The 113,197-nt window shown below is 71.1% G+C and carries 102 protein-coding genes, 1 pseudogene and 1 riboswitch; of the genes and pseudogenes, 47 read left to right on the forward strand and 56 right to left on the reverse strand.

What is annotated here, in order from left to right:
* Positions 1 to 30 precede the first annotated feature (30 nt).
* From ACWCRJ_RS07550 to ACWCRJ_RS07560, 3 genes are all read left to right on the forward strand, one after another.
* The gene (locus tag ACWCRJ_RS07550; protein ID WP_450938431.1) at positions 31 to 243 is read left to right on the forward strand and encodes an acyl-CoA carboxylase epsilon subunit; all 213 of its coding nucleotides are present in this window, start codon (positions 31 to 33) and stop codon (positions 241 to 243) included.
* A gap of 72 nt (positions 244 to 315) precedes the next feature.
* Positions 316 to 444: a morphogenic membrane protein MmpB gene (mmpB, locus tag ACWCRJ_RS07555; protein WP_334659489.1), complete on the forward strand. Its 129-nt coding sequence runs from the start codon at positions 316 to 318 to the stop codon at positions 442 to 444.
* A 367-nt stretch (positions 445 to 811) separates the two neighbouring features.
* Complete coding sequence (locus ACWCRJ_RS07560; RefSeq protein ID WP_450938432.1) at positions 812 to 1,432, forward strand: nucleoside triphosphate pyrophosphatase; 621 nt, start codon at positions 812 to 814, stop codon at positions 1,430 to 1,432.
* Positions 1,433 to 1,502: 70 nt separating this feature from the next.
* Here ACWCRJ_RS07560 and ACWCRJ_RS07565 read toward each other — a convergent pair whose 3' ends face one another.
* The gene (locus ACWCRJ_RS07565) at positions 1,503 to 2,024 is read right to left on the reverse strand and encodes a hypothetical protein (protein WP_450938433.1); all 522 of its coding nucleotides are present in this window, start codon (positions 2,022 to 2,024) and stop codon (positions 1,503 to 1,505) included.
* A gap of 392 nt (positions 2,025 to 2,416) precedes the next feature.
* On the opposite strand from ACWCRJ_RS07565, the gene ACWCRJ_RS07570 reads away from it, so the two are divergent.
* A complete protein-coding gene (locus ACWCRJ_RS07570) occupies positions 2,417 to 4,189 on the forward strand; it encodes an acetyl/propionyl/methylcrotonyl-CoA carboxylase subunit alpha (protein WP_450938434.1) in 1,773 nt (590 codons plus the stop codon).
* 209 nt (positions 4,190 to 4,398) lie between these two features.
* The gene (locus ACWCRJ_RS07575; RefSeq protein WP_450938435.1) at positions 4,399 to 4,965 is read left to right on the forward strand and encodes a TetR/AcrR family transcriptional regulator; all 567 of its coding nucleotides are present in this window, start codon (positions 4,399 to 4,401) and stop codon (positions 4,963 to 4,965) included.
* Between the two features lie 263 nt (positions 4,966 to 5,228).
* On the opposite strand, the gene ACWCRJ_RS07580 is transcribed toward ACWCRJ_RS07575, so the two are convergent.
* Positions 5,229 to 6,233 carry a DeoR/GlpR family DNA-binding transcription regulator gene (locus tag ACWCRJ_RS07580; RefSeq protein WP_450938436.1) on the reverse strand — a complete coding sequence of 335 codons (1,005 nt, stop codon included), beginning with the start codon at positions 6,231 to 6,233 and terminating at the stop codon, positions 5,229 to 5,231.
* 134 nt (positions 6,234 to 6,367) lie between these two features.
* The gene (locus ACWCRJ_RS07585) at positions 6,368 to 7,813 is read right to left on the reverse strand and encodes an NAD(P)H-quinone dehydrogenase (protein WP_450938666.1); all 1,446 of its coding nucleotides are present in this window, start codon (positions 7,811 to 7,813) and stop codon (positions 6,368 to 6,370) included.
* A gap of 169 nt (positions 7,814 to 7,982) precedes the next feature.
* Between ACWCRJ_RS07585 and ACWCRJ_RS07590 the strand changes: the two genes are divergently transcribed.
* The 3 genes from ACWCRJ_RS07590 to ACWCRJ_RS07600 all read left to right on the forward strand — a co-directional run bounded on the left by ACWCRJ_RS07590 (position 7,983) and on the right by ACWCRJ_RS07600 (position 11,190).
* Entirely contained in the window at positions 7,983 to 8,420 is a 438-nt protein-coding gene (locus tag ACWCRJ_RS07590; RefSeq protein WP_045562870.1) for a gamma-glutamylcyclotransferase, read from the forward strand.
* 129 nt (positions 8,421 to 8,549) lie between these two features.
* Positions 8,550 to 9,374, forward strand: coding sequence for a purine-nucleoside phosphorylase (locus ACWCRJ_RS07595; protein WP_450938437.1), 825 nt, complete (start codon positions 8,550 to 8,552; stop codon positions 9,372 to 9,374).
* A gap of 184 nt (positions 9,375 to 9,558) precedes the next feature.
* Positions 9,559 to 11,190, forward strand: coding sequence for a phospho-sugar mutase (locus tag ACWCRJ_RS07600; protein ID WP_450938667.1), 1,632 nt, complete (start codon positions 9,559 to 9,561; stop codon positions 11,188 to 11,190).
* An 84-nt stretch (positions 11,191 to 11,274) separates the two neighbouring features.
* On the opposite strand, the gene ACWCRJ_RS07605 is transcribed toward ACWCRJ_RS07600, so the two are convergent.
* The gene (locus ACWCRJ_RS07605) at positions 11,275 to 13,089 is read right to left on the reverse strand and encodes a hypothetical protein (protein ID WP_450938438.1); all 1,815 of its coding nucleotides are present in this window, start codon (positions 13,087 to 13,089) and stop codon (positions 11,275 to 11,277) included.
* A gap of 382 nt (positions 13,090 to 13,471) precedes the next feature.
* The gene (locus ACWCRJ_RS07610; RefSeq protein WP_450938439.1) at positions 13,472 to 14,221 is read right to left on the reverse strand and encodes a PH domain-containing protein; all 750 of its coding nucleotides are present in this window, start codon (positions 14,219 to 14,221) and stop codon (positions 13,472 to 13,474) included.
* Between the two features lie 247 nt (positions 14,222 to 14,468).
* Between ACWCRJ_RS07610 and deoC the strand changes: the two genes are divergently transcribed.
* Genes deoC through ACWCRJ_RS07625 form a run of 3 tightly spaced genes read left to right on the forward strand, consistent with a single transcriptional unit; the run spans position 14,469 to position 17,744 of the window.
* Positions 14,469 to 15,422, forward strand: coding sequence for a deoxyribose-phosphate aldolase (deoC, locus tag ACWCRJ_RS07615; protein ID WP_450938668.1), 954 nt, complete (start codon positions 14,469 to 14,471; stop codon positions 15,420 to 15,422).
* A 5-nt stretch (positions 15,423 to 15,427) separates the two neighbouring features.
* Complete coding sequence (locus ACWCRJ_RS07620; protein WP_450938440.1) at positions 15,428 to 16,864, forward strand: aldehyde dehydrogenase family protein; 1,437 nt, start codon at positions 15,428 to 15,430, stop codon at positions 16,862 to 16,864.
* A complete protein-coding gene (locus tag ACWCRJ_RS07625; protein ID WP_450938441.1) occupies positions 16,857 to 17,744 on the forward strand; it encodes an aldehyde dehydrogenase family protein in 888 nt (295 codons plus the stop codon). The genes ACWCRJ_RS07620 and ACWCRJ_RS07625 overlap by 8 nt, the downstream gene beginning before the upstream one ends.
* 88 nt (positions 17,745 to 17,832) lie before the next feature.
* On the opposite strand, the gene ACWCRJ_RS07630 is transcribed toward ACWCRJ_RS07625, so the two are convergent.
* The gene (locus ACWCRJ_RS07630; RefSeq protein ID WP_450938442.1) at positions 17,833 to 18,246 is read right to left on the reverse strand and encodes a hypothetical protein; all 414 of its coding nucleotides are present in this window, start codon (positions 18,244 to 18,246) and stop codon (positions 17,833 to 17,835) included.
* 143 nt (positions 18,247 to 18,389) lie between these two features.
* Here ACWCRJ_RS07630 and ACWCRJ_RS07635 point away from each other — a divergent pair, with 143 nt between their 5' ends.
* Positions 18,390 to 19,019 carry a uridine kinase family protein gene (locus ACWCRJ_RS07635; RefSeq protein ID WP_450938443.1) on the forward strand — a complete coding sequence of 210 codons (630 nt, stop codon included), beginning with the start codon at positions 18,390 to 18,392 and terminating at the stop codon, positions 19,017 to 19,019.
* A gap of 229 nt (positions 19,020 to 19,248) precedes the next feature.
* On the opposite strand, the gene ACWCRJ_RS07640 is transcribed toward ACWCRJ_RS07635, so the two are convergent.
* A complete protein-coding gene (locus tag ACWCRJ_RS07640) occupies positions 19,249 to 20,016 on the reverse strand; it encodes a SigE family RNA polymerase sigma factor (protein WP_450938444.1) in 768 nt (255 codons plus the stop codon).
* A 305-nt stretch (positions 20,017 to 20,321) separates the two neighbouring features.
* Here ACWCRJ_RS07640 and afsQ1 point away from each other — a divergent pair, with 305 nt between their 5' ends.
* The 5 genes from afsQ1 (at position 20,322) to ACWCRJ_RS07665 (ending at position 24,440) form a co-directional block, all read left to right on the forward strand.
* A complete protein-coding gene (gene afsQ1 / locus ACWCRJ_RS07645) occupies positions 20,322 to 20,999 on the forward strand; it encodes a two-component system response regulator AfsQ1 (protein WP_013001223.1) in 678 nt (225 codons plus the stop codon).
* Positions 20,996 to 22,597: an ATP-binding protein gene (locus ACWCRJ_RS07650; protein WP_450938445.1), complete on the forward strand. Its 1,602-nt coding sequence runs from the start codon at positions 20,996 to 20,998 to the stop codon at positions 22,595 to 22,597. Before afsQ1 ends, ACWCRJ_RS07650 begins: the two co-directional genes overlap by 4 nt.
* A 44-nt stretch (positions 22,598 to 22,641) precedes the next feature.
* Positions 22,642 to 23,286, forward strand: coding sequence for a hypothetical protein (locus ACWCRJ_RS07655; RefSeq protein ID WP_450938446.1), 645 nt, complete (start codon positions 22,642 to 22,644; stop codon positions 23,284 to 23,286).
* A gap of 346 nt (positions 23,287 to 23,632) precedes the next feature.
* On the forward strand, positions 23,633 to 24,115 hold the full coding sequence (locus tag ACWCRJ_RS07660; protein WP_450938447.1) for a VanZ family protein: 483 nt from the start codon (positions 23,633 to 23,635) through the stop codon (positions 24,113 to 24,115).
* A gap of 124 nt (positions 24,116 to 24,239) precedes the next feature.
* Positions 24,240 to 24,440: a PspC domain-containing protein gene (locus tag ACWCRJ_RS07665; RefSeq protein WP_045562882.1), complete on the forward strand. Its 201-nt coding sequence runs from the start codon at positions 24,240 to 24,242 to the stop codon at positions 24,438 to 24,440.
* Positions 24,441 to 24,501: 61 nt separating this feature from the next.
* On the opposite strand, the gene ACWCRJ_RS07670 is transcribed toward ACWCRJ_RS07665, so the two are convergent.
* Entirely contained in the window at positions 24,502 to 24,867 is a 366-nt protein-coding gene (locus ACWCRJ_RS07670) for an ATP-binding protein (RefSeq protein ID WP_450938448.1), read from the reverse strand.
* Between the two features lie 133 nt (positions 24,868 to 25,000).
* Complete coding sequence (locus ACWCRJ_RS07675; RefSeq protein ID WP_450938449.1) at positions 25,001 to 26,164, reverse strand: adenosine deaminase; 1,164 nt, start codon at positions 26,162 to 26,164, stop codon at positions 25,001 to 25,003.
* Positions 26,165 to 26,277: 113 nt separating this feature from the next.
* Here ACWCRJ_RS07675 and ACWCRJ_RS07680 point away from each other — a divergent pair, with 113 nt between their 5' ends.
* A complete protein-coding gene (locus ACWCRJ_RS07680; protein ID WP_450938450.1) occupies positions 26,278 to 27,048 on the forward strand; it encodes an alpha/beta hydrolase in 771 nt (256 codons plus the stop codon).
* Positions 27,049 to 27,142: 94 nt separating this feature from the next.
* Here the strand turns inward: ACWCRJ_RS07680 and ACWCRJ_RS07685 are convergent, their stop codons facing one another.
* Positions 27,143 to 28,114, reverse strand: a complete 972-nt coding sequence (locus ACWCRJ_RS07685; RefSeq protein ID WP_450938451.1) for a LysR substrate-binding domain-containing protein — start codon at positions 28,112 to 28,114, stop codon at positions 27,143 to 27,145.
* 63 nt (positions 28,115 to 28,177) lie between these two features.
* Between ACWCRJ_RS07685 and ACWCRJ_RS07690 the strand changes: the two genes are divergently transcribed.
* Entirely contained in the window at positions 28,178 to 29,464 is a 1,287-nt protein-coding gene (locus ACWCRJ_RS07690) for an MFS transporter (protein ID WP_450938452.1), read from the forward strand.
* 125 nt (positions 29,465 to 29,589) lie between these two features.
* Positions 29,590 to 30,597, forward strand: coding sequence for a sigma-70 family RNA polymerase sigma factor (locus ACWCRJ_RS07695; protein WP_450938453.1), 1,008 nt, complete (start codon positions 29,590 to 29,592; stop codon positions 30,595 to 30,597).
* On the opposite strand, the gene ACWCRJ_RS07700 is transcribed toward ACWCRJ_RS07695, so the two are convergent.
* From ACWCRJ_RS07700 to ACWCRJ_RS07765, 14 genes are all read right to left on the reverse strand, one after another.
* Positions 30,490 to 30,834: an STAS domain-containing protein gene (locus ACWCRJ_RS07700; protein ID WP_450938454.1), complete on the reverse strand. Its 345-nt coding sequence runs from the start codon at positions 30,832 to 30,834 to the stop codon at positions 30,490 to 30,492. The genes ACWCRJ_RS07695 and ACWCRJ_RS07700 overlap by 108 nt on opposite strands.
* Positions 30,835 to 30,959: 125 nt before the next feature.
* Entirely contained in the window at positions 30,960 to 32,243 is a 1,284-nt protein-coding gene (locus ACWCRJ_RS07705; RefSeq protein ID WP_450938669.1) for a thymidine phosphorylase, read from the reverse strand.
* 111 nt (positions 32,244 to 32,354) lie between these two features.
* The gene (locus ACWCRJ_RS07710) at positions 32,355 to 32,747 is read right to left on the reverse strand and encodes a cytidine deaminase (protein WP_450938455.1); all 393 of its coding nucleotides are present in this window, start codon (positions 32,745 to 32,747) and stop codon (positions 32,355 to 32,357) included.
* Complete coding sequence (locus tag ACWCRJ_RS07715; RefSeq protein ID WP_450938456.1) at positions 32,744 to 34,018, reverse strand: ABC transporter permease; 1,275 nt, start codon at positions 34,016 to 34,018, stop codon at positions 32,744 to 32,746. Before ACWCRJ_RS07715 ends, ACWCRJ_RS07710 begins: the two co-directional genes overlap by 4 nt.
* Entirely contained in the window at positions 34,015 to 35,160 is a 1,146-nt protein-coding gene (locus ACWCRJ_RS07720) for an ABC transporter permease (RefSeq protein ID WP_450938457.1), read from the reverse strand. Before ACWCRJ_RS07720 ends, ACWCRJ_RS07715 begins: the two co-directional genes overlap by 4 nt.
* Positions 35,160 to 36,728 carry an ABC transporter ATP-binding protein gene (locus ACWCRJ_RS07725; RefSeq protein WP_450938670.1) on the reverse strand — a complete coding sequence of 523 codons (1,569 nt, stop codon included), beginning with the start codon at positions 36,726 to 36,728 and terminating at the stop codon, positions 35,160 to 35,162. Before ACWCRJ_RS07725 ends, ACWCRJ_RS07720 begins: the two co-directional genes overlap by 1 nt.
* Before the next feature lie 301 nt (positions 36,729 to 37,029).
* Positions 37,030 to 38,082 carry a BMP family lipoprotein gene (locus tag ACWCRJ_RS07730; RefSeq protein WP_450938458.1) on the reverse strand — a complete coding sequence of 351 codons (1,053 nt, stop codon included), beginning with the start codon at positions 38,080 to 38,082 and terminating at the stop codon, positions 37,030 to 37,032.
* 475 nt (positions 38,083 to 38,557) lie between these two features.
* Positions 38,558 to 39,616, reverse strand: coding sequence for a BMP family lipoprotein (locus ACWCRJ_RS07735; RefSeq protein WP_450938459.1), 1,059 nt, complete (start codon positions 39,614 to 39,616; stop codon positions 38,558 to 38,560).
* Positions 39,617 to 39,917: 301 nt separating this feature from the next.
* Positions 39,918 to 41,171: an amidohydrolase gene (locus ACWCRJ_RS07740; protein WP_450938671.1), complete on the reverse strand. Its 1,254-nt coding sequence runs from the start codon at positions 41,169 to 41,171 to the stop codon at positions 39,918 to 39,920.
* A gap of 486 nt (positions 41,172 to 41,657) precedes the next feature.
* On the reverse strand, positions 41,658 to 42,860 hold the full coding sequence (locus ACWCRJ_RS07745) for a low temperature requirement protein A (protein ID WP_450938460.1): 1,203 nt from the start codon (positions 42,858 to 42,860) through the stop codon (positions 41,658 to 41,660).
* Between the two features lie 141 nt (positions 42,861 to 43,001).
* Positions 43,002 to 44,108 (reverse strand): hypothetical protein, encoded by a 1,107-nt coding sequence (locus ACWCRJ_RS07750; protein WP_450938461.1) that lies wholly within the window; start codon positions 44,106 to 44,108, stop codon positions 43,002 to 43,004.
* A 55-nt stretch (positions 44,109 to 44,163) separates the two neighbouring features.
* Positions 44,164 to 45,102 carry an N-acetylneuraminate synthase family protein gene (locus ACWCRJ_RS07755; protein ID WP_450938462.1) on the reverse strand — a complete coding sequence of 313 codons (939 nt, stop codon included), beginning with the start codon at positions 45,100 to 45,102 and terminating at the stop codon, positions 44,164 to 44,166.
* 14 nt (positions 45,103 to 45,116) lie between these two features.
* A complete protein-coding gene (locus tag ACWCRJ_RS07760) occupies positions 45,117 to 46,457 on the reverse strand; it encodes a cytidylyltransferase domain-containing protein (RefSeq protein WP_450938463.1) in 1,341 nt (446 codons plus the stop codon).
* Positions 46,458 to 46,492: 35 nt separating this feature from the next.
* Positions 46,493 to 47,845 carry a DUF6716 putative glycosyltransferase gene (locus ACWCRJ_RS07765; protein ID WP_450938464.1) on the reverse strand — a complete coding sequence of 451 codons (1,353 nt, stop codon included), beginning with the start codon at positions 47,843 to 47,845 and terminating at the stop codon, positions 46,493 to 46,495.
* Positions 47,846 to 48,043: 198 nt separating this feature from the next.
* Here ACWCRJ_RS07765 and ACWCRJ_RS07770 point away from each other — a divergent pair, with 198 nt between their 5' ends.
* The 4 genes from ACWCRJ_RS07770 (at position 48,044) to ACWCRJ_RS07785 (ending at position 52,692) form a co-directional block, all read left to right on the forward strand.
* Positions 48,044 to 49,021, forward strand: a complete 978-nt coding sequence (locus tag ACWCRJ_RS07770; RefSeq protein ID WP_450938465.1) for a glycosyltransferase family 2 protein — start codon at positions 48,044 to 48,046, stop codon at positions 49,019 to 49,021.
* Complete coding sequence (locus ACWCRJ_RS07775) at positions 49,018 to 50,352, forward strand: alpha-2,8-polysialyltransferase family protein (protein WP_450938466.1); 1,335 nt, start codon at positions 49,018 to 49,020, stop codon at positions 50,350 to 50,352. Before ACWCRJ_RS07770 ends, ACWCRJ_RS07775 begins: the two co-directional genes overlap by 4 nt.
* Before the next feature lie 7 nt (positions 50,353 to 50,359).
* Positions 50,360 to 51,499 (forward strand): acyltransferase family protein, encoded by a 1,140-nt coding sequence (locus ACWCRJ_RS07780; protein ID WP_450938467.1) that lies wholly within the window; start codon positions 50,360 to 50,362, stop codon positions 51,497 to 51,499.
* Between the two features lie 275 nt (positions 51,500 to 51,774).
* The gene (locus tag ACWCRJ_RS07785) at positions 51,775 to 52,692 is read left to right on the forward strand and encodes a class I SAM-dependent methyltransferase (RefSeq protein WP_450938468.1); all 918 of its coding nucleotides are present in this window, start codon (positions 51,775 to 51,777) and stop codon (positions 52,690 to 52,692) included.
* 348 nt (positions 52,693 to 53,040) lie between these two features.
* Here the strand turns inward: ACWCRJ_RS07785 and ACWCRJ_RS07790 are convergent, their stop codons facing one another.
* Entirely contained in the window at positions 53,041 to 53,715 is a 675-nt protein-coding gene (locus tag ACWCRJ_RS07790; protein WP_450938469.1) for a TetR/AcrR family transcriptional regulator C-terminal domain-containing protein, read from the reverse strand.
* Between the two features lie 74 nt (positions 53,716 to 53,789).
* On the opposite strand from ACWCRJ_RS07790, the gene ACWCRJ_RS07795 reads away from it, so the two are divergent.
* Entirely contained in the window at positions 53,790 to 55,304 is a 1,515-nt protein-coding gene (locus ACWCRJ_RS07795) for an FAD-dependent oxidoreductase (protein WP_450938470.1), read from the forward strand.
* Here ACWCRJ_RS07795 and leuE read toward each other — a convergent pair.
* Together leuE and ACWCRJ_RS07805 are read right to left on the reverse strand one after the other, a co-directional pair.
* A complete protein-coding gene (leuE, locus tag ACWCRJ_RS07800; RefSeq protein WP_450938471.1) occupies positions 55,301 to 55,954 on the reverse strand; it encodes a leucine efflux protein LeuE in 654 nt (217 codons plus the stop codon). The genes ACWCRJ_RS07795 and leuE overlap by 4 nt on opposite strands.
* Before the next feature lie 48 nt (positions 55,955 to 56,002).
* Positions 56,003 to 57,583, reverse strand: a complete 1,581-nt coding sequence (locus ACWCRJ_RS07805) for an acyl-CoA mutase large subunit family protein (protein WP_450938472.1) — start codon at positions 57,581 to 57,583, stop codon at positions 56,003 to 56,005.
* A gap of 217 nt (positions 57,584 to 57,800) precedes the next feature.
* On the opposite strand from ACWCRJ_RS07805, the gene ACWCRJ_RS07810 reads away from it, so the two are divergent.
* The gene (locus ACWCRJ_RS07810) at positions 57,801 to 58,727 is read left to right on the forward strand and encodes a L,D-transpeptidase family protein (protein ID WP_450938473.1); all 927 of its coding nucleotides are present in this window, start codon (positions 57,801 to 57,803) and stop codon (positions 58,725 to 58,727) included.
* A gap of 319 nt (positions 58,728 to 59,046) precedes the next feature.
* Here the strand turns inward: ACWCRJ_RS07810 and ACWCRJ_RS07815 are convergent, their stop codons facing one another.
* From ACWCRJ_RS07815 to ACWCRJ_RS07855, 9 genes are all read right to left on the reverse strand, one after another.
* Positions 59,047 to 60,345 (reverse strand): hypothetical protein, encoded by a 1,299-nt coding sequence (locus tag ACWCRJ_RS07815; protein WP_450938474.1) that lies wholly within the window; start codon positions 60,343 to 60,345, stop codon positions 59,047 to 59,049.
* The gene (locus ACWCRJ_RS07820) at positions 60,345 to 61,031 is read right to left on the reverse strand and encodes an RNA polymerase sigma factor (protein ID WP_450938672.1); all 687 of its coding nucleotides are present in this window, start codon (positions 61,029 to 61,031) and stop codon (positions 60,345 to 60,347) included. The genes ACWCRJ_RS07815 and ACWCRJ_RS07820 overlap by 1 nt, the downstream gene beginning before the upstream one ends.
* A 327-nt stretch (positions 61,032 to 61,358) precedes the next feature.
* Positions 61,359 to 62,141, reverse strand: a complete 783-nt coding sequence (locus ACWCRJ_RS07825; RefSeq protein ID WP_450938475.1) for a hypothetical protein — start codon at positions 62,139 to 62,141, stop codon at positions 61,359 to 61,361.
* Positions 62,138 to 62,728, reverse strand: a complete 591-nt coding sequence (locus ACWCRJ_RS07830) for an RNA polymerase sigma factor (RefSeq protein ID WP_450938476.1) — start codon at positions 62,726 to 62,728, stop codon at positions 62,138 to 62,140. The genes ACWCRJ_RS07825 and ACWCRJ_RS07830 overlap by 4 nt, the downstream gene beginning before the upstream one ends.
* A 192-nt stretch (positions 62,729 to 62,920) precedes the next feature.
* On the reverse strand, positions 62,921 to 63,349 hold the full coding sequence (locus ACWCRJ_RS07835; RefSeq protein ID WP_450938477.1) for a hypothetical protein: 429 nt from the start codon (positions 63,347 to 63,349) through the stop codon (positions 62,921 to 62,923).
* 119 nt (positions 63,350 to 63,468) lie between these two features.
* Positions 63,469 to 64,071 carry a hypothetical protein gene (locus ACWCRJ_RS07840; RefSeq protein ID WP_450938478.1) on the reverse strand — a complete coding sequence of 201 codons (603 nt, stop codon included), beginning with the start codon at positions 64,069 to 64,071 and terminating at the stop codon, positions 63,469 to 63,471.
* Between the two features lie 85 nt (positions 64,072 to 64,156).
* On the reverse strand, positions 64,157 to 64,693 hold the full coding sequence (locus ACWCRJ_RS07845) for a hypothetical protein (protein ID WP_450938479.1): 537 nt from the start codon (positions 64,691 to 64,693) through the stop codon (positions 64,157 to 64,159).
* A gap of 90 nt (positions 64,694 to 64,783) precedes the next feature.
* Positions 64,784 to 65,641, reverse strand: a complete 858-nt coding sequence (locus ACWCRJ_RS07850; RefSeq protein WP_450938480.1) for a DUF4328 domain-containing protein — start codon at positions 65,639 to 65,641, stop codon at positions 64,784 to 64,786.
* A 159-nt stretch (positions 65,642 to 65,800) separates the two neighbouring features.
* Complete coding sequence (locus ACWCRJ_RS07855) at positions 65,801 to 67,453, reverse strand: beta-N-acetylhexosaminidase (RefSeq protein ID WP_450938481.1); 1,653 nt, start codon at positions 67,451 to 67,453, stop codon at positions 65,801 to 65,803.
* Between the two features lie 248 nt (positions 67,454 to 67,701).
* Here ACWCRJ_RS07855 and ACWCRJ_RS07860 point away from each other — a divergent pair, with 248 nt between their 5' ends.
* From ACWCRJ_RS07860 to ACWCRJ_RS07880, 5 genes are all read left to right on the forward strand, one after another.
* Positions 67,702 to 68,331 carry a 2-oxo-4-hydroxy-4-carboxy-5-ureidoimidazoline decarboxylase gene (locus ACWCRJ_RS07860; RefSeq protein WP_450938482.1) on the forward strand — a complete coding sequence of 210 codons (630 nt, stop codon included), beginning with the start codon at positions 67,702 to 67,704 and terminating at the stop codon, positions 68,329 to 68,331.
* 641 nt (positions 68,332 to 68,972) lie between these two features.
* Entirely contained in the window at positions 68,973 to 69,353 is a 381-nt protein-coding gene (gene sdhC / locus ACWCRJ_RS07865; RefSeq protein ID WP_257541416.1) for a succinate dehydrogenase, cytochrome b556 subunit, read from the forward strand.
* 5 nt (positions 69,354 to 69,358) lie between these two features.
* On the forward strand, positions 69,359 to 69,850 hold the full coding sequence (locus ACWCRJ_RS07870) for a succinate dehydrogenase hydrophobic membrane anchor subunit (RefSeq protein ID WP_450938483.1): 492 nt from the start codon (positions 69,359 to 69,361) through the stop codon (positions 69,848 to 69,850).
* Positions 69,851 to 69,873: 23 nt separating this feature from the next.
* Positions 69,874 to 71,631 (forward strand): succinate dehydrogenase flavoprotein subunit, encoded by a 1,758-nt coding sequence (gene sdhA, locus ACWCRJ_RS07875; protein ID WP_005481012.1) that lies wholly within the window; start codon positions 69,874 to 69,876, stop codon positions 71,629 to 71,631.
* On the forward strand, positions 71,631 to 72,410 hold the full coding sequence (locus ACWCRJ_RS07880; protein ID WP_005481014.1) for a succinate dehydrogenase iron-sulfur subunit: 780 nt from the start codon (positions 71,631 to 71,633) through the stop codon (positions 72,408 to 72,410). Before sdhA ends, ACWCRJ_RS07880 begins: the two co-directional genes overlap by 1 nt.
* Before the next feature lie 217 nt (positions 72,411 to 72,627).
* Here the strand turns inward: ACWCRJ_RS07880 and ACWCRJ_RS07885 are convergent, their stop codons facing one another.
* The 3 genes from ACWCRJ_RS07885 to ACWCRJ_RS07895 all read right to left on the reverse strand — a co-directional run bounded on the left by ACWCRJ_RS07885 (position 72,628) and on the right by ACWCRJ_RS07895 (position 74,143).
* Entirely contained in the window at positions 72,628 to 72,891 is a 264-nt protein-coding gene (locus tag ACWCRJ_RS07885) for a TM2 domain-containing protein (RefSeq protein ID WP_013001272.1), read from the reverse strand.
* Positions 72,892 to 73,227: 336 nt separating this feature from the next.
* Complete coding sequence (locus ACWCRJ_RS07890) at positions 73,228 to 73,626, reverse strand: DUF2752 domain-containing protein (protein WP_450938484.1); 399 nt, start codon at positions 73,624 to 73,626, stop codon at positions 73,228 to 73,230.
* On the reverse strand, positions 73,619 to 74,143 hold the full coding sequence (locus ACWCRJ_RS07895) for a TM2 domain-containing protein (protein WP_450938485.1): 525 nt from the start codon (positions 74,141 to 74,143) through the stop codon (positions 73,619 to 73,621). The genes ACWCRJ_RS07890 and ACWCRJ_RS07895 overlap by 8 nt, the downstream gene beginning before the upstream one ends.
* A 664-nt stretch (positions 74,144 to 74,807) precedes the next feature.
* Here ACWCRJ_RS07895 and ACWCRJ_RS07900 point away from each other — a divergent pair.
* The 3 genes and pseudogenes from ACWCRJ_RS07900 to ACWCRJ_RS07910 all read left to right on the forward strand — a co-directional run bounded on the left by ACWCRJ_RS07900 (position 74,808) and on the right by ACWCRJ_RS07910 (position 76,518).
* Positions 74,808 to 75,175, forward strand: a pseudogene (locus ACWCRJ_RS07900) (type II toxin-antitoxin system RelE/ParE family toxin).
* Entirely contained in the window at positions 75,172 to 75,489 is a 318-nt protein-coding gene (locus tag ACWCRJ_RS07905) for a helix-turn-helix domain-containing protein (RefSeq protein WP_409130193.1), read from the forward strand. Before ACWCRJ_RS07900 ends, ACWCRJ_RS07905 begins: the two are co-directional and overlap by 4 nt.
* 237 nt (positions 75,490 to 75,726) lie before the next feature.
* On the forward strand, positions 75,727 to 76,518 hold the full coding sequence (locus ACWCRJ_RS07910; protein WP_450938486.1) for a hypothetical protein: 792 nt from the start codon (positions 75,727 to 75,729) through the stop codon (positions 76,516 to 76,518).
* Between the two features lie 90 nt (positions 76,519 to 76,608).
* On the opposite strand, the gene ACWCRJ_RS07915 is transcribed toward ACWCRJ_RS07910, so the two are convergent.
* A complete protein-coding gene (locus ACWCRJ_RS07915) occupies positions 76,609 to 77,061 on the reverse strand; it encodes an ATP-binding protein (RefSeq protein ID WP_450938487.1) in 453 nt (150 codons plus the stop codon).
* A 263-nt stretch (positions 77,062 to 77,324) separates the two neighbouring features.
* Here ACWCRJ_RS07915 and ACWCRJ_RS07920 point away from each other — a divergent pair, with 263 nt between their 5' ends.
* A complete protein-coding gene (locus ACWCRJ_RS07920; RefSeq protein ID WP_450938488.1) occupies positions 77,325 to 78,176 on the forward strand; it encodes a helix-turn-helix domain-containing protein in 852 nt (283 codons plus the stop codon).
* 11 nt (positions 78,177 to 78,187) lie between these two features.
* Positions 78,188 to 78,388, forward strand: coding sequence for a DUF397 domain-containing protein (locus ACWCRJ_RS07925; RefSeq protein ID WP_450938489.1), 201 nt, complete (start codon positions 78,188 to 78,190; stop codon positions 78,386 to 78,388).
* A gap of 162 nt (positions 78,389 to 78,550) precedes the next feature.
* On the opposite strand, the gene ACWCRJ_RS07930 is transcribed toward ACWCRJ_RS07925, so the two are convergent.
* Positions 78,551 to 79,015, reverse strand: a complete 465-nt coding sequence (locus tag ACWCRJ_RS07930; RefSeq protein ID WP_450938673.1) for an Imm1 family immunity protein — start codon at positions 79,013 to 79,015, stop codon at positions 78,551 to 78,553.
* Positions 79,016 to 79,068: 53 nt separating this feature from the next.
* The gene (locus tag ACWCRJ_RS07935) at positions 79,069 to 85,965 is read right to left on the reverse strand and encodes a DddA-like double-stranded DNA deaminase toxin (protein WP_450938490.1); all 6,897 of its coding nucleotides are present in this window, start codon (positions 85,963 to 85,965) and stop codon (positions 79,069 to 79,071) included.
* 485 nt (positions 85,966 to 86,450) lie between these two features.
* On the opposite strand from ACWCRJ_RS07935, the gene ACWCRJ_RS07940 reads away from it, so the two are divergent.
* From ACWCRJ_RS07940 to ACWCRJ_RS07960, 5 genes are all read left to right on the forward strand, one after another.
* Entirely contained in the window at positions 86,451 to 89,933 is a 3,483-nt protein-coding gene (locus ACWCRJ_RS07940) for a DNRLRE domain-containing protein (RefSeq protein WP_450938491.1), read from the forward strand.
* A gap of 142 nt (positions 89,934 to 90,075) precedes the next feature.
* Positions 90,076 to 90,504, forward strand: a complete 429-nt coding sequence (locus ACWCRJ_RS07945) for a VOC family protein (protein ID WP_450938492.1) — start codon at positions 90,076 to 90,078, stop codon at positions 90,502 to 90,504.
* An 85-nt stretch (positions 90,505 to 90,589) separates the two neighbouring features.
* A complete protein-coding gene (locus ACWCRJ_RS07950) occupies positions 90,590 to 90,997 on the forward strand; it encodes a hypothetical protein (protein ID WP_450938493.1) in 408 nt (135 codons plus the stop codon).
* Positions 90,994 to 91,509: a thiol-disulfide oxidoreductase DCC family protein gene (locus ACWCRJ_RS07955; protein WP_450938494.1), complete on the forward strand. Its 516-nt coding sequence runs from the start codon at positions 90,994 to 90,996 to the stop codon at positions 91,507 to 91,509. The genes ACWCRJ_RS07950 and ACWCRJ_RS07955 overlap by 4 nt, the downstream gene beginning before the upstream one ends.
* A 159-nt stretch (positions 91,510 to 91,668) precedes the next feature.
* Entirely contained in the window at positions 91,669 to 92,343 is a 675-nt protein-coding gene (locus tag ACWCRJ_RS07960; RefSeq protein ID WP_237547621.1) for a TetR family transcriptional regulator, read from the forward strand.
* A gap of 307 nt (positions 92,344 to 92,650) precedes the next feature.
* On the opposite strand, the gene ACWCRJ_RS07965 is transcribed toward ACWCRJ_RS07960, so the two are convergent.
* The 4 genes from ACWCRJ_RS07965 to ACWCRJ_RS07980 all read right to left on the reverse strand — a co-directional run bounded on the left by ACWCRJ_RS07965 (position 92,651) and on the right by ACWCRJ_RS07980 (position 96,530).
* Positions 92,651 to 93,049, reverse strand: coding sequence for an ATP-binding protein (locus tag ACWCRJ_RS07965; protein WP_450938495.1), 399 nt, complete (start codon positions 93,047 to 93,049; stop codon positions 92,651 to 92,653).
* 134 nt (positions 93,050 to 93,183) lie between these two features.
* Complete coding sequence (locus ACWCRJ_RS07970; protein ID WP_450938496.1) at positions 93,184 to 94,737, reverse strand: ABC transporter substrate-binding protein; 1,554 nt, start codon at positions 94,735 to 94,737, stop codon at positions 93,184 to 93,186.
* Positions 94,738 to 94,930: 193 nt separating this feature from the next.
* On the reverse strand, positions 94,931 to 96,271 hold the full coding sequence (locus ACWCRJ_RS07975; protein ID WP_450938674.1) for a metallophosphoesterase: 1,341 nt from the start codon (positions 96,269 to 96,271) through the stop codon (positions 94,931 to 94,933).
* Positions 96,272 to 96,287: 16 nt separating this feature from the next.
* On the reverse strand, positions 96,288 to 96,530 hold the full coding sequence (locus ACWCRJ_RS07980) for an SCO4848 family membrane protein (RefSeq protein WP_005481042.1): 243 nt from the start codon (positions 96,528 to 96,530) through the stop codon (positions 96,288 to 96,290).
* A 127-nt stretch (positions 96,531 to 96,657) separates the two neighbouring features.
* Between ACWCRJ_RS07980 and ACWCRJ_RS07985 the strand changes: the two genes are divergently transcribed.
* Positions 96,658 to 97,947, forward strand: coding sequence for a D-alanyl-D-alanine carboxypeptidase family protein (locus ACWCRJ_RS07985; RefSeq protein WP_450938497.1), 1,290 nt, complete (start codon positions 96,658 to 96,660; stop codon positions 97,945 to 97,947).
* 83 nt (positions 97,948 to 98,030) lie between these two features.
* Here the strand turns inward: ACWCRJ_RS07985 and ACWCRJ_RS07990 are convergent, their stop codons facing one another.
* From ACWCRJ_RS07990 to ACWCRJ_RS08000, 3 genes are all read right to left on the reverse strand, one after another.
* The gene (locus tag ACWCRJ_RS07990; protein WP_450938498.1) at positions 98,031 to 98,906 is read right to left on the reverse strand and encodes a YihY/virulence factor BrkB family protein; all 876 of its coding nucleotides are present in this window, start codon (positions 98,904 to 98,906) and stop codon (positions 98,031 to 98,033) included.
* Between the two features lie 104 nt (positions 98,907 to 99,010).
* The gene (locus tag ACWCRJ_RS07995; RefSeq protein ID WP_450938499.1) at positions 99,011 to 99,952 is read right to left on the reverse strand and encodes a decaprenyl-phosphate phosphoribosyltransferase; all 942 of its coding nucleotides are present in this window, start codon (positions 99,950 to 99,952) and stop codon (positions 99,011 to 99,013) included.
* Entirely contained in the window at positions 99,945 to 100,487 is a 543-nt protein-coding gene (locus ACWCRJ_RS08000; protein ID WP_450938500.1) for a phosphatase PAP2 family protein, read from the reverse strand. The genes ACWCRJ_RS07995 and ACWCRJ_RS08000 overlap by 8 nt, the downstream gene beginning before the upstream one ends.
* Before the next feature lie 143 nt (positions 100,488 to 100,630).
* Between ACWCRJ_RS08000 and ACWCRJ_RS08005 the strand changes: the two genes are divergently transcribed.
* Positions 100,631 to 102,130, forward strand: a complete 1,500-nt coding sequence (locus ACWCRJ_RS08005) for an FAD-binding protein (protein WP_450938501.1) — start codon at positions 100,631 to 100,633, stop codon at positions 102,128 to 102,130.
* A 52-nt stretch (positions 102,131 to 102,182) separates the two neighbouring features.
* Positions 102,183 to 102,938 carry a decaprenylphospho-beta-D-erythro-pentofuranosid-2-ulose 2-reductase gene (locus ACWCRJ_RS08010; protein WP_450938502.1) on the forward strand — a complete coding sequence of 252 codons (756 nt, stop codon included), beginning with the start codon at positions 102,183 to 102,185 and terminating at the stop codon, positions 102,936 to 102,938.
* Between the two features lie 123 nt (positions 102,939 to 103,061).
* Here the strand turns inward: ACWCRJ_RS08010 and ACWCRJ_RS08015 are convergent, their stop codons facing one another.
* A complete protein-coding gene (locus ACWCRJ_RS08015) occupies positions 103,062 to 103,661 on the reverse strand; it encodes a 2'-5' RNA ligase family protein (protein WP_450938503.1) in 600 nt (199 codons plus the stop codon).
* 182 nt (positions 103,662 to 103,843) lie between these two features.
* Positions 103,844 to 104,857: a tryptophan--tRNA ligase gene (gene trpS, locus ACWCRJ_RS08020; protein WP_450938504.1), complete on the reverse strand. Its 1,014-nt coding sequence runs from the start codon at positions 104,855 to 104,857 to the stop codon at positions 103,844 to 103,846.
* Between the two features lie 100 nt (positions 104,858 to 104,957).
* Here trpS and ACWCRJ_RS08025 point away from each other — a divergent pair, with 100 nt between their 5' ends.
* The 3 genes from ACWCRJ_RS08025 to ACWCRJ_RS08035 all read left to right on the forward strand — a co-directional run bounded on the left by ACWCRJ_RS08025 (position 104,958) and on the right by ACWCRJ_RS08035 (position 107,293).
* Positions 104,958 to 105,578 (forward strand): RNA polymerase sigma factor, encoded by a 621-nt coding sequence (locus ACWCRJ_RS08025; protein WP_450938505.1) that lies wholly within the window; start codon positions 104,958 to 104,960, stop codon positions 105,576 to 105,578.
* Positions 105,571 to 106,446: a hypothetical protein gene (locus ACWCRJ_RS08030; protein ID WP_450938506.1), complete on the forward strand. Its 876-nt coding sequence runs from the start codon at positions 105,571 to 105,573 to the stop codon at positions 106,444 to 106,446. The genes ACWCRJ_RS08025 and ACWCRJ_RS08030 overlap by 8 nt, the downstream gene beginning before the upstream one ends.
* A 100-nt stretch (positions 106,447 to 106,546) precedes the next feature.
* Positions 106,547 to 107,293: a hypothetical protein gene (locus ACWCRJ_RS08035; RefSeq protein ID WP_450938507.1), complete on the forward strand. Its 747-nt coding sequence runs from the start codon at positions 106,547 to 106,549 to the stop codon at positions 107,291 to 107,293.
* Positions 107,294 to 107,311: 18 nt separating this feature from the next.
* On the opposite strand, the gene ACWCRJ_RS08040 is transcribed toward ACWCRJ_RS08035, so the two are convergent.
* From ACWCRJ_RS08040 to ACWCRJ_RS08060, 5 genes are all read right to left on the reverse strand, one after another.
* Complete coding sequence (locus ACWCRJ_RS08040; RefSeq protein WP_450938508.1) at positions 107,312 to 108,760, reverse strand: glycine hydroxymethyltransferase; 1,449 nt, start codon at positions 108,758 to 108,760, stop codon at positions 107,312 to 107,314.
* A 31-nt stretch (positions 108,761 to 108,791) separates the two neighbouring features.
* Positions 108,792 to 108,880: riboswitch (ZMP/ZTP riboswitch) on the reverse strand.
* A gap of 82 nt (positions 108,881 to 108,962) precedes the next feature.
* The gene (locus ACWCRJ_RS08045; RefSeq protein WP_450938509.1) at positions 108,963 to 110,147 is read right to left on the reverse strand and encodes a glutathionylspermidine synthase family protein; all 1,185 of its coding nucleotides are present in this window, start codon (positions 110,145 to 110,147) and stop codon (positions 108,963 to 108,965) included.
* Positions 110,148 to 110,168: 21 nt separating this feature from the next.
* Complete coding sequence (locus ACWCRJ_RS08050; RefSeq protein ID WP_450938510.1) at positions 110,169 to 110,579, reverse strand: hypothetical protein; 411 nt, start codon at positions 110,577 to 110,579, stop codon at positions 110,169 to 110,171.
* Positions 110,580 to 110,853: 274 nt separating this feature from the next.
* Positions 110,854 to 111,582: a hypothetical protein gene (locus tag ACWCRJ_RS08055; RefSeq protein ID WP_450938511.1), complete on the reverse strand. Its 729-nt coding sequence runs from the start codon at positions 111,580 to 111,582 to the stop codon at positions 110,854 to 110,856.
* A 164-nt stretch (positions 111,583 to 111,746) separates the two neighbouring features.
* On the reverse strand, positions 111,747 to 112,736 hold the full coding sequence (locus ACWCRJ_RS08060; RefSeq protein ID WP_037694352.1) for a malate dehydrogenase: 990 nt from the start codon (positions 112,734 to 112,736) through the stop codon (positions 111,747 to 111,749).
* Positions 112,737 to 113,197 lie beyond the last annotated feature (461 nt).

The following is a 113,197-nucleotide window of genomic DNA, read 5'->3' on the forward strand; positions in this document are numbered from 1 at the left end:
ATCCCCCTCTGAACCCCCACGGGAGCCGACATGACCATCAAGGTCGTCCGGGGAAACCCCACCCCCGAGGAACTCGCCGCCGCACTCGCCGTCGTACGCGCCCGCACCGCAGCAGCAGCGGCGGCGCAGCAGCCCGGCGTGCCCGCCCCCCGCGACTCCTGGGCCGACCCGTCCCGCATCGCCGCCCACCGCCTCCCGGCCCCGGGCCCCTCGACCTGGAGCCGGACCTACTGGCCGGGCTGAGCGGAACCTCCCCTACCGACTTGAGTACGCGTACTCAGGCGCCGGGCCCCCCGGGCGACGCACCATCGCAGCATGCTCTGGTCCGACCCTGAGAACGAGCCGCCGAAGGAACTGCGCGACACGCAGGCCATGCTTCGGCGGCTCGGCGTCCTCATGGCCTTCGCCATGCTCCTGGCGATGCTGGTCCTGGGCCTCCGCTGAGATCCACGTACGGCGATCAGGCGGGCGCGCCCCGCACGCAGGACCTGCCGCGTACGGCGCGAAGGGGGCGTGCCGGGAGGTGTCCGCCCGCAGCGGTTGACTCGTCAACGCCCCGCGCCTCGAAGCCGACCGATTCCGCGCCGTTCCGAGGACGGACACCCCCCGGCGCGCACCCGACCCACCCACCGCACGAAGCGCGCTCCCGCCCACCGAGCCGAACGCGCCCCACTCTCCACTCAGTGCACCAGGTACCGCGCGCCAGGCAACCGCACCACACCCAGCGCACCAGACAAGCGCGCACCACCCCACCGCATCAACGCGCCCCGGCCCACCCCCCGGACGCACCCCCGCCGATACCCTGGCGCCCATGACCGACCACCAGCCCCGCCGCCTCGTCCTCGCCTCCCAGTCCCCCGCCCGGCTCAACCTCCTCCGCCAGGCCGGCCTCACCCCCGAGGTGATCGTCAGCGGCGTCGACGAGGACGCCGTCAGCGCCCCCACCCCCGCCGACCTCGCGCTCGCGCTCGCCGAGGCCAAGGCCTCCGTGGTGGCCGCGAAGCCCGAGGTCAAGGGCGCCCTGGTGGTCGGCTGCGACTCGGTCCTCGACCTGGACGGCCAGGCCCTCGGCAAGCCTGCCGACGCCGAGGAGGCCACCGCCCGCTGGAAGTCGATGCGCGGCCGCGCCGGCACGCTCCAGACCGGCCACTGCGTCTACGACACCGCCACCGGCCGCCACGCCTCCGCGACCGCCTCCACGGTCGTCCACTTCGGCGACCCCACCGACGACGAGATCGCCGCGTACGTCGCCTCGGGCGAACCCCTCCACGTGGCGGGCGCGTTCACCCTCGACGGCCGCTCGGCCCCGTTCATCGAGGGCATCGACGGCGACCACGGCAACGTCATCGGGCTCAGCCTGCCCCTGCTCCGGCGTCTGCTGGCCCAACTGGGCGTAGGCATCACGGAGCTGTGGACCCCCCGCGAGAACTGAACACGCGGGGATCGCGCCGAACCGTCACAAGGTGGGAGCCGGTCCCGTCACAAGGTGAGCGCCGGTCCCGTCAAGAGGCGCCGGGCGCCGCAGGAGCGACCGGCTCCGACCCACCGGCACCACCCACTCCAGCCGACCCCTTCGCCCCACCGGACCCGTCCGCCCCACCGGCTCCACCCGACACGGCGTCAGCGCTCCCGTCCTGCCGGTCGTACGTCATCAGCGTGAGCAGCACGAGCCCCAGCACGACCATCATGAACGCGAACGCGCCCCACCCGACCAGCCCCACCGTGAGCGCGCCGAGCAGCCCGTGCACGACGGCCACGCTGATGAGCAGGATCCTGCCGAGCCCGGCGGCGGGCCGGTTGCGCACCCCGACGAGCAGGGCGACCACACCGCAGAGGACGAAGTAGAGGCCGAAGACGACACCCCCGGCCTTCGTGGAGAGGGACATCGCGTCCGGATCCAGCCCGGCGAGGGACATCTTCTGCCGGTCGACGACCGTGCCGAGGAACCACTGCAGCCCGGCGATTCCGAGCCCTTCCGCGAACAGCACGAACGCCGTGACCACCGCCACCGGTCTGCGGATCACCGCCCCCACCCACTTCCACTCTCGTCCTGCTGCTCTCAGCGCCTCGCGGACCCATGTCGTCACCCCATGCAGGCGTTCGAGACATCGCGAACGCTACTAACGGGTAAACCCCGGGACAAGGGTTCTCACGAGAGCAAAGAATCGTTGGGCCATTAGTAGGGACTCCACAAAGAAACCCAACCGGCCGCAGCGCGGCCGCACAGAGACCTTGACCACATCAGAGGGCTAGGGTTTCCGCATGGAGACCTGCGCAATGCTGTGCGACAAGGGATTTCGCAGGTTGAGTGAGCCTCGTTTCACGCTCCGTGTGGGCAAGCTCACCATTGTGGACGGGTCGAAACGCCGTGTCGGCAGTCCCTAAACTCGGCTTGTTTCAAGGAGAGGGAGCCATCGTGCGCAAGGTGTTGATCGCCAACCGAGGCGAAATCGCTGTCCGCGTCGCCCGGGCGTGCCGGGACGCCGGGATCGCGAGCGTGGCCGTGTACGCCGATCCGGACCGGGACGCGCTGCATGTGCGGGCCGCGGACGAGGCGTTCGCCCTGGGCGGTGACACGCCGGCGACCAGCTACCTGGACATGGGCAAGGTCCTCCAGGCGGCGAAGGACGCCGAAGCCGACGCGGTCCACCCCGGCTACGGCTTCCTCTCGGAGAACGCGGAGTTCGCCCAGGCGGTCCTGGACGCGGGCCTGATCTGGATCGGTCCGCCCCCGCAGGCGATCCGCGACCTGGGTGACAAGGTGGCGGCCCGGCACATCGCCCAGCGCGCCGGTGCGCCGCTGGTCGCGGGCACGCCCGATCCCGTCTCGGGGGCCGAGGAGGTCGTGGCGTTCGCCCGGGAGCACGGTCTGCCGATCGCGATCAAGGCGGCCTTCGGTGGCGGCGGGCGTGGCCTGAAGGTCGCCCGCACCCTGGAGGAGGTCCCGGAGCTGTACGACTCCGCCGTCCGCGAGGCCGTGGCCGCGTTCGGGCGGGGCGAGTGCTTCGTGGAGCGCTACCTCGACAAGCCCCGCCACGTGGAGACGCAGTGCCTGGCCGACTCCCACGGCAACGTGGTCGTGGTCTCCACCCGTGACTGCTCGCTGCAGCGCCGCCACCAGAAGCTCGTCGAGGAGGCCCCGGCCCCCTTCCTGTCCGAGGCGCAGAACGAGCAGCTGTACGCGGCGTCGAAGGCGATCCTGAAGGAGGCCGGCTACGTCGGCGCCGGCACGGTGGAGTTCCTGGTGGGCCTGGACGGCACGATCTCCTTCCTGGAGGTCAACACCCGCCTCCAGGTCGAGCACCCGGTCACCGAGGAGGTCACCGGTATCGACCTGGTCCGCGAGATGTTCCGCATCGCCGACGGCGAGGCCCTCGGCTACGACGACCCGCCGCTGCGTGGCCACTCCTTCGAGTTCCGCATCAACGGCGAGGACCCGGGCCGGGGCTTCCTGCCCGCCCCCGGCACCGTCACCACCTTCACCGCGCCCACCGGCCCCGGCGTCCGCCTGGACGCGGGCGTGGAGTCCGGCAGCGTGATCGGCCCGGCCTGGGACTCCCTGCTGGCCAAGCTGATCGTCACCGGCGCCACCCGTCAGCAGGCCCTGCAGCGCGCCGCCCGCGCCCTGGACGAGTTCACCGTCGAGGGCATGGCCACCGCGATCCCCTTCCACCGCGCGGTGGTCAGGGACCCGGCGTTCGGCCCCGAGCTGACCGGCTCCGCGGACCCGTTCACGGTCCACACCCGCTGGATCGAGACCGAGTTCGTCAACGACATCAAGCCCTTCGCGGCCCCGGCCGACACCGAGGCCGAGGACGACACCGACCGCGAGACGATCGTCGTCGAGGTCGGCGGCAAGCGCCTGGAGGTCTCCCTCCCGGCCGCCCTGGGCATGACCCTGGCCCGCACCGGTCTGGCGGCCGGTGCCAAGCCCAAGCGCCGCGCGGCGAAGAAGTCCGGCCCGGCGGCCTCCGGAGACACCCTCGCCTCCCCGATGCAGGGCACCATCGTCAAGGTCGCCGTCGAGGAGGGCCAGGAGGTCAAGGAAGGCGACCTGATCGTCGTCCTGGAGGCCATGAAGATGGAACAGCCTCTCAACGCCCACCGCTCCGGCACCGTCAAGGGCCTCTCCGCGGACGTCGGCGCCTCCATCACCTCCGGCGCCGCCATCTGCGAGATCAAGGACTGATCCGGCGCCACGCGAACAGCCGCGTCCCCGCGCCCCTCAGAGGGGCGCGGGGAACCGCGCGACCAGTCACGCAGAACCGGCACCCGCGCAACTCCCGCGCTCACCCGAGCTCTTAGGCTGAACATCCCCCAGCGCAGAGAGCAGGTGGAACCACCGTGAGCCCCACCCCGGCCCGAGCTTCGGCGGGGACTCCCGCAGGGACCCGCCCGATGCGGGCCGACGCCCGCCGCAACCGCGACCGCCTGCTCACGGAGGCCCGTCTCGCCTTCGCGGCCCACGGGACGTCCGCCTCGCTGGAGGACATCGCCCGCCGCGCGGACGTGGGCATCGGCACCCTGTACCGCCACTTCCCCAACCGCCAGGCCCTCCTCGGCGCGGTCTTCGAGGAAGCCGTCGGCGACCTGCTGGCCCGGGCGCGCGAGCAGCTCGACGCGGCCCAGCCCTGCACCGCACTCGTCTCCTGGCTGCGCGACATCATCACCCATGCGGGCGAATACCGAGGTCTGGCCCAGGCCCTGATGACGGTTTCGTACGCGGACTCCCGCGCCGCGGACGAGAACACCTCGGACCTGGCGCGGTGCTGCGCCCCCATCCGGGAGGCGGGCACCGCCCTGCTCCGGCGGGCGCAACGGGCCCGCACGGTGCGCGAGGACGTGTCGATCGGTGACCTGCTCCAGCTCACCCACGCGATCGCGCTGGCGGCCGAGGAGACCCCGGACGACCCGGACCTGGCCGACCGCCTGCTGACGCTGACCCTGCGCGGCCTGAAACCCTGACGGTCGTACGGCCCCTGCGACCCGCCGCCCGGCGCCGAAGCGGCGCAGGGAGAGCGGCGCGACGGGGCGTCGCCACCGGACCGTTCGAGAGGCCCGCCGGACGACGCGCGGCATCACCCGGAGGTAGGCGGGACCCGCCTCCGACGACCACGCGGTGCCATGCGCGCGTACGGCAGGCACGACGTACACGCGGTGCTACGGCAGTGCGCGTACGGCAGGCGCAACGTACACGCGGTGCGACGGCAGCGCGCGTACGGCGGGCCCTACCGGCGCCGCAGGTCCGCGACCCGGGCCGCCCTCTCCCGCTCCCGTTCACCGGCCGGCGGCTGGTCCCCCAGGACCGTGGCGGTGCGCAACTGCGGCGCGGTGCCGTGGACCTGGTTGCGGCGAGGACCCGGGAGGGGCACGTCCCGGCGCGAGGGGCGCGCCGGGACGGGGTCGCCGCCGGCACCGCCGCCCGCCGCTCCGGCCACGGAGATCTGCACACCCTGATCGGCCAGGGCCTGCAGCTCGGTGACCGCGCGGTCGTCATGGCCGGGCGGGTCGTCGGTGACCAGCCGGGTGACCACATCGGTCGGCACCGTCTGGAACATCGTGTCGGTGCCGAGCTTGGTGTGATCGGCGAGGACGACGACCTCGGCGGCGGCCTGGACCAGCGCGCGGTCGACCGAGGCCGACAGCATGTTGGACGTGGACAGGCCGCGCTCGGCGGTCAGTCCGCTCCCGGAGAGGAAGGCCTTGGAGACGCGCAGCCCTTGGAGGGACTGCTCGGCGCCGGAGCCGACCAGGGCGTAGTTGGAACCGCGCAGGGTGCCGCCGGTCATCACGACCTCCACACGGTTGGCATGGGCCAGCGCCTGGGCCACCAACAGGGAGTTGGTGACGACGGTCAGCCCGGGGACCCGCGCGAGCCGGCGTGCCAGCTCCTGCGTGGTGGTCCCCGCCCCGACCACGATGGCCTCGCCCTCTTCGACGAAGCTCGCGGCGAGGTCGGCGATGGCCGTCTTCTCGGCGGTCGCGAGATGAGATTTCTGCGGAAAGCCGGACTCTCGCGTGAACCCGCCCGGCAATACCGCACCGCCGTGTCGGCGGTCGAGGAGTCCTTCTGCCTCCAGAGCGCGCACGTCCCGCCGTACGGTCACTTCGGAGGTCTGGACGACGCGGGCGAGCTCACGGAGCGACACGGCTCCATTGGCCCGCACCATTTCGAGGATCAATTGACGACGTTCTGCAGCGAACACGAAACTGACAGTAACGCCAACGACCATCTGCTTTCAGCAGTTTGCGCCGAATAGCAGAAGTTGTTCGCAGGGTGGGGCGAGAAGTGATATAGGGGCCATCCGGGACGGAAAGTGTCAAGCAGGCCGCCCGGCGACCTGCCCGACGACTGCCGGACGACCTGTCAGACGCCGCCGGCCTTGCGCGTGTGGAGCTGGCGGGCCACCTCGGCGATCGAACCCGACAGGGACGGGTACACGGTGAAGGCGTTCGCGATCTGTTCGACGGTCAGGTTGTTGTCGACCGCGATCGAGATGGGGTGGATCAGCTCCGAGGCACGCGGGGCGACCACGACACCGCCAACGACGATACCGGTGCCCGGGCGGCAGAAGATCTTGACGAAGCCGTCCCGGATGCCCTGCATCTTGGCGCGCGGGTTGCGCAGCAGCGGCAGTTTCACCCCGACGGCCTCGATGACCCCGGTGTCCAGGTCGGCCTGGGTGTAGCCGACGGTGGCGATCTCGGGGTCGGTGAAGACGTTGGACGAGACGGTCTTCAGGTTCAGCGGGGCCACCGCGTCGCCGAGGAAGTGGTACATGGCGATACGGCCCTGCATGGCGGCCACGGAGGCGAGCGCGAAGACACCGGTCACGTCACCGGCGGCGTACACGCCGGGCGCACTCGTCCGGGAGACCTTGTCGGTCCAGATGTGCCCGGAGTCCTTGACCTTGACCCCGGCCTCCTCCAGGCCCATGCCCGCGCTGTTGGGGATGGCGCCGACGGCCATCAGACAGTGCGAGCCGCTGATGACCCGCCCGTCCGCGAGCGTCACCTCGACCCGGTCGCCCACCCGTTTGGCGGACTGGGCCCGGGAGCGCGCCATGACGTTCATACCGCGGCGCCGGAACACGTCCTCCAGGACGGCGGCGGCGTCCGGGTCCTCGCCCGGCAGGACGCGGTCGCGGCTGGAGACGAGCGTGACGCGGGACCCCAGCGCCTGGTACGCGCCGGCGAACTCGGCACCGGTGACACCGGACCCGACGACGATCAGTTCCTCGGGAAGTTCGTCGAGGTCGTAGACCTGCGTCCAGTTGAGGATGCGCTCGCCGTCGGGCTGCGCGTCGGGCACCTCGCGCGGATGGGCGCCGGTGGCGATGAGCACGGCGTCGGCGGTGAGCGTCTCCTCGGACCCGTCGGCGGCGCGCACCACGACCTTGCGCGACCCGTCGAGATCCTGCTGCCCCTGGAGCCGGCCGCGCCCTCGCATCACCCGCGCACCGGCGCGCGTCACGGACGCCGTGATGTCGTGCGACTGCGCCAGCGCGAGCCGCTTCACGCGCCGGTTGACCTTGCCGAGGTCGACCCCGACGACACGCGCGGGCGTGTCGATGTACGGAGTGTCGTCGGCGACGATGATCCCCAGCTCCTCGTAGGAGGAGTCGAAGGTGGTCATCACCTCGGCCGTCGCGATGAGGGTCTTCGACGGCACGCAGTCGGTCAGCACCGACGCCCCGCCCAGACCGTCGCAGTCCACGACGGTCACCTCCGCGCCGAGCTGCGCGGCCACCAGCGCCGCCTCATAGCCGCCGGGTCCGCCACCGATGATCACGATCCGAGTCACATGCCCTATTGTCCCGCACGAGCGCGGGTGGCACGCCCCCGGGGTGCAGGGCGCCCCGCAAGGGGCGCGAGGAACTGCGCGACCAGCCACAACTCACCCGCACCCGCAGAACAACAGGCACCCCCCACCCCATCAGTCGCCCGGCGCCCCGAGCGGAACGCTCCCGTACCCTCTCCCCATGTCGCTCTACGCCGCCTACGCCGGCAACCTGGACTCGCGTCTGATGTCCCGCCGCGCCCCCCACTCCCCGCTGCGCGCAACCGGCTGGCTGAACGACTGGCGGCTGACCTTCGGCGGCGAGCACATGGGCTGGGAGGGCGCGCTGGCCACGGTCGTGGAGGCGCCGCGCTCCCAGGTCTTCGTGGCGCTGTACGACATCGCCCCCATGGACGAGGACGCGATGGACCGCTGGGTCGGCGTCGGCCTGGACATATACCGCCGGATGCGGGTCCGCGTCCACACCCTGGACGGCGAGGAGCCGGCCTGGGTCTACGTCCTCAACGGCTACGAGGGCGGGCTTCCCTCGGCCCGCTACCTGGGCGAGGTGGCGGACGCGGCGGAGTCGGCGGGCGCACCCCACGACTACGTGATGGAACTGCGCAAACGCCCCTGCTGAGCGAGTGGCCGAGGGGCGCGGAGCCGGTCCCCGCGCCCGGTCTCGCCGTTGGAAACGACAAGGCAACGATCCCGATCCGGAGCGCCTCGTCATCTACGCGCGTAGGCCCAAACCGGATACCCTCGTCGCGTGAACGCATCTCTTCTTCCGGACGACATCCAGGGCGACCCGTACGCCGCCGCCGACGCCGCTGCCGCGCGCCTGCGCGAGCTGACGGGCGCCGAGACCCACGACGTCGCGCTTGTGATGGGCTCCGGCTGGGCCCCGGCCGTGGACGCGCTCGGCGCCCCCGAGGCCGAGTTCCAGGTCACCGAGCTGCCCGGCTTCCCGCCGCCGGCGGTCGAGGGCCACGGCGGCAAGGTCCGCTCGTACCGGATCGGCGGCAAGCGGGCGCTCGTCTTCCTGGGCCGCACCCACTACTACGAGGGCCGCGGTGTCGCCGCGGTGGCGCACGGCGTCCGTACCGCCGTCGCCGCCGGGGTGAAGACGATCGTCCTCACCAACGGCTGCGGCGGTCTGCGCGAGGGCATGCGTCCCGGCCAGCCGGTCCTGATCAGCGACCACCTCAACCTGACGGCGACGTCGCCGATCGTCGGCGCGAACTTCGTCGACCTCACGGACCTGTACTCCCCGCGCCTGCGCGCCCTGTGCAAGGAGATCGACCCCTCGCTGGAGGAGGGCGTCTACGCGCAGTTCACGGGCCCCCACTACGAGACCCCGGCGGAGATCCGGATGGCCCGTGTGATCGGCGCGGACCTGGTCGGCATGTCCACGGTCCTGGAGGCCATCGCCGCGCGCGAGGCCGGTGCCGAGATCCTGGGCATCTCGCTGGTGACCAACCTGGCGGCCGGCATGACGGGTGAGCCCCTGAACCACGAAGAGGTTCTCCAGGCGGGCCGCGACTCGGCGACCCGGATGGGCGCGCTGCTGACGCGGGTACTGAACCGGCTGTAGCCCGGGGCTCCGCGAGGCGACGCGCTCTCCGGCCGCGGGCCCGGTGGGCGTTCCTCCCTGGAAAGCACGGGGCGCGGCCCCTGCTTTTCGGGGGCGCGGCCCCTGGGGACGGGACGCGGTCAGGGGCCGCGGGGGCGAGCACAATCGAAGCGACACACGAACCAGGAACGAGAGGTTGACCCCCGTGCACGACGACCTGATCGCCCGCGCCAAGGCGTGGCTGGCCGAGGATCCCGACCCGGACACCCGGGACGAACTCGGCGGGCTGATCGACGCGGCGGACACGGCGGAGCTGACCGCCCGTTTCTCCGGCACCCTCCAGTTCGGCACCGCGGGCCTGCGCGGCGAACTCGGCGCCGGCCCCATGCGCATGAACCGCTCGGTCGTCATCCGCGCCGCCGCGGGCCTCGCCGCGTACCTGAACAAGCAGGGCGCGGGCGGCGGCCTCGTCGTCATCGGCTACGACGCCCGGCACAAGTCCGCCGACTTCGCGCGTGACACGGCCGCCGTGATGACCGGCGCGGGCCTGCGCGCGGCCGTCCTCCCCCGCCCCCTGCCCACGCCCGTCCTGGCCTTCGCCATAAGGCACCTGGGCGCGGTCGCCGGCGTGGAGGTCACGGCCAGTCACAACCCGCCCCGCGACAACGGCTACAAGGTCTACCTGGGCGACGGCTCCCAGATCGTGCCCCCGGCCGACGCCGGGATCGCGGCCGAGATCGACGCCGTACGGTCCCTGGACGACGTCCCTCGCCCCGACGCCGGCTGGGAGACCCTCGACGACGGCGTCCTGGACGCGTACCTGGCTCGTACGGACGCGGTCCTCTCGCCCGGTTCCCCCCGCACCGCCCGCACGGTCTACACGGCGATGCACGGTGTCGGAAAGGACACCCTGCTGGCGGCGTTCGCCCGCGCGGGCTTCCCGGAGCCCGTCCTGGTCGCCGAGCAGGCGGACCCGGACCCGGAGTTCCCGACGGTCGCCTTCCCCAACCCGGAGGAGCCCGGCGCGATGGACCTCGCCTTCGCGAAGGCCCGCGAGACGGACCCCGACCTGATCGTCGCGAACGACCCGGACGCCGACCGCTGCGCCGCGGCGGTCCCGGACGGCGCCGACTGGCGGATGCTGCGCGGCGACGAGGTGGGCGCGCTCCTCGCCGCCCACCTGGTCGCGCGCGGCGTCCAGGGCGCCTTCGCCGAGTCGATCGTCTCCTCCTCGCTCCTCGGCCGTATCGCCGAGAAGGCGGGCCTGCCCTACGAGGAGACCCTCACCGGCTTCAAGTGGATCGCCCGCGTCGAGGGTTTGCGCTACGGCTACGAGGAGGCCCTCGGCTACTGCGTCGACCCCGAGGGCGTCCGGGACAAGGACGGCATCACGGCGGCCCTCCTCATCACGGAACTCGCCTCGCGGCTGAAGGAGGAGGGCCGCACCCTCCTCGACCTGCTGGACGACCTCGCCGTCGAGCACGGCCTGCACGCCACCGACCAGCTCTCGGTCCGCGTCGAGGATCTGTCGGTCATCGCCCGCGCCATGGAGCGGCTCCGTGAGCGGCCCCCGACCGCCCTCGCGGGCCTCGCCGTCACCACGGCCGAGGACCTCACCCGGGGCACCGACAGCCTCCCGCCCACGGACGGCCTGCGGTACACCCTCGACGGCGCCCGCGTGATCGTCCGCCCGAGCGGGACCGAGCCCAAGCTGAAATGCTACCTGGAGGTCGTGGTGCCGGTGGCCGACCACGCCGGTCTCCCGGCGGCCCGCGCGAAGGCGACCGACCTGCTGGCCGGGATCAAGCGGGACCTGTCGGCGGCGGCGGGCATCTGACCGCCCGCGTGTGACGGGGCCCCGGCTGGATCACCGGCCGGGGCCCCGGGCCGCTCGGACCGGCGATCCGGCCGCGCCACCGCCCTACGGCACCAGCACCAGCACCGCCACCCACGCCGCGGCCAGCACCACGCCCAGCGGCCACAGGGGCATCCCCCGGCCCCGGTACTCCCCTTCGGGCCGCAGCTCGGGCTCCCGCCACATGGCGGTGATCTCGGCCGCGGTCCGCTCGTAAGGGTGGACCAGGCGCAGCTTCCGCTCCAGCCGGCGCAAGCGTTCCGACCGGACGGACCAGGGCGTGAACGACTCCTGGCGGCTGTCCACCGTCAGTACCGCGCCGGCGCACCGGACCGTCATGAGGTCGTCCCACTCGATGTGCCGGTCCCGGCGCCAGCCGCTCAGCCAGAGGCCCGCGCGGTCGGCGGTGATGCGCCAGGCCAGCTGCTGGGGCAGCGTCAGGACGCCGACGAGGCCGACCAGACCGCCGAGGACGGGCCACACCAGGCCGTGCGCGTACAGCCCGACGGCCGCGACCACGACGATCGTCAGGAGAGCGGCGGCCCCGTCGGCCCACCCCGCCCGCCAGCGCCGCACGGGTACCTGCTCCTCACCCAGCCGCTGCCTGCTCCGGGCGGCGGCGGTGGCCCGCAGCTCCTCGTGGACGGTGCTCCGCCTGGCCCTGGCCCGCTGTGCGGCTTCCCGGCGCCGCACGGCGCGGGCGGACAGGGGGCGCACCGGGCCGCTGGACGACTCGACGACCAGTTCCGTCGGCGCACCGCTCCCGGCCGTGTCCGCGCCGTCCTGCTCCTCCGGCCTCCGCTCCTCCGGCTTCCGCAGGTCCGGCGGCCCCTGGGACCCGTCCGGCTCCTCGGGCGCGTCCGGCTTCTCCACCGCGCTGACGATCACGATCTCGGCGCCCTCGTGGGGCGGCCCGTACAGCACGGCCTCGCGCAGGGGGCCGGGCTGCTCGTCGTCATCGTCGGCGTCCTCGATCGCGTCGAGGAGTTCGTCCCGCTCGTCCCGCTCCGCGGCTCCCTCGGACGCGTCGTCCTCCTCGGACTCCTCCTCGCCGTCGCCGTACCACTCCTCGGCCGCGACGGTGAACAGCGGCCGCCGTGCCTCCACGTCGTCGGCGGCGAAGACCTCGGCGTCCCCGTCGGCGCCGTCACGCACGAGCACCCGCAGCACCGGCACGGGAGCACGTCGCAGCGCGGCGGCCCGGCGGCGTCCCAGCCACCCGGAGAGCAGCGCGGTGAGCCCCCAGCCGACGACGAACCAGCCGACGAGCGTGACCCCGTCCCGGTCGGTGGCGACGTCCCGGCCGGAGGCGAGGGTGAGCAGTCCCGCGCCGAGCAGGGCCAGAAGGAGCCCGGCCCCCATGAGGAACCGGCCGCGCCGCACCGGCCCCGCCCCGTCCGGCACGGTGGCGGTCGCACCCTCGGCGGCCGCCACGGCCCACTGCCGCTGCAGCCCGCGCTTGCTCAGCCGGATCTCGGCGGCGGCCCAGGTGAAGGTCAGGGCGGTGAGGCCCAGCAGGGTCGGCACGTCGTGCGATCCCCCGCGCCAGGCCAGCACGAGCATGAGCAGGGGCGCCGAGAACCGTACGACCTCGGGCCTGACCAGGGTCCACACCAGTTGCAGGGGGACCAGGACGGCGAGGGCCGCGGGGATCTCCGCGAAGTTCGCCAGCCAGAAGCCGATGACGAGGCCGCCCGGGACCACGGCGAGCAGGTGCAGGGGGCGGGTCCGGGCCGGCACCCACACGGGCGGCCGGGTCCGGGCCCATGCCTCCAGCTTCTCCCCGCTCCAGGCGCCGCAGCCCTCGGGCACGGCGGTCGGGGGCAGCGGGCGCGGCACGGTGGGCCCGGCCTGCGGCCGGGGCTCAAGGTTCGTGGTCATCGGTTCGTGGACACTCCGGCCGCCGTCGTGGATACGCCGTTCGTCGCGCGCGATCCGACGCGATCCGGGTGGGACCAAGCTGTGAAGGCGGGACGCACGGGCACGTTCCGGACCAACCCACCCGGATCTGCCGGGCGTTGGACCGTCGCGCGCTTCCCGGACATCGCGTCCGGCGCGTTTCCAGCCACCATAGAACAGATGCCTGAAGCCGATCCGGGAAGCCTCCGGCCCCGGGTGCCCGCACGCCCTGCGGACACCTCCCGGGACGAGCGCGTCCCGGGCCGAGACCAGGGGGTGGAGTCGGCCGCGGCGGCACCGGCCGCCGCCTTCCACGGGCTGCCGGAAATCCGGCCCCGGCCGGACTTCCGGCCCCGCGGGCCGGTCACCCGATCGCGATCAGCACCAGCAGCAGCACGGCCCCCGCCACCGCGGGCGCCATGACCTCCCAGGCCCACCGCACGCTCGGCTCGCCCTGCGACCCGAGCGCCTTCGCCCGTGCCTCGCACAGCTCCCGCAGATCGGCCATGACCTGGTCGGTCTCCGCCCGGACGGGCCGCCCGGCCGGGGCTGCCCGGCCCGCGCTCCCGCCCTTGGCCGCCCGGTGCGCCTCCCGGGCCTGATGCCGGGCGGCCTTCTTCCGGCCGCGCAGCGAGACGGGGATCGCCCAGAGCTGGTACTTGGCGCCTCCCTGGTCGATCACCTCGTTGGTGTAACCGGAGCGCAGGGACACGACGCTCGCCCACGGCAGCTCGATCACCCGGAACGGATTGCGCACCCGCAGCCGGTCGTCGCCCGCGAACACGGCCGGGCGCACCGAGAAGGCGACCACCAGGGGGACGGCCACCAGCATGGACGCGAGTGCCAGCCAGGGCGTGCGCCCCTCCCCCGACACCACCGCGTCCCCGCCGAGCCACGCGAACAGCCCGAGCAGCAGCGCTCCGCCCATCAGCCCGGCGGGCGACCGGTAGACCCGGTCCTTGTACGCGGGCTTGGCGGGCTTCGACGCGGGTGCCGCCGCCGTCGCCGGAACCTGCTCGGCCTTCGGGGTCTCCGAAGCCGTGCCGGCCTCCGCGCGCCTGCGAGCCGCCGAGGTGTGCTCCGGCTCGGGCGACGATTGATCCGAGGTGCTCATACGTCCGATTCTGCCCGACGCCCCGGAGGAACTGTTCGCAGCCCACCCGGCCCGCCCCCGCGCTGGAGCGACCCGCCCCCGAGCGGAAACGGCGAACCGCGCCACCGGCCGACCGCCGCCCGCGCCTCGCCCCGCGGCCCGCCCCGACCGCCCAGCACACCGCGCGCGCGGTGCGAGCCGCGGACGCCCGCAAACAATCCGGGGGCTGTACACCTGCTACGCGCGTAGATATGCTCGTCTGGTGACCATGTCCACAGCTGCACCCCACGCTCTCGCCGACGTCACCGCGTCCGACAGCACGCTGCGCCGCTTCCTCCACGGGCTGCCCGGCGTCGACCCGGTCGGCCTGGAGGCGCGTGCCGCCTCGCTCGGCACCCGTTCCATCAAGACGACCGCCAAGGCGTACGCCATCGACCTGGCCATCTCCATGGTCGATCTGACGACCCTGGAAGGCGCCGACACCGCGGGCAAGGTCCGGTCCCTCGGCGCCAAGGCCGTCCTCCCCGACCCGGGCGACCGCACGGCCCCCGCCACGGCCGCGGTCTGTGTCTATCCGGACATGGTCCCCACCGCCAAGGCGGCCGTCGCCGGCTCCACCGTCAAGGTCGCCTCCGTCGCCACCGCCTTCCCGGCCGGGCGCGCCGCCCTCGCCGTGAAGCTTGCCGACGTCCACGAGGCCGTCGCCGCCGGAGCCGACGAGATCGACATGGTCATCGACCGCGGCGCGTTCCTCGCGGGGAACTACCTCAAGGTCCACGACGAGATCACCGCCGTGAAGGAGGCCTGCGGCTCCTCGGCCCGTCTGAAGGTCATCTTCGAGACCGGCGAACTCTCCACATACGACAACATCCGCCGTGCCAGCTGGCTCGGCATGCTCGCGGGCGCGGACTTCATCAAGACCTCGACCGGCAAGGTCGCGGTGAACGCCACCCCCGCCAACACCCTCCTCATGCTGGAGGCCGTCCGCGACTTCCGCGCCCAGACCGGCGTCCAGATCGGTGTGAAACCCGCCGGCGGCATCCGCACCACCAAGGACGCGATCAAGTTCCTCGTCCTGGTCAACGAGACCGCGGGCGAGGACTGGCTGGACAACCACTGGTTCCGCTTCGGCGCGTCCTCGCTCCTCAACGACCTGCTGATGCAGCGCCAGAAGCTGGCCACCGGCCGCTACTCCGGCCCCGACTACGTGACGGTGGACTGATCCCCATGGCTTCCGCATTCGACTACGCACCGGCCCCCGAGTCCCGGGCGGTCGTGGACATCGCCCCCTCCTACGGCCTGTTCATCGACGGCGAGTTCACCGAGGCCGCCGACGGCAAGGTCTTCAAGACGGTCAGCCCCTCCTCCGAGGAGGTCCTCTCCGAGATCGCCCGCGCGGGCGAGGCGGACGTGGACCGCGCGGTGGCGGCGGCCCGCAAGGCGTTCGAGAAGTGGTCCGCGCTGCCCGGCTCGGAGCGTGCGAAGTACCTCTTCCGCATCGCCCGCATCATCCAGGAGCGCAGCCGCGAACTGGCCGTCCTGGAGACCCTGGACAACGGCAAGCCCATCAAGGAGACGCGCGACGCCGACCTCCCCCTGGTCGCCGCGCACTTCTTCTACTACGCCGGCTGGGCCGACAAGCTCGACCACGCGGGCTTCGGCGCCAACCCGCGTCCCCTCGGCGTGGCGGGCCAGGTCATCCCCTGGAACTTCCCGCTCCTGATGCTGGCGTGGAAGATCGCCCCCGCGCTCGCGACGGGCAACACGGTCGTGCTGAAGCCGGCCGAGACCACTCCCCTGTCGGCGCTGTTCTTCGCGGACGTCTGCCGCCAGGCGGGCCTGCCGAAGGGTGTCGTCAACATCCTCCCCGGCTACGGCGACGCGGGCGCGGCCCTGGTCGCGCACCCGGACGTCAACAAGGTCGCCTTCACGGGCTCCACGGCGGTCGGCAAGCAGATCGCGCGGACGGTCGCGGGCAGCCGCAAGAAGCTGACGCTCGAACTGGGCGGCAAGGGCGCGAACATCGTCTTCGACGACGCCCCCATCGACCAGGCCGTCGAGGGCATCGTGACCGGCATCTTCTTCAACCAGGGCCAGGTCTGCTGCGCGGGCAGCCGCCTGCTGGTCCAGGAGTCGATCCAGGACGAGCTGCTCGACTCCCTGAAGCGCCGTCTGTCGACGCTGCGCCTCGGCGACCCGCTCGACAAGAACACGGACATCGGGGCGATCAACTCCGAGGAGCAGCTCACCCGGATCACCTCGCTCGTCGAGCGCGGCGAGGCCGAGGGCGCCGAACGCTGGTCCCCCGCCTGCGAACTCCCCTCCGCGGGCTACTGGTTCGCCCCGACGCTGTTCACCAACGTCAGCCAGGCGCACACCATCGCGCGGGACGAGATCTTCGGCCCGGTCCTGTCCGTCCTCACCTTCCGCACCCCGGACGAGGCCGTCGCCAAGGCCAACAACACCCAGTACGGCCTCTCGGCGGGCATCTGGACCGAGAAGGGCTCCCGGATCCTGGCCGTCGCGAACAAGCTGCGCGCGGGTGTCGTCTGGTCCAACACGTTCAACAAGTTCGACCCGACGTCGCCGTTCGGCGGCTACAAGGAGTCGGGCTTCGGCCGCGAGGGCGGCCGCCACGGCCTGGAGGCGTACCTCGATGTCTGACCGCCTGTCTGTTTTCAAGACCTACAAGCTGTACGTCGGCGGGAAGTTCCCGCGTTCCGAGAGCGGCCGGGTGTACGAGGTGACCGACGCAAAGGGCAAGTGGCTGGCGAACGCGCCGCTCTCCTCCCGCAAGGACGCCCGTGACGCGGTCGTCGCCGCCCGCAAGGCCTTCGGCGGCTGGTCCGGCGCGACGGCGTACAACCGGGGCCAGGTCCTCTACCGCGTCGCCGAGATGCTGGAGGGCCGCAAGGGTCAGTTCGTGCACGAGGTCGGCGACGCCGAGGGCCTGTCGAAGTCGAAGGCCGCCGCCCTGGTGGAGGCGACCATCGACCGCTGGGTCTGGTACGCGGGCTGGACCGACAAGATCGCCCAGGTGGTCGGTGGCGGAAACCCGGTGGCCGGCCCGTACTTCAACCTCTCCTCCCCCGAACCGACAGGCGTGGTGACGGTCCTGGCCCCGCAGGAGTCGAGCTTCCTGGGCCTGGTCTCCGTCCTGGCCCCGGTGATCGCGACCGGCAACACGGCGGTCGTGATCGCGAGCGAGCGGTCCCCTCTCCCGGCGCTGTCGCTCGGCGAGGTGCTGGCCACCTCCGACGTCCCCGGCGGTGTCGTCAACGTCCTCTCCGGCCGTACGGCGGAGATCGCGGCGCCCCTCGCCGCCCACCAGGACGTCAACGCGATCGATCTGGCGGGCGCGGACGACGTCCTGGCGAAGGAGCTGGAGATCGCCGCGGCCGACAACCTCAAGCGCGTCCTGCGTCCACAGCCTGTGGACGACTGGTCGGCCACGCCCGGCCTCGACCGCATGACCGCGTTCCTGGAGACCAAGACGGTCTGGCACCCCACGGGGTCGCTGGGCGCCTCGGGCTCCGCGTACTGACCCGGAGCGCGGGCAGCCGCGGGGCCCTCGGGACGGCACTGACCGTCCGGGGCCGGCCGCGCGGCTCCCCGCGCTCCTCACGGGCGGCTCAGCGCAACCCGCCCACCACCTGCCCCAGCACCGGAATGCTCCCGATCGACGGCGCCTGCGCCACCGGCCCGGTCAGGGCCGTCGACGTCAGCGGCTGGAAGTCGGCCAGCTGGGTGCCCACGCCGTTGTCGAGCGGGTCGACCCCGGTGCCCGCCAGCGGGTTGGGCTTGAGTCCCGCGACCGGCCCGGTGACGTACCCGAGCGTGCCGGTCAGGGCCTGCAGACCCGCCTGCGGGTCGACCTGGCCGAGTGAGGTGGGCCGGGTGCGCAGCACGTCGACGACCGGGGCGGCGCCGTCCGCCGCGGCGGCCGTACCGGCGCCCGCGCCGAGGGCGAGCCCCGCGGTGGTGACGGCCAGCAACGCGCGCCGCGCGGAGGCGTTCTGGGAAGCCGGGAGTGAGAGTCGAGCCATCGGTGGTGCCACCTTCTCCTGTGCCGCTTTGTCCATGCGGAAAGTAATCATAGAGACACATACGGTAGTTGAGGTGTGATGTGCGCTCCAAGGGCGACCCGCCGACTCGGCGGGAGCCGCGTGATGCCTCACACTGGACTCTCGTGAGTGCGCATCCCCCGATACCGACCCGGGTCGTCCTGCTGTCCGGCCCGTCCGGCTCAGGCAAGTCCCTCCTCGCCGCCCGCTCCGGCCTGCCCGTGCTGCGGCTGGACGACTTCTACAAGGAGGGTGACGACCCGACGCTGCCGCAGGTCGCGGGCAGTACGGACATCGACTGGGACCACCCGCTGTCGTGGGACGCGGACACCGCCGTCGCGGCGATCGAGGAGCTGTGCCGCACGGGCCGTACGACCGTCCCCGCCTACGACATCTCGCTCAGCGCGCGGACCGGCGCGGAGGCCCTGGACGTCGGGCGGACGCCGGTGTTCATCGCCGAGGGCATCTTCGCCGCCGAGATCGTCGGGCGCTGCCGCGAACTGGGCCTGCTGGCGGACGCGCTGTGCCTGACCCGTGGTGCGGTGACGACGTTCCGCCGCCGCTTCCTGCGCGATCTGCGCGAGGGCCGCAAGTCGGTGCCGTTCCTGCTGCGGCGCGGCTGGCGGCTGATGCGGCTGGAGCGCTCGATCGTGACCCGCCAGACGGAGTTGGGCGCCCATCCGTGCGACAGGGACGAGGCGCTGGGGCGTCTGGCGGCGGCCACCGCGGCCCACGGCGCGAGGGCGACAGCCTGAGGGCGGACCCGAAGCGGACATGAAAACGGGACTGGACGGACCCCCCGGCCCTCCAGTCCCGCTTCCCCCGTGCCCCCCGTGTTCCCCCGTTGCACCGTCGTGGTCCCCCCGGACCCCGCCGGTCACCCCCCGGCCGTCACGCCGGCGCTCCCCCGCGCCACCGTGACGTCCCTCGCCTCCCCCGTGCTCCCCCCGCTTCTCCCCCGTCCCCCGTTCCCCCCGCAGACCTTCAGGCGACAAGCTCCCCGAAGGACTCCTCCTCGTCACGGCCGAAGCTGAGGACCTCGTCCTCGCGCATCCGGCGGAGCGACCGCCAGATGCTCGACTTCACCGTGCCGACACTGATGTCGAGGATCTCCGCGATCTCCGGGTCGGTGCGGCCCTCGTAGTAACGAAGGACCAGCATCGTCCGCTGGAGTTCGGGGAGCCGGGCGAGCGCCTGCCACAGGACGGCGCGCAGTTCGGTGCCGCGCATCGCGTCCGTGTCGCCGGCCGTCTCCGGCAGCTCCTCGGTCGGGTACTCGTTCAGCTTGCGGCGGCGCCACGCGCTGATGTGCAGATTGGTCATGGTGCGGCGGAGGTAGCCCCCGACCGCGGCCTTGTCACTGATCCGGTCCCAGGCCCGGTAGGTCGAGAACAGCGCGCTCTGCAGCAGGTCCTCGGCCTCGAAGCGGTCACCGGTCAGGTGGTAGGCGGTCGCGTACAGGGAGGCACGACGCTCCTGGACGTAGGCGGTGAACTCCGCCTCCGACACAGACCGGCGCTCCCCCGTGTCCTCCCCGTACGCGGCCCCCGTCGCCCCCGTTCCCCCGTGGGCGACCCCCGTGGTGCTTCCCCCCACATGCGTGTCAACCACCGACATGTACGTGGTGTGCTGACGCCCGGTGCCGCGAGCGCACCCCCGCCCGCTCACGGCACCGGACTTCTCCGTGTTCCGGACGACGTCGTGGAGACGCGTGACAACTGCGCCAGTGCTGTTGCCGTGCAGCGTGTTCATCTCGCGCCCCCCGTCGTGGAGTTCCGGTTGTGGTGCTGTGCTGTGGTTCTTCGTGCTCCCCGGCTCCGCCCCTTGGTGCTGTCGGGCGGCGTTTCCTTGCCTGTGCCGAGAAGATTGCCCGTTCACCTTCATGGCCGTGTCCGCCGACTGTCACAGAGCTGTCACAGGGGTCCGGCCCAGCCGGGGCACAGGTTGATCACAGAGAAGAGTCGTACGGCTACGCGAACGGCACGATCGTGTGCGGGTGTGGGGTGGGAGCGCTCCAACGGTCGATTCGGCGCCATGCCATGGGCCAGAATGAGCCCGTGCCTTCCCTGTTGCTGATCGAGGACGACGACGCCATCCGCACGGCCCTGGAGCTCTCACTGACGCGCCAGGGGCACCGTGTCGCCACCGCCGCCACCGGCGAGGATGGCCTCAAGCTGCTGCGCGAACAGCGGCCTGATCTGATCGTTTTGGACGTGATGCTGCCTGGAATCGACGGCTTCGAGGTGTGCCGGCGGATCCGGCGCACCGACCAGCTGCCGATCATCCTGCTGACGGCGCGCAGCGACGACATCGACGTCGTGGTGGGCCTGGAGTCGGGCGCGGACGACTACGTGGTCAAGCCCGTGCAGGGGCGGGTGCTGGACGCCCGTATCCGCGCGGTGCTGCGACGCGGCGAGCGCGAGGCCAACGACGCGGCGACCTTCGGCTCCCTCGTGATCGACCGCGCGGCGATGACCGTGACGAAGAACGGCGAGGACCTCCAGCTGACGCCCACCGAGCTGCGGCTGCTGCTGGAGCTGAGCCGCCGCCCCGGACAGGCGCTGTCGCGGCAGCAGTTGTTGCGTCTGGTGTGGGAGCACGACTACCTGGGCGACTCCCGCCTGGTGGACGCGTGTGTGCAGCGGCTGCGCGCCAAGGTCGAGGACGTGCCGTCGTCGCCGACCCTGATCCGTACCGTGCGCGGCGTGGGCTACCGGTTGGACACGCCTCAGTGACGAAGGCTTCAGGGGGGATCCGCGGCTGGGCCGCGGCTCGCAGGAAAGTGCAGTCCCGGATCCGTTTCACCAGCCTGCGGCTGCGGCTGGTGGTCGTCTTCGGTCTGGTGGCGCTCACGGCCGCCGTGTCGGCGTCCGGCATCGCGTACTGGCTCAACCGCGAGGCCGTGCAGACCCGCGCGCAGGACGCGGCGCTCAACGACTTCGAGCGCGAGATGCAGAGCCATGTGAGCACGTTGCGCCCGAACCCGACGCAGGACCAACTGCGCCTCGCCGCACGGAAGATGGCGGACGGCGGCGAGCGTTCCAGCGTGCTGCTGGTCGCCGAGAACGCCGACGGCCGGACGGTCTCGGGGTCCTCGACCGACAACGCGCTCGACGGGTTCTCGCTGGACGACGTGCCGGCGTCCCTGCAGAAGGCCGTCGACAAGCGGCAGAAGCTCACGTCGGGCAACAAGCACGCGTACCACGTGTACTGGCAGCGGGTCATCGACGGCGACACCCCGTATCTGGTGGGCGGCGCCAAGATGATCGGCGGCGGGCCGACCGGGTACATGCGCAAGTCGCTCGCGGAGGAGGCGAAGGACCTCAACTCGCTGGCCTGGTCGCTCGGAATCGCCACCGGCCTGTCACTGATCGGCTCGGCGCTGCTCGCGCAGGCCGCCGCGACGACCGTGCTGAAGCCGGTGCAGCGCCTCGGTGTCGCCGCCCGGCGGCTCGGCGAGGGCAAGCTCGACACCCGGCTGCGCGTCTCGGGCACGGACGAACTGGCCGACCTCTCCCGGACGTTCAACCTCGCGGCGGAGTCGCTTGAGAAGAAGGTCGACGACATGAGCGCCCGCGAGGAGGCGTCCAGACGCTTCGTCGCCGACATGTCGCACGAACTCCGGACACCGCTGACGGCGATCACCGCCGTCACGGAGGTCCTGGAGGAGGAACTGGACGCCGACACCGGCAGCCTCGACCCCATGATCGAACCGGCGGTCCGGCTCGTCGTCAGCGAGACCCGGCGCCTGAACGACCTGGTCGAGAACCTGATGGAGGTCACCCGCTTCGACGCGGGCACGGCCCGTCTCGTCCTCGACGACGTGGACATCGCCGACCAGATCACCGCCTGCATCGACGCCCGCGCCTGGCTGGACGCGGTGGACCTGGACGCCGAGCGCGGCATCATCGTCAACCTCGACCCGCGCCGCCTCGACGTGATCCTGGCGAACCTGATCGGCAACGCGCTCAAGCACGGCGGTTCGCCGGTGCGTGTCTCGGTGCGCGCGGGCGACAAGAGCGACGCGGACCTGCTGATCGAGGTACGGGACCACGGCCCCGGCATCCCCGAGGACGTCCTCCCGCACGTCTTCGACCGCTTCTACAAGGCGAGCGCCTCCCGCCCCCGCTCCGAGGGCAGCGGCCTCGGCCTGTCCATCGCCCTGGAGAACGCCCACATCCACGGCGGCGGCATCACCGCCGCCAACTCCCCCGAGGGCGGCGCGGTCTTCACCCTCCGCCTGCCCCGCGACGCGGCCTCGCTGATCGAGGACGAGCGGGACGGCGAGCAGGCCGACGGCGGCCCGCAGGGCACCGAGGGGGCCGGCCAGTGACGATACGAGCCACCCGGCGACGGGAAGACGGGGGAACGCGGGGCGTGCGAGTGTCAGACGTACGGGTACGGGGCCCACGCGCGCGCGGCGTGCGGGTCCTGGCCGCCACCGGCGCGCTGGCCGGGCTGCTGGCCGGCTGCGGCATCCGGGCGACGCAGGTGCCCACGGACTTCGGCCCGGCGCCCTCGATGGTGCCGTGCGAGCTGTCGGTGACGGACATCACGCCCCACACGACGCCCTCCGGGATGCCGGTCGAGGTGTTCCTCCTGTGCTCCGGGGCGCTGGTGCGGGTCAACCGTACGGTGGACGTCGCCGAGGGCACCGAGGAGGCCCGCCGGCGCGTGGCCGTCGCCCAGGGCCTGCTGGACGCCCTGGCCGCCGAGCCCACCGGCACAGAGGACGAGGCCGGCTACGGCACCGCCGTCCCGCCCGGCCTCACGGTGACGGGCCCCGCGCCCGGCGACCCCGAGGACGCCCTGCGCCTTTCCACCGCCCCCGACGCCCTCCCCAGGTACGCCCTCGCCCAGATCGTCTGCACCTTCGCCGACTCCGCGGCCGCCGGCGACAACGGCTCGGTGGTCCTCGGCAGCACGAGCGCCGAGTCGCTGCGCCGCTACGAGTGCGCCTCGGAGACCCAGTCGGCCCCGGGGGCGGGCAACCCGCCGTCGACGGAGGTCAACGGCTCCTGAGCGGGAGCATCGAGGGGTTCTCCAGCCCCATGATCTGCCCGTGCGACGCCACGGCCCGGATCACTGCTGACGCCCACTGCCCGGATCACTGCAGAAGAGTTGGGCGAGTGGGCCAAAGGGGCGCGCCTGTGTCGGGACGGCGAACGCGCGCAGCGCCCGACGAAGGAGGGCCGAGCACGATCGCCGTCCCGACACAGACTTCCGCGCCCCGGCGGCGAACCGAGCCACAAAACAATGGGGAACCGATCGTGCCGGGGGCCGCGTCTTGGGGGGCGTGCAGCCTCAAGGTACGAACGGCCGTAGCGCCGGGATCCGTGTCCGTGCGGCGGGGGGTGTTCTCCTCGCCGTGCATCTCGCGGTCGTTGCCTGGATCACGCTGCGTCCGCTGGACGTCACCTGGATGAGTCCCACGAATCTGCGGCCGTTCGCGGGGATCAGAGCGGATCTGGCCCTGGGGTGGCCGGAGGCGGCCCACCGGATCGGTGAGGGGCTGGCACTGCTCGCTCCGCTGGGCGTCCTGCTGCCGATGGCGCACGGGAGGCTGGCCGGGTCGCCGCTGGCGTCGCTGGCCCGGTCGGTGGCGGCCGGGGCGCTGTTGTCGCTGGCCATCGAGTTGTTGCAGACGGGGGTGCCGGGGCAGGTCGTCGACATCGACTCGATCCTGCTGAACTCGCTCGGCGTCGGCCTCGCCCATCTCGTGGTGGTGCCGGTGGTCAGGTCCGCGCTGCGGCGCAGGGCGGAGACCCGGGTGCGGGCGGAGCGGTCGCGCCCCGAAGAGGTGCCTCAGGGTCGGACCCCGACGATTCACAGGGTCGGGATGGCTCCGTAGAGGGACGCTTCGTCCGCTTCGTCACCGTAGCGTCGAAGGTGTGGAAAAGAGTGCGATGGCCGACGAAGGCCCCGCCCCACCGCCGGCCCGCGGGTCGGCGTCCTACACCGACGAAGGAGCCCTCATGAGCCGCCTTGCCCGCCCCACCGAAGGCCGGATGATCGGCGGCGTGTGCGCCGCGCTGGCACGGCGCTTCGGCACCTCCGCGACCACGATGCGCGTGATCTTCCTGGTGTCGTGTCTGCTTCCCGGCCCGCAGTTCCTGCTCTACATAGCCTTGTGGATCCTCTTCCCCGCGGAGGGCAAGGCGCGCGCGGCCTGGTGACGCGCACACCGACGGGGCGCACCCTCCAGGGATGCGCCCCGCACGGATGGCGTGGTGCGGCTCAGGCGCCGCCACCGAGGGGCAGGCCGTTGACGCCGAGACCCTTGGTGGGGAGGGCCTGACCGACGGGGAGGCCGCCGAGCAGTCCGGCGACGGGGGAGGTGGGGCCCTCGGCGAGGACCTTGCCGGCGGCGGGCTGGGCCGCCTCCAGGCCGGCGCCGAGCGCGCTCTGCCCCTGGGCGAGGGCACCACTGGCGACCGGCAGTGCCTTGGTGACGTTCTCCACGGGCAGCGCCTGGGTGACGGTGCCGAGGGCCTGGGAGGCCTCGGGGACGCTCGGGGCGGCGTTCGCGGCGCCCGCGCCCGCAGCGGCGATGGCGGCACCGACGACGGCGACACCGAGGGTCTTGGCAGCAGACTGCTTCATGTTGAATGCGTCCTTGGAATGCGTGTGGCGGGTGGTGAGCGGTGCCGAAACGTAAACACCAAAGTCCCGCCGGAGGCAAACATCGAAAAGCGGCCGCGTCGCCATGGACACGGCCGCCTCCCGAAGTCGCCGTTCAGCTCGGTTCGTCGACAGAACCCCTGGTGGAGGCCGTTTGCCGGAACAGCCATTCGGATTTCAACTCGGCATATCCGGGCTTGATCACGTCATTGATCATGGCCAGTCGTTCATCGAAAGGAATGAATGCTGACTTCATAGCATTGACCGAGAACCACTGCATGTCGTCGAGCGTGTAACCGAAGGCGTCGACAAGATGCTCGAATTCACGGCTCATGCTCGTGTACGACATCAGCCGGTTGTCCGTGTTCACGGTGGCCCGGAAGTGCAGTCGCCGCAGCAGCCCGATGGGGTGCTCGGCGTACGAACGGGCGGCGCCGGTCTGGAGGTTGGAGCTGGGGCACATCTCCAGCGGGATGCGCTTGTCGCGGACGTAGGAGGCGAGGCGGCCGAGCTTCACGGAGCCGTCCTCGTGGACCTGGATGTCGTCGATGATGCGCACGCCGTGGCCGAGCCGGTCGGCGCCGCACCACTGCAACGCCTGCCAGATCGAGGGAAGCCCGAAGGCCTCACCGGCGTGGATCGTGAAGTGGTTGTTCTCGCGCTTGAGGTACTCGAAGGCGTCGAGGTGCCGGGTGGGCGGGTAGCCGGCCTCGGCGCCCGCGATGTCGAATCCGACGACACCGAGGTCGCGGTAGCGGTTGGCGAGTTCGGCGATCTCCAGGGCGCGGGCCGCGTGCCGCATGGCGGTGAGCAGGGCGCCGACCCGGATGCGCCGGCCGTCGGCCCTGGCCCGCCGCTCGCCCTCCCGGAAGCCCTCGTTGACGGCCTCGACGACCTCTTCGAGACCGAGCCCGCCTTCGAGGTGCTGTTCGGGGGCGTAGCGGACCTCGGCGTAGACGACGCCGTCGGCGGCGAGATCCTCGGCGCACTCGGCGGCGACCCGGACGAGCGCTTCGCGGGTCTGCATGACGCCGACGGTGTGGGAGAAGGTCTCCAGATACCGCTCCAGCGAGCCGGAGTCGGCGGCCTCCCGGAACCAGACACCGAGCCGGGCGGGGTCGGTCTCCGGAAGCTGGGTGTACCCGCTGTCGCGGGCGAGTTCGACGATGGTTCCGGGGCGCAGGCCGCCGTCGAGGTGGTCGTGCAGCAGAACCTTGGGCGCCCGGCGGATCTGGTCCGGATCCGGGGTGTTTCCGGTCGGGTCGGTCTGGTTCGTCATTTTCGTACCATACCTCCTACGCGCGTAGAGCGTCCGTCGGATGATCCCGTCGATATCCAACGGTGACCCACAGGACGGGTGGCGTACACCGTCTCTTCTGACACTGTTCTGTCATGGCGCAGCAAGCAATGCCGGTCCGTACGCCCCGACTTGGGCGGACGATCGGCCCGGAGCCGAGCACGGTCAACGGGGTGGTCCTCCTCCTCCCGGCCGGTGACGAGGCGTCCACCCGCAGACCCTCCCCCATGTGGGCCACGGCCTCCGTGCGCGCCCTCGGCCGTCGGCTCGCCCGCGTGGGCCGTACGGAGGGCCTGGCGGCCCATGTCGTGCACTACCGCTACCGGGGGTGGAACGGTTCGCAGGCGCGGCTCGCGCGGGACGCCGAGTGGGCCGTGGACGAGGTGGTGCGGCGGTACGGAGACGTGCCGGTGTGTCTCGCCGGGCTCCACATGGGCGCGCGGGCGGCACTGCACGCGGGTGGGCACGAGGCCGTCAACTCGGTGCTGGCCATCGCTCCCTGGCTGCCCGAGGAGGATGTGGCCGCGACCCCCGAACCGGTGAAGCAGTTGTCGGGGCGGCGGGTGCTGATCGTGCACGGCACGAACGACGAACGGGTGGATCCCGAGCTGTCGTTCCGGTTCGCGGCGCGGGCGAAGAAGACGAACCCCGACATCTGCCGGTTCGAGGTGCACGCGGACCGGCACGGGTTGACGCAGTACCGGGACGAGGTGCACGCCTTGGCCTCGGACTTCGTGATGGGGGTGCTGTTCGGGAGGGCGTTCGCGCGGCCGGTGGAGGACGCCCTGGCGGCGCCGCCGCCGTTGGGCCTGCGAATGCCGCTCGCCTCCGGCTTCGGGGGGCATCGCTCGCGTCACGGTGGTTGATGTCGTCTCGCGGCTGCGGTCCGTGGGTGGCTGATCGCGCCCCGCGGCTGAGCCGCAGATCGATACAGCCCCGCGCCCCTGACTCCGCTGCGGCTCAGCCGGGCAGCAGGTTGCCCCTTCTCGACAGCAGGAACTTCTTGAAGGCCGCCACCGGGGGTGTGTCGGGGTGGCCGTCGAGCCAGGCCACGCCGATCTCGCGGGCCGCTCTGGGGGCGGTGACCGTCAGCTCGACGACTCCCGGCCGGGGAACGGCCGGAGGGGGCAGGAGGGCGACACCCAGCCCCGCCGCGACCAGGCCCCGCAGGGTCTCCGCCTCCTCGCCCTCGAAGGCGATACGGGGTTTGAAGCCGGCCGCCTCGCAGAGGTCGTCGGTGATGCGGCGCATGCCGTAGCCGGGTTCGAGAGTGACGAAGGTTTCGTCGGCGGCCTCGGAGAGGCGGACGCGCTTGCGGGCGGCGAGACGGTGGTCGGCCGGGACGACGAGGCGGAGCTTCTGTTCGTCGAGGCGGCGGGCCACCAGATCGGGGGCGTCCGGGACCGGCGACGTGAGGCAGAGGTCGAGTTCGCCCGCGCGCAGGCGTTCGAGCATGGCCTCGCCGTAGTTCTGGACGAGGCTGAAGCGGACCCGGGGGTGCTCGGCGCGGAAGGCCTGCAGCAGGCCGGGGACGGTCTCGGCGCCCATGGTGTGCAGGAAGCCGAAGGCGACCTTGCCGGTGGAGGGGTCGGCGTCGGCGCGGACCTCGTCGGCGGCGCGCTCGATCTCGGCGAGGGCGCGCTCGACGGAGGCGTGGAAGGTGCGCCCGGCGTGGGTGAGGGAGACCGTGCGCCCCCGGCGGGCGAACAGGTCCACGCCCAGGTCCTGTTCGAGCCGGACCATGGCACGCGACAGCGTGGACTGCGGCACCCGCATCTCCCGCGCGGCCCGGGTGACGTGCTCGATACGGGCGACTCCCGCGAAGTGGGCGAGGCGGGGGGCGAGCCGCAGGACGATGTCCTCGATGCTCTCGATGTCTTCTGTGTCACCGGACGGTGACAGGCGCGTCTCTGACCTCTGCTGATGCATCACGGGAACGATTATGGGGGTTCCATGCATTGGACGGATGAGCGGCGGCGTACGTAGTTTCGAGGCATGCCTTCCGCAAGTACCGGGGCGTCCACCACCGTGGGCGCCGTCTCAGCCGTAGCCCCCGCCGCCTCCACCCCGTCCGCCGTCGATTCCCGGGTGGCCCCGGGTGGGCCCGGCTACCGCCGGATGAGCCTGGCGCTCTTCCTCGCGGGTGTCGCGACCTTCGCGCTGCTGTACTCCACGCAGGCTCTGCTGCCCCTGATCTCGGACGGCTTCGGTGGTACGGCGAGCGCGGCGAGCTGGACGGTGTCGGCGGCGACCGGGGCGCTGGCCCTGTTCGTGCTGCCGATGAGCGCGCTGTCCGAGCGGTTCGGGCGGCGCACGGTGATGACGGCTTCGCTGGTGGTCGCGGTGGCGGTCGGGCTGCTGATCCCCTTCGCGCCCTCGCTGGGCGCGCTGGTGGTGCTGCGGGCCGTGCAGGGCGCGGCGCTGGCCGGTGTGCCGGCCTCCGCGACCGCCTACCTCGCCGAGGAGGTCCGCCCCAAGGCCCTCGTCACCGCGATCGGTCTCTTCGTCGCCGGCAACAGCGTCGGCGGGATGAGCGGGCGGGTCGTCACCGGCTGGGTCGCCCAGGAGTGGGGCTGGCGGGTCGCGCTCGGGGTGCTCGGGGTGATCGCCGTGGGATGCGCGGTGGCCTTCCGGCTGCTGCTGCCGGCGCCGAAGCACTTCGTGGCCGGGTCGCTGCGGCCGGCGGTACTGGCCCGCACGGTCCGCGCCCACCTGGCGAACCCGCTACTGCGCCGGCTGTACGCCATCGGCGCCCTCTTCATGACGGTCTTCGGCGGCGTCTACACCGTCATCGGCTACCGCCTCGCCGGGGAGCCGTTCTCTCTGCCGCAGGGCGTCATCGGCTCGATCTTCCTCGTCTACCTGGTGGGCACGGTGTCGGCGTCGACCGCCGGGAAGCTGGTCGGCCGCCTGGGCCGGCGCGGCACGCTGTACCTGGCGGGCGCCACGACGGCCACCGGGCTGCTGGTCTCCCTGTCCGACGCCCTCCCCCTGGTCCTGCTGGGGCTGGTCCTCATCACCGCCGGCTTCTTCGCGGGCCACGCCGCCGCGTCGTCGGCGGTCAGCCACACGGCGAAGGAGGGCCGCGCCCAGGCGTCGGCGCTGTACCAGTCCGCGTACTACGTGGGCTCCAGCGCGGGCAGCACGCTGGGGGCGATCGCCTTCCACGCGGGGGGCTGGGGAGGGACCGTCTCCATGGGGCTGCTGGCCGTGCTCGGAGTCGTGGGGATCACCGTGGTGGGTTCCCACGCGGCCCGGCGCGGACCCGTGCCGGCGCACTGAGTCCGTCGCGGTCACCCACGCCCCCCTGACCTGCCCCTTCCTCCCTTCCCCAGGCCATTGTCAGTGGGCTGCGGTAGCTTCCGAGGTGTTGGTACGCACAGGTATGCCACAGGGGTGGGTTGGCCATGGGTGACGGTACGGCGACGGCGACGGCGGAGCTCGACGTCCGGTTGGAGAAGCACCGGGTCGAGCTGACCGGGTACTGCTATCGGATGCTGGGCTCGTCCTTCGAGGCGGAGGACGCCGTGCAGGACACGATGATCCGGGCCTGGCGCAGTTACGAGAAGTTCGAGGGGCGGTCGTCTCTGCGGTCGTGGCTGTACCGGATCGCCACGAACGTGTGCCTCGACATGCTGACCGCGGGGAACAAGAGGGCCAGGCCCATGGATCTCACCGACTCGACGCCCCTGGCCCAGGCCGCCCTCTCCCCCCGGCCGGACAACACCTGGCTGGAGCCGGTGCCGGACGCCCGGGTGCTGCCGACGACCGACGACCCGGCGGAGGCCGCCGTGGCGAAGGAGTCCGTGCGGCTGGCGTTCGTCGCCGCGCTGCAGAAGCTCCCGTCGAAGCAGCGGGCGGTGCTCATCCTGCGCGAGGTGCTGGCGTGGAAGGCGAGCGAGGTCGCCGAGCTGCTCGACACGTCCGTCGCCTCGGTGAACAGCGCCCTGCAGCGGGCTCGCGCGACCCTCGCCGAGGGCGGGCCGCTCGCGGCGGCCGATGTCTCCGACCCGCTGGACGAGGAGCAGCAGAAGCTGCTGGACCGCTATGTGGCCGCCTTCGAGGGGTACGACATGGCGGCGCTGACGGCCCTGCTGCACGAGGACGCGGTCATGACGATGCCGCCGTTCGACCTGTGGCTGACCGGCACGGGCGACATCACCGGGTTCATGACGACACTCGGCGCGGCCTGCGCCGGCTCGCACCTGGTGCCGGTCGCGGTGAACGGCCTGCCGGGCTTCGCGCAGTACAAGCCGGACCCGGAGACCGGCGGGTTCACCGCCTGGGCGGTGCAGGCGCTGGAGATCTCAGAGGGCCGGATCGCCGGATTCCACTGCTTCCTCGACACCGCCCGCTGGTTCCCCCTCTTCGGCCTGCCCCTCCACCTCGAAGGCGAGCCCGACCAGCCGCAGTAGCGCGCTCAGCGCGGGGTCGGGGTCCCGCAGCCGTACCCGGCCCCCGGCCCGCCGGGCGGCGAGCTGCATCCGGGCCAGGGCGTCGATGGTGCCGAGGCCCGGCGGTCCGATGCCCCCGACATCGCACACCACCACCCCGGTGCGGGTGGTGCCGAGCAGTGCCCGTACGTCGTCGCACAGCCTCGCCACCTCCTCCCGGGTGACGGGGCCGGCCGGCACGAGTACAGCGGGTTTCATGGCGTCCACGAGCGGTAGACCGGCCGGGCGGACGTAACTCATCGGTACGGGCCGGCGGCGCGCACGCCACGGGACCGGCGCACACACGCCGGTCCCGTGCACCCCGAAGAGGTCGTGCGGCCTGGTCAGGCGATACGTTCCAGCACCACCGGCGACGGTGTGAACTCCGTCCCGGCCGCCGCGATGTCGTACGAGCCGGTCACCGCCTCCAGGGCGTACGCGAAGCGCTCCGGGGTGTCGGTGTGGAGGGTGAGCAGGGGCTGGCCCTCGGTCACCGTGTCGCCGGGCTTGGCGTGCATCTCGACGCCCGCGCCGGCCTGCACCGGGTCCTCCTTGCGGGCGCGTCCGGCGCCGAGGCGCCAGGCGGCGATGCCGATGTCGTAGGCGTCGAGGCGGGTCAGGACGCCGGAGGCGGCCGCCTTCACCACGTGCTGTTCGCGGGCGGTGGGGAGCGGGGCGTCCGGGTCGCCGCCCTGGGCCGCGATCATGCGGCGCCAGGCGTCCATCGCCGAGCCGTCGGCCAGCGCCTTCGCCGGGTCGGCGTCCTTCACACCGGCCGCGTCGAGCATCTCGCGGGCCAGGGCGACGGTGAGTTCCACGACGTCCGCCGGGCCGCCGCCCGCCAGGACCTCCACCGACTCGCGGACCTCCAGGGCGTTGCCCGCCGTCAGGCCCAGGGGGGTCGACATGTCCGTGAGCAGGGCGACCGTCTTCACACCGTGGTCGTTGCCGAGGCCCACCATCGTGGAGGCCAGCTCGCGAGCGTCCTCCAGCGTCTTCATGAAGGCTCCCGTGCCCACCTTCACGTCCAGGACCAGCGAGCCGGTCCCCTCGGCGATCTTCTTGGACATGATGGAGGAGGCGATCAGGGGGATCGCCTCGACCGTGCCGGTGACGTCGCGGAGCGCGTAGAGCTTCTTGTCCGCCGGGGCCAGGCCGTCGCCCGCCGCGCAGATGACGGCGCCGACCTCGTCCAGGACGTTCAGCATCTCCTCGTTGGACAGCAGGGCGCGCCAGCCGGGGATGGACTCCAGCTTGTCGAGGGTGCCGCCGGTGTGGCCGAGGCCCCGGCCCGAGAGCTGGGGAACGGCCGCGCCGCAGGCCGCCACCAGGGGGGCGAGCGGGAGAGTGATCTTGTCGCCGACGCCGCCCGTGGAGTGCTTGTCGGCGGTGGGGCGGGACAGGGACGAGAAGTCCATGCGCTCGCCGGAGGCGATCATCGCGGCCGTCCAGCGGGCGATCTCCCGGCGGTCCATGCCGTTGAGGAGGATCGCCATGTTGAGGGCGGCCATCTGGTAGTCGGCGACCTCGCCGCGGGTGTACGCGTCGATGACCCAGTCGATCTGCTCGTCGCTGAGTTCACCGCGGTCCCGCTTGGTGCGGATGACGGAGATGGCATCCATGGACACAGACGTCATGGGGTTCCCTTCGAGGGTGTTCGACAGCGATCCGGTGACGTGCCGCGGATCGGGAAAGTGCGCGGCCCCTCCGACCGTTCGTCAGGAGGGGCCGCACGGGAGTCACTTGGTGAGATGGTCCGGGCCGAACGCCTGGGGCAGCATCTCCGAGAGGGGCAGGATGCCCGCCGGGGTCTCCAGCAGGAGGTCCGGGCCGCCGAACTCGTACAGCAGCTGCCGGCAGCGGCCGCACGGGACGAGGATGTCGCCCTTGCCGTCCACGCAGGTGAAGTGCGTCAGACGGCCTCCGCCGCTGTTCTGCAGCTCCGAGACCAGACCGCACTCCGCGCACAGGCCGAGGCCGTAGCTGGCGTTCTCGACGTTGCAGCCGGAGACGGTCCGGCCGTCGTCGACGAGGGCGGCCACACCGACCGGGTAGCCGGAGTAGGGGGCGTACGCCCGGGACATGGCGTCCCGGGCCACCGTGCGCAGCCCGGCCCAGTCGACGGCGGTCACTTGCCCTGCCCCTTCCGGTACGGCAGGCCGTCCGCCTTCGGCATCCGCAGCCGCTGGGCGGAGAGCGCGAGGACGATCAGCGTGATGACGTACGGCGTGGCGGCGACGACCTGGTTCGGGACCTCGTTGGTGGTCGCGTACCAGGTGAAGACCAGGGCGCCGATCACGAAGGTGATCGCGGCCGGGACGTACTTCTTGCGGACGGCCTGCCAGATCGCGCCGATGACCAGCAGCAGGGCGCCGAGCAGCAGCAGGGCGTGGACGTTCTCGGAGCCGCCGCGCAGGTTGAGGCTGTCGGTGTAGCCGAAGAGGCCGGCGCCGAGGGCGAGACCGCCCGGCATCCAGTTGCCGAAGATCATCGCGGCGAGACCGATGAAGCCGCGGCCGCTGGTCTGGCCCTCCAGGTAGAAGGGGTTGGCGACGATGGAGAGGAAGGCTCCGCCGAGGCCGGCCAGACCGCCGGAGATGATCACGGCGAGGTACTTGTACTTGTAGACGTTGACACCGAGGGACTCGGCGGCGATCGGGTTCTCGCCGCAGGAGCGCAGCCGCAGGCCGAAGGCACTGCGCCACAGGATCCACCAGGTGGCGGGGATCAGGGCGACGGCGACGAGGGTCAGCCACGAGACGTTGGTGACCAGACCGCCGAGCAGGCCGGCGAGGTCCGAGATGAAGAACCAGCCCTTGGAGTTGAGTTCCGTCAGCGCGTCCGACAGTCCGGGGACGGTGAAGTCGCCGATGGAATCGACCGGCGGGGACTGCTTGGCGGAGCCGCCCTGGTGGCCCTCGAAGGCGAGGGGCGCGAGGTAGCGGGTGGCGCCGAGGGCGAGGATGTTGATGGCCACACCGGAGACGATGTGGTTGACGTTGAAGGTGACCGTGACGAAGGCGTGCAGCAGACCGCCGAGGCAGCCGCCGATGATGCCGATCAGGACACCGGTCCACGGGCCCCACTGGAAGCCGGCCCAGGCACCGAACCAGGTGCCGAGGATCATCATGCCTTCGAGGCCGATGTTGACGACGCCCGCGCGCTCGGCCCACAGACCGCCGAGACCGGCGAGGCCGATCGGGACGGCCAGTTCCAGCGCGGTGGACATCTGGCTGACGTTGGTGATGCCGTCGGCGCCGGTGATGATGCGGACGATCGAGGTGAGTGCCAGGACGCCGGCGATGACCAGCAGCAGCACGGGCAGCGACATCTTGCGCCCGGTGGGGGCGGTCGGCTCCAGCGAGGGCTGGTTGAGGTCGGTCGCGGTGGTGCTCGTGGTCATCGGCCCGACACCTCCTTCTTGACGTTGTGGTTGTCGGAGGCGTCCGCGTCGAGACCGCCGAGGACATGGCCCGCGGCCAGCTCGGCGCCGACCCGGCGCTGCTGGCGGCGCAGGCCCCACTCGCGCACGGTCTCGTAGGAGACGACGACCGAGAGCACGATCAGGCCCTGCATGATGACCGCGATCTCCTTGTCGTAGCCGTGGAAGTCCAGCTCCGGGGAGGCCTTGTCGAGCCAGGCCCACAGCAGGGCGGCGAAGGCGATGCCGACGGGGCTGTTGCGGCCGAGGAGGGCGATGCCGATGCCCAGGAAGCCGATCCCGGTGGGGAAGTTGAGGCTGTACGTGTGGGTGTCGCCGAGCAGGATCGGCAGGCCCGCGAGGCCCGCGACGCCGCCGGAGATCAGCATGGCGGTGAGGACCATGCGCTTGGGGTCGACACCGCTGGCCGCGGCGGCGGACTCCGAGGCGCCGGAGGCGCGCAGGTCGAAGCCGAAGCGGGTGCGGTTGATGACGATCCAGTAGCCGATGCCGAGCAGCACGGCGAGGAGGACCAGGCCGTAGATCTCGCCGGCCGCGCCCATGTCGATGCCGGGGATCCAGCCGGACTCGGCCATCTCGCCGGTGGTGTTGTTGTTGCCGACCTTGACGCCGAAGACGGTCGGCAGCCAGAGGTAGCCGATGACGGAGGTCGCGATCGCGTTCAGCATGATCGACGCGACGACCTCGCTGACGCCCCGGGTCACCTTGAGGACGCCGACGATGCCGGCCCAGAAGGCGCCGGTGAGGATCGCGGTGACCATCAGCAGCGGGATCTGCAGGGCGGCGGGCAGGTCGACGTGGGCGCCGACGATCGCGGTCATCATGGCGCCGAGCAGGTACTGGCCGTCGACACCGATGTTGAACAGGTTCATCCGGAAGCCGATGGCCACCGCGAGGGCCGCGATGTAGTACAGCGAGGCCTGGTTGATGATCCGGACCTGGATGTCGGAGAACGTGGCCTGCTCGAACATGATCGAGAACGGCTCGACCGGGTTCTTGCCGGAGGCCAGCAGCACGATCGCGGTCAGCGCGAAGGCCACGGCGAGCGCGAGGACCGGTCCGGCCACCGCGAGGAGCACGCGCTCCTTGTCGAACTTCTTCATCAGCGGGCCTCGTCTTCCTCGGACCCGGACGCGTCCGCCGAGGTCTCGGGGGTCTCTTCGTGTGCGAGGTGGCCGGTGGCGGCACCGGTCATGGCCGAGCCCAGCTCCTCGGGGGTGATGGTGGCCGGGTCGGCGTCGGCGACCAGCTTGCCGTTGTAGATCACCCGGAGGGTGTCGGACAGGCCGATCAGCTCGTCCAGGTCGGCGGAGATCAGCAGCACGGCCAGGCCCTCGCGGCGGGCCTCGCGGATCTGGTCCCAGATCTGGGCCTGCGCGCCGACGTCCACACCGCGGGTGGGGTGGGCGGCGATCAGGAAGCGCGGCTTGTGGCTCATCTCGCGGCCGACGATCAGCTTCTGCTGGTTGCCGCCGGACAGGGAGGCGGCGGTGACGTCGATGCCGGGGGTGCGGACGTCGTACTCGGCGACGATCCGGCGGGTGTCCTCCTGCGCGGCCTTCGGGTCGAGCCAGACGCCCTTGGCGTTGGGCCGCTCGGTCACATGGCCGAGGATACGGTTCTCCCAGAGAGGGGCCTCCAGGAGCAGGCCGTGCCGGTGGCGGTCCTCGGGGATGTAGCCGACGCCCTGCTCACGGCGCTTGCGCGTGGCCCAGGTGGTCATGTCCTCCTCGGCCAGCGCGATCGTGCCCGAGTCGGCGGACTTCAGGCCGATGAGCGCGTCGACCAGCTCGGTCTGGCCGTTGCCCTCGACACCGGCGAGGCCCAGGACCTCGCCCGCGTGGATGGTGAAGGTGATGTCGTCTAGCAGTGCCTTGCCGCCGACGGCCTCCAGCCGGAGGTCCTTGACGGTCAGGACGGGGCGGTCGGTGACCGTGGACTCGGCCGTCTCGGGGGTGGGCAGCTCGCTGCCGACCATCAGCTCGGCGAGCTGACGCGGGGTGGTCTCGGCGGGGACGGCCGTGCCGACCGTCGTGCCGCGCCGGATGACGGTGATCTCGTCGGCGACCGACAGCACCTCGCCCAGCTTGTGCGAGATGAAGATGACCGCCAGGCCCTGCGCCTTGAGTTCGCGCAGGTTGGCGAAGAGGGAGTCGACCTCCTGCGGCACCAGGACGGCGGTGGGCTCGTCCAGGATCAGGGTGCGGGCACCGCGGTAGAGGACCTTGAGGATCTCCACGCGCTGGCGCTCGGCGACCCCCAGCTCCTCGACCAGGACGTCCGGGCGCACGCCGAAGCCGTAGCGCTCGGAGATCTCCTTGATCTTGCGGCGGGCCTTGGCGCCGATGCCGTACAGCTTCTCGCTGCCGAGGACCACGTTCTCCAGGACGGTGAGGTTGTCGGCGAGCATGAAGTGCTGGTGGACCATGCCGATGCCGCGGGTGATGGCGTCGGCCGGGGACGAGAACGAGACCTGCTCGCCGTCGATCGCGATGGTGCCCTCGTCCGGCTTCTGCATGCCGTAGAGGATCTTCATCAGGGTCGACTTGCCGGCCCCGTTCTCCCCGACGAGGGCGTGGACGGTGCCCTTGCGCACGGTGAGGTGGATGTCGTGGTTGGCCACGACGCCGGGGAACCGCTTGGTGATCCCGGCAAGTTCGACGGCGGTCACCTGACCGTTGACCGCCACGTCGGCCGGAGGGCTGCTGGACGCGTTGATGGCGCACTCTCCTGGGAAAGGGGGTCGTCTACGCGCGTAGCGCCCCTACGGCATCGGAAGCGGGCGACGCGCCCAGGCGGTACCGGGGAAAACGGGGCGAGATGCCTCGACGTCCCCGGGGCCGCTTAGACAACGGGGTACAGGGAGCGATACTCCCCGTACCCCGTTGAGCGCACGTAACCCCGCGGTTACTGGCGACTTCGGAGGTGCCTGAACACCACCGGGGTCGCGCGACTGCTCGTGGTACAGCTGATCAGCTGGTCTTGACCTTGATCTCGCCGCTGATGATCTTCTCCTTGGCCGTGGCGATGGCCTCCTGGAGCTCGGTGTCGCCCTTGAACTTCGGGTTGGAGTCGGCGAGGCCGACCTCGCCGGTCTTCAGATCGCCCCTGACGATACCGGTCGCGGGCTTGCCGTCCTCGACCGACTGCGCCAGGTTGTATACCGCCTTGGCGACGTCCTTCGTCGCCGAGGTCAGGATGGAGTCCTTGTACTTCGCGAGGGCTTCCTGCCGGTACTGGTCGGAGTCGACACCGATCGCCCAGATCCTGTTCGCGGCGGCGGCCTCGATCACGCCCTGGCCCGACAGACCGGCCGCCGCGTAGACGACGTCGGCCTTCTTCTCGATCTGGCCCTCGGCGGCCGTCTTGCCCTTGTCGGGGCTGGAGAAGCCACCTTCCTCGGCCGTCTGGGTCAGGTACTGGGTGAGCACCTTCACCTTGGGGTCGGTGTCCTTGACGCCCTGCTCGAAGCCCGCCTGGAACTTGTGGATCAGCGGGATGTCCACACCACCCACGAAGCCGACGGTGTTCGTCTTCGTGGACCTGGCCGCCGCGACACCGGCGAGGTACGAGGCCTGCTCTTCGGAGAAGACCAGGTCCGCGACGTTCTTCAGCTGGACCGTGGAGTCGTCCACGATGCCGAAGGTGGTGTCCGGGTACTGCTCGGCGGCGGCCTTCACGGCCGTCGCGTACGCGTAGCCGACGCCGACGACCGGGTTGTAGCCCTGCTTGGCCAGGGAGACCAGACGCTGCTCCTTGTCCGCGTCCGTCTCGCCCTCGGTGGGCTCGATGTCCTGGGTGTCGTAGCCGAACTCCTTCTTCGCCTTCTCCAGGCCCGCGTACGCCGCGTCGTTGAAGGACTGGTCGCCCTTGCCACCGACGTCGTAGGCGATCGCGAGGCCCTTGTCGCCCTTGGAGTCGGCGGACGTCGCGGCGTCCGTCGAGGTGCCGCCGCAGGCGGAGAGGGCGAGGGCGAGGGAGGCGGTCGCTGCGCCTGCGACCGCGAGGCGGGAAACCCGGCGCATGTGTGGTGCTCCTGTCGTACAGCGCCGGGGGGTACTGCTCAGTAGTGCTTCACAGCATCGGCGCCTTATATGGCTTTCGCCGCAGAGTAACGCGCGTAGACCCTCCGGGTGAAGCCTGGTGGACCACGTTGTTATGGGGCCGTGTTCCAAGGGTGTCCGGGGGTGGCGTGTGTGTTGGTGGGGGGCGTTGGGGGTGGAGTGTCGGGTGCGGGTGCATCGTGGCTGGTCGCGCAGTTCCCCGCGCCCCTTACGGGGCCTCCCCGGCTCGGACGCGGCCCCTCGCGGCCCTTACGGGGCTACCTCGCTCGGACGCGGCCCCTCGCGCCCCTTACGGGGCTGCCGCCCGGACCGGACGCGGATGACGCGGCCCCCCGCGTCCCTTTCGGGGCCGTCTCGGACCCGTGCGCCGGGAAACGCGACAGCGGGCGGGTGCAGAAGCACCCGCCCGCTGTCGGCGTTCGTCGCGGATCCGGACCTACTCGGTCTTCACCTTGATCGAGCCGTCGATGATGCCTTCCTTGGCCTTCGCGACGGCGTCGGTCAGGCCGGCGATCTCCGCCATCTTCGGGTTGGAGTCGGCGAGGCCGACGCCGTCCACCTTGAGGTCGAAGGTCTGGACACCGGTGAGGGGCTTGCCGTCCTCGACGGACTTGGCGAGGGCGTAGACCGCGCCGCCGACGTCCTTCAGGGCGGAGGTGAGGATGTAGTCCTTGTAGGGGGCCAGAGCCTCCTGGTTGTACTGGTCGGAGTCGACACCGATCGCCCAGACCTTGGCCTTGGCAGCGGCCTCGATGACACCCTGGCCGGAGAGGCCGGCGGCCGCGTAGAGCACGTCCGCCTTCTTCTCGATCTGGCCCTCGGCGGCGGCCTTGCCCTTGTCGGGGCTGGAGAAGCCGCCCTCTTCGGCCGTCTGGGTCAGGTACTGCGAGAGAACCTTGACCTTGCCGCCGCTGGTGTCCTCGACGCCCTGCTTGTAGCCGGCCTCGAACTTGTGGATGAGCGGGATGTCGACGCCACCCACGAAGCCCACGGTGTTCGTCTTGGTGGCCTTGGCGGCCGCGACACCGGCGAGGTACGAGGCCTCCTGCTCGGCGAAGACGAGGGACGCCACGTTGTCACCCTCGACGACCGAGTCGACGATGCCGAAGGTGGTCTTCGGGAACTGCTTGGACGCGGCCTCCATTGCGGGGCCGTAGGCGAAGCCGACGCCGATCACCGGGTTGTAGCCCTGCTTGGCGAGGGACTCCAGACGCTGCTGCTTGTCGGCGTCCGTCTCGCCCTCGGTGGGCTCGATGTCCTCGGTCTTGTACCCGAATTCCTTCTGAGCCTTCTCCAGGCCCGCGTACGCGGCGTCGTTGAAGGACTGGTCGCCCTTGCCGCCGATGTCGTACGCGATCGCGAGACCCTTTTCGCCCTTGCTGGTCTCGCCGCCGCTGCCGCTGCTCTCGCTGCTGGTACCACCACAGGCCGTGGCGGCGAGCGCCAGCGACGCGACCCCCACCGCGACGCGGGTCAGTTTGGAAATCCGACGCATCTTGAAGTTCCCCATCTTCTCCAAAGCCCCGCGACCGGGTGCTCAGTTCGGCGCACATTAACGCGCGTAGACCCTCCTGGGAACGGGGTTTCGACTGGCCGTTATCCATTCGTGCCGGTGGCCGTTACGTCCTCGTGAACCATGGGATCGAAAGGGATCTTCTGGACACAGCGCCTCTCCCGCCCCTCGCTGTGCGTGTACGAGGGGTGACGTCAGCGTGAAGGTGCGCGCTCCGTACGGTGATCGTACGGACACGCGCACCAGGCTGCCGCGAGGGCGGGCGGGGCGCAACCGGAGACGGCTACCGGCCTGCCGGGTCCAGGACGCGCATACGGGCGTCGAGGAGAGCGGCCGCGGTGAAGAGTTCCACGCCCACGGTGATGGCGTGCTCGTCGGCGTCGAAGTCGCCCTGGTGGAGGTCGCGGACGGTGAGATCGCCCGGACGGCGGACACCCAGACGCGCCATCGCGCCCGGGACGTGCTCCAGGTACCAGGAGAAGTCCTCGCCGCCGAGGCTCTGCTCGGTGTCCTCGACGGACTTGGCGCCGCGGCGGACGACCATCGAGTCGTGCAGCAGTTCGGTGACGACGGGGTCGTTGACGACCGGCGGGACGCCCCGGATGTAGTTGATCTCGGGCTTGGCGCGGTGCATGACCGCGACCTCCTGGACCGCCTCGTGGATCAGGTCGGGGGCCTGCCGCCAGGCGTTGATGTCCAGGCAGCGGACGGTGCCGGAGAGTTCGGCGTGCTGCGGGATGACGTTCGGGGCGTGGCCCGACTCGATGCGGCCCCAGGTCACGACGAGTCCGGCGCGGGCGTCGAAGCGGCGGGCGACCAGCGCGGGCACGTCGGTGACGACCCGGGCGGCGGCGGTGACGAGGTCGGTGGTGAGGTGGGGGCGCGCGGTGTGGCCGCCCGGCCCGTCCAGGGACAGCTCCAGCCGGTCGCAGGCGGAGGTGATGGGGCCGTGGCGCAGACCGATGAAGCCCGCGTCGACCCTCGGGTCGCAGTGCACGGCGATGATGCGGCCGACGCCGTCGAGCGCGCCGCTCCTGATCGCGTCGGCGGCACCGCCGGGCAGGACCTCCTCGGCGGGCTGGAAGATCAGCCGGACGGGGCGGAGCAACTGTCCCCTGCGGTGCAGGTCGGCGAGGACGAGGCCGGCGCCGAGGACGACGGTGGTGTGCACGTCGTGGCCGCAGGCGTGGGCGCGGTCGGGGACGGTGGAGCGGTAGTCGCAGTCGACCTTGGTGTCCGGGATGGGCAGGGCGTCGATGTCGGCGCGCAGGGCGAGCGCGGCGCTGTCGGTGCCGTTCCAGGCGCCGATGTCACAGATGAGTCCGGTGCCGCTGTCGAGCACGCGCGGGCTGAGGCCGGCCTTCTCCAGGCGGGCCTTGATCGCGGCGGTCGTGCGGAACTCCTGGTTGCCGAGCTCCGGGTGCATGTGCAAGTCGCGGCGAAAGGCGACGAGTTCGGCACGCAGGGCTTCCGGCAAGGTGCCGGGGAGCGATGTTTCGGCTTCCCCTGGCAGATCTGCCTCGGACTCTCGGGACATCAGTTGGTTCACCCTCTGAAGGGTAGGGCGATCGGGCGACCTTCTCACCCTCGATCAACAAAAAATCAGCCCGTAAGGGGAAGATTTCCGGTCGCGCGACGCATACGTATTGGCAGGGATGGGTATACCCGGCCGCCTCTTCGCGGGCGGGCTGACCTCGGAGAAGGGAGCGCCGGAGTTGCCCGCGATTCCCATCGTTCAAACGTCCGGGGGTGCCCGGCCGATTCCCACCCTCCACGGATACCACGTTCGGCCCACCGCACTGTCCCGGAACCATCACCGCCGCGTGCTGGTTCCGCTACGCCCTGTGTGCGACCGGGTGGGCGGGGAGGTGGCGCGAGGGGCCGGCACATGGGCGGTGGCCTGCGACTGCGGGGGTGAAGCGGGGGTCGGGGCCGTGGGGCGCCGGTGGCCGCTGTGGGCGTGGCGGGGGTGACAGGGATCACGGGGGTGATGGGGGGCGCGGGGGTCGACGGGCGCGCTTCATCAGTCTCCGGAAGCGCCGTCGCCCCGTGCTGCGCGGCCCTGGAGGAGCAGCACCGTGGTGATCGTCGCTGTCAGGGCTGTCAGGGCTGCCAGGGCCGGGACGACGGAGGTCAGGGGGCCTGCCGCCAGACAGAGGGCGGCGCCGGTGAGGAGGGCCGGGGCGTGGCGGCCCGTGGTGCGGAGCCGGATCGCGGCGGAGCCGAGCAGGAACAGGCCCGTGCCGCCCGCCAGGGCCCAGGCGGGCATGCCGTGGAGGGGCTCGGCCAGGCCGTAGTGGGCCGTGTCGGCGACCTGGTGCAAAGTCGTCTTCATGCCGAGGGCGGTGATGACGATGCCGGCCACCAGCGGCAGGTGCAGGAAGGTGTACGTGTCGCGGGCCAGGACCGTGCGGTCGTCGCCGGTCAGTTCGGCCAGGCGGTGTTCGGCCGGTTCGCTGACGCCGTGGAAGTACAGGCGCCAGAGCGCGGCGGAGACCAGGAGGCCCAGGGCCGCCGCGGCCACGACGGGGGCGGACACCGCGTAGCCGGTCACCCCGACGCCGATCGCGACGATGGACTCGCCCAGCGCGATGATGACGATCAGACCGTGGCGTTCGGAGAAGTGGGCCGGAGACGCCACGCGCCAGCCCGATCGGCCGGTGACGAAGATGCCCGCGTAGTCGATGACCACCGCCGCCAGCCAGATCAGGGTCCGGGTCACGCCGTCGAAGGCGGAGCCCACGAGCAGCAGGGTGAAGGGCGGGAGCACCGAGAGCAGGGCCGTACGGCGCAGGGTGGCGTGCAGAGCCGCGTCGTCGGGGTCGGAGAGCCAGTAGGTCACCAGGTGCAGGCCGCGGACCGCGCCGTAGCAGGCGACGAACAGCACGGGGGCGTGGAGTCCGCCCGGGATGTCGTCGTACACCTCGGGGACCGTCAGGGAGACGATCAGGACGACCGCCATCACCGCGACCAGCACCGCGGACATGCCGCCCGCGTCGGCGCGTACGACGTTGCCCAGCCAGGCGAAGCAGCACCAGCACCACCACAGGAGGGCGAGGACGACCATGCCGCCGAGCAGGCCGAGGGCGGTGGGGTGGGCGGCCATCAGGGCCGTGACCTGGGTGATGGCGTAGACGAAGACGAGGTCGAAGAAGAGTTCGGCGGGGGTGACCCGGTGTCCGTCCGCCGTGGGCGCGAGCCGCGCGCGTTCGCCGTGTGTCGTCACAACTCCCCCTTCGGGGAGGGCACTTCGCCTCCCCAGCCACGCGGCACGATAGGCGCGGTCCGGCCGGGGAAGCGACGGCTCCGGATCCCCCCGGAGCGAACACGGTTCAGGGCGGTCGGCCCGGGGCCGCCGAGGCGTGGCTCAGACCGGCACCACCGAGGACAGCCGGTGGACGTCCCGTGCCGTGCCCGTGACCCCGGACAGGAAGCCCTGGGCACGGGGGGAGGCGTTCTCCGTCAGCCAGCTCGGGTCGATGTCGCAGACCGCCACGCGTACGTCCGTGCCGGCGAGCGCGAGCGGCAGGGTGTGGACCACGGTCGAGGGGAAGCTGAGGATCGTCCGGCCGATGGGACCCCGGCGGGCGATGAGTTCGAGGGGGAGGTCGGGGCGGACGATCTCCAGGCCCGTCTCGGCGGCGAGGGTGTGGAGTTTCTCGGCACTCTCGCGGCGGTGGGCGAAGTAGCGGGTGGCGCCGTGGGCCTTGGCGAGGGAGTGGACGGCTTCGAGGTAGCGGTCGCCGTCCACCACGCCGGTCTCCACGAGGGACGTGCCCACGAGGTCGGCGCCCTTGGTGATGCGGGGCGGACCGAAGCGGGCCCGGGTCCAGGCGAAGTCGTTGGCGGTGACGAAGACGCCCTCGGGGGTCTCGTCGATCGGCATGGAGGAGAAGACCTCGACGCGTCTGCCGGCGGTCGGGGTGAGGCGTTTGCGGGCCTTGGAGGAGACCGGGGCGAAGATCAGGTCGCGAGGACCGGGCCGGCCGCCCTTGCGGTGCCAGCGCACGAGGCGCTCGCCGCGGGCCAGCTGCGAGACGAACTCCATGGTCGCGGTGCCGTCGTCGACGACGACGACGTCCCGGGCCCGGGTGATGGTCAGCAGGAGCTGGACGTAGCGGGAGAAGGGGTCGCCCAGGACGATGCGGCTCGCGGCGCGCAGCAGCGGCGCGAGGCCGCCGATGGTGCGGAAGGGGGCGGCGGTGCCGCCGCGCGCCTCCTCCCAGCGCACGTTGTGCCCCTCGTCCCGGGCCAGCTCCGCCATCCGGCGGAGCTGGCCGCGGGTCATCGGGTCGTTGGGCGACAGGACCACGAGGGTGAGTCCCGCGCCGCCCCGTCGGAAGGGCCCCGCGCCGGGGTCCTCGGGTGTGCCGAGGGCATGGGCGTGCGCCCACTCCAGCACGTTCAGCAGCTGTACCGGGCTCTCGACGAAGGCGAGAGTGTGGGGGCCGGCGGTTCCGGCGCGGGGGCTCATCGACGTACGACCGTCCCGTAGTGAGGGAGACCCGTGGTCAGGGATGGAGGGAGACTCAGACCGCGACCGGCTCGCCCGCCGCCGCCGCGATCTCCGCCTCGGCGACGACGCCGGAGACACGGCGCAGCTTCTTCATGGGGCCCAGCTCGGAGTCGTAGACCTTCTTGACGCCGTCGCCGAGGGAGGCCTCGATGGTGCGGATGTCGCGGACGAGGCGGGTCAGGCCCTGCGGCTCGACGGAGGCGGCCTGGTCGGAGCCCCACATCGCGCGGTCGAGGGTGATGTGGCGCTCGACGAAGGTGGCGCCGAGGGCGACGGCGGCGAGCGTGGTCTGCAGGCCCGTCTCGTGGCCGGAGTAGCCGATCGGGACGTTCGGGTACTCGGCCTGGAGGGTGTTGATGACGCGGAGGTTCAGCTCCTCGGCCTTCGCCGGGTACGTCGACGTGGCGTGGCAGAGCAGGATGTTGTCCGAGCCGAGGACCTCGACCGCGTGGCGGATCTGCTTCGGGGTCGACATGCCGGTGGAGAGGATGACCGTGCGGTTGGTGGCGCGCAGGGCGCGCAGCAGCTCGTCGTCGGTCAGGGAGGCGGAGGCCACCTTGTGGGCGGGGACGTCGAACTTCTCCAGGAAGGCGACGGCCTCGGTGTCCCACGGGGAGGCGAACCAGTCGATGTTCTTGCTCTTGGAGTACTCGTCGATCTGGCGGTACTCGTCCTCACCGAACTCCACACGGTGGCGGTAGTCGATGTAGGTCATGCGGCCCCAGGGGGTGTCGCGCTCGATGTCCCACTGGTCGCGGGGGGTGCAGATCTCGGGGGTGCGCTTCTGGAACTTGACCGCGTCGCAGCCGGCCTCGGCGGCGGCGTCGATCAGCTTGAACGCGTTCTCCAGCTCACCGTTGTGGTTGATGCCGATCTCGCCGACGACGTAGACGGGGTGGCCGGGGCCGGCGGTCTTCGAACCGAAGGTGCGCAGACGGGAGTTGGTGCTCATGACGGAGGATTTCCTTAACTGGTGAGGGAGTCGAGAGAGTCGAGGGAGGGGCCGAGGATCCAGCCGGCGATCTCCCGGATCGCGCCTTCACCGCCGGGGACGGTGGTGACCGCGCGTGCGGCGCCGCGTACGACGTCGTGGGCGCTGCCGACCGCCACGGGCCAGCCCACGAGGGCGAAGCACGGGAGGTCGTTGACGTCGTTGCCGACGTAGAGCACGCGCTCCGGCGCGATGCCCTGCTCCTCGCACCACTGCTTCAGTGCGAGGTCTTTGCGGTCGATGCCGTGCAGGACCGGGAGCTTGAGCTTCCGGGCCCTGGCGGCGACGACCGGGTTCTGTTCCGAGGAAAGGATCAGCATCTGCAGGCCGCTCCTGCGGAGGGCCGCGATGCCGAGTCCGTCGCCGCGGTGCACGGAGACGAACTCCCGTCCCTCGGAGTCGATCAGCACCCTGTCGTCCGTCTGGGTGCCGTCGAAGTCGAGGACCACGGCGTCGATGTCGTCGTGGGTGGGGAGGGCGCCGGGCCGGTTCGCGTCGAAGAGCGGCGCGAGGGCCTGGGCGCGGGCGAGGTCGTGCGGGTCGTCGATCTCCAGGACCCGCGCGGGGTCGGTGCGCACGAGTTCCGTGCGGCCGAAGAAGCGGTGCTGGTACTTGCGCAGCCCGGCCGCGTCCATGGCGTAGGCGGCGCCGGTCTCCAGCAGGTCCTGCGGGCGGTCCTGGCGGCGGGGGCGGAAGGACTTGTCGTGGTTGACGCCGTGGCCTCCGGCCGGGGCTCCGGCGAGGTCCTCGGTGCCGTGTGCCGCGTGGGCGTGGCCGCCGGCCGGGATGTCGGCGAGGGCCGCGGCCGTCGCGCCGTGCGGGGCGTCCGCGGACTCGTCGGTCGCGTCGCGCCAGATGAAGCCGTGGAACGGGGCGACGGTGAGGGCGGTGTCGGCGCCGTGTTCGACGAGGGCGCGGGTGACGCCGTCGATGTCCTCGCGGAGGATGAACGGGCTGGTGCACTGGACCAGGAGGACGACGTCCACCGAGGCGCCGTGCAGGGCCTCGTGGGCGTCCAGGGCGTGCAGGACGGCGGCCTCGGAGGTGGCGGTGTCGCCCGCGATGGCGGCGGGGCGGAGCACGACCTCGGCACCGGACTCGCGGGCCGCGGCGGCGATGGCGTGGTCGTCGGTGGAGACGACGACGTGGGTCACCAGTCGGGCGGCGAGGCACTCGCGGACCGCGCGGGTCACCAGCGGAACGCCGCCGACGGGGGCGAGGTTCTTCGCGGGGACGCCCTTGGAGCCGCCGCGCGCGGGGATCACTGCGAGGACGCGGCGGGCGGAGGCCGCTCGGTCCGCTTCCGGGTGGGGCATGGGCTGTACTCCTTGCGCAGTGGACAGGTGGCGGCTCACAGCTCCCCCATCCGGCGGATGACGGGTGCCACGCGCTGCACTCCGTGGCGGTAGGCGCCGCGCGCCGCCCGGCGCACGATCTGCCGTACGGGCCCGGCCTGTCGCTCGACGGCGGGCGCTCCGGGCAGCGGGGCGCCGTCGGGGCCGAGGTGGTGGCGGGCGAGGATGCCGGGCAGATAGCCGGGCGCGGTGACGGGGGTGTAGTACGGGGCCAGGGGCGGCAGTTCGGCGGCCCCGACCAGCTCGGCGATGCGGTCGCGGGCGGCGTCGAAGGCCGTGGTGTACGAGCCACCCCCCGAGTCCCCGGCGGCGACTCCCTGCCGGGCCACCCACCGCGGGTCCGGCGCCGGCTCGTACCCGGCGTCCAGCTGGTCCCAGGAGGCGAGGCAGCCGGAGCCCACGAAGTGGTGGTTGCCGAGGGTCTCGCGGATGCCGAGGTCGGTGAGGACGACGGTGGGGATCCGGCGGTGCAGCGACTCCAGGGCGGCCGTGGAGCTGACGGTGACCAGCAGGTCGGTGCTGTCCAGGATCTCGCCCATGTTCCCGTAGGCGAGGCGGAAGTTGGCCGGCAGACCACCGGGCTGCTTCTCCGCCAGCTTCTGGTACGGGAGTTCCTCGATGTGCGTGGTGTGCTCGCCCGGCTTGGAGCGCAGCTTCAGCAGCACCTCACGGTCCGGGTGCAGCCTGGCGTGCCCGATCAGCCGGTTCAGCAGGTACGTGCGGTCCCTGCGGTTGTCCGGGACGGACGGCTGTACGGCGAAGACGACCGTGTAGGGCCCGCGCCCTTGCTCCGTGGACGGGTCCTCGGCGCCCGCGTAGGTCCTGCCGCCCAGGAAGGGCAGCGCGACCTCGGTGACCGAGGAGGCGTCGGCGCCCACACCCTCGTAGACCGCCCTGAACCGGTCCGCGTCCTGGCGGGAGTTGGCGAGGACGAGGTCCGCGCCGTGCCGCAGCAGCAACCCGTCGGCGAGCTTCTCGTAGACGACACCGACGTACCCGGTGACGACCACGGGCCGCTTCGTACGCCCGTCCCAGGCCCGGCGCAGGCCGTGCAGCATCGCCTGGACGCCCCCGCCGACGAGGGAGAGCAGGACGACGTCGTACGCGGCCTCCTTCATGGCGCGCAGGAATTCGAGGCCGGTCACCTCGCGCAGGGACTCGGGGCGGACGCCGACCTCCTCCAGCTGGCGGGCCGTGGGTGTGGCCCGGCCGCGCAGGAGGAAGCCGTCCAAGCGGATGTCCGACTTCTCCGGAGCGAGACGGTGCGCGGTGAGCGCGCCCCATTTCCACCGGGTGTCGGAATCCGCGAGTACGGCGACTCGCAGGGTGTTCGTAGCACTTGCTGGCACATCGAAGACGCTAGGAAGCGATTCCGTTGAACGGCCCAACCTGAATGCAACAAAGGGTTAACAGCACATCGCCGGACGGCGAATCAGGGCGCGAAAGCCAGCGGAATGCACCTGGTTCACGGTTCCGCCACGCGTCGTTCACCTGACATCAAGCGGGTGGTCAAGACGAATGCCGGAGGGCCACCTAACGTCACGGGGGTGGTCAAGCTCTCCGTCATCGTGCCGTTCTACAACGTGCAGCAATACGCGCCCGACACCCTGAAGAGCCTCGGAGCAAACGCTCGTGAGGATTTCGAATTCATTCTCGTCGACGACTGCTCGCGCGACGAGACACCGGACATTCTCGCGCGCGCGGAGCGCGAGTTGCCGGGGGCGGTGTATGTCAGACACGAACAGAACGGAGGACTGGCGACCGCGCGCAACACGGGCATCGACAACGCCCGCGGTGAATACCTGACGTTCCTCGACGGGGACGACTGGCTCGCCCCCGGCTACTTCCCCCGACTGCTGGGCGCCATCGAGGACCTGGGCTGCGACTTCGTGCGCACGGACCATGTCCAGTGCACCGGGCGGGCCCGCTCCGTCCACCGGGTGCCCAACGGGCGCCGGGGCGTGGTGATGAACCCGCGGGACGCGATCCTGCCCGCCGACCGCTCCACCTCCGTCGACTACGCGTTCGCCTGGGCGGGCATCTACCACCGCCGGCTGGTCGACAGGGGCGTCCTGCACTTCACCCACGGGCTGCGCACCGCCGAGGACCGGCCCTGGATCTGGAAGCTCCACCGGGAGGCCGAATCCTTCGCCACGGTGGGGCTGCTGGGCGTCTTCTACCGGCGGGGCGTGGCGTCCTCGCTGACCCAGATCGGCGACGTACGGCAGCTCGATTTCATTCGCGCGTTCGACCAGGTCATCGAGGAGACGGCGAAGGACCGGGACGCGGACAGGCTTCTCCCCAAGGCCGTGCGCACCTATTGCGCGATCATCTCCCACCATCTGGGATCCATCGAAAGGTTCGAGCCGGCGGTGGCACGGAAACTGAAGTCGATGAGCGCGACCGCGCTGCGCCGCATGCCGCAGGACGTGCTCGACGAGGCCCTCGACTCCATGGACGTCCAGCGCGCCACCCGGCTGCGCCGGCTGCGCCGCCGTCCCGCCGCCACGGGGGTCGCCGCGTGACCACGCAGATCTTCATGGCGTCCACGCTGTACGGCACGGCCACGCTGGCCGCCGCCCTGGACACCGAGTGCTTCCGCCCCGCCGCCCGGCGCATCCTGCTGATCTCCAACAACGCGGCGACGCCGGAGACGGCACCCGGCCTGGACGAGATGCCCGGCTTCGATCGGCTGAGCGCCCGCTTCGACGAGGTGATCTCCTGGAACGAGACCATCTCCCCCTTCCACCCCGGCGGCTGGTCCCCGCGCCAGGACGACGTACCGCTGTGGGAGCGGCATCTGCGGCTGCTGTGGAACCTCGGCGACGACGACGTCGAGCTGGCCGTGGAGTCCATCCAGGTCCACCCGGCGCTCGGCTTCACCCAGATCTTCACCGGCGCCCCCGTGACCGTGTACGCGGACGGCCTGATGAGCTACGGGCCCACCCGCAACAAGATCGACCCGCTGGTCGGCACCCGCATCGACCGCCTCCTCCACCTGGACCTGGTGCCGGACCTGAAGCCCCTGCTGCTCACCGAGTTCGGGGTCGGGCCGGAGATCGTGCCGACGGACGCCTTCGTGAAGGTGCTGGCGGAACTCCTCGACACCGGTGACGAGTTGCCCGATATCGAGGAGCCCGCGCTGCTGCTGGGCCAGTACCTCTCCGCGCTCGGCATCCTCACCGCCGAGGAGGAGGAGGACCTCCATGTGACGATGCTGAAGGGCGCGGTCGCGCTCGGTCACACGCGTGTGGTGTTCAAGCCGCACCCGAGCGCCCCGGCCCGCTGGTCGCGCGGTCTGGAGAAGGAGGCGGAGCGGCTCGGCGCCGATCTGACCGTGCTGGACACGCCGGTCCTCGCCGAGGTGCTCTACCAGCGGATGCGTCCTGCCCTCGTCGTCGGCTGCTTCTCCACGGCCCTGCTCACCGCCACCGCGCTGTACGGCCTGCCGGTCGCCCGCGTCGGCACCGGCACCCTGCTGGACCGCCTCGCCCCGTACGAGAACAGCAACCGGGTGCCCGTCACGATCGTGGACGCGCTGCTGCCGGAGCTGGGCGACCGGGAGGCGGTCACCTCACAGAAGCCGGGCACGGCGGTCACGGACCTCGACGGTCTGGTCCGGGCGGTCGGCTTCGCGATGCAGCCGAAGATCTACCCGTCGCTGCGGGCCGAGGCCGAGGCGTATCTGACACGGCATCTGAGCGCGCACACCCTGCGGTACTTCAAGCGGCGCCGGCTGACCTCGCTGGGGTTGCCCGGCGGTATCCCCGTCCAGCTCGCGTTCATCCCGCGCAACGCCACCGTGCGAAGAGTCGCGCGGCGGGCCCGGTCCCTCAAGCGAGCCACGCTGGGGTGAGCCCCGGGTGACTTCCTCGACAGAGACGACCGGCCGGGTCGAGCCCCGGACCGACGCGGCCCCGCGCCCCCGCCCCGGCGGGGCCGTGGCCCGGCCCCGGCTGTACGCCCTGGACGGGCTGCGGCTGCTCGCCGCGCTCTGCGTCGCGGCCTATCACTACGGTGGGCGCGACGGGGAGATCGGGAAGGCGTGGGGTGCCTCGCCCGCCGTGCAGTTCCCCACCGCCCACGGCTTGTTCGCGTACGGCTGGGCCGGGGTCCAGGCCTTCTTCGTGATCAGCGGGTTCGTGATCTGTGCGAGCGGCTGGGGGCGTTCCGTCCAGGCCTTCCTCGCCTCCCGCGCGGCCCGCCTGCTGCCGGCGTACTGGGCGGCGGTGATCCTGGTCGCGGCCGTCTTCGCCCTCCCGGGCATCGGCTTCGCGCGGGTGTCCGTCAGCGAGTTCCTGGTCAACCTCACGATGCTGCAGATGCCGCTCGGCGCGGACCGGGTCCTGGGCGTGTGCTGGACCCTGTGGGCGGAGGTCCGCTTCTACGTCCTGTTCGCGCTGTGCGTGGTCCTGCCCGGGGTGACCCGCAGACGCGTGATCTGGTTCTGCGGCGGCTGGACGCTGGCCTCGGTCCTGGCGCCGGCCGCGAAGGAGCCGCTGCTGGACATGGTCCTGATGCCGCAGTACGCCTCGCTGTTCATCGGCGGCATGGGCCTCTACCTGGTGCACCGCGACCGCCGGGACGCCACGGCCTGGCTGATCGTCGTGTTCAGCCTGCTGCTGAGCCAGTACCGCACGGTCGAGGACATGTGGCACGCCCCGGACGCGGAGTTCTTCTCCTACCGCCCCCAGCTCGGCATCGTCCTCGCCGTCGGCATCGGCTTCGCGGCCGTGGCGGCGGTCGCCCTGGGGCTCCTGCGGCGCCTCGACCGGCCCTGGATGGCCACCGCGGGCGCGCTGACGTACCCGTTCTACCTCGTGCACGAGCACCTGGGCTGGCCGGTGGTCCGGGCGCTGCACCAGGGTCTGGGCGTTCCGTCGTCCGTGACCGTCGCGCTCACGGTGGCGCTGATGCTGACGCTCGCGTGGCTGCTGCACCGGTGGGTCGAACGTCCGTTGCAGCCCTGGCTGCGCGCGTCACTCGCGGGACGCCGGGGCTGAACCGTCCCTGAACCTGGAATTGGCCCATTGTTCATCCGGCCCGAGGATTCGACATCACCTCGGCGGTAAGACTCCGCAGCATCCTTGACCAGGCCATAGCCGTCTCGTAGGTTCCTGGCCCGTTCACCAGTTCATGAGTTCAACAGTTCCCCCCGTCCGACCCCTGCGCTCATAACCCGCTCGGCCGTCTCCTGCCGCTCGGGCGCATATCGCCTGTTCGTCTCGTCGACACAAGAGAGTCTTCTGTCCTCATGGCCTCTGAAACGACCTCTGAAATGACCTCTGAACACGGCACGATCCGACTCCCCCGTGAACTCGACGACGTTCCCGGCTGGTTTCCGGTGCTCGACCAGCTGCTTTTCGACTGGCTCCTGAACCGGCAGGAGGTCGCGGGCGGGAAAGGCGATCTCCTGGAGGTCGGCGTCTACATGGGCAAGAGCGCCATCTTCCTGGGCCGCCATCTCCAGGAGGGCGAGGCCTACACGGTCTGCGACCTCTTCGAGAGCGACGCACCGGACGACGCCAACGCGGCGGAGGCCACCAAGTCCTACCGCCGTACGCTCACCCGGCGGGCCTTCGAGGCGAACTACCTCTCCTTCCACGACGAGCTGCCCCGCGTCCTGCAAGGCCCCAGCTCGATCGTGCCCGGTGAGGTCGAGCCGCGCTCCTGCCGCTTCGTGCACATCGACGCCTCGCACCTGTACGAACATGTCGCGGGCGACATCACCGCCGCGCGGGACCTGCTGCTCCCCGGCGGCCTGGTCGTCCTCGACGACTTCCGCTCGGAGCACACCCCCGGGGTCTCCATCGCCGCGTGGGAGGCCGTCCTCAACCGGGGCCTCAACCCGATCTGCCTCAGCACGCAGAAGCTCTACGGCACGTGGGACGACCCGGAGCCCGTCCAGGAGGCCCTCCTGGAGATGGTCGGGCGCCGGGACGACTGCCACATCAGCAACCAGCAGGCGGCCGGCCACCGCATCATCCGCCTCAAGTCCAAGGGCATGCGGGCCCCGGCCTTCCCGAAGTCCCGCCACTGGACCCCGCCGGAATCCCCGAGCCCGGCAGCCCCGGCTCCGAAGCCCGCCACCCGCCCGCGTCCGCCGCAGAGCCCCGCCCGCAAACTCGCCGTGGACCTGCTGCCCCCGCTGGTGACGAGGACGATCAGAAGGGCGCGGGCGGGCAAGAAACGGTGAGGGGGTGGGGGGCGGAGGCTGGTGTCCTGTCGAGGCTGGGCCGGTCATCACGGGCGCAGGACCGGTCACGGGGTGCGGGATTGGTCACGAGGCGCAGGACCGGTCACGGGTGCGGGACTTGTCACGAGGCGCAGGACCGGTCACGGGTGCGGGACTTGTCACGAGGTGCGGGACTTGTCACGAGGTGCGGGATTGGTGGCTGGGTACGGGACCACTGCCGGGGCCGCGCCCTGTGAGGGGCGCGGGGAACTGCGCGGCCGGCCACACACCACCGTCAGCCGCCCCCCAACGGGCCCCACCGGCCCCACCGCCCCCTCCGCGCCCCACCACGCATCGATCCCGATCCCCTCAGCTCCCCCCACTCCCCCGCAGCACCACCGCGACCCCCGCCACGACCGCCTCCAGCCCCACCTCGAACCCCCGCTCGTGGTCCCGGAACATCTCCCACCCCGCCTCCACGGCCAACGGATACCCCGCCAACCGCTCGGCCCGCGCGGCGAGGTCGTACCCCTCTCCGCCCCGCACCGGGTCCGCCCCCATCGACTGCTCCTCGATGACGTGGCCGATCGTGTAGCTGTACGCCGTGAACCAGGCCCGCGCGGCCCCCGCCGGCGAGAACCCCGCGGCCGTGAGCATGCGCAGGCTCGCCTCCATCGGCGCCGCGTACGACAGGTCGGTGAAGTGCGTCCCGCTGTACACCTTCGCGCCGTCGCGGTACCGCAGAAGGTGCTCGCGCAGCCCTCGCATCCGTGCCCGCAGGGCCGCCTGCCAGTCGGCGCCGTCCTCACCCCCTGACGGCCGGCCGGCCCAGTCCGCCGCCATGCGCCGCACCATCTCGGTGGCCATCTCGTCGAGCAGGTCCTGCTTGTTCTTGAAGTGCCAGTAGAGCGCGGGCGCCTGGACGTCCAGCTCCTTGGCGATCAGCCGGAGGCTCAGCCCCTCCAGACCGACCTCGTTCAGCAACCGCAGGGCCGCCTCGGCGACCTGTGCCTTGTCCAGCTTCGGGGATTTCCTGGGAACCACGTTGACAGCTTAACGGTGTTAAGCGCATGCTGCTGCACGCAGCCCTACTTAACGACGTTAAGGAGACCGGTCCCATGAGCACACCCACCCGCGTGACCACCCCCACCCCGCTGACGACGGACGTCCTGATCGTCGGAGCCGGCCCCACCGGCCTCGCCCTCGCCGTCGACCTGGCCCGGCGGGGCATCGGCGCCCTGCTCGTGGAGCGGGCCGCCGCGCTGTTCCCCGGCTCCCGGGGCAAGGGGATGCAGCCCCGCACCCTGGAGATCCTCGACGACCTGGGCGTGCTCGACGCGGTCCGCTCCGCCGGCGCCCCCGCCCCGGTCGGCATGGTCTGGAGCGAGGGAAGCCGGCAGGGCGAGCACCGGATGTTCGACGTGTCGGCACCGACGGAGGCCGAGCCGTACCAGGGCCCCTGGCTGATCCCCCAGTGGCGGACGCAGCGGATCCTGCTGTCCCGCCTGCGCGAACTGGGCGGCGACGTCGCCTTCGGCCGGGAGCTGGCGGAACTGACCGAGGACGCGGACGGCGTGACGGCGTCCTTCACCACCGGCCCCGAGGTCCGCGCCCGCTACGCCGTGGCCGCCGACGGGGGCCGCTCCACCGTGCGGCGCCTGCTCGGCATCGGCATGACCGGCGAGACGGTCGACCCGAGCCCGACCCTGGTGGCCGACATCCGCGTCCCGGCGCTCGACCGCGACAACTGGCACCTGTTCCCGCCGGCCGGTGAACACGGCTTCATGGCGCTCTGCCCGCTCCCCGGCACCGAGGACTTCCAGCTGGCCGCGAACTTCCCGGACCCCGGCACGGTGGTCGACCTCTCCGCGGACGGCGTCCGCAAGGTCGTCGCCGCCCGCTCCCACCTCGCCGCCGAGGACGTGACCGAGGTGGGCTGGGCCTCGGACTTCCGGCCGCGGGCAGCGCTCGCGGACCGCTTCCGCGCCGGGCGCGTGTTCCTCGCCGGGGACGCCGCGCACGTCCACTCGCCCGCCGGGGGCCAGGGCCTCAACACCAGCGTCCAGGACGCGTACAACCTGGGCTGGAAGCTGGGCGCGGTGGTGCGTGGCGACGCGGACGAGACGCTGCTGGACACGTACGAGGAGGAGCGGCGCCCGGTGGCCGCCGCCATGCTCGGCCTCTCCACCCGGGTGCACCGGGGCGAGCAGCGTCGGGGCCGGGACACCCAGCAGCTGGGCCTCGGCTATCGGGGCAGCTCCCTGTGCGTCGACACCCGCGAGGACCTGCCCCCGGACGCCCTCCGCGCCGGCGACCGCGCCCCCGACGGCCGGCGCGGCGGCGTACACCTCTTCGACGTCTTCCGCGGCCCGCACTGGACCCTGCTCACGGTCGGCACGGTCGGCGCGGACGGCGCGCACGCCACAGACGGCACGGACCGCACGGACGCGTCGGCGGGCCGGCCGCACCCGTCGGAGCCGGCATGGCGGGAGAACGTGCGCCGGGCCCACATCCCGCCGTACGAGGCCTACGGCACCGGTGTCTTCCTCGTCCGCCCCGACGGCTATGTCGGCTGGGCCGGCGAGACCCCGGCCGGTCTCCCGGCATACGCAGCCGCGAGGGGTCTCGTCTAGGCGCTGCTCGCCAGCGACAGCTTGACCGCGAACCCGAGAAACATCGCCCCCGCCGCCGAGGTGGCCCCCGCCGACAGCGCCTTTCGCCGGCGGAAGGTGGCGGCCAGCCTGGTGCCGCTGAATATCAGCGCGCTCAGGTAGAGGAAGCTGGCGATCTGGGCGAGGGTGCCGAGCACGACGAAGGAGAGGGCCGGGTAGGCGTACCCGGGGTCCACGAACTGCACGAAGAAGGCGACGAAGAACAGGATCGCCTTGGGGTTGAGCAGACTGGTGACCAGGGCCCGCCGGAACGGCCGTTCCCCCTCGACGGCCTCGCCCCCCGTCCCCTCGGCCGACCGCTCATGGCGGCTGCGCCACATCCCCCACGCGGCCCGCAGCATCCCCACCGCCAGCCAGGACAGATACCCGGCACCCGCGTACTTCACGATCCCGAACAGCACGGCGTTGGCCTGCAGCAGCGAGGCCACCCCCGCCGCCGACAGGGTCATCAGCACGGCGTCCCCGACCCACACCCCGGCGGCGGCCCGGTACCCGGTCCGTATCCCGCGCCGGGCGGCCACGGACAGCACGTAGAGGGAGTTGGGGCCGGGCAGGAGGACGATCAGGACGAGTCCCGCCAGATAGGTGGGCAGGTCAGTGACACCGAACATGGAAAGGAGTGTCGCACGGGGGTACGACACCGGGGTCCGGCGTTCGCGTCAGAACGCGTCGCCGGGCACGTAGGTCCCCCAGACCTCCCGCAGCGCGTCGCACACCTCGCCCACGGTGGCGCGGGCCCTGAGGGCTTCCCGCATCGGATGGAGGACGTTGTCCTCGCCCTCGGCGGCCTTCCGCAGAGCGGCGAGAGCCGCGCCCACCGCCGACCGGTCGCGTGCGGCGCGGAGCTTCGCGAGCCGTGCGGCCTGCTGGGCCTCGATGGCCGGGTCCACCCGCAGCGGCTCGTACGGCTCCTCCGCGTCGAGCCGGAAACGGTTGACGCCGACCACGACCCGTTCGCCGGAGTCGGTCTGCTGGGCGATCCGGTAGGCGGAGCGTTCGATCTCGCCCTTCTGGAAGCCGTGCTCGATGGCGGCGACCGCGCCGCCGAGGTCCTCGACCTTCCGCATCAGTTCGACCGCCGCCGCCTCCACGTCGTCGGTCATCCTCTCGACGGCGTACGAACCCGCGAACGGGTCCACCGTGGCCGTCACGTCGGTCTCGTAGGCCAGCACCTGCTGTGTCCGCAGGGCCAGGCGGGCGCTCTTGTCGGTCGGGAGGGCGATCGCCTCGTCGAAGGAGTTGGTGTGCAGGGACTGGGTGCCGCCCAGCACGGCCGCGAGGCCCTGGACGGCCACGCGGACGAGGTTGACCTCCGGCTGCTGGGCCGTCAGCTGCACCCCGGCCGTCTGGGTGTGGAAGCGGAGCATCAGGGACTTGGGGTTCCGCGCGCCGAACTCCTCCCGCATCACCCGGGCCCAGATCCTGCGCGCCGCGCGGAACTTGGCGACCTCCTCCAGGATCGTCGTGCGGGCGACGAAGAAGAAGGAGAGGCGGGGGGCGAAGTCGTCGACGTCCATCCCCGCCGCGACCGCCGTGCGCACGTACTCGATGGCGTCGGCGAGGGTGAACGCGATCTCCTGCGCGGGCGAGGCACCCGCCTCGGCCATGTGGTAACCGGAGATCGAGATGGTGTTCCACCTGGGGATCTCGGCCCCGCAGTACCGGAAGATGTCGGCGGTCAGGCGCAGGGAGGGCCTGGGCGGGAAGATGTACGTCCCGCGCGCGATGTACTCCTTCAGCACGTCGTTCTGGATCGTGCCCGTGAGCCGGTCGGCCGGTACCCCCTGCTCCTCGCCGACCAGCTGGTACATCAGCAGCAGCAGGGCGGCGGGCGCGTTGATCGTCATCGACGTCGACACCTTGTCCAGGGGGATCCCGTCGAACAGCACCCGCATGTCGTCGACGGAGTCGATCGCCACGCCCACCCTGCCCACCTCGCCGTGCGCGATCGGGGCGTCGGAGTCGTGCCCCATCTGGGTGGGCAGATCGAACGCGACGGACAGCCCCGTCGTGCCGTCGGCGATCAGCTGCCTGTAGCGCGCGTTGGACTCCGCCGCCGTACCGAAACCCGCGTACTGACGCATCGTCCAGGGCCGGCCGGTGTACATCGACGGATGGACACCGCGCGTGTAGGGGTACGCGCCGGGGTCGCCGAGCCGCTCCGCCGGATCCCAGTCCCGCAGCGCCTCCGGCCCGTACACCGGCTCGATGGGCAGTCCGGACTCCGACTCGCGCGCCATGGTGCGCCTCCGTCCTGTCGCCGGTGCGGACACTCGTTCACTACTCGCCGGTACTGATCCTCGCGACGGACCGTGGCGGCGAGTCAGCACCCGGTGGAGCGGTCCTGGCTGGGACCTTGCTCACAACCATGCCCGTTTGTTCGCGACGGGTCACGTCCGGGAAACCTGTCCGGGAGAGTGACCGGCCGCGGCGGATCATGAGAAGACGGGGGCCCCGATGCGTACCAAGGACATGCGGAGACCGATGGCCGCGCTCGCGGCACTCGCCCTGGCCGGCGCCTGCACGGCCCAGGGCATCGAGGTGCACGGCGACCAGCGCGGGCCCGTGCGCGTCGACGTGACCGGCACGCCGAGCGGCGCCCCGAAGCAGGACACCGGCGACCGGGACGGTGACGGCGGCGAGGCCGGCGCGCGCACCGGCGGTGACGATGACGCCGGAGGTGACGACAAGGGACGACGCGAGCAGACCCCGCCGCCCAGGGCCACCCCCTCCCCCACTCCCACCGTCGCCCCCACGGTCCTGTGGGCCAGGGGGGACGAGGGACTGGACGTGCGGGAACTGCAGGCCCGGCTGCGGCAGATCGCGTGGCTCTTCACCGGGCCCACGGGGACGTACGACGACTCGACCGTCCAGGCGGTCAGGGGCTTCCAGGGCAAACGCGGGCTGCCGCAGACCGGGAAGACGGACAGCATCACCTGGGCGCGGCTGCTGAACATGACGCGGGAGCCCGGCAAATGGGACCTGTACGCATACGGGGGACAGCCGGCCGCGTCGCCCGACCCGCGGTGCCTGACCGGGCGGGTGCTGTGCATCAGCAAGACGAGCCGCACGCTGCGCTGGATGGTGGACGGCCGGACCCTGACGACGGTCGAGGTGCGCTTCGGCTCGGAGTACACACCCACGCGCGAGGGCCTCTTCAACGTCTACTTCAAATCCCGCGACCACGTGTCGACCCTGTACGACACCCCCATGCCGTACGCGATGTTCTTCAGTGGCGGCCAGGCGGTCCACTACTCCGCCGACTTCGCGGCCCGCGGCTACTACGGGGCCTCGCACGGCTGCGTCAACGTCCGGGACAAGGCGGCGATCGCCCAGTTGTTCGAGCAGGTCAGGAACGGCGACAAGGTCGTCGTGTACTGGTGACGACGGACAGCGGGCACACAGCGGGTGAACACCGGGCGGAGTGACGTGCGTCACATGACGCATAGCGGGAGGGTGTCCGGCGCGTCAGGGGAAGTACGGGGTCACGGGGGACCACGGGGGAATCACGGGGGTAATGGGGCGCGGGCGGGACCGGGGGAACGTGTCCCGCCCGCGCCGAGGTGCACGAGCCGTAGGTACGGGGGGAACCCCGGCTCTGTGCGACGGCCGATGACCAGTCGGCTCACTCATTACTGCGCCGGGGCGGCCAAAAGTGTTACCCGTTCCGCGAAAGAATTCGGAGCGGATACGAAAACGCAGGTCAGGATGGGTGGGTGAGCGTCTGCCCGGTGGGGGCGGGGCCGACGTCGAAGCCGACCGGGGTCACCGCCGCGAGCTGGCCGCGGTGACCGCTGCCACCGCTGCCCTTCCCGCCCTTGTTCCCCTTGCCGCCCTGTCCGCCCTGCTGGCCCTTGTTCTTGCCGCCCTTGTTCTTGCCGTTCCCGTGGCCGAGGCCCTTGCCGTCGCCGAGGCCCTTGCCGTCGCCCCGGCCGTTCCCGTGGCCGCCTCGGCCCTTGCCGTGGTGCGCGTCGTCGTCATCGTCGGAGTCGTTGCCGGACCGCGTGCCCTTGTCGCCGCCGACCGACGGGCCGCCGCTGTCCGAGGCGCCCGTCCCGGTGCCCTTGCCCGAGCCGGTTCCGGCACCCCACCGCTTCGCCTTGCCGGAGCCACCGGGGTTGACGGAGCCGCCGGACAGGACACCTTCGCAGTACCGCTTCAGCTGCCCCCGGCCCCTGCCGCCCGCCGCGTCCTCCAGGCCGCGGCGGCGGTCGGCGTCCAGTTCCTTGCCGTCGCGGATGTCACGGCAGGCGGAGGTCACCTTCCGCCACCACTCCGGGGTGGGCTGCCCGTCCTGCCCGTTCTCCCCGGACCGCTCGTCCTCGTCGGCACCGCCGGTGCCCTCGCCGGAGGGGGCGTCGCCCTTCGAGGAGGCGTCCGGAGACTCGTCCGGCACTCCCTGACCCCACGCCCCGCGCCTGTCGTCGCCCTTCTCGGTGTCGGGCGACGGTGACCTCAGGGGCCGGTCCGGCGACCGGCCGGCGGAGACGGTGGCGGAGGGTTCCGGTTCGTCGCCGCGGAACGCGCTCAGCGCGCCACCGCCGGCCACCACCGTGACCCCGCCGAGCATCCCGGCGGCCACCGCCGCGACCAGCCCGAACCGCACCGGGCGGCCCCAGCGGGTCCGGCGGCCCGCCAACGAGGCGGGCGTCCGCGCGGGTCGGCCCAAGTGGACGACACCCGCGTCGGCCGTGGGCGAGGCGGTGGGGTGCGTACCGCTGTCACGGCCGGGCTCTGCGGCCCGGCCGCTCTCACGGGAGTCGAGCGCAGGGGTCCAGGCAGTCGTGCGGGCGGTGCGAAAGGCGGCCAACGCGGCCTCTTCGCCCGGGAGTTCGGGATCCGGCGAAGGCTCCGGCGCGGCTTCCGCCGCCAGGGCGCCGAGCGCCTCGGCGAGCCGGTCCGCACGGGCACGGGTGTCGGGGTCGACGGTTTCGAGCGGCTTCCCGCTCAGCAGCCGCTCCGCGGCGTCGCGGTTCAGCCACCTGTACTGCTCGTCGGCCATCACACATCCTTCTGCGTCCGCGAACGCGTATGCGTCACACCGGCGGACGTGGCCGCGCGTACGCGCGCGGCTCTCGGTCGGGGTACGGCGTCCAGCGGACCCCTGGATTCCGGGTCGGTCTCCGATGCCGTCTCCGGATTGTCCCCGATCAGTTCGGCGAGCCGTTTCAGCCCCCGGTGCGCGGCGGTCCGTACGGCACCCGCGCGCTTGCCCAGTGTCTCCGCGGCGGTCTTCGCGTCGAGGCCGACGACGACACGCAGGACCACCGCCTCCGCCTGGTCCTGCGGCAGCTGGGCGATGAGCGAGAGCGTGCGGCCGGTCGCCAGGGACTCCATCGCCTCACCGGCCGTGTCGGACTCGGCCGGCTTGGCGGTCAGCTCGGTCTCGTCGCCGCCTATCGCGGGCCGGCGGCCCCGCATGCGTATGTGGTCCAGGGCCCGGTTGCGGGCGATCCGCGCGGCCCAGCCGCGGAAACGGTCGGCGTCTCCGCTGAACCGCTCCAGGTCACGGGCTATCTGCAGCCAGGACTCGGAGGTGACGTCCTCCGCGTCCGGATCGCCGACCAGCGTCCGCACGTACCCGAGCAGCCGTGGGTGCACCGAGCGGTACACAGTCCGGAACGCGGTCTCGTCCCCGTCCTGTGCCGCAAGCACCGCGGCGGTCAGCTCCGCGTCGTCCCCCAGCACCCACGCGCCCCTTCCTCGATCGATGGTCGCGGTCTCGGGACCGCTGTGGTTGCGGTGGTCTTCCGCCATCCACGATCCGGCGCGAAAGGCACGTTACGGCCTGAAACCGCTGACCGTCCATGTCCGTAGAACATGCAACTAACTCGTGATGCGGCGAGGTGTGACAGAAAACGTGGGCGTGGCGCTGTAGGGAGTACGGGTCGCCGCGCGGCCCGTGCCGCGCGACGGTCGGGGCCTCTCCTGTGGGGGGTGGCGGCCCCGGCCGTTGCCATCGGCGGAGTCGGCCGGGTGTCTTGCGAGTACGGGGGTCTTGCGAGCACGCCGGCCTCACTTCGTTTCCGGGCCCCGCGCTTCGCCGCCCGGCTTCCGTCCCGCGCCCGCCGCGTCGCGTTCCGCGACCGCCGGACGCCGTCCCTCGCCTCCCGGCCGCCCGGGCTCGTTCGGTGCCCTCGATGCGTCGGGGCTGCCGACGGGACGCACCGAGGGCCTCAGCTTGTCGCCATTGCCGTTGCCATGGCCGTTGCCGTTGCCGTCGGACTTGCCGCCGCCGTCGCGCGGTCGGTCGGTGCTGCCCGGCTGCCGGGTCGCGATGGGTTTCCGGTCCAGGTCCGGGCGGTCCGCGGTGGAGGGCCCGGGACGGGCGGGAGCGCTGTCGGCCGTACGGGGACGCCCCTCCCGGCCTCCGTCGCGCGCGTGCTCACGGCCGGCGCCCTCGTCGTCGCGTGCGGCCGGTCCGACCGCCGCGAAGGCGACTCCGCCGAGGGTGAGGCCCGCCAGCAGTACGGCCAGGGTGGTGCGGATCGACAGCTGCACGCGGCGCCGCGCGTTCGGCCGCCAGTCGTCACGCCGCCGGGTACGGGCCGTACGCGCCCCCGTCTCCCGGGCAGCCAGGAAGGCCGCCACCGCCCGCGCCTCCCCCACGCTGTCGGCCTCCCCGCCACCGCGCACGGCGGCGGCGAGAAGGGGGGAGACGCGTTCGACGGAGGGCGTGGTCACGCCGTCGGGCAGGGAGGCAGGACCCTGGTCGTCACGCGTGTGCCCGTCCCTGTCGGCGGACGCGCCGTGGTGGTGGGTGTCTGCGCCGTGGAGGCCGTGGTCGCTGTCGGTCATCTCGACTCCCCCAGCGTCCGGGGAGCGTCATCCGTCACACCCTCGCTCCGCAGGAGCTGGGCGAGCCGCTTCAGCCCCCGGTGCGTGGCGGTACGGACCGCGCCGGGGCGTTTGCCGAGGACGCGGGCGGCGGCGGGGCCGTCGAGGCCGACGACGACGCGCAGCAGGACGGCCTCGGCCTGATCGCGGGGCAGCCGGGCGACGAGTGCGAGTGCCTGCTCGGTGGAGAGGGTCTCCAGCGCCTGGTCCGGGGTGCTGTGCGTGCCCGGCAGTTCCAGCAGGTCGTTCTCCAGCGCGGTCGCCCGGGGCCGGACCCTCTGGCGCCGCAGATGGTCCAGGGCCCGGTGCCGGGCGATGGTCGCGCTCCAGCCCCGGAACCCCGCCCCGTCGCCCTTGAACCGCCCGAGGTCCCGCGCGATCTCCAGCCAGGCGTCCGAGGCGACGTCCTCCGCGTCGTCCCCGACGATGCCGCGCAGGTACCCCAGCAGTCCGGGCTGCACGAGCCGGTACGCCACCGCGAAGGCGGCCTCGTCCCCGGCCTGGGCCCGCGCGACGGCCGCGCCCAGTTCACCGTCGTACGCCTGCACGCGCCGAGGTTCCCCTCCCTGGCCGCGGGCTGTCCGAGCCAGTGCCGAGTCGGTGCCGGGATGGCGTTGCGGGGACCGTCCCGGCCGCCGCCAAGCCCCCATGGTCATCTGCGCCGGGCTCCACGGAAGTGTCACACCGTCGACCTCCGCCACGTCGGCCCCGCTCCCCCGCGGCGACGCGCCTGGGCCACGTCAGCCGGACGGCATCGCGTCACGGCAGAGCAGCCGCAGCGACCCCTCACCGGCGAAACAGCGCCGCGCCTCGTCCAGCGGATCCCAGAAGCGGCCGTCCCAGGTCCGCACCCAGAGCCCCCCGCCCGACGCGACCCACTCGCCCCCGGCCCACCGCACGACGACCTCACCGCCGTACGCCCCGAACCCCCGCAACGCCCCCTCCACGGCGGCGTAGGGCGCGCCCTCCCGTCGTATCTCCTCGATCATCCGGTCCACCCGCCACAGACTCTGCGTCGAGTAGTCGAGGCGCACCCGCGCCCCTTCCCGCATCATCGCCACCGCGTCGGCCGCCCACCGAAGGGGCTTCGCCGCGCTCGTGGGCCGGCTCCCGAGGCTCCCCGGCGTGCTGGGGGCATCGCCCGAACTGAATGTCTGCTGTGCGCTCACACTCGGGAAAGCGCCCGTCCCGCGTGAGACGTTTCGCGATTTCAGCGTGTGCGCGACACCGGCGCAGGACCGCCACACCCGGCCTCAGGACACCCACAGGACCCGCCAGGAACCGAGGTTTACCGCCCCGCCCCGCGCGCCCGCCGCGACACGACCGCCCGCAGCACACGCCGCCCCTCCGTGGCCACACCCAGTGCCTGGCGCACGCCCGCCGCCCCGTGCTGCGCGAGCAGTTCGAGCACGACGACCTGCCGGCGCAGTTCGGCGGCGACGAGATGGGAGGCCCCCTCGGTGCGGCCGGCCCGGCAGTCCGCCACCGAGTCCTCTCCCCCGGCGTCCAGCGGGTCGAGCAACTGATGGATCCTCAGCGCGGAGACGGAGCAGACCTCCGCCCACGCGCGCAGCGCGTCACCGGACCGCTCATCGGGAACCGTGTCGAGCATCCGACGGGCCAGCAGGACCACTTCCGCACCGGAGGCGGAAGCCGCACCAGCACCAGCACCGGCCCCGACAGCGGCGCCGGCATCGGACGAGGCCAGTTCGCCCCGCGCCTTCGCGACCTTCTCCCCCCACCCCTCGCCGTCGTCCACCAGTCCCGCCCACAGCGGACGCAGGACCTCGTCGTCCCCACCGAGAAGCGGTACGCAACGGTCCAAACAAGCCAACCCGCCTGCCGCCAGACCGCGTTCGTCGGCCTGGGCCAACAGCTCCACCAGGCTCATCACGCCTCCCCTGTATCCCGCTCGACCACACCCCGGTTATACGGAGCCCGCACTTCCCCTTACTGCGTGCGACGGCGCGGGAGTGTCACAGAGGGACGACCCCGAGCCGGTCGAGCAACCGGAACAGAATGTTTTCAGCCAAGGGGTCCGCCGGTCCAGGCTCTGAGGTCAACACATCGACCAGCGCCTGCGCGTCGACGGCCCGCCCGGCCTCCGCTGCCCAGGCGACGGCACGTTCGGCGGCGTCGCGCGGTTCGAGGAAGTAGTCCTCGACGGTGAGCCCCTCGCCGTCGCCCAGATACGCGGCCATGGCCCGCCGCGCGAGACACGTGGTCCACGCCCCGCTCTCCGGCCCGGCCGCCTCGACGACCACGCAGTCGCTGTCCATGACATAGCCGAACAGCGCGGGCGCCCCCGTCTCCCGGGCCAGCGTGTTCATGTTCCCGACGTCGCCGGCCGCCGTCGCGGTCTCGGCACCGGGCGCGCCCGTCGGATACGCCCACACCTGCCAGTCACCGGCCGCCGTCGCGCACAACGTCAACCCCTTGGCCCCGCCCAGCGCGTCCAGCCCCGAGAGATGCTGCCCGCTTCTGCCCACGACGTAGTACCCCCAGTACCCCATAACGGGAATACACCACACACGTACGGCAGTTCGCGCCCGGAATCGGGCAATCCGCACTGTTCCGCGCAGACGGCCCGCAGAAAACCGGGCTCACACGGTGCCGGGCTCCGGCTCGCGCGGACCGCTGCGCGCCCTGTCGTCCTGCATCCGCGTGAGCGCGAGGACGAAGAGGGCGGCGAACACGGCGGACACGATTTCGAGAGAGTCCGCGAACAGCATCTGCCGAGCGGCCACCCGGTACTCCTCGATCTCCTCCGCCCTGAGGTACGCCCGGTCCCCGGCCTCCCCCGCGAACAGGCTGAGCAGCCACAGCGTCCACCAGGTGTTGACGAGCGCGTGCGACCGCGGCTTCTCCCACGGGCTGCTCGCGTCCCAGCAGTCGATCGCGATCCGGCGCGGGAACCACAGGTTCACCACCGGCACGAACCAGCCGCCGATCGCCCAGCCCCGCTTCTTGCGATGTCCGAAGGGGTCGAACACCTCGGCGTTGACCCGCACCCGGTGGAACCACACCAGGAAGACGACGATCGTGGCGACGAAGGTGAGCGTCTGGAGGATGCCCGCCAGCGCGACGAGCCCGTCCGCCCGGTCGGAGTCGCGTTCCAGGGCCACGCTCCAGTCCTCGCCGGCCAGCCGGTCCGACACGTCGAGGAGCGAGAGGTCCGCCCACACAGCGACCACGTCCGCGGCGGCGACCGCGCCGAGCAGGATCGCCACCGCCCGCCCGAGCACCACCGGCGACCGCAGCCAGGCGGGGCCGTGCGGCGACTGGATGGGCAGCTCCGTGTGGGTCGCGAGCGGCGGAGCGGCCGGGTACGTCAGCGGATGAGCGGCCGGTGGCGCATCCGCCGGGCGCGCATCCGCCGGGCGCGGAGCCGCCGCCTCGCAGCCGCGGCACAGCTGTCCGCCGGGTGTCGCGGTGTGGTTCCCGCAACGCGCACAGTCCATCGTTCGAAGCCCCCGTGTGATCGAAACCCGCGCCGCACGCGGTCCTCCCCCGGACCCTCACGCTCGGCGATCAGAACACGCGGAACATACGGTTCACCCGCCCCGCCCGTCCATTCGATTCACACGGCGACGCACACGGCGACGCGACCCACCACCGCCTCAGCTCACCTTCCCCGCCAGCTCCCGGAACTGCGCCCAGCTCAGCGCCGGCTTCCCCGGGTCCCACAGCTTCTGCGACAGCGCCCGCAGCGGCATCCGCACGCCCGCGGCGACCTGCGCCTCGGTCTGCCGGTTCGCGAGGTCGCACCAGACGGCGAACGAGCCGCCGAGGATCTGGTCGTCGTACCGGGCCGGGACGGCGGTCGTGCCGCGCAGCACCCGTGGCGTCCAGGACTCGTAGATGCGCTGCCCGGTCGGGTAGAAGAACTGGTTGGGCTCGCCGAGGACGTAGTACAGGTACTCGTCGTTGTAGTTGATCACCTGCCGTCCGGCGCTCAGATACTCGACGGGCTGCCGGGCCCCGATCTCCTTGCCCGTCCAGTAGGCGACCTGGATCGACTTGTCCGCCTGGACCGAGCCGCCCCGGAAGAACCCGTCGTTCCAGGCCCGCACGGTCCGGTCGTGGCCGCGCATCACCTTGGCGCGGTCGTTGAGCCAGCCGGTCGCGAGGTCGGCGACGGTCGCGCCGGCGCCGTACTTCTGCCGCGCGGCGGCGGCCAGCCGCGGGTAGGACGCCTCGGGGTTCGACGCCATCAGCGCCCGGTACTCGTCCCCGCCGAGATGCCAGTACGCGCCGTCGAAGAGACCGGCGTACTCGTCGAGCAGCTCGTCCACGACCACGGCCGACCTCGGGTTGGAGATGTCGACGGCCCCGCTCGCGGCCACGCCCTGGGCGTTCCGCAGCTGCAGCCCCGGATTGCCCGCGATCACGGCCCCCAGATGCCCGGGGGAGTCGATCTCCGGTACGACCTGGATGTGCCGGCTCTTCGCGAGGTCCAGGATCTTCCGCACCTGGGCCTTGGTGAGGTGCTGGTCCGAGACCACCTCGGGGTGGCTCGTGGAGGCGATGCGGAAGCCCTGGTCGTCGGAGAAGTGCAGCCCGAGCTGGTTGTACTTCAGGTCGCCCAGCTCACGGACGCGGTCCTCGATCCAGCCCGCCGTGAAGTGCTTGCGCGCGATGTCGAGCATGAACCCGCGCTGCGGCTTGGCCGGCTCGTCGCGGACGACGCCCTCCGGTGCCGTACCGCCGCCGCGCACCTCCTGCTTCAGGGTGCGCGTCCCGTAGAAGACCCCGGCCTCGGCGGGCGCGGCGATCCGTACCCGCCGGTCCTTCACCGTCAGCGTGTACGCCTCCGACCTCGGCTGGTCGGCCCCGCTCAGCGCCAGCTCCACGTCCCCGGCGCGGGGGCGCGCGTCCCCCGCGTAGGCCAGCCCCAGCTCCCCGGCGGTCAGCCGCCCCTCGTCGGCGAGCACCGCGTTCCGTACGACGACCCGGGCGCCGTCGGCGGGCTTCCAGCCGGGGCCGCGGGCGGCCTCGTGCTGCCGTACGGCGGGGATGGTCCGCGGTTTCTGGGACAGCGGGTACGAGCGCGAGGGGGACGGGGACGCGGACGGGGCCTTCTCGGCGGCGTTCACGGACGAGCCCGCCCGCGACGGCTCCGAGCCGCCGGGCGTGCGTGTCCCGTCGCCGGGCCACACGGTCACGGCCACCGCGACCGCGCCGCCCGCCAGGACGGCTCCCGTACCCAGGAGCAACCCTTTCGACGTGATCGCCGTCTTCCTGCGGGGTGCCCTGCGCCGGCCTCGGTTCACGACGCGCCCCCGGTCCCGATCCTGGTCCCGGTCAGCATCCACGACATCTCACGCACCTCTCGCCCGCACCTTCCCCCGGCCTTCTCCCGGTCCTGTCCCGACTCGCTCGGCTCTCTCGGCTCTCTCGACTCGCCCGGCTCACTTCCGAGCCCCTTCTCGAACCTACGACGTTCCACCGTCCCATCAGTCCACCACAGGTTCCGAAACTCTCCCGTTCGGGTGAATTTCGGGCATCGAACGGACAGCCCATGACCCGCCTCGATAACGTGGTGGCACCTTTCGCACAGCCTGCCCAGCCGACCCCTACGCACCGCCGAGGAACCACGCTGCCTCCGCACCGTCTCCCCCGCCTCCCCGGCCAGGTCGCCATACCGGAGCAGGTCCGTACCCCCGGCCCGTCGGCCCTGGAGCGGTTCAACCACGCCCCCGCCGACGCCGCCCGCCAGATCCTCCTTCCCTGCCTGCGCAGCCTCCGCTGGGCCCACCGCCTCACCGACCACCGCCCCTACCCCGACCTCGGCGCCCTGCTCGCCGCGTCGGACGAGGCGGCGTACGACCTCACGGCCGCCGACCTGGCGGAGGCCCTGGCCGGCGAGACCCTCCCACCCCTCCCCGACGACACCTACGGCGTGGCCCACACCGCCCTGAACGCCGCCCACGCCGCCTACGAGGCCCGCTTCGGCCACGTCTTCGTGATCTCCGGGACCACCACCCGCCCCGACGAACTCCTCGACCGCACCCTGGAGGGCATCCGCTCCCGCCTCTCGAACGACCCGGAGGAGGAGCGCGTAGTGGTGGCCGAGGAACTACGCCGCCTGGCAAGAGAACGCCTGACCAGCCACCTGACCAGGGGCGCGGGGAACCGCACGATCTTCTAGGGCACGGGGAACAGAGCACCTTTTGGAGGAGCGGGGAACTGCGCACTCCCCAGGGGCGGGGGGGGACCGCGCGGCCTTCTAGTGCGCGGGGAACCGCGTGCCCCTTCGGAGGGGGAGCGGGGACTGCGCAGTCCCCAGGGGCGCAAGGAACCCCGCAGCCTCTCGGGGACGCGGGAGCGCCGCATTACCTGGGCGCGCGGAACGGCGTGCCGTCTTCGGGCCGCGAGGAGCGGCACGGCGTCCTGGGAGCGCGGGGAACGCGCGGCGCCTCAGGGCGGCAGGGAGCGGCGCAACCTCTCGGGGGCGCGGGGAACCGCGCAATCTTTTCGAGGACGCGAGGAACTCCGCGGCGCCTCGGGGCCGCGGGTGACGGCGGGATCGTTTCAGGGGCTCGGGGAACCGCGCGACCAGCCCCCACCGAACCCGCACCCGGCACCCCACCAGCACCCCCACCCCGGATGCCGCCCACTACTCACCCTTACGTGCACCTTTGTATGCCAGTTTGATCACACCAACCCTCCCGGCTCAATCCAAGTGCAACGACGTCGCTACCATGGCCGGGGCCGGTGGACCGTACCCGGCCGGGTCAGACCGACAAGCAAGCCGGCCGGCCCCAATCCCCGCTCCCGGAGGGTTCTTCCGTGCCGGCTGGAACGCTGTACCGCGGCCGGGAAGGAATGTGGTCCTGGGTGGCTCATCGAGTCACCGGCGTCCTCATCTTCTTCTTCCTGTTCGTACACGTGCTGGACACCGCTCTCGTCCGCGTCTCCCCCGACGCCTACGACAAGGTCGTCGCCACGTACAAGACGCCGATCGTCGCGCTGCTGGAGTACGGCCTCGTCGCCGCCATCCTCTTCCACGCGCTCAACGGTCTTCGGGTCATCGCCGTCGACTTCTGGTCGAACGGCCCCCGTCACCAGAAGACGATGCTCTGGACCGTCGTCGGCATCTGGCTCGTGCTGATGATCGGGGCCCTGTACCCCGTCCTCGGCCACGCCGTCCGTGAAGTCTTCGGGAGCTGAGGCAGATGTCCGCCACTGAAACCACCGCATCCGGCATCGGCCCCGTCGAGGGCGCCGGAGAGCTGTCGGGCTACAGCCCCGACAACCCGGCCCCCTTCATCGAGCCGCCCCGCCAGCGCACCAAGAAGACCCCGAGGTCGACCCGCGGCAACTTCGAGATGGCCGCATGGCTGTTCATGCGCCTGTCCGGCATCGTCCTGGTCGTCCTGGTCATCGGCCACCTGATCATCCAGCTCGTCCTTGACGGCGGCGTCTCCAAGATCGGCTTCGCGTTCGTCGCGGGCCGCTGGGCGTCCCCGTTCTGGCAGACCTGGGACCTGCTGATGCTGTGGCTCGCGATGCTGCACGGCGCGAACGGCCTGCGTACGGTCATCAACGACTACGCGGAGCGTCCGAACACCCGCCTGTGGCTGAAGGGCCTGCTCTACACCGCCACGGTGTTCACCATCCTGCTGGGCACGCTGGTGATCTTCACCTTCGACCCGAACATCCGCTAGGCACGGGGCTGAGGCAACCGATCATGAAGATCCACAAGTACGACACCGTCATCGTCGGCGCCGGCGGCGCCGGTATGCGCGCGGCCATCGAGTCGACGCAGCGCAGCCGCACCGCCGTGCTGACCAAGCTCTACCCCACCCGCTCCCACACGGGCGCCGCGCAGGGCGGCATGGCCGCCGCGCTCGCCAACGTGGAGGAGGACAACTGGGAGTGGCACACCTTCGACACGGTCAAGGGCGGTGACTACCTGGTCGACCAGGACGCCGCCGAGATCCTGGCGAAGGAGGCCATCGACTCCGTCCTCGACCTGGAGAAGATGGGCCTGCCGTTCAACCGCACCCCGAACGGCACGATCGACCAGCGCCGCTTCGGCGGTCACAGCCGGAACCACGGCGAGGCCCCGGTCCGCCGATCCTGCTACGCGGCCGACCGCACCGGCCACATGATCCTCCAGACGCTGTACCAGAACTGCGTCAAGCACGGCGTGGAGTTCTTCAACGAGTTCTACGTCCTGGACCAGCTGATCACCGAGGTCGACGGCGTCAAGAAGTCGGCCGGCGTCGTCGCGTACGAACTCGCCACCGGTGAGATCCACATCTTCCAGGCGAAGGCCGTGATCTACGCGTCCGGCGGCACCGGCAAGTTCTTCAAGGTGACGTCGAACGCGCACACCCTGACCGGTGACGGCCAGGCGGCCGTCTACCGTCGCGGGCTGCCGCTGGAGGACATGGAGTTCTTCCAGTTCCACCCGACCGGCATCTGGCGCATGGGCATCCTGCTGACGGAGGGCGCCCGCGGTGAGGGCGGCATCCTCCGCAACAAGGACGGCGAGCGCTTCATGGAGAAGTACGCGCCGGTCATGAAGGACCTCGCGTCCCGTGACGTCGTGTCCCGGTCCATCTACACGGAGATCCGCGAGGGCCGCGGCTGCGGTCCCGAGGGCGACCACGTCTACCTCGACCTCACGCACCTCCCGCCGGAGCAGCTCGACGCCAAGCTCCCGGACATCACCGAGTTCGCGCGGACGTACCTCGGTATCGAGCCCTACACGGACCCGATCCCGATCCAGCCGACCGCGCACTACGCCATGGGCGGCATCCCGACGAACGTCCAGGGTGAGGTCCTGATCGACAACACCACCGTCGTCCCGGGCCTGTACGCGGCCGGCGAGGTCGCCTGCGTCTCCGTGCACGGCGCCAACCGCCTCGGCACGAACTCGCTGCTCGACATCAACGTGTTCGGCAAGCGGGCGGGCATCGCCGCCGCCGACTACGCCTCCCGGACGGCCGACTTCGTCGAGCTGCCGGAGAACCCGGAGTCGCTGGTCGTCGAGCAGATCGAGCGGCTGCGCTCGTCCACGGGCAACGAGCGCGTGGCGGAGCTGCGGCGCGAGCTGCAGGAGACCATGGACGCCAACGTCATGGTGTTCCGCACCGAGCAGACGATCAAGACGGCCGTCGAGAAGATCGCCGAGCTGCGGGCCCGCTACAAGAACGTGGCGATCCAGGACAAGGGCCGCCGGTTCAACACCGACCTCCTGGAGGCCGTCGAGCTGGGCAACCTGCTCGACCTGGCCGAGGTCATGGCCGTGTCGGCGCTCGCGCGCAAGGAGTCCCGCGGCGGTCACTACCGCGAGGACTACCCGAACCGCGACGACGTCAACTTCATGCGTCACACCATGGCGTACCGCGAGGTCGGCGACGACGGCTCCGAGACCGTCCGCCTCGACTACAAGCCGGTCGTCCAGACCCGCTACCAGCCGATGGAGCGTAAGTACTGATGGCAACCCCGACCCTGGACAAGGCGGACGCGGCAGGCAGCCCCGAGCCCGGTTTCGCCGACTCCCCGTACATCACGGTCACCTTCCGCATCCGTCGCTTCAACTCCGAAGTCTCGGCCGAGGCGACCTGGCAGGACTTCCAGCTGGAGATCGATCCCAAGGAGCGCGTCCTCGACGGTCTCCACAAGATCAAGTGGGACGTCGACGGCACGCTGACGTTCCGCCGCTCCTGCGCGCACGGCATCTGCGGTTCGGACGCCATGCGGATCAACGGCAAGAACCGTCTGGCCTGCAAGACGCTGATCAAGGACATCAACCCCGAGAAGCCGATCACGGTCGAGCCCATCAAGGGCCTCACGGTCCTGAAGGACCTGGTCGTGGACATGGAGCCGTTCTTCCAGGCGTACCGGGACGTGATGCCCTTCCTGATCACGAAGGACACCAACGAGCCGACGCGCGAGCGCTTCCAGACCGCCGAGGACCGCGAGCGCTTCGACGACACCACGAAGTGCATCCTCTGCGCCGCGTGCACGTCCTCGTGCCCGGTGTTCTGGAACGACGGCCAGTACTTCGGTCCGGCCGCGATCGTCAACGCCCACCGCTTCATCTTCGACTCGCGTGACGAGGCCGGGGAGCAGCGGCTGGAGATCCTCAACGACCGTGACGGCGTGTGGCGTTGCCGTACGACGTTCAACTGCACGGACGCCTGTCCGCGCGGTATCGAGGTCACCAAGGCGATCCAGGAGGTGAAGCGGGCGCTCATCACGCGCCGCTTCTGATCCGCCGGCACAGCGCATGACGGAGGGCCCGCAGGTTCACCTGCGGGCCCTCCGTCATGCATGCGCTACTTGGCGCACGCGCGGGCGTGCGCGCGCCCCGTCCACCAGGGCTTCGTCCCCACGCACGAGGGCCTCGTCCCCGCGCGGAGCTCAGAGGGAAGCTCCGGGGCGGACGAGGCCCTTCGGTCGATCACCCGAGCGGTGATCCGCAGCGCGATCAGCCGCGCAGGACACGGCCCTGGGCGTCGGTGCGGTCGTTGCTCGTGAGGAACAGGATGCCGTCGATCAGGGACCAGAAGCCCAGACCACCGCAGGTGAGGAGCTGGGCGACGCCCACGCCGACGGAACCGACGTAGAAGCGACCGATGCCGAGCGTGCCGAGGAAGAGCTGCAGAACACCGGCGACGATCTTCGACTTGTCGGAGTACGGGCGCCCCTGCGGGTCGTGGCCGAAGGGAGCGTCAGGGGTGGGGACGGTCATGGAAATAACTCCTGGATGTACCGAACTGAATAACCGAAGCGGATTGCTTCGGGGGGAGTCCAGGAGAGAAGGCGCGGCAAAAGCCCGGCAGCGATCGGGCACGGCAAATACCGGCCAACCGATCGAGCACGACGTAGTCCCCCGTCATCCCCCCTGTAGCCGTTGCAGCGTAGTGAGATTCAAGGGACGGAGGGGAGGGCAATCAGGCGATCGTTCCGATTCCGTGATCCGATTCCAGCCAACTTGCTACAACTGGGCAAGATAAAGCGGGCGTAAGGGATTTACGGGAGTCGACAGGGGGAAGGCGATGGGGTTCTGCACTCCCCACAGCCCCGCTCAGCGCACGTTGCGGACGATCGTCCACGTCACCGCGATGCCCAGGATCAAGGCCTGGGTGCGGGGCTTGAGTTCGGGGCGCCAGCGGCGGCCGCGCAGACCCTCGACGGCCCAGCGGCCGAGCAGCGCGAGCGCGAAGGGCGCGGCGAGCAGCAGGACGCGGTTGTCGTGCCAGGCGGCTTCGAAGCGGCCGTGCATCAGGTCGTACACCATGCGGGTGCCGCCGCAGGCGGGGCAGAGCAGCCCCGTGACATAGCGGAACGGGCACTGGGGCAGTACGTGGCCGGGCTCGTGCGGGTTGGTGCCGTACAGGTACGCGGCGCCCGCCAGCCCGGCGGCGGCCACCGCGAGGGGGGCCGCCGCCGGATGCCGGAGGGTGGCGAGGCCGCGCTCAGCCACGCAGGACACGTCCGTTGGAGTCCGTGGTGTTGCTGCTCGTCAGCAGGATGATGCCGTCGACCAGCGACCAGATGCCGAGGCCGCCGCAGGTGAGGAGCTGCGCGACGCCGAGGCCGACATGCCCGATGTAGAAGCGCCCGACGCCGAAGGCACCCAGGAACAGCGAGAGGATGCCCGCGACGATCTTCGACTTGTCGGAGTACGGGCGCCCGTAAGGGTCGTAGCCGTACGGGGCGTTGGGGTCACCGGTGTACGCGCCGCCCGGCGTCGGAGGCACCTGGTAGCCACCGCCCTGCGGGTAGCCGCCCTGCTGGGGGTAACCGCCCTGCTGGGGGTAGCCGTAACCGGGCTGGCCCGCACCCGGCTGCTGGTAACCGCCCGGAGCCCCGTACGGGTCGCCGGCCTGCGGAGCCCCGTAAGGGTTGGCGCCCGGCTGGCCGGGCGCCGCGCCCGGGTACCCGTATCCGGGCTGCGGCGGCTGCGGGGGCTGAGCGGGCTGCTGAGGCTGCTCGGTCACGGTACTGACTCCTGCGTGTTGTTTGCTTGAGCGGCTGGAACGGCTGAATAGCTGAATATGGGCTGTCCGTCATATTGCAGGAGGGAAGGGCCCGGAGAGAAGTCGTTACTTCGGCCGGGCACCCGCCGACTCCCCCGTGTGGGCGGAGTCACATCCCCTGATCACCGTCGGCCGTGACAGCCGGCCGACGATCGTCGGGTCCGCGATCCCCGTGTCTTTGGCGAGCAGCATCGCCTTGCTGAGGGTGAATCGAGCATACGGTCGCCCTCGCGGGGGAGATAGCCGGTCTGCGGGGTTCCGTTCCCCTCATCGCCCCCGTTCCGGCTTCCGTTCGCGTTGCCGACGCCGACTCAGGGACGAGACGCAGGCCCGGCAGGGGACGTGTGATCCAGCGCTCCGCCCGCAACCGACTGCGGCAGCCCGCGAGTACGGGCGATGCCAGGCAGTCGACGGACAGCCAGAGCCAGTTACGCCGACTCCTCACTGCGGCGGGGGAGTTACCCAGGAGGGTGCACTGGAGGCAGGGCGGGAGCGCCGCCTGCGAGACAGGGCAACTCCATCGGGTGATCCGCGCCGGACTGTCGGGCCGGATGGCAGCCAGTACACCAGAGTACTAGTATGTACACGTACTACACGGTGATCGCTGATGGCCTGGCATCTTGAAATGACCGGCGAGGTGCGCGACTGGCTGCACAGGCTACGCAAGGACGACCGCACCACGGCACGACTGGTGGGCCAGGCGATTCAGGCACTGATGGAGGAGGGCCCGGACCTGGGACGCCCCCTGGTGGACCGGATCAAGGGGTCCACCCTGCACCACCTCAAGAAACTACGGCCGGGCTCGGCCGGAGAGACTGAGATCAGGATTCTCTTCGCCTTCGATCCCGGGCGCAGCGCGGTACTCCTGGTCGCGGGCGACAAGGCGGGGCGCCGAAGGCGTGGTACCGCCGCGCGATCCCCTTGGCCGAGGAACGCTATACCGAGTGGCTGGACCACCTGGCCCGCCGCCGTCACGAGGAGACAGAGCGATGACCAGCTTTCACTCATGGGACGAGGTCAAGGACGAGGTCTTCGATGCCGAGGACCTGGACGAGATCATGGCGGGCGCCCGCCGAATGGTCGCCGAGGCACGCGCGCACCGACTGGCGGAGATGCGCAGGCAACTCGGCCTCACCCAGCGCGAGGTGGCCGACCGTATGCACGTACGACAGGAACGGGTGTCCGCCATCGAACGCGGCAGGACCGAGTCCGCCGAGGTGGGAACGGTCGCGGCTTACGTGGAGGCCCTGGGCGGGGAACTGGAGATCGTCGCGAACTTCAACGGGACCCGAGTGGTGGTGGCATAGCCCGGCGCCGTCCTCCTGCGCCGCCGCGGCCACGACCACGGCGGCGCCACGGGCCCTCCTCGCCGGGGGCGTGACGATGAGACGCGTCTGTTCTTCCGAGTGGGCACATCCGGGATGACGACCGACACGGTGGTGGATCTAAGTCTGGACCGTAGTCTCCTGCAGCGGAGGTGGCCGTGTGGCTGGATCGCGTCCAACTCGCATGAAAGACCAGGCTGTTGATCACACACTGAACCCATGACCATCCTGAGGAAAGCCGCGGCCGCACTGTCGGCCGCGGCCGCGATCCTGATCGCGATACCCCCCACAGCCTCGGCGACGCCCGTCCACGACGCCCCGTACGGCGGCACACTCGTCCGGGAGAACTTCAACCGCCTCCCCCTCGGCCCGGTGGCCAAGGGCCGAGGCTGGACCACCGACACCTCCAACGGCACGCTGACGGTCGAGCGCAGTACCGCCGGCCACGGCCGTGAACTCCGCCTCCGCACCGAGGGCAACGGCCGCGCTTTCGTCGTCCTGCCCGACCTCGCCCCGCCCGGCAACAGCCTCTGGGCGCGAATGCGGCTGCGCGTGACCGAGTTCCCCACGGCCCCCGACTGGGCCCACTGGACCCTCGCGGAGGCCTCCGGCCCCGACTCCCCCACCCTCGTCCGCCCCCTCGGCGGCCAGTACGCGCCCACCGACAACGGCAACTTCTATGGCGTGGGCTCCGACCTGGGCCCGACGGGCGACTGGACCAACTGGAAGACCTCGGCTCCGGCGGTGGCCGGGGAGTGGCAGTGCGTGGAATTCCACCTGGACGCCACGGACAACCGGGTCACGGTCTACCTCGACGGCGTACCCCAGCCCGACTTGACCGTCTCCACGAAGAACCACGGCGGCACGACGGACGACTTCGTCTTCCCCACCTTCGACAAGCTGAAGCTGGGCTGGCAGCTGTACCAGGCGAACCCGTCACCGACGGCGTTCGAGATGCGGATGGACGACATCGCGGTGAGCAGCCGGCGGGTGAGGGGCTGCGCGGCCTGAGCGAGGGGGCCGTGCACCGCGCTTCCCCTAATCCCGAAGCCATAGCTCCTGAGGGGCCGCCCGTCCTCCGCGAACGGGCGGCCCCCTCGCCTATACGCCCGGGAAACCCCACTCCACCCACACCTCCTTACCACCGCCGCTGCGGCGCCCGTTGACGACGAGGTAATGCCCCCACTCGTCAGCGCACGCCCTCGACAGCCACAGCCCCCGCCCACTCTCGGCGTCGAGCCCCGGCCCCAGCCTCTCGCGCGGCGGACACGGGCTGCTGTCCCACACGCTCAGCCGCAGCCGCCCGTCGGCGCGCAGAAGCCGTACAGCGACCGAATCCCTCGTATGAACAAGAGAGTTCGTGACCAACTCGGAGGCGACGAGTTGGACGTTGTCGAGGACGGTGGGATCGGCTCGGTAGCGGGTGAGTACGGCTCGCACATGGGCGCGGACGATGCCAGGGCCGAGAGGCGAGTGGGGGATTCGGAGGGCGTACTCCCAGTCGGTGTCGAGCAGGGAGGCTCCGAAGGGGGCATTGACGGCGAGTCCGGTCATGGACGCAACTCCTCTTTGAGCTACGGAGGTTGGATGACATGTACGGAGGGGCAGCAGACGGGCCCGAGACGGACGAATGAGTCGGGTGACGCGGGCGGTGGCTCTGCCGCTGCGTGCCTGCGCTGTGCGCGAGCTAGGCGGTGCACTTCCTGAAACCCGAAGCCACGCTGTGTAGTTTTCGTGACACTGAAAGTAGAGGGTCGGGAGTAGGGTTACTACCTACAACGGCAAACCATTACCCCAACGAGTGAAGGGCGGGCAGCATGCCGCCAAGGGCAGCAGCGACCGAACGACAGCAGCGCCTAGGTGCTGAGCTGCGCAAACTGAGGCAGCGGGCCGGCCTGAACTCCCGTGAGGCGGGCGAGCTGCTCAACGTCAACTCGGCGCGCATCAGCTCCATCGAGGCTGGGCGCTTCGGGGTCAGCGCGGATCGGGTCCGCATGTTCGCCCACAGCTACGGCTGCTCGGACGAGACATACATCGAGGCCTTGGCCGCCATGACCGCGGGCCGGGCCCGCAACTGGTGGGACGAGTATCGCGAGACCCTTCCCTCCGGCCTTCTCGACCTGGCCGAGCTCGAACACCACGCGACAACGATCCGCACCGCCCAAGTAGCCCACATCCCAGGCCTGTTACAGACGGTCGACTACGCGCGCCTGATCTTCCGGCAGTCCATCCCGAAGCTGTCCCCACCAGAGATCGAGTACCGCGTCTCCCACCGCATCAAGCGCCAGGGCATCCTCTTCGCGGCCAACCCGACCCCGTTCACCGCGGTCATCCACGAGGCAGCTCTACGCATGCGATTCGGCGACCGCGACGTGACGCGCGAACAGCTGGAACACGTCATCGAAATGAGCGAGCTGAATCATGTGACCGTGCTGGCCATCCCCTACGCCGCCGGCATCTTCCCCGGTGCCGGACAGACCGTCCTGTACGCCGATGGCCCTGTCTCTCAGCTGGACACGGTGCAACTCGACGCCGAACATGGGTCCGTATTCCTCCACGCCGACCTCCAGCTGGAGAAGTACCGCACGTTCATGACCCGCTTCGAGGCGGTCGCCCTCAAGGAGCCCGCCTCCCGAGACCTGATCCGCAAGATCATCAGCGACCTCTGAAAGGTTCCGAAGTGCCCACCCTCCACTGGCAGAAGTCGTCCTACAGCAGCGAGGGAAACAACTGCCTCGAACTGGCCGCCACCGACGACGGAACGATCCACCTGCGCGAGTCCGACGACCCGACGGTCACTCTGACCGCCGTCCCCGCCCTAACCCTCGCCTCCCTCTTGACAGCCGTACGCCACGCCATGCCCATAGCTCGGAGAGTCTAGCCTCGACCTTAATCCCCGACGCAATGAATGGGCTCGTCTTGCCATCACTTAGTTTGCATAGGCAATCGCAGCACCATCGCGACTCCATCAGTCTAAACTTTTCCACCTCCGCGCCCCGCCCATCCGCGCAGGCCTCACCAGAACAAGAGTCCCCACTCGCCCTTAAGAGATCCCGTGGAGCCGCCGCCCAGAAGTCTCACCGCGAACCCAGCCAATTGATTCAGGTCGACCACCCGTTCCCGTACGGCAGAATTCCTCTAGCGCCGCGCGCACTTGCAAGACCGGGAGCACACTTCGCGGATCAAAGAAAAGCGGGAAGCCGGGATCAGAAACAACTCGAGGGTCAAAGTCGGGCGGCTCCGGATTGTCAGAAATCCAGACATGCTTCGAGATGACATCCATGGAGGCTTCAGCCCGCTCCTCACCAACGTACCAAATGAGTCCGCCATATCCCGTCACCGAATTAACGGAAATCTGCAGGAAGTTATCCGGCCACCAAGTAAACGTGTCTGCAGTGTGCCGACTATCTGCAAACATGAAACATGCACTCTCACCGGGACTAATTCCATCAGCGCCACCCCTCTCCGAAGAGAGGTTTCCCGTAACCTCTGCAATCAACTCGACCATCTCTGGCCACGTCTGAGCGTAGCGATACACACCATGAATTACAGCATTAAGGATCACGGATCCGCCAATCCTCGCAACGTGACCGGACTGCCACTGCCAGGATAATACACAGTCATACTTGAACCCTGAGGCAGGATGGCACGAACCGCCACCTGGCACCCTAGTGGCGCTCCGCAGACATGATCATTATTGATCATCACATGCGCATTCTTAATACCCTTGTCCCGCATCATCATCGCATACTTTGTTTCAACATGATCAGCTGAGGCATATTTAGCCCCCTTGGGTAGATTACGAATGTTGGGGGAACCGGACAGGTAATCTTGAGCACGCTTCGCCAGATCGTCTCCGCCGCTAGTTATTTCACTCCCGATCGAGTTTCCATTGGAGTCGAATATCCGCCCAGTAGTTATGCGCCTACCGGCAAGAGATTTCTGAGCAGTTGCAAGTGCTCCACTGAGGCCCCTCGCGCCACCACCACTCAGGCCCGCTAGGCCGCTTGCCGCAGCAGCAGCACCCATGTCACCGGGGTTGAGCCAGCGTTTGCCCCCGTTGCAACTCTTGGGGCAGGCATATATTTTGGCGACTGTGCGGGCCCAGGCTCCGGGATCACTTCCATCCTCACGCGGCGCATTGCAGTAATAGTCGAAGCCGCTGCACGCCTCCGTCATCTGCTGACGGATCTCCCGCGCTATTCGGTCGATGTCCTTGTGTCCGACCGGCAGGTAGATGCCCGGATAGATAGTCAGATACCAATCTTTCTCGATGCGTACTATCTGATTCGCATCGCCATTCGCGGCCTTGGGAAGTTGTCCGGTGTAGCCAGCGCCGGATACGCCCCGCTCACCGACCCCGCCCCCTCCCTGAGAAGCCCCCTGTCGGGCACCCACATAGCGCTTCTCGGTTCCGTTGTGGCCCGTTCCTCCGATCGGCAGTCCCTCGCCGCAGGTCAGGCACAGCCCCGTCGGGTCGGAGTTCGAGACCGGGCCGTTGTTGGAGTACGCGTACCCGTTCATCTGCAGCGGGTCCGCGATGTCGATGATCGGGTCCGCCGAGATGAACCGGCCCGCGTTCTGGTCGTACTCGCGGGCGCCGATGTGGGTCAGGCCGGTGGTGGTGTCCTCGATGCCGACGCCGATGTAGCCGCGCTTGTTGGGCCACGACGTCGGCTTCGGGCCGCGGAGTTCGCCGTACGGCTTGGCGGCTCGGCGGGTGACCGCCTGGCCGCTCGACAGGGCCACCGCCGTGTTCGCCGTGCCCAGGTGGTCCGCGAGGAGGGCCGAGAGCTGGTGCCCCGTCGTCGCGCCGCTGGTCGTGGTGCGGGTCACCATCGGGGCGCCGGGCTGGGCGTAGGACCGGGAGGCGCGGGTCACCGCACCCGCGCTGCTCGTCGTCACCTCCGTCTCGCCCAGGTACAGCGTCGAACCGGACGGGGAGTTCTCCAGGAGGCGGTTGCCGGCGGCGTCGTAGACGTACGTCGTCTTCTTGCTGCCGACCGTGATCGTGTCGAGCTTGTTCTCCGAGGTCCACTTCAGGTCCTGGGTCCCGGAGGCCAGGTCACGGTCCGTCGTGTTGCCCACCGCGTCGTACGTGTAGGTGCTGCTCTGTCCCGCCGGGCTGGAGCCGATCGACGTCATCGTGTGCGGCTGCTTGGAGGTGTTGTAGCCGTACGTGAAGGTGACGTTCTTGGTCGCGTCCGCCGGGTCGGCTTCGGTCAGGGTGGCCCGGTTGCCCAGCCAGTCGAAGGTGAAGGACTGGTGGTAGGCCGTGGCACCTGTGGAGACCGTGTTCGCGGCCGGGGCGGTGGCCGCCAGCGTCGACTTGAGCGAGGCGTCCGGGCTGGACGCGTCGCTCGCCGTGTCCGGCGCGTCGGCCACAGGGCCCGACGAGGCCGCGTAGTCCGTGCGCGGACCCCACGTCGTCCCGTTCGCCGCCTTGCAGCCTGTGCCGTTGCCGGTGGGCGTGACGTTCGACGTCCAGGCGTTGGCCAGCTCCCCCATCACGTCGTACGTGAAGCACTGGGTGTCCCAGGTGTCGCCCGACGCATCCGACAGCTGACGGGCGTTCGACGTGATGACGCCGGACTTGTCGTACGAGTACGAGCTGTCCGAGATGCGGTGGGGACCGGCGGTCTCGCGGTCCGCGACCGTGCGCTGGAGGCGTCCGGTGTAGGGGTCGACGAAGTTGGTCGTCCACACACGGTTCGGCTGGGAGCCGGACACCGTCCGCAGGGGTTCGCCGTACGGCGAGTAGGTGACGTCGGACGTGTACCAGGCGAGACCCGAGGTCGACTCGGTCAGGCCGTCGCTGTTGTAGCGGGTGACGACCTTCTCCTGGGCCAGACCGCCCACCGACGGCAGCGTGACCGTCTGCGGCTTTCCGGTCTGCGTGTACGTGTACTTGTACGCGTACGTGCCCGAGACACCCGTCGTCATGGTGTTCGCGGGAATCACGGTCTCCGTACCCGTGGGACGGTACTCCGTGTCATAGCCGGTGACGCGGCTGATGTAGTCGCCGTTCACGGTGTGCCTGGTGGAGGCGACCGGCTGGCCGAGGGCGCCCGACAGGGAGTCGTACGTGAACGACTTGACGGGGTTGCTCGTCTCGGAGCCCTCACGGACGAACCTGACCCGGCTCAGCTCGTCGTACTCCGTGTACGTCGTCCGCTTCTCCGCGTCCGTCACCTTGTACGGCCGGTCGGCCTCGTCGTACCACGTGTCCGTCTTGCCGACGTCCGGGTCGGTCGTGGAGGTGACCCGGCCCCGGGCGTCGTACGTGTACGTCCACTCGTTGCCGGCGGGGTCGGTGACGCTGGTGCGCAGGCCTCGGTCGTCGTACCCGTAGGTGGTCGTGCGTCCCGCGCTCGTGCTGTCGTCCTTGTGGTGGACGACCGAGGTGACCCGGCCGAGCGCGTCCGTGACGGTCCGGACGCGCGGCGACGTCGAGCCGGCCGGGTCCACGGAGGTGAAGGTGTCGCCGTACTCCGACCTGGCCGTGTACACCTTCTTCTCGTCGTGGTAGGTCGACTGGCTGACCGGCCTTTCCAGACCGTCGTAGAGGTGCTTGATCCGGCCCGGGACGAGCGACTTCGACTTGGGCGAGAAGAGTTCGGCGGCCGGTCCGTTCTTCGCGAGGTAGGCGCTGGTCTGCTCGTCGACCAGGCCGTGGTCGTTGTAGGTGGTGTCCGTGACGACTCGACCGGGGCCGTGTGCCTCCGACTGGGTCTGGACCTGGCGCATGAGGCCGTCGTAGATCGTCACCTGGCGGCTGTAGGTGCCGTCGTCCTTGAGTGACTTGGTCGTGACGGCGGCGGGACGGGACTCGTTCGAGGTGGCGATCGCCGACTGGTACTCGATCTCGACGTTCGGTGACTTGGAGCCCGAGGAGCGGGACGGCGACCAGCCCTTCAAGAAGCGGCCGAGGGCGTCGTACTCGCTGCGGATGACCCGGCCGTTGGCGTCCGTGACCGTCAGCGCCAGGCTGCGGCCCGGGTCGAAGGTCGTGGTGACCGCGTGGCCCTTGGCGTTGATCGCCTTCACCGAGGTGACGGGACCGCCAGCGTCGCCCGGGGTGTACTGCATCTCCGTCGTACCGGCGCCCGGCTTGGCGACGGTACGGACCCGGCCGAGCGGGTCGTACGTCGTCTTCGTGACGACCGAGTACGCGGTTCCGGCGCCGTCCACACCGGCGGCAGCCGTGACCAGCCCCTTCGTCGGGGTGTCGCCGTACGACAGGTTGTCGTAGGTGGTGCGGCTCGCACTGATCAGCTTCGTGGCCGGGTCGGCGATGTCGTGGGCCGCGCAGGTGGTGCCCGTGGTGCGCTGCTGCTTGGGCAGGCCGATGAGCCAGGCCGACGTGTTGTGCACGTACGACGTCCTGGTGCAGATCTGATCGGAGAACGCCTCGCCGGAGCCGTCCGGCTTGACCACCGCCGTCTCGACCTGGACCGGGATGCCGTAGGTGTCGTCGACGGTCGTCAGGGTCCGGACGGCCCGCCAGCTGTCTCCGACCTTCTGGATCTCGTCCGTACGCTTCACACCACTGCGGTGGGCCAGCAGCGGATCCATGTCCGCGCCGTCCTCGGCCTCACGGAACCGGGACGCGGTCTGCTCCGACCAGGGGTAGGTCAGGGTGCGCTTCTTGGGCGTGCCCTTGTCCGAGTCGAGGTAGGTCAGGGTCTCCGCCGCCATGCCCGCGTACTGCGGCTCGTCGTCGGTGACGAGCGTGTACTTGCCCGTGGAGTCCTTGACCTCGCCGCCGACACCCTGGAAGTACCGCGTCTCGGAGTAGGACTGCGCCTGCGGCACTCCCGCAGAGGTGGTGGTCTTGCTGCCCTTGGTGACCGCCACTTGGCGGTAACCGCGCCAGACGCTGTGCGTGCGCAGGGACGGGCGGGTGAACTCGTCGTCGGTCTTCGCCCAGGCGGGTTCCGAGTAGTCGTACTGGGTGTAGATCAGTTTGCCCCGCGAGGTGACCTTGTCGTTCTCGGTCACGGAGTGCACGACGTACTTGTTGAACCAGGACTTCGCGGGCTTCTTCTCGTCGCCGTCCGGCGACCAGCGGACCGGGTAGCAGGTGCCGTTGTCCTTGCCCTTGTCCTCCGACGGCTCGCTCGCGCAGCCGCCCTTGTACTCGACCTCGATGTCACCGCCGTGCTCGGTGGCCACCGTGCCGATGCGGGGGCGGGTGAAGGGCGGACGCTGGTCCTTCGGGCCGCTCGACACCAGGTTGGGGAGCTGGCGATCCCTCAGGCGTCCCTTCAGTTCCGAGGAGGAGCCGACCGTGTATTCGCCGAAGCTGACGCCGTCCTTGTGCTGGAGGGTGCCGGTGGTGTCGCCGGGGGCGAAGCCGCGACGGGTGATCGAGTTCAGCCAGAGGCCGGGGGACGTGTAGTACCAGTCCTCGGGGAAGGACTGGTGAAGTTCGTACGTGTCCACCTTGCCGAGACCGGTCTGGCCGGCTCGGGCCGCCTTCGTCGTCACCGAGTCCAGACGCATCTGGGTCCAGAAGGAGGGGAAGGCCGGGCAGAGCTTCGACGTCGACTTGCAGTTGAGGTTGCCTGGAGTGTCCCACCAGGGGCGGTACGCGCCCGGGTCGGAGGTCTTGGCGAAGTTCGCCGCGTCGCAGGCCGTCGCGGACTTCAGGCAGCGCTGCGCCACGCCGAACTCGACGGTCGCGGACGGCTTGGTCAGGTCCGCGCGCATGCCGTACTCGATGGTCTTCGGGTAGGCGAAACGGTCGTACTGCTCGGGGGACTTGAACTTCTTCTTCACGGCGTAGTGGTTCGTCTCCTGCTTCCAGGTGACGACCAGGGCGTTGCCGTGCACGTCGACGACCTTGTCCAGGCCCCAGCGCCAGGCCTGCTTCTTGCCGGAGCCGCAGCGGGAGTCGGCGAAGGCCGTGGCGTGGCAGGGCTCGCCGGGGTGGTTGCCGAAGACGGGGACGGTGGAGACGGAGTCGGTGTCGGCGTGACCGCCGCCGACCTGGTTGAGGCCGTAGTAGTACTTCGTGCCGTCCGTGGTCGTGACGATCCAGTACTCGCCGTTGTTGTCGCCGTTGGTGCCGCCGACGCGGTGCTCGATCCGGGTGCCGTCGTCGCTCTGGGGGCGGTAGATCTCGGTGTCTTTCTCGGGGTCGCTGCCGGAGGCGGCGTCCCGCACGAGTTCCGTCGTCCTGCCGCCCAAGGACATCACCGCGTTGTGCGACACCCAGCACAGGTCGGACGTCTTGTCCTTCTTGGCCGTGTTGTTGGCGGCGCCGGACTTCATCTTCTTGCGGTCGTCCTGGCAGGCGCGGTAACGGCGCTCGATGTGACCGGCGTCGTAGTCCCAGCCCTCGCCGATCCAGGAGGACTGGGGAGAGGCGACGGCTGTACGGCCGTCCACGGTCTGGGAGTTGTAGCTGAACTCGACGTTCGGCGCTGGGCCTGCGGGGGCCGCCGGGATCGTCAGCGGGTACGACCAGGTGAAGGCACCGGACGAACCGCCCGCCGACCACTTGCCGCTGGAGGCCAGCGGTGTGGCCTTGAACGTGCCGCCGGCACCGCCGCCGGAGTCGACCGCGCCGACGACGGCCGTGTCACCGGTCGCGGCGACCGGAGTGACCCCGGTGGCCGACGTGACTCCGGTGGCCGACGTGCGGTAGGACGCCTGGGCGATCGACGGCCCGCCGGACGGGGTCGTCCGTGCGGAAGCGGGCGTGACGGTTCCGTCCGCCGCCGTGTCGACCGTGGCGGTGATCGACTGGGTCTGGACGTCGTTGGTGGTCTCCAGCTCCTCGTACTCCTGGCAGGCCTCGTCGTCGGGCGTGGTCAGGTAGCACTCGGGGAACTGGACGAAGCGCAGGCGGGAGGCCCAGTCGGCGCCGTAGAGGTTCTTGAACTTCGCGTAGTCGAGCTTGACCGCGATCGGCACGGAGCCGGTCGCGGGAGCCTGGACCTTCACGACGGTGCCGTCGACGCCCTGCGACACGGCGGCGGCGCGGTCGTAGAGCTGGACCTGCCAGGTGCCGGTGGGCGCGGCCTGGTCCGGAGCCTGCCCAAGACTGACGGGCAGAGTTCCGGCGGGGGTCATGCCGGCCTGTCGCGCGGTCGCGGTCGTACGGGCCGACGCGGGACTGGTGCTCACGGCCGAGCCGAAGTCGACCGGCTCCGTACCGGCCGCCGGTGTGGTGACCGTTCCGGTCGGGGCCTGCTGCCGGTCCGGAGGGACGTCGACCTTCAGCGTCTCCAGGTCGGGTTCGGAGACCGCTCCGGCGACGATCTCCTCCTGGTCGAGGGTCTCCAGCTCGACGGCCTCGCGGCCCTTCTCGGCCGCGGCCGGGTCGGGCGGCAGCGCGAACGACTGCGCGGGCAGCAGACCCACGAGCAGCGCCGCCCCGAGCGTGGGCACGACGGCCGCGCGCACCCGGCGCAGCCGACGCGAGCGGACAGGCAAGAAGCGACCGAACACGGCGAGGTCCCCCCGGACCATTCGAGGCGGGGCCGGGAATGGACCACGCGTGATGGCGTATCAGATGGGCAGATTCTGTGTCGGCTCTGTGGAGTTCCGCTAGATCGACCGAGAGGATGTGATGATCACCACGGCGCGTAACGCAAGGTAACGGTCAGTGAAGTTTATTCCGCATTTACCTGTGCTTTACCGGAAGCAGTGACTCGTCTGCGATCAACCGCGCAGTCCATGAGGACTTGCCGCAAACACCCATGAAAGCAAGGCAGTTGGCTGCCGTAATGCAGCACTTTGCCCCAAGAGGGTCCGTCACCCGCGCAGTTGGCGACGACCGCGCACAACACTCTTTACGGTTCCCGCTGTTACTCGACTCATTCGGCGCCCTCCCTTTGCGATGCGTGACGACAGCGCTCTCGTGAGCCATCATCGGCTGGCCCGGCCGAGCCCTGTCCCGCGCCGGTTCCAAGGGGGGAAGGGGAACTCGCGTCATGACGCGCAAGGAGCGCAACCGGCGTCGCGTGCCCGGCGGACGGACCACCGCCGTCGTACTCACCGCGGCGCTCGCTGCCACCGGCATCACTTTCATCGGCCTCGGCCTGGACGGACCAGGTTCTCGCGGCAAGTCGAGCGGCGGCGAGACTAAGCCGGTCACGGACGCCGCCGCGCTCGCGCGGGCCGTGAGGACCGGGAAGCCCGTAGAGGTCACGGCGCTGCGCACGGCGCGGTCCACCACCTGGGCGCGGCCCGACGGCAGGATGGCCAAGAAGCTCTACTCCTCCCCGGTCCGGGCCAAGGTGGGCGGCGAGTGGAAGGACATCGACTACGACCTCCGCCGCACGGGGAACGGCTGGGAGCCGAAGGCCACCAACACCAGGATGGTGTTCTCCGCCGGCTCCGAGGCGACGCGTGACAGGACACGCGACGACAGGCAGCGCACGTCCCGATCCACCGCGCACCGGGTCTCCCTGCTCAAGAGCCTCAGGACGGCCGCCGCCGACGCGAGCACCCTCGTCACCCTCACCGTCGACGGCCACGACATCCACCTCACCTGGCCCGGCGCGGTCCCCGCCCCGATCGTCGACGGCTCGCGCGCCCTGTACCCGGAGATCTTCCCGGGTGCCGATCTGGTGCTGACGGCCGACGACGACGGCTTCGCGCAGTTGCTGGTCCTGAAGAACCGGCAGGCCGCAGCCGACCCGCGCGCCAAGCAGCTCACCTACGGCATCACCTCGGCGGACCTGTCGTTCCGGCTGAACCCGATCACCGGCGTCCTCGCCGCCGAGGACGCGGACGGTGAAGAGGTCGCGCTGTCGCCGACGCCGCTGATGTGGGACAGCAGCGGCGCCCCGGCGGTCACCGACGGCTCGGTCGGCGCCTCCGCGCAGCCCACCGACCCGGAGAGCCCCGACGCCGACGACTCGTCCACCCCGACACCGGGCGACGACGCGAGCGCCACCGAGGAAGAACTCGTCGAGACGGACGAGCAGATCGACCCGGACCCCGAGGAACTCCCAGTGGGGACGGACGACCCCGCACCCACTCCGTCGGACTCACCGCCTCCCTCCGCACCGGCCGAACCGACGCCCGAGCCCTCGCAGTCCGGCTCGGCGGCCACCCTCAGCCTGCCCGGTCTCGACGGCCCCTCCCCCGACTCCCGCGGCGAGCTGGTCGAGACCGACCTGTCCGGAGGGAACTGGCTCCTCACTCCCGACCAGGACTTCCTCCGCGACCCGGCCACCACGTACCCGGTCTTCGTCGACCCGTCGGTCAAGAAGCACGTCCAGAACTGGACCACCGCGTACAGCCGGCACCCCAACGCCACGTTCTACAACGGCAAGGGCTTCAACAAGGGCGGTACGCACGAGGCCCGGGTCGGCTTCGAATCGGACACCTGGGGCACCTCGCGCTCGTACTTCAACATCGACTTCGACAAGGACCTCAAGGGCACGAAGATCGTGTCGGCGAAGCTGTACATGCTGGAGACGTACTCCTGGTCGTGCAGCGCCCGCTCGATGAGCGTGCATCTCACCGGCAAGGTCAGCGGACGGACCAACTGGAGGAACGCGCCCAGGCTGCACGACGGCAACAAGATCACCAGCAAGAGCTTCGCGCACGGTTACAAGTCCGGTTGCCGGGACGCCTGGGAAGGCTTCAACGTCCGTACGGCCGCCCAGAAGAAGGCCGACGAAGGACGGGACACCATCACGTTCGGGATGCGCGCCCGCGACGAGAACTCGCAGTACGCGTGGAAGAAATTCCAGGCCAACGGGGAGAACCCGCCCGTGCTCGAACTCGTCTACAACCGCAAGCCCACCGCTCCCACCTCCCTCGACCTCGGCCCCGACGCCAAATGCACCACCACTCAGCCGTACGTCCGGATGGGATCGGGAAGTCTGACCTTCACCGCCAAGGCGTCCGACAAGGACAAGAATCTCGAATTCCTGGACTTCGACCTGTGGCCGCACGGCAAATGGGCGTCGACGGGCGATCTGCTCGGCAAGACCGGCAAAGTGACCGTGGGCGGTGACAAGGACACCGCGCTGAGAACGACCGACGAGTTCTCCACCAGCAAGCTGACCAACGGCACTCTTTACTCCTGGCGGGTGCGGGCCCGGGACGACGCGGGATCGTTCTCCCGGTTCTCCCCGGCCAAGACACCGTGCCGCTTCGTCCTCGACACCGCCGCACCGAAGCTGCCCAAGGTCGGCTCCACCGACTTCCCCAACGCCGACACCGACGAGAACGGCTTCGGCAGCGGCGCCGACGACTCGAAGTGGAGTACGAAGAAGTTCGGCACGGCGGGCACCTTCACCGTGCGCGCCCTCAACACGGACGTCGTGCGGTACGAGTACGGATTCAACTCGCCCAGCTACCCCTTCCACCTGGACCGGAAGGCCGGTACCGCGACCTCCGTCAGTGCCACGCTGACCAATGCCAAGCCGCCCACCGCAGGGCCCAACGTGCTGTACGTGCGAACCGTGGACGGCGCCGGCAACGTGTCGCAGCCGACGAAGTACTTCTTCTACGTCTCCCCACGCGACCAGGCAGACTGGCCCGGCGACTTCACCGGGGACAAGCTCCCGGACCTGATGACCGTCACCGAAGCGGGCAACCTGTCCCTCTACCCCTCCCAGGCCACCAACGACCTCGCCAAGGGCTCCGGTGACCTGGACTACTCGATGGCCGGCGCCTACCGGGCCAACCCCGACAAGGATCCGAACGGCGACGACCTGCCGCCGTACGCCGGCGCGCCCTCCGGGCACTTCAAGGGCGCTCTGATCACCCACAACGGGGACATCTACGGCGGTGACGGACTCCAGGACCTGGTGGTGCGCGTCGGCGGCAGGCTGTGGGTGTATCCCGGCGACGGTTACGGTGCCGTCAACATCGACAAGCGTGTGGAGATTCTGCTGCCCGAGGGGGCTCCCAGCCCCGCCTCGTTCACGCAGATCGTGTCCACGGGTGATGCCACCGGCGACGGCCGCACCGACTTCTTCGCCACCGTGGGCGACGAACTGTGGGCTCTCACCGGCTACCACGGCGCCACGATCGACCAGGCGATCCGGCTGTCGGCCTCCGCCTGGACCGAGCGCGACATCGTCACCGTCCTGGACATCACCGGCGACGGGGTGACGGACATGGTGTACCGCACCGACGTCCACGCCCAGCTCATGCTCCGCAAGGGCAAAGCGGCGAGCGGCGGCGGCACCGACCTGGACTCCCTGTCGTCCGGCGCCGACTCCTCCGGCGGCACCGATCTCGAGTACGGTTCCGCCGGCTGGTCCGACGCCAACGTCCCGCTGCTCATCGGAACGCCGGACGCCAACGGGGACGGCATCCCCGACATCTGGACCGTGCGTTCCGACGGCTCGGTGCGGTTCTACGCCGGCGGCAAGACGGTTCTGTCGGGCTCCGGTACGGAGATCGTCGCACCCGCGAGCTACTGGAAGACCCGGATCGCCATCGGCTGACCGGAGCACGGTGAAAGGGGCCGGCCGCGGAAGTCCGCGGTTCGGCCCCTTTTCGGTGCCTCCCCAGGCCCGCCGTCTTCGACCGCGCATGCGCGTGCTGTCGCTCCCGCGGTCACACCGACCGACGCTCTAATCTGACGACATGTCAGACAAAGAGTCACATGTGTCGCACGAGTCGTACGAGCTGCTCGGCTTCGACAACGTCCTCCTCCCCGTCGGCGACCTCCCCCAGGCCGTCTCCTTCTACGAGCGGGCCGGCTTCGACGTCGGCTTTCGGCTGGACGAGGCCGGGATCGCGGGGCTGAAGGTCGGCAAGGAAACGCCCGGGCTACTGCTCCGGGTGGAGGAGGAGCTGCCACAGCGGCCGCCCGTGTGGGGGTCGGCGCGGGTGTGGCTGGAGGTGCCGGACGCGCGGGCCGCCGCGCGGGCCCTCTCGGCTGCGGGGGTGCCGCCGCTCGACGCGCCGTTCTCCGTGGCCACCGGATGGACCGTCGAGTTCGCGGATCCCTGGGGGAACGTCATCGGCCTCACGGACTACAGCAAGCGGCCGGAGCTGGCCCGCACCGGATGACCACTTGAACGTGTTCAAAAAGAGGTCTACAGTCTCTCCCAGGACGCTTTGAACGCGTTCAAGAAAGCCGGGAAGGGGTGGGGACATGGACCTCACGGTCGTCGCGTATGTCGTCTATTTGCTGGTCAGCGTGGGGCTGACGGTGTGGGTGGCACGGACGTTGAGCAGGAACGGGCGGATCTTCCTCTCGGACGTGCTGCGGGGGGACGAGAAGCTCGCGGACGCGGTGAACCACCTGCTGGTCGTCGGGTTCTACCTCGTCAACCTGGGCTTCGTGGCGCTGTATCTGAACGCAGAGGGCGCCATCACCAGCCCGCGCGAGGTGTTCGAGACGGTGTCGGCGAAGCTCGGTGTGGTGCTGCTCGTACTCGGGGCGCTGCACCTGGGGAACGTGTTCGTGCTGAACAAGTTCCGGCGGCGGGGCGTGATGGAGCGGGAGCAGATGCCGCCGGTCGCGCCGCAGGGCTGGGCCGCTCCCACGGGGCGGGCATGAGCACCATGGCCGAGCAGGCCGCTGTGGACCGGGGCGCCGAGCGCGTCCCGGTTCTCGGGCTCACGGTGCTGTACGACGCCCGGTGCGGGCTGTGCGCCTTCTTGCGGGAGTGGCTGGGCAGGCAGCGGCAGTTGGTGCCGCTGGAGTTCGTGGCGGCGGGGTCGGAGGAGGCTCGGCGGCTGTTCCCGTCGCTCGACCACGGGGCGACGCTGGAGGAGATCACGATCGTGGGGGACGGCGGCCAGGTGTACCGGGGAGCCGCCGCCTGGATCGTGTGCTTGTGGGCGCTGCGCGAGCACCGGCCGCTCGCGCACCGACTGAGCACCCCGGCGGGGGCCCGGTTCGCGCGCACCGCCGTACTCGCCGCCGCGAAGTGGCGGGGTGCCCACCGGCAGCCCGGCTCGGGCTGCGGGAGCGGCGGAGCCGAGCTGACGGGATGGGTGTACGACCGGCGGTACGGGTGGCTCTACCGCGCGCCCGACTGCGACACCGGTACCTGCCCGACTCGTTAGGCTCTGCCCGTGCCCGCACTGAACGACAACCCCAGCCCAGAGCCCGGCGCCGACGAGTCCGGTACCGAATCCGGCGCCGACGAGCCGTACACCGAGCCCTCGCCGGGGTCCGGGCAACCCGGCCCCAAGGGCTCCGCCAAGTCCGAGCAGACCCGCGCGCTGATCCTGGAGACCGCGCTGCGCCTCTTCCAGGAGCGCGGGTACGACAAGACGACGATGCGGGCCATCGCGAAGGAGGCCGGGGTCTCCGTCGGGAACGCGTACTACTACTTCGCCGGCAAGGAACACCTGATCCAGGGGTTCTACGACCGGATCGGCGCCGAGCATCTGGTGGCGGTGCGGCCCGTGCTGGAGCGGGAGAAGGATCTGGAGGCGCGGATCGCCGGGGTGCTCAAGGCGTGGCTGGACGTGGCGGAGCCGTACCACGAGTTCGCGGCGCAGTTCTTCAAGAACGCGGCCGATCCGCAGAGTCCGCTCAGCCCCTTCTCGCCCGAGTCGGAGGGGCCGCGCGAGGAGTCCATCGCCATCCACCGCGAGGTGCTCGCCGGGTCCAAGGCGAAGGTTCCGGACGAACTCCGGGAGATCCTGCCCGAGTTGATGTGGCTGTCCCTGATGGGGCTCGTCCTGTACTGGGTCTTCGACCGCAGTGAGGGGCGCGCCCGCAGCTACCGGCTCGCCGAGCGCGGCGCCCGGCTGACGACCCGGGGCGTCTCCCTCGCCCGGTTCCGCGCGCTGCGCCCCCTGGTCCGCGAGGTCCACGAGCTGTTCACGGACTTCCTGCCGGGCATGACGAAGGTGCTGCCGGATCCGGGGGCGGCGGGGCGGAAGGACTGATCAGGACCTGACGATCCGACGGGGCCGGTGACCTGCCGGGCTCGGCTCGCCGAGAAGGGCGCGGGCCGGCCGCGGAGAAGAGCGCCGACGGGCTCGCGGAGGAGGGCGGGGGCGCGAAGGAGAGCGCGAAGGAGAGCGCCGGCGGGCTCGCGGAGGAGGGCACGGGCAGGGGCGTACACGCGACGGGCGATGGCTTGAAAGCGACGGTCCCACCGCCGTGTCCGGGGGCCACGAGAAACCGCGGCGCGCTCTCATGGGCCCGCCCGGTCATGGCCAACCCCACCCGCCGACCCACTCCATCCAGGCGCTACGGCACCCCCACCAACGCCCACACCGTCTTCCCGTGCCGTCCCCGGCTCCACACCCCCCACGCCGCCGCGATGTGCTCGACGAGCCGTAGCCCGCGCCCCGTCTCCGCCCACTCCCCCACCTCCTGGAGCCGGGGCTCGGCCGTCCCCTCGTCCGAGACCTCGATGAAGCAGGAGCCGTCCGCCAGCGCGGTCACCGCCACCTCGAACTCCCGCTCCAGCAAAGGGCCATGGCGTACGACGTTGGTGGCCAGCTCGGAGACCACGAGCACGATGTCGTCCAGGGCGGCGGAACCCTCCCCGTGCCCCCAGTCGACCAGGTGTTCCCTCACGCGTCGCCGGACCAGGCCCACGGACGCCGGATGGCGGGGCAGCCGGAAGGAGTCGCGTTTCAGCACGTTCGCTCCTCACCCCGAACCCGCCCCCGACACACGAAGATGCGCGGGGCGGACGCGTCGTGTCACTCTCGCGCACACCCGACCCGCGAGTTCGCGTCAGATGTCACGCGGCTTCCGTCATATCCACGGCCGGATCAGATCCATGCCAGCCGCCACAGCCGGAACACCCCCGTCCCGTCCGACAGATACTGCGCCCCTCCCACGTCCTCGCTGCTGAGCACGTACTCCTTGCGCTGCCACAGCGGGATCATCGGCACGTCCTGCGCCACGACCTCCTGCAGCTCCTTGAAGTCGGACACGGCCCGGCCGCGGTCCGCGTAGCGCTGGCTGTCCTTGATGAGACGGTCGGCCCGCTCGCTGCTGTAGCCGTTGCTCAGGGAGCCGCCGGTACCGACGAGGGGCCCGCCGAAGGTGTCGGGGTCGGGGTAGTCGGCCACCCAGCCCACCCCGTACGCGTCCAGCTTGCCCTCGGCGTACCGCTTCTGGAACTCGGTCCACTCGTACGCCTTGGTCGTCACGTAGAACAGCCCGCTCGCCTCCAGCTGCTCCTTCAGTTCGGCGGCCTCGGCGGCGGACGAACCCCGGCCCTCGGCGTAGCCGTACGTGAAGCGCACCGGCATGCTGACGCCCGCCTCGTCGAGGAGGCGGCGGGCCCGCTGCGGGTCGGGCTGGGGGTTCGCGTCGAAGAACGAGGTGGTGTGGCCCGTGATGCCGGCCGGGATGAGTGAGTAGAGCGGGTCGGTGGTGCCCTGGTAGACGTCGGCGACCAGCTTCTCGCGGTTGATCAGCGCGGCCATCGCCTGCCGTACCCGGCGGTCGTGCAGGGGCGAGTCCGCCCGCACGTCGAGCACGAGGTTGCGGGTCTCGGTGCTGTCCGCCTCGGTGACCCGCTGGTCGGGATCGCTGGGGGACAGCTCGGCGAGCGTCTTGGGCGGCAGGGTGCGGGTGACGACGTCGACCCGTCGCGCCTTCCACGCCTTCTGCAGCGCGGCCGAGTTCTCGTAGTAGCGCATGAGGACGGGGCTGCCGGTGGTGCGGGCGATGCCCCGGTAGGCGTGGTTGGGGGTGAGGCGGGCCTGTTCCTTCGTGAACGAGGTCAGGGAGTAGGGGCCGGTGCCGTCGGCGCCGGCGTCGGTGCGCAGCCGGTTCGTCGGGTACTTGGTGCGGTCGACGATCGACCCGGCGCCGGTGGCCACCTTGAACGGGAAGGTGGCGTCCGGCGAGGAGAGGCGGAAGTCGACGGACAGCCCGCTCGCGGTGACCGACTGCAGGGTGTCGAGCAACGTGGCCGGGCCGACCTCCGCGTTGATGCGCTTGACCCGGTCGAAGGAGTACTTGACGTCCTTGCCGGTGACCTCGCGGCCGCTGGGGAACGTCAGGCCCGGACGCAGGGTGCAGCGGTAGACCAGGAGGGCGTTGCCGACGAACGCACAGCTCCGCGCGGCGTCGGGCACCGGTACCGCGCCGCCCGGTTCGAAGGTCAGCAGTGACTGGAACACGCTGCTGAACATCGCCCAGGAACCGGCGTCGTAGGCGCCGGCCGGGTCCAGCGAGGTGACCGTGTCGGTCGTGCCGACGGTGATCGTCCTGCTCTCGTCCAGCTGGGCCGGCAGCAACTGCCAGCCGCCGATCGCCGCGACCGCCAGTACCAGCAGCGACGCGAGAATCCGTAAGCGAACCGACCGCATCGGCGCCCCTCCCAAGAACCCCACCCGGCCCACTGCGCACAGTGGTTTCGCGGTGGCGCCGATCACCTAACCACAGTCGGCTGTGTTGACGGAAGGCAGGTTTTGTTGAGTTGAGAAAGAACTAGGTAAGTGCATTACCCATGCATGACCGAAAGGCTTCGGAACCTTATGCGGAAAGGCTTCTGACGTCCCGTCATGCCTGCTTCGACGCCAATTGCACCAGCGTGATGTCCGACGGCGCCCCGACCCGCACCGGGGGTCCCCACGCGCCGGCGCCCCGGCTCACGTAGAGCTGGGTGTCGCCGTAGCGCTCCAGACCCGCGAGGGTGGGATTGGCCGCCTGGGCGACATACGTCATCGGCCACATCTGGCCACCGTGCGTGTGTCCGGAGAGCTGGAGGTCGACGCCGTGGTCGACGGCGTCGTGGATCTGGACGGGCTGGTGCGCCATGAGCACGACGGCCCGCGACGTGTCCCGGTCACCGAGCGCCTTGGCGAAGTCCGGGCCCTGGCCCTCGTCCTCGCCCGCGATGTCGTTCACCCCGGCGAGGTCGAGATACGGCAGCTCACGACGGGCGTTCTCCAGCGGGGTGAGGCCCAGCCGGCGCACCTCCTCCACCCATTGCTCGGCGCCGGAGATGTACTCGTGGTTGCCGGTGACGAAGTAGCTGCCGTGGCGCGCCTTCAGTCCGGCGAGCGGCGCCGCCGCCGGGCCGAGGTCGGCCACGTCGCCGTCGACCAGGTCGCCGACCACCGCGATCAGGTCGGGCTGCGTCGAGTTGATCGTGTCGACGACCTTCTGGGCGAAGCCCCTGCCCAGCATCGGCGAGAGGTGGATGTCGCTGACGACCGCGATCCGGAAACCGTGGCCCGCGCGCGGCAGTTTCGCCAGCGGCACGGTGACCCGCTTGAGCTTCGGGCCGCGGACGACGCCGTAGGTGCCGTAGCCGACCGTGCCGACGGCCGCGGCGGCGACGGCCCCGCCGACGACCCGGGAGACGAAGAGGCGGCGGGAAGGGTCGGCCGGGGCCGCGGGGGCGGCCGGGGTGGTGGAGGCGGGCGGGGCCGGGGGCTCCGTCGCGGCGGGGGCGGTGGGCGCGGCCGGCTGTCCGGTGTCGGTGGCCTCCGCGGGCTGGGCGCCCGCCGGGACCGGCTGCGGCTCGGGGGCGCGCACCACGGACTCCTGGTCCGGCTCCGGCGCGGGCGCCGGGGCGCGCCGCGCCATCAGACGGAGTACGAGCGGCCGTACGAGCTCCCCCGCCAGCAGGGCCAGCAGCAGGTACAGCGAGAGGGCGAGCCACATGAAGCCCGGCCAGGTCAGCGTCCGCTGGAGCCAGAAGGGGGCGTGGGCGCGCTCGGCCGCGAACCCGGCGAACATCAGCACCGGCCCGACGACGAACACCACCGTGCCCACGCGTCTGGCGAGGCCCGGCCCGCGTGTCGTGTCGCGCACCAGGCGGCGCCACGCGTACCAGTGCAGGGCCCCGAAGGCGCTCAGCACCAGCAGGGCGACAAGGACGAAGACAATGATCATCACGTCGTACTCCCGGTCACGCGGTCCGGCGAAGGGCGCGCACTCCGCGCAACCCGATGACCCCGATGGCCGTCCCAAGAGCAAGGGAGACGACGGCGAGCGTCAGATGCACCCAGAAGTACGCCGTCGGATCGCCCGCGTCGTCGAACGCGAGCCCGCTGCCGTCCTTCCACAGGTTCTTGATGAAAGTGGTCCAGATGACCCAGCTCCACACCCCGAAGGCGAGCAGGAACCAGGAGAGGGGGCGGCTGAGCTTCATGCGTTCAGTATCGCCGCCGACCGCAGGGTCCTCGCGCCGGGGTGCGAGCGGGGGCGCGAGTTCGCGAGAACGAGCCACGGCGCGCTGCGGTGGGATTTACCGGTCGGAGCCATGTACTTTCTCGATCGTGCCCGCCTCCAAGAAGACCGCCAGGCGCCCCCTGCTGGTCACCTCAGCCACCCTGCTGTCCCTCTCCCTCACCTCGCTGACACTGACGGCCGCCCCGGCCTTCGCGGCGAAGCCGTCACCGAGTTCGAGCGCCTCGCCGTCCGCGACTCCCCCGGCGGCCATGTCGACCGTCGGCGGCGAACAGCTGGGCAGGCCGGGCACCCAGGCAGCCCTCGGCAGCGACGCGCCGGTCCTGCCCAAGGACATCAGCGCCCGCTCCTGGATCGTCGCGGACGCCGAGTCGGGCGAGGTGCTGGCCGCGCACAACGCGCACTGGCGGCTGGCCCCCGCGAGCACGCTGAAGATGCTGTTCGCGGACACGCTGCTGCCGAAGTTCAACAGGGACGACGAGCACAAGGTCGTCCCCGCCGACCTGGCGGGCGTCGGCGCGGGCTCCAGCATGGTCGGCATAAAGGAGGACGAGAAGTACACCGTCCACGATCTGTGGCTCGGCGTCTTCCTTCGCTCCGGCAACGACGCGGTCCATGTCCTGTCGGCCATGAACGGCGGCGTGAAGCAGACCGTCGCCGACATGAACGCGCACGCCGAGGAGCTCCAGGCCCTCGACACGCACGCCGTCAGCCCCGACGGCTACGACGCCAAGGGGCAGGTGTCGTCGGCGTACGACCTGACCCTGTTCGCCAGGTCGGGGCTGCAGAAGAAGGACTTCCGGGAGTACTGCTCCACCGTCCGGGCGAAATTCCCCGGTGAGACGAAGAAGGGCAAGAACGGCAAGAAGAGCCGGTCCTCCTTCGAGATCCAGAACACCAACCGGCTGCTCACCGGGGACAGCGGCCTCGACTCCTACCAGGGCATCGCGGGTGTGAAGAACGGCAACACCACCAACGCGGGTGCCACGTTCACCGGGGTCGCCGAGCGGGGCGGCCGGGTCCTCCTCGTCACGGTCATGCACCCGGAGAAGAACGAGCACAACCAGGTCTACAAGGAGACCGCGAGCCTCCTCGACTGGGGGTTCAAGGCGGCGGGCAAGGTGACGCCGGTGGGCGAGCTGGTGGCGCCCAAGAGCGCGGAGACCTCCGGCGGGAGTGCCGAGCCGAGTGCGCGGCCGGGGGCCACGGACGCGGCGTCCGCCTCCGGTGGGGCGGGAGGCAAGTCCGTCGCGGCGAGCGCCTCCGGCGGGAGCGGCGGCGTCGGGATCGCGCTCGGGATCACGGGGGGCGTGCTGGTGCTGGTGGCCGGCGGCGTGTTCCTGGTGAACCGGAAGTGGCCTCTGCGGGGGCGCAAGTAGGGCGGACGGGGAGCGGCCGTGTGGTCGCTGCCCGGCGTGGGGCGCGGGTGCGCCGCGGCTGGTCGCGCGGGGCACCCGCGCCCTCAGTCGTCCGTTGCCGGTTCCGGTGCCTCCTTGCTGCTCTCCGCCGTCCAGGCCGCGCAGTACAGCAGGAGCTTGGTGGTGAAGTTGATCCACAGGAGCAGGGCGATGGGGACGCCGAAGGCGCCGTACATGCTCTTCGAGGCGATGCCCTGCATGTAGCCGCTGAGGAGGAGCTTCAGGAGTTCGAAGCCCACGGCTCCTATGAGGGCGGCCACGACGAGGCGGCGGCGGGGCGGGTGGACGCCGGGGAGCAGGGTGAGGACGTAGAGGAGGAGCAGGAAGTCGGCGAGGACGGCGACGGCGAACGCGGCGATGCGCAGGAGGATGCCGCCCCAGCCGTCGCGGTCGATGCCGAGCTGGTCGGCGAACCGGCCGACGGCCCAGGAGGCGGAGGTGGAGGCGGCCAGGGAGACGAGGACCGCGCCGCCGAGGCCGACGAGGACGCCCGTGTCCTTGGCCTTGGCGAGGACCGGGTTCTCGTCGGGGTCCGGCTTCTCCCAGACCGCGCGCAGACAGCCGCGCATCTCACCGACCCAGCCGATGCCGGTGAACAGCAGCAGCGCGCCGGCGATGACCCCGACCGTGCCGGCGTTCTCGACGAGGCCGGCGATGTCGAGCTGGTCGGAGATGCCGGGCACCTGCTCGGCGAGCCGGCCCTCCAGGTCGTGCTGCCTGTCCTTGCCGAGGGTCGCCGCGGCGACGGCGGCGACCACGGTCAGCAGCGGGAACAGCGCCAGGAAGCTGATGAAGGTCATCGCGGCGGCCAGCCGGGTCCACTTCACCCGGTCGAGCCGCTCGTACGACCGCCACGCGTGCGTGGTCATCAGACGCTCCACCAGGGGGCCCACCCCGGGAAGCTTTTTCAGCCAGTCCATGATCCGAACTCTGCCCCACTCGTCGCCGGCCGATGCCGGGTACCCCCGCACCGGTCCGCACAGGCGCTCCGGACCTCACCGCCCCCGGCGTGGTGGCCGTCGCGTCACCAGTCCGCCACCGCCAGCCCGTACATCGTCAGCCACACCACCGCGATGAGGGCGAGGGCGCGGTCGTGCAGGACGACGTCCTCGGGCTCGCCCGCGGTGCCCCGGTCGGCGAAGACGGCGTAGCGCAGGACGGCCAGGACGAAGGCGACCATGGAGAGCTGACGCCAGGGCAGGACCCCGGTGGTGGAGACACCGCCCTCCTCCAGCGCCCACAGGCAGTAGCCGAGCACGGCGACCCCGGCGGCCAGCTGCCAGACGAAGCGCAGGTATCCGGCCGTGTACTCGGTGAGCAGCGCCCGGGTGGCGCCGGGCCGGTCGGCCATCTGCACGGCCTCCGAGTAGCGCTTGGCCGCGACCATGAACAGCGCGCCGAAGCCGGTGGTGATCAGGAACCAGCGCGACAGCGGGATGTTCAGCGCCGGCCCGCCGGCCATCGCCCGCATCAGGAACCCGGTGGTGACGACGGCCAGATCGACGACCAGGACGTGCTTGAGGCTGACGCAGTAGGCGAGTTGGAGTGCGAGGTACGCGGTCAGCAGCACGGCGGTGTACGGCGGGCAGAGCCACGCGGCGGTGAGGGGCGCGAGCACGGCCAGGGCGCCGCCGACGGCGTACGCGACCGGTACGGGCACCTGTCCGGCGGCGACCGGGCGGTGGCGCTTGACCGGGTGGGCGCGGTCGGCCTCGGCGTCCCGGGCGTCGTTGACGAGGTACACGGCGGCGGCGCAGGCCGTGAAGAGCACGAAGACGAGCGGGAGTTGCGTGAGCGCGCGCGGGGTGAGGAGTTCCCCGGCGGCCGCGGGCGCGGCGACGACCAGGGTGTTCTTGATCCATTGGCGGGGTCGGGCGGTGCGCAGCAGGCCGAGGGCGAGGCCGGTCTTCGGGGCCGCCTGCCCGGGGGTCGTCCGCCGCTCCAGGAGGACGGTGCGCTCAGCCACGGCCGTTCACCACCCAGCGTGCGCCCAGCCGCGCGGTGAGCGCCCCGAGCGCCACGCCCGCCGCCACGTCCGACGGGTAGTGCACGCCGGCCACCAGCCGGGAGAGGCACATCGCGGCGGCGAGCGGGGCAGCGGCGGCGAGGACGAGGGGGCAGGCCGGGGCCCCGTGGGCGACGACGGCGACCGCCGCCGCTGCCGAACTGGCGTGCGAGCTGGGGAAGGAGTGCCGTCCGGCGGTGCGGACCAGGGGTACGACCCGCACGGGGCGCGGCCGCCGCACCACTCGCTTGACGCCCATGCTGACCAGGTGCGCCCCGGCGGTCACCGCCGTGCCGCGCAGCCACACGCCGCGCCGCTCCCGGTCGACGGCGGCCCCCGCCAGTCCGCCCGCGAGCCACAGCAGGCCGTGTTCCCCGGCCCAGGACAGTCCGCGCGCGGCGGCCGCGACGCGCGGGTCCGCGCCCCGGGCGTGCAACACGGAGAGCAACCGCCGGTCCAGGCCGCGCACGCCGTCGACGACGTCAACTTCACCCATGCGATGCCACTCTTCTAGGTGGCCGTCCGGGAGCTGCGGCAATCTGGAACGACATCCCATTAATCACCCGTTTCGGTGAGGCGGCAGAGCGGCCGGGCCGACGTACCCGGTTCCTCCGCACACGCGGCGATACGGTCGCGGGCATGCCAGCCGACGCCGCCGGGGCCCCTCCGGCCACCCCACCCCCCGCCCCCGGCCGGACCGTCCCCGTCACCGGCTGGGGCCGCACCGCCCCGACCGCCGCCCGTCTGCTGCGCCCACGTACCTACGACGAGGCCGCGGCCGCCGTACGGGCGTGCGGGGCGCGCGGGGGGATCGCCCGGGGGCTGGGACGGGCGTACGGGGACGCGGCGCAGAACGCGGGCGGCACCGTCCTGGACATGACCGGACTCGACCGGGTCCACGCCGTCGACGCGGACGCCGGCACGGTCCTGTGCGACGCCGGCGTCTCGCTGCACCGGCTGATGGAGGTGCTGCTCCCCCTGGGCTGGTTCGTGCCGGTGACCCCCGGGACCCGCCAGGTGACCGTCGGCGGTGCCGTCGCGGCCGACATCCACGGCAAGAACCACCACGTCTCCGGGTCGTTCGCCCGGCACGTCCTGTCCCTCGAACTGCTGACGGCGGACGGCGAGATCCGTACGGTCGTCCCCGGCACCCCCCTCTTCGACGCCACGGCCGGGGGCATGGGTCTGACCGGCGTCGTCCTCACCGCGACCGTACGGCTCCTGCCCGTCGAGACGTCCTGGATGTCCGTCGACACCGAACGCGCCCGCGACCTCGACGACCTCCTCGCCCGCCTGACGGCCGGCGACCGCCACCACCGCTACTCCGTCGCCTGGATCGACCTGCTCGCCCGGGGCGCGTCGACGGGCCGCGCGGTCCTCACCCGCGGCGACCACGCGCCCCTGGAGGCGCTGGAGCCGCCGGGATCGCCGTCCACGCGCGCGCGTGGGCACTCCTCGTCCCCACGCGCGCGTGGCGGGCTTTTCCTCCGCGGGGACGCGCTCAGCGGAAACACTTTCCGGAGGCGCGCGTCCACCAGTCCGTTGGAATTCCGGACCAGCCGGCTCCCGGCGCCTCCCGCCCGCGTCCCCGAAGGCCTCCTGGGCCGTACGGCCGTAAGCCTCTTCAACGAACTCTGGTACCGCCGGGCCCCCCGGGCCCGCACCGGCGAACTCCAACGTCTCTCCACCTTCTTCCACCCCCTCGACGGCGTCCCGCACTGGAACCGGATCTACGGCAGGTCCGGCTTCGTGCAGTACCAGTTCGTCGTCGGATACGGCCACGAGGAGACCCTGCGCCGGATCGTCGACCGGATCTCCGCGCGCCGCTGCTCCTCCTTCCTCGCCGTGCTGAAGCGGTTCGGCGAGGGCGACCCCGGCTGGCTGTCCTTCCCGATGCCCGGCTGGACCCTCGCCCTGGACATCCCGGCGGGCCTGCCCGGCCTCGCCACCTTCCTGGACACGCTCGACGAGGAGGTCGCCGCCGCCGACGGCCGCGTCTACCTGGCCAAGGACGCCCGCCTGCGCCCCGAACTGCTGACCGCGATGTACCCCCGGCTGCCCGAGTTCCGCGCACTGCGGCGGGAGTTGGACCCGGGCGGCGTCTTCGTGTCGGACCTGGCCCGACGCCTCGGCCTCTGAGCGCCGTGCACGCCGTGGAACCCCCTGTCCCCCCACACACCCAGGAGCTGTCTTGAAGGACGCCTTCGGCACCCCCCAGTCCCTGCTGATCCTCGGCGGCACGTCGGACATCGCGCTGGCCACGGCACGCCGGCTGATCGCCCGCCGCACCCGCACGGTGTGGCTGGCGGGACGCCCCTCGCAGGGCCTGGAGAACGCCGCCGTCCACCTGCGCGGACTCGGCGCGCAGACGCACACCGTCACCTTCGACGCGCTCGACCCCGCGTCCCACGAGGCGATCCTCGGCAAGATCTTCGCCGAGGGCGACATCGACATGGTCCTGCTCGCCTTCGGCGTGCTCGGCGACCAGGCCAACGACGAGCGCGACCCGGTGGCCGCCGCGCGCGTCGCCCAGACCAACTACACGGGCGCCGTCTCGTCCGCGCTGATCTGCGGACGGGCCCTCCAGGCACAGGGGCACGGCTCCCTGGTGGTCCTGTCCTCCGTCGCCGCCGAGCGCGCCCGCCGTTCCAACTTCATCTACGGCTCCAGCAAGGCCGGCCTCGACACCTTCACCCAGGGTCTCGGCGACGCCCTCCACGGCACGGGCGCCCATGTGATGCTCGTCCGCCCCGGCTTCGTCCGCACGAGCATGACGGCCGGCCGCCCGGAGTCCCCCCTCGCGACGACCCCGGAGGCGGTCGCCACCGCCATCGAACTGGGCCTGCGGCGGCGCTCGGAGACGGTGTGGGTGCCCGGTTCGCTGCGTCCGGTGATGGCGGCCCTGAGGCACATGCCGAGGGCGCTGTTCCGCCGCCTGCCGCTGTAGAGCCTGGAGCCGTGGAGCCGTGTCCTTCGGAGCCCCGGATCAGGAGCGCCCCGCAAGGGGCGCGGGGAACGGCGCGAACAACCCCCACCCGCCCGCAGTCGCCGAACGACCCGGACCTGCGAGCTATGAGGCGCCCGGTCCTCCCAGCGGCAGCGTCACCGTGTCCCCCACCGGCGCCCCCGCCTGCGACGGGACGACCGATCCGCCGAACGCGAACTCGCGCAGCTTGCGCCAGACCGCGTCGGGGCCCTGTTCGTAGAGCGCGAAGCCGGTGCAGGGCCACTGGGCCTCGTACCCGGCGAGTTCCTCGAACGCCCGGTCCATCGCCTCCTCGGCGATGCCGTGCGCGACGGTGACGTGCGGGTGGTACGGGAAGTTCAGCTCGCGTGCCACCGGCCCCGAGGCGTCCCGGACCTGCTTCTGCAGCCAGGTGCAGGCCTCGGCTCCCTCGACGATCCGCACGAACACCACGGGCGACACCGGGCGGAACGTGCCCGTGCCGGACAGCCGCATCGGGAAGGGCCGGCCGGCCGCCGCGACCTCGGCGAGATGCGCTTCGATCGCCGGCACCTCGTCGCCGCCGACCTCGGTCGGCGGCAGCAGCGTGACATGCGTGGGGATGCCGTGAGCCGCGGCGTCGCCGAAGCCCGCGCGCAGCTCCTGGAGCTGGCTGCCGTGGGGCTCCGGGACCGCGATCGACACACCGATCGTTACGGTCCCCACGTCGTCTCCTGTCGTCGTGTCCTGCGCGTGGTCGTGGATCTTGCGGGGCGCACTCCGTCGCACCGGCTATCGACTGTACGGCCACGGCGGTGTTCCGGGCAGGCGCAGCGGGAGTGATGTGCGGCGCTGTCGGTGGTGCGACGGGTGGTGCGGTCGGCGCTCGGGGCCCGAGGCGGTGCGGCTCAGTGCTTGGCGGGCAGGAAGCCCACCTTGTCGTACGCCTGGGAGAGCGTCTCCGCGGCGACGGCGCGCGCCTTCTCGGCCCCCTCGGCCAGGATCGAGTCGAGCGTCTCCGGGTCGTCCAGATACTGCTGGGTGCGCTCCCGGAAGGGCGTCACGAACTCGACCATGGCCTCGGCGAGGTCCGTCTTGAGCGCACCGTAGCCCTTGCCGACGTACTTCTGCTCCAGTTCCCCGATACCCGTACCCGTCAGGGTCGAGTAGATGCTGAGCAGGTTGCTGACGCCCGGCTTCTCGGCGGGGTCGAAGCGGATCACCGTGTCCGTGTCGGTGACCGCGCTCTTGACCTTCTTGGCGGTGGCCTTCGGATCGTCGAGCAGATTGATCAACCCCTTCGGGGTCGACGCCGACTTGCTCATCTTGATCGCGGGGTCCTGAAGGTCGTAGATCTTCGCCGTCTCCCTCAGGATGTACGGCTTCGGGATCGTGAAGGTCGCGCCGAAGCGGCCGTTGAAGCGCTCGGCGAGGTCACGGGTGAGCTCGATGTGCTGGCGCTGGTCCTCGCCCACCGGGACCTCGTTCGCCTGGTACAGCAGGATGTCCGCGACCTGGAGGATCGGGTACGTGAAGAGGCCGACGCTCGCGCGGTCGGCGCCCTGCTTGGCGGACTTGTCCTTGAACTGGGTCATGCGGGAGGCCTCGCCGAAGCCGGTCAGGCAGTTCATGATCCAGCCGAGCTGGGCGTGCTCGGGGACGTGGCTCTGGACGAAGAGGGTGCAGCGCTCCGGGTCGAGACCGGCGGCGAGGAGCTGCGCGGCGGCGAGCCTGGTGTTGGCGCGCAGGTCCGCGGGGTCCTGCGCGATGGTGATCGCGTGCAGGTCTACGACCATGTAGAAGGCGTCGTGGGACTCCTGCAGGGCCACCCACTGGCGGACGGCGCCGAGGTAGTTGCCGAGGTGGAACGAGCCGGCGGTGGGCTGGATGCCGGAGAGCACGCGGGGTCGGTCAGAGGCCATGCTCACCATTCTCTCAGGTCTCGGGGGGCGTTCCGGAACCGACCGGAAACAGAGGGGACACGGGCGGGAACCGATCCGGCTCGGGCGGTGTACCCATTGTGTGAGAACGCGGGAGGGGGGCCGCATCGTCGATGAGGCCGCGGTGATCGCACGCGTACGCGCCGGGGAGCCGGAGGCCTATGCGGAGCTGGTGCGCGCCCACACGGGCATCGCGCTGCGGGCGGCCCGGGCGCTCGGCGCCGGTGCGGACGCGGAGGACGTGGTGCAGCAGGCCTTCTTCAAGGCGTACTGCACACTGGGCCGCTTCCGGGACGGCTCCGCGTTCCGGCCGTGGCTGCTGTCGATCGTGGCCAATGAGACGAGGAACACAGTGCGGACAGCGGGGCGTCAGCGGTCCCTGGCCGACCGTGAGGCGGCGTTCGTCGAGGCCGAGCCGTTGATACCGTCCTCGGCCGACCCGGCGGTCGCCGCGCTGGCGATAGAGCGCCGTGTCGCGCTCCTGGGCGCCCTGGAGAAGCTGAGCGAGGAGCACCGGCTGGTCGTCACCTACCGCTATCTGCTGGAGATGGACGAGCCGGAGACGGCGGCGGCCCTCGGCTGGCCCCGGGGCACGGTGAAGTCCCGCCTGAGCCGGGCGCTGCGCAGGCTGGGCCGTCTGCTGCCGGAGTTCGAGCCGGGTGAGGCCCTGGAGAAGGCGGGAGGAGGTGAGGGACGTGAGTGAGCCCGACCGGTCGTACGGGAGCCAGGACGCGGAGCGGGAGCGTGTCGGTGGTGGCACGGGGGGTGAGGGGCGTGACGTCCGATTGCCCGAGGAGTTGCGGGCGCTCGGGAGGTCGCTGGACCGGCCGGGGGCCGACGGGGACGAGACCATGGTCGAGCGGGTGCTGCGGCAGATACTCGCCGAGCAGGTGCCCGCCCCGGTGGCCGAGCCGACGGGCGCCGGTGCGCGGCTGCGGGCGGTGCGCCGGTGGGCCGGACTCCGTCGGCGCGCCCTGACCGCCGCGCTGTGCGGACTGCTCACGGTGCTCGTCCTCACCCCGCCGGTACGGGCCGCGGTGGCCGACTTCTTCGACTTCGGCGGGGTCGAGGTGCGGTACGACCCGTCGGCGTCGCCTTCGCCCGGGGCGGGGGTGCCGGGCTGCCCCGATCCGGTCCCGCTCGCCGAGGCAGGGCGGCGGGCGGGGTTCGCCCCGCTCGTGCCGGGTGCGCTGGGGACGCCGGACGCGGTGTCGGTGACGCGTGCGCCGAAGGGCCGCTTCGTGATCACCCTCTGCTGGGAGGAGCGGGGACACACCGTCCGGCTCGACGAGTACGCGGCCCGGCTGGCCCCCGAGTACGGCAAGACCGTGGCGGGTGAGCAGGCCGTCGAGTGGGTCCGGCTGGGCTCGGGCGCGTTCGACGCGTTGTGGTTCCCGGAGCCGCACCTCCTGCGCTTCTGGATGACCTCGGAGGACGGCTCCCGCTTCACCCGCTCCGAGCGCACGGCGGGGCCCACTCTGCTGTGGGTCCACGGCGAGGAGTTCACGCTGCGGCTGGAGGGCGTGGCGTCCAAGGACCGGGCGCGGAAGATCGCGGAGTCATTGGACTGATCGGTCCCGTCGAGGTGGGAACCCCGGCGGTTCGAGCGGTGTACCAGGAGTGACACCGCGAGTGCGGACGGACCGCACCGGGATCGATCGGGGGTGTCGGATGCGTGGACCGCGACAACTGGCGGCGGCGTTGGGCGCGTTGCTGACCGCCTTGGCTCTGCTCCTGCTGGAGGCGCCGCCCTCGGCGGCGGGCGGACCGACCAGCGTGCTGCTGGTCGCACCGACCAGCCATCGGACGGCTTCGCTGTACGGCACGGACAAGCAGTACGACCTCCTGGTCAGGCTCCTCGTCCCGGCCGGCTCCGCGCTCGACGGGAGCCGGGAGAAGGCTCCGGACTGGGGGCCGGAGGACACCTGGGGAGGTCAGGTCGGCGACATGGTCACCGTGACGTGGATGAGCCATGACGTGACGGCCTGGCGGGTGGACCGGCTGTACATGTCGCCGCCCGACACGAAGGACGTCTGGATCCACACGGGACTGGAAACGGCGGAGGACACCGCGGCCTCGGGCGAGGGTGTCTGGCACAAGGCGAAGCAGTCGGAGGAGCTGCGGGCGCTGCTGCGAGGACTCGGGGTCCTGGGCGAGCCCTCCGACGGCTCGGTGCAGGGAACGTCCTCGGACGACGCGCTCACCGGTTCCGGTACCGAGCCCGGCGGGACGGTCACCGGCACACGCTCCGCGGCGGACGTATCCGGTCCGGCCGACCATGCCCGCTGGGCGATACCCGCCCTGGCCCTGGGCCTGCTCCTCGGCTCCGGGGGCGCCACGCTGCTGCTGCGCCGCGCGGCGGCCCGGCACGAGTCCGGACCGCCGCGGGAGCCCCGTCAGGAGCTGTTGGATGCCTGACCGGCCGTGGCGAGGGGGTCAGCCGAGGTCGATCTCCGGGTAGAGCGGGAAGCCGGCGACGAGGTCGGTGGCACGGCGGGAGATCTCGTCGGCGACCTTCGCGTCGAGGACGTGCTGGGCCTTGGAGGGGGCGCCCGACTTGGTGGTGCCGGACTCCGTGGTGGTCAGGACACGGTCGATCAGGCCGGCGACCTCGTCCATCTCGGCGGTGCCCAGACCACGCGTGGTCAGCGCGGGCGTACCGATGCGGATGCCGGAGGTGTACCAGGCGCCGTTCGGGTCGGCCGGGATGGCGTTGCGGTTGGTGACGATGCCGGAGTCGAGCAGCGCGGCCTCGGCCTGGCGGCCGGTGAGACCGTAGGAGGTGGCGACGTCGATCAGGTTGAGGTGGTTGTCGGTGCCGCCGGTGACCAGGGTGGCGCCCCGGCGCATCAGGCCCTCGGCGAGGGCCCGGGAGTTGTCGACGATGCGCTGGGCGTAGTCCTGGAAGGCGGGCTGCCGGGCCTCGGCCAGGGCGACGGCCTTGGCGGCCATGACGTGCGGGAGGGGGCCGCCGAGGACCATCGGGCAGCCGCGGTCGACCTGGTCCTTCAGGGAGTCGTCGCACAGGACCATGCCGCCGCGCGGGCCGCGCAGCGACTTGTGGGTGGTCGTGGTGACGATCTGGGCGTGCGGTACCGGGTCGAAGTCGCCGGTGAGGACCTTGCCGGCGACGAGGCCCGCGAAGTGCGCCATGTCCACCATCAGCGTGGCGCCGACCTCGTCGGCGATCTCGCGCATGATCCGGAAGTTCACCAGACGGGGGTAGGCGGAGTAGCCGGCGACGATGATCAGCGGCTTGAAGTCCTGGGCGGTGACGCGCAGGGCCTCGTAGTCGATGAGGCCGGTGGCGGGGTCGGTGCCGTACGAGCGCTGGTCGAACATCTTGCCGGAGATGTTGGGGCGGAAGCCGTGAGTGAGGTGGCCGCCGGCGTCCAGGGACATACCGAGCATGCGCTGGTTGCCGAAAGCCTGGCGGAGTTCGGCCCAGTCGGCCTCGGAGAGGTCGTTGACCTGGCGGGCGCCGGTCTTCTCCAGGAAGGGGGCCTCGACGCGGTCGGCGAGGACGGACCAGAAGGCGACCAGGTTGGCGTCGATGCCGGAGTGCGGCTGGACGTAGGCGTGGCGGGCGCCGAAGAGCTCCCGGGCGTGCTCGGCGGCGAGGGACTCGACGGTGTCGACGTTGCGGCAGCCTGCGTAGAAGCGGCGGCCGACGGTGCCCTCGGCGTACTTGTCGCTGAACCAGTTGCCCATGGTCAGAAGGGTGGCCGGGGAGGCGTAGTTCTCGGAGGCGATCAGCTTGAGCATCTCGCGCTGGTCGCTGACCTCCTGGCCGATGGCGTCGGCCACGCGCGGCTCGACGGCGCGGATCACATCGAGGGCGGCACGGAAGGCGGTGGACTCGTGGGAGAGGGGCTCGGCTGACATGGGGACCTCCGGACGTTGCGTTCAGCGTTCACGGTACGGCCCAGGCGCACGGCACTCATCTTTCCCGGGCCGCTCCCCGATGGTCCGTCCCATCCCAGCGCGCCAGTCACGGCCCGCCGATCACCCTATCGGGCGTGGTGGACGTCCGGGCCCGGACGTCCACCATACGAACGACGGCAGGAGGCGGAGGAGAGTGCGGAGGTCAGAGGATCACATGGGGCAGGAAGCGGGCGTACTCGTCGGTGACCAGGCCCGAGGACTCGCGGATGCCGAGGCCCGCCGACTCGTCCTCGACGACCCAGGCGCCGAGGACGACATGGTTGCCGTCGAAGGCCGGAAGGGGGGCCAACTCCTGGTAGCAGCGGGCCTCTGTGGACGGTGCGGAGGCGGTGCCCGCCTCGTGGACGGTGACGCCGGCGCCCTCGCGGCCGAGGAGCGGTTTGGCGACGTAGCCGGTGGTGGACGCCAGTTCGCGGGGGCCGTCGAGATAGGCGGGGAGGAGGTTCGGGTGGCCGGGGTACAGCTCCCAGAGGACGGCGAGAAGGGCCTTGTTACTGAGGAGCATCTTCCAGGCGGGCTCGATCCACATCGTGGTCCCGGTGCCGCCGCCGTTGTCGAGGGTGGCGAGCACATGGGGGGCGAAGCGGTCGGTGGTGAGCCACTCCCAGGGATAGAGCTTGAAGATACTGCGGATGAAACGCAGCTTCTTGTCGACGAACCGGTCCGCGAGGCGGTCCCAGCCGATGTCCTCCATGGAGATCCAGTCGGTGTCCAGGCCGGCCTGTTCGGCGGTCTCCTTCAGGTAGGCGACCGTCATCAGGTCCTCGCCCAGTTCGTCGCCCGCGGAGTGCGCGAAGTACAGGGGGCTGCCCGGTGGGAGGAGGGAGGACTGCTTCTTCCAGGCGGCGACAAGGCGTTCGTGGAGGGAGTTCCACTGGTCGGCGCCCGGGAAGCGTTCCTCCATCCAGAACCACTGGGGGCCGGCCGCCTCGACGAGCGAGGTCGGGGTGTCGGCGTTGTACTCCAGCAGTTTGGCGGGGCCGGTCCCGTCGTGGCGGAGGTCGAAGCGGCCGTAGACAGAGGGCAGTTCGGCCCGTCGGCGCCACGCCTCGGCGACGAGGCCGGCGAGGCGTGGGTCGGTGATGCCGAGGTCGGCGAAGCGGTCGTGCTCGACGATGTGCGCGGCGGCCGCCAGGCACATGGCGTGCAGTTCCTCGACGACCTCCTCCAGTGCCTCGACCTCGGGGAGCGAGAAGACGTAGTACGCGCTCTCGTCCCAGTACGGGCGCAGGGAGCCGTCGGGGTAGCGGGTCAGCGGGTAGATGAGCCCCTGTTCCTCGACGGTCTCCTGCCAGCCCGGCCGGGGCTCGATGGTGCGGCGTTCCATGGTTCTGCCTCGTCCGCCGGCTCAGCCGCCGCTGGAGCCGGAACCGTCACCGTCGCCCGAGCAGCCGAAGCCGTCCCGGTCCACGGCCTCGCTGCGGCTGAAGGTGCCGTCGTCGGCCCAGCCGCCACTGACGTCCGCGTCGTAGTACCAGGCGGCGTCGGCCGAACCGGCCTGCTTCCGGTTGCCGCTGCTGTTGCTCTTGCTGTTGCTCTTGCTGTTGCTCTTGCTGTTCTTGCCGTACGACGACGAGCCGGAACCCGTGTTGCAGTTCCTGTCCGCGATGATCTTGTAGCCGTTGGCGTAGTCGTAGCTGTCGCGATCCACGCAACGGCGGTCCGGATCGGATCCGCAGGAGGTCAGGGCCGCCGCGACGACACCCATCCCTCCGAGGACGACCGTGCTGGACCGCAGTCGCCTGCGCTGCTCTCCCATGTGTGCTCCCCCGTCGGGCCATTGGCCCCTGTCGTACCGAGGCCGGCCCGCTGTGCGCTACGCGATGACCGGCCGCCGTTTATGTGCGCCTTATCGGCGCTCAGACTAGTGATCGAGTCGCCGAGGGGGCCAACCGGGTGCGCGGGGCCGACGACTTCGGCTTCGGCTCGGGCTTCGGCTTCGGCGTCGGTTGGGCAGGGGGCCGCTCGGAGGCTGGGCAGGGGGCCAAGGAGACCGGCACCGTACAGCCGCCGTGTCGGACGCCGTCCCGTGTTCATCCCCTGACGCAGGTCGCGTCCGTCGGGCAGAGGGAGGTGACCACAGTGGTGACCGGTTCGCGGAGTTCGTCGAGCGGGGTGGACTCGGGGGCGCTGAGGCGGACTCCGTAGATCTTGTCGCCGGCCGTGCGGAAGCGGTGGTCGATGACCTGACGGGGGCCCGCCTCGCCTTCGCCGTCGAAGCGGTAGACGACTTCGGAGTAGCTGTCGTCGTCGGCGGCCGAGCGGTCGAGGGCGCGATAGCCGGGGAGGCGGGCGAAGCCGTAGTTCTCGTTCTCCGCCAGGTCCATGGACTCGGCCGGGCTGCTCTCGCTGACCAGGAAGAGCTGGAGGATGCGGCTGCCGTCCGGGGAGTCGTAGGTCACGACGGTGGGCTTGTCCGTCGGCGTCTTCGCGGTGCGTTTCCAGCCGGAGGGGACGTCGACGGTGAAGCCGGCCGGGTCGTCGGAGTGGACGTAGCCGGGGGTGTCGCCCGCGCCGGAGTCCGGGTCCGACTGCTTCGGTGTGGCCGGGTCGGTGTGGCCGTCGTCCGCCGGGCCCGCCGCCGAGACGGAGGGCGGGGGCGTCGAGGGGGAGCTGTCCGCGGCGGTCGCCCGGGCCGGGCCGTCGTCGTCACGGGACAGGGTCCACACCCCGAAACCGATGCCGCCGCCGAGCAGGGCCGCGAGGGCGACGGCGACGGTCAGGCGCGGCCACGGGCTGCCGCGCCCGGGAGTGTCGTCCACCCAGCGCCCTTGGTGCGGATCCCACCTCGTCATCCTGCCCCCCTTGCCGTCGCCGACCCTCTCACGACGTACGTTCACCGACGATAGCGGCGTACACGCCGAACAGGCCCCGTCCTGGTCGAAACCGGGACAGGGCCTGCGGGAGCAAGCTATAAGACGTCGGCTCAGATGAGGCCGAGCGCGCGGACCGCGTCGCGCTCCTCCGCCAGCTCCTGGACCGAGGCGTCGATACGGGCGCGGGAGAACTCGTTGATCTCCAGGCCCTGGACGATCTCGTACTTGCCGTCCTTGACGGTGACGGGGAAGGAGGAGATGAGCCCCTCGGCCACACCGTAGGAACCGTCGGACGGGATACCCATGGAGGCCCAGTCGCCCTCGGCGGTGCCGTTGACCCAGGTGTAGATGTGGTCGATGGCTGCGTTGGCGGCGGACGCGGCCGACGAGGCGCCACGGGCCTCGATGATGGCGGCGCCACGCTTGGCGACGGTCGGGATGAAGTCCTCGGCGAGCCACTTCTCGTCGTTGACGACCTCGGCGGCGTTCTTGCCGGCGACCGTGGCGTGGAAGATGTCCGGGTACTGGGTCGCCGAGTGGTTGCCCCAGATCGTGAGCCGCTGGATCTCGGAGACCGGGACGCCCGTCTTCTTCGACAGCTGGGTCAGCGCGCGGTTGTGGTCCAGGCGGGTCATCGCGGTGAAGCGCTCGGCCGGGACGTCCGGCGCGGCGGCCTGGGCGATGAGGGCGTTGGTGTTGGCCGGGTTGCCGACGACGAGGACCTTGATGTCGTCCGCGGCGTTGTCGTTGATGGCCTTGCCCTGCGGCTTGAAGATGCCGCCGTTGGCCTCCAGGAGGTCACCGCGCTCCATGCCCTTGGTACGGGGGCGGGCGCCCACGAGCAGACCCACGTTGGCGCCGTCGAAGGCGACGTTCGGGTCGTCCGTGATGTCGATGCCCTGGAGGAGCGGGAAGGCGCAGTCGTCGAGCTCCATGGCGGTGCCCTCGGCGGCCTTGAGCGCCGGGGTGATCTCCAGCAGGCGGAGCTTGACCGGCACGTCCGCGCCGAGCAGCTGGCCGGAGGCGATGCGGAAGAGCAGGGCGTAACCGATCTGGCCGGCCGCGCCGGTGACGGTGACGTTCACGGGAGTGCGGGTCATGGCGTTCTCCGTATGACAGCTGGCGGTGGGGCGTCCCTGCCCCTGGTGGGACGTACAAATGATCGATCTCTTGGCGTCAAGAGAGATCGGTGGTCAGGCTACCGCGCATCCGGGATCCCGGACGGCCGGGGTTCGTGTGGCCCAGCCCACAAGTCGCTCCGCGCTGCCGCGCCGTACGGAGCGTCGCATGAAAAGGCGGCCGCCGGTCCGGGGGGAGGGACCGAGCGGCCGCCTTTGTGGGGGCGCCGGGCCGGGAGGGGAGGGGGGATCCTCCTCCCGGGCTGACCGGACTCCCGTGGGGGTACTGTCCGCATGCCCCGGAGTTCGGCGAGCATTCCACTTCCGTCGTGATTACTTTTACGGTACAGGTGACTACGTTCCGTCATGCACCTGACGAGGGGCGTGGCGGGCCGCGCCCCTTCCCCACGGCCCGAGGGGGCGCGGTGGACGCGCCCCCTCCG

The sequence above is a fragment of the Streptomyces sp. NPDC002324 genome (genome assembly GCF_053593335.1).

Excerpts from the sequence above, each read along its gene's own strand:
- ACWCRJ_RS07550 (WP_450938431.1), top strand. The coding sequence starts at position 31 with ATGACCATCAAGGTCGTCCGGGGAAACCCCACCCCCGAGGAACTCGCC.
- mmpB (WP_334659489.1), top strand. The coding sequence starts at position 316 with ATGCTCTGGTCCGACCCTGAGAACGAGCCGCCGAAGGAACTGCGCGAC.
- ACWCRJ_RS07560 (WP_450938432.1), top strand. The coding sequence starts at position 812 with ATGACCGACCACCAGCCCCGCCGCCTCGTCCTCGCCTCCCAGTCCCCC.
- ACWCRJ_RS07575 (WP_450938435.1), top strand. The coding sequence starts at position 4,399 with ATGCGGGCCGACGCCCGCCGCAACCGCGACCGCCTGCTCACGGAGGCC.
- ACWCRJ_RS07580 (WP_450938436.1), bottom strand. The coding sequence starts at position 6,233 with ATGGTCGTTGGCGTTACTGTCAGTTTCGTGTTCGCTGCAGAACGTCGT.
- ACWCRJ_RS07590 (WP_045562870.1), top strand. The coding sequence starts at position 7,983 with ATGTCGCTCTACGCCGCCTACGCCGGCAACCTGGACTCGCGTCTGATG.
- ACWCRJ_RS07605 (WP_450938438.1), bottom strand. The coding sequence starts at position 13,089 with ATGACCACGAACCTTGAGCCCCGGCCGCAGGCCGGGCCCACCGTGCCG.
- ACWCRJ_RS07610 (WP_450938439.1), bottom strand. The coding sequence starts at position 14,221 with ATGAGCACCTCGGATCAATCGTCGCCCGAGCCGGAGCACACCTCGGCG.
- deoC (WP_450938668.1), top strand. The coding sequence starts at position 14,469 with ATGTCCACAGCTGCACCCCACGCTCTCGCCGACGTCACCGCGTCCGAC.
- ACWCRJ_RS07620 (WP_450938440.1), top strand. The coding sequence starts at position 15,428 with ATGGCTTCCGCATTCGACTACGCACCGGCCCCCGAGTCCCGGGCGGTC.
- ACWCRJ_RS07625 (WP_450938441.1), top strand. The coding sequence starts at position 16,857 with ATGTCTGACCGCCTGTCTGTTTTCAAGACCTACAAGCTGTACGTCGGC.
- ACWCRJ_RS07630 (WP_450938442.1), bottom strand. The coding sequence starts at position 18,246 with ATGGCTCGACTCTCACTCCCGGCTTCCCAGAACGCCTCCGCGCGGCGC.
- ACWCRJ_RS07640 (WP_450938444.1), bottom strand. The coding sequence starts at position 20,016 with ATGAACACGCTGCACGGCAACAGCACTGGCGCAGTTGTCACGCGTCTC.
- ACWCRJ_RS07665 (WP_045562882.1), top strand. The coding sequence starts at position 24,240 with ATGAGCCGCCTTGCCCGCCCCACCGAAGGCCGGATGATCGGCGGCGTG.
- ACWCRJ_RS07670 (WP_450938448.1), bottom strand. The coding sequence starts at position 24,867 with ATGAAGCAGTCTGCTGCCAAGACCCTCGGTGTCGCCGTCGTCGGTGCC.
- ACWCRJ_RS07675 (WP_450938449.1), bottom strand. The coding sequence starts at position 26,164 with ATGACGAACCAGACCGACCCGACCGGAAACACCCCGGATCCGGACCAG.
- ACWCRJ_RS07680 (WP_450938450.1), top strand. The coding sequence starts at position 26,278 with ATGGCGCAGCAAGCAATGCCGGTCCGTACGCCCCGACTTGGGCGGACG.
- ACWCRJ_RS07690 (WP_450938452.1), top strand. The coding sequence starts at position 28,178 with ATGCCTTCCGCAAGTACCGGGGCGTCCACCACCGTGGGCGCCGTCTCA.
- ACWCRJ_RS07695 (WP_450938453.1), top strand. The coding sequence starts at position 29,590 with ATGGGTGACGGTACGGCGACGGCGACGGCGGAGCTCGACGTCCGGTTG.
- ACWCRJ_RS07700 (WP_450938454.1), bottom strand. The coding sequence starts at position 30,834 with ATGAAACCCGCTGTACTCGTGCCGGCCGGCCCCGTCACCCGGGAGGAG.
- ACWCRJ_RS07715 (WP_450938456.1), bottom strand. The coding sequence starts at position 34,018 with ATGACCACGAGCACCACCGCGACCGACCTCAACCAGCCCTCGCTGGAG.
- ACWCRJ_RS07720 (WP_450938457.1), bottom strand. The coding sequence starts at position 35,160 with ATGAAGAAGTTCGACAAGGAGCGCGTGCTCCTCGCGGTGGCCGGACCG.
- ACWCRJ_RS07730 (WP_450938458.1), bottom strand. The coding sequence starts at position 38,082 with ATGCGCCGGGTTTCCCGCCTCGCGGTCGCAGGCGCAGCGACCGCCTCC.
- ACWCRJ_RS07735 (WP_450938459.1), bottom strand. The coding sequence starts at position 39,616 with ATGCGTCGGATTTCCAAACTGACCCGCGTCGCGGTGGGGGTCGCGTCG.
- ACWCRJ_RS07740 (WP_450938671.1), bottom strand. The coding sequence starts at position 41,171 with ATGTCCCGAGAGTCCGAGGCAGATCTGCCAGGGGAAGCCGAAACATCG.
- ACWCRJ_RS07750 (WP_450938461.1), bottom strand. The coding sequence starts at position 44,108 with ATGAGCCCCCGCGCCGGAACCGCCGGCCCCCACACTCTCGCCTTCGTC.
- ACWCRJ_RS07755 (WP_450938462.1), bottom strand. The coding sequence starts at position 45,102 with ATGAGCACCAACTCCCGTCTGCGCACCTTCGGTTCGAAGACCGCCGGC.
- ACWCRJ_RS07760 (WP_450938463.1), bottom strand. The coding sequence starts at position 46,457 with ATGCCCCACCCGGAAGCGGACCGAGCGGCCTCCGCCCGCCGCGTCCTC.
- ACWCRJ_RS07785 (WP_450938468.1), top strand. The coding sequence starts at position 51,775 with ATGACCTCTGAACACGGCACGATCCGACTCCCCCGTGAACTCGACGAC.
- ACWCRJ_RS07795 (WP_450938470.1), top strand. The coding sequence starts at position 53,790 with ATGAGCACACCCACCCGCGTGACCACCCCCACCCCGCTGACGACGGAC.
- leuE (WP_450938471.1), bottom strand. The coding sequence starts at position 55,954 with ATGTTCGGTGTCACTGACCTGCCCACCTATCTGGCGGGACTCGTCCTG.
- ACWCRJ_RS07805 (WP_450938472.1), bottom strand. The coding sequence starts at position 57,583 with ATGGCGCGCGAGTCGGAGTCCGGACTGCCCATCGAGCCGGTGTACGGG.
- ACWCRJ_RS07810 (WP_450938473.1), top strand. The coding sequence starts at position 57,801 with ATGCGTACCAAGGACATGCGGAGACCGATGGCCGCGCTCGCGGCACTC.
- ACWCRJ_RS07815 (WP_450938474.1), bottom strand. The coding sequence starts at position 60,345 with ATGGCCGACGAGCAGTACAGGTGGCTGAACCGCGACGCCGCGGAGCGG.
- ACWCRJ_RS07825 (WP_450938475.1), bottom strand. The coding sequence starts at position 62,141 with ATGACCGACAGCGACCACGGCCTCCACGGCGCAGACACCCACCACCAC.
- ACWCRJ_RS07840 (WP_450938478.1), bottom strand. The coding sequence starts at position 64,071 with ATGAGCCTGGTGGAGCTGTTGGCCCAGGCCGACGAACGCGGTCTGGCG.
- ACWCRJ_RS07845 (WP_450938479.1), bottom strand. The coding sequence starts at position 64,693 with ATGGGGTACTGGGGGTACTACGTCGTGGGCAGAAGCGGGCAGCATCTC.
- ACWCRJ_RS07850 (WP_450938480.1), bottom strand. The coding sequence starts at position 65,641 with ATGGACTGTGCGCGTTGCGGGAACCACACCGCGACACCCGGCGGACAG.
- ACWCRJ_RS07860 (WP_450938482.1), top strand. The coding sequence starts at position 67,702 with ATGACCCGCCTCGATAACGTGGTGGCACCTTTCGCACAGCCTGCCCAG.
- ACWCRJ_RS07870 (WP_450938483.1), top strand. The coding sequence starts at position 69,359 with ATGTCCGCCACTGAAACCACCGCATCCGGCATCGGCCCCGTCGAGGGC.
- sdhA (WP_005481012.1), top strand. The coding sequence starts at position 69,874 with ATGAAGATCCACAAGTACGACACCGTCATCGTCGGCGCCGGCGGCGCC.
- ACWCRJ_RS07880 (WP_005481014.1), top strand. The coding sequence starts at position 71,631 with ATGGCAACCCCGACCCTGGACAAGGCGGACGCGGCAGGCAGCCCCGAG.
- ACWCRJ_RS07885 (WP_013001272.1), bottom strand. The coding sequence starts at position 72,891 with ATGACCGTCCCCACCCCTGACGCTCCCTTCGGCCACGACCCGCAGGGG.
- ACWCRJ_RS07905 (WP_409130193.1), top strand. The coding sequence starts at position 75,172 with ATGACCAGCTTTCACTCATGGGACGAGGTCAAGGACGAGGTCTTCGAT.
- ACWCRJ_RS07910 (WP_450938486.1), top strand. The coding sequence starts at position 75,727 with ATGACCATCCTGAGGAAAGCCGCGGCCGCACTGTCGGCCGCGGCCGCG.
- ACWCRJ_RS07915 (WP_450938487.1), bottom strand. The coding sequence starts at position 77,061 with ATGACCGGACTCGCCGTCAATGCCCCCTTCGGAGCCTCCCTGCTCGAC.
- ACWCRJ_RS07920 (WP_450938488.1), top strand. The coding sequence starts at position 77,325 with ATGCCGCCAAGGGCAGCAGCGACCGAACGACAGCAGCGCCTAGGTGCT.
- ACWCRJ_RS07930 (WP_450938673.1), bottom strand. The coding sequence starts at position 79,015 with ATGGTCGAGTTGATTGCAGAGGTTACGGGAAACCTCTCTTCGGAGAGG.
- ACWCRJ_RS07940 (WP_450938491.1), top strand. The coding sequence starts at position 86,451 with ATGACGCGCAAGGAGCGCAACCGGCGTCGCGTGCCCGGCGGACGGACC.
- ACWCRJ_RS07945 (WP_450938492.1), top strand. The coding sequence starts at position 90,076 with ATGTCAGACAAAGAGTCACATGTGTCGCACGAGTCGTACGAGCTGCTC.
- ACWCRJ_RS07950 (WP_450938493.1), top strand. The coding sequence starts at position 90,590 with ATGGACCTCACGGTCGTCGCGTATGTCGTCTATTTGCTGGTCAGCGTG.
- ACWCRJ_RS07955 (WP_450938494.1), top strand. The coding sequence starts at position 90,994 with ATGAGCACCATGGCCGAGCAGGCCGCTGTGGACCGGGGCGCCGAGCGC.
- ACWCRJ_RS07970 (WP_450938496.1), bottom strand. The coding sequence starts at position 94,737 with ATGCGGTCGGTTCGCTTACGGATTCTCGCGTCGCTGCTGGTACTGGCG.
- ACWCRJ_RS07975 (WP_450938674.1), bottom strand. The coding sequence starts at position 96,271 with ATGATCATTGTCTTCGTCCTTGTCGCCCTGCTGGTGCTGAGCGCCTTC.
- ACWCRJ_RS07980 (WP_005481042.1), bottom strand. The coding sequence starts at position 96,530 with ATGAAGCTCAGCCGCCCCCTCTCCTGGTTCCTGCTCGCCTTCGGGGTG.
- ACWCRJ_RS07990 (WP_450938498.1), bottom strand. The coding sequence starts at position 98,906 with ATGGACTGGCTGAAAAAGCTTCCCGGGGTGGGCCCCCTGGTGGAGCGT.
- ACWCRJ_RS08000 (WP_450938500.1), bottom strand. The coding sequence starts at position 100,487 with ATGGGTGAAGTTGACGTCGTCGACGGCGTGCGCGGCCTGGACCGGCGG.
- ACWCRJ_RS08005 (WP_450938501.1), top strand. The coding sequence starts at position 100,631 with ATGCCAGCCGACGCCGCCGGGGCCCCTCCGGCCACCCCACCCCCCGCC.
- trpS (WP_450938504.1), bottom strand. The coding sequence starts at position 104,857 with ATGGCCTCTGACCGACCCCGCGTGCTCTCCGGCATCCAGCCCACCGCC.
- ACWCRJ_RS08035 (WP_450938507.1), top strand. The coding sequence starts at position 106,547 with ATGCGTGGACCGCGACAACTGGCGGCGGCGTTGGGCGCGTTGCTGACC.
- ACWCRJ_RS08040 (WP_450938508.1), bottom strand. The coding sequence starts at position 108,760 with ATGTCAGCCGAGCCCCTCTCCCACGAGTCCACCGCCTTCCGTGCCGCC.
- ACWCRJ_RS08045 (WP_450938509.1), bottom strand. The coding sequence starts at position 110,147 with ATGGAACGCCGCACCATCGAGCCCCGGCCGGGCTGGCAGGAGACCGTC.
- ACWCRJ_RS08050 (WP_450938510.1), bottom strand. The coding sequence starts at position 110,579 with ATGGGAGAGCAGCGCAGGCGACTGCGGTCCAGCACGGTCGTCCTCGGA.
- ACWCRJ_RS08060 (WP_037694352.1), bottom strand. The coding sequence starts at position 112,736 with ATGACCCGCACTCCCGTGAACGTCACCGTCACCGGCGCGGCCGGCCAG.